Source organism: Sphingomonas sp. (assembly GCF_030145815.1).
GTDB lineage: Bacteria > Pseudomonadota > Alphaproteobacteria > Sphingomonadales > Sphingomonadaceae > Sphingomonas.
The window spans coordinates 1-112,303 of record NZ_JAIXHL010000010.1 but is presented as its reverse complement, the minus strand read 5'-3'; the positions used below and the strand labels follow the sequence as shown (position 1 = coordinate 112,303).

Annotated in this window: 111 protein-coding genes, 1 tRNA gene and 1 riboswitch (1 of these 113 cut by a window edge); of the genes, 54 read left to right on the top strand and 58 right to left on the bottom strand. The window is 64.4% G+C overall.

Features of this window, described 5'->3' with window-relative positions; translation table 11 throughout:
- The 4 genes from KYX69_RS10785 to rpoZ form a co-directional block, all read right to left on the bottom strand.
- Window positions 1-797: the 5' portion of a sulfite exporter TauE/SafE family protein gene (locus KYX69_RS10785; RefSeq protein WP_300497024.1), read on the bottom strand. 118 nt of this gene lie to the left of the window's left edge; the window shows 797 of its 915 coding nt (coding positions 1-797); its start codon is at window positions 795-797; its stop codon lies beyond the left edge, outside the window.
- A 122-nt stretch (window positions 798-919) separates the two neighbouring features.
- Window positions 920-1,936, bottom strand: a complete 1,017-nt coding sequence (locus tag KYX69_RS10780) for a hypothetical protein (RefSeq protein WP_300497022.1) — start codon at window positions 1,934-1,936, stop codon at window positions 920-922.
- Window positions 1,933-3,309 (bottom strand): glycosyl transferase family protein, encoded by a 1,377-nt coding sequence (locus tag KYX69_RS10775; RefSeq protein WP_300497020.1) that lies wholly within the window; start codon window positions 3,307-3,309, stop codon window positions 1,933-1,935. Before KYX69_RS10775 ends, KYX69_RS10780 begins: the two co-directional genes overlap by 4 nt.
- Before the next feature lie 166 nt (window positions 3,310-3,475).
- Window positions 3,476-3,820: a DNA-directed RNA polymerase subunit omega gene (rpoZ, locus tag KYX69_RS10770; RefSeq protein WP_300497017.1), complete on the bottom strand. Its 345-nt coding sequence runs from the start codon at window positions 3,818-3,820 to the stop codon at window positions 3,476-3,478.
- A gap of 130 nt (window positions 3,821-3,950) precedes the next feature.
- Between rpoZ and KYX69_RS10765 the strand changes: the two genes are divergently transcribed.
- Window positions 3,951-5,171, top strand: a complete 1,221-nt coding sequence (locus KYX69_RS10765; protein WP_300497014.1) for a phosphatidylserine/phosphatidylglycerophosphate/cardiolipin synthase family protein — start codon at window positions 3,951-3,953, stop codon at window positions 5,169-5,171.
- A gap of 32 nt (window positions 5,172-5,203) precedes the next feature.
- Here KYX69_RS10765 and KYX69_RS10760 read toward each other — a convergent pair whose 3' ends face one another.
- A complete protein-coding gene (locus KYX69_RS10760) occupies window positions 5,204-5,521 on the bottom strand; it encodes a hypothetical protein (protein ID WP_300497012.1) in 318 nt (105 codons plus the stop codon).
- Window positions 5,522-5,661: 140 nt separating this feature from the next.
- Between KYX69_RS10760 and KYX69_RS10755 the strand changes: the two genes are divergently transcribed.
- Window positions 5,662-7,239 carry a cisplatin damage response ATP-dependent DNA ligase gene (locus KYX69_RS10755; RefSeq protein ID WP_300497010.1) on the top strand — a complete coding sequence of 526 codons (1,578 nt, stop codon included), beginning with the start codon at window positions 5,662-5,664 and terminating at the stop codon, window positions 7,237-7,239.
- Here the strand turns inward: KYX69_RS10755 and KYX69_RS10750 are convergent.
- Genes KYX69_RS10750 through KYX69_RS10740 form a run of 3 tightly spaced genes read right to left on the bottom strand, consistent with a single transcriptional unit; the run spans window position 7,236 to window position 10,175 of the window.
- Window positions 7,236-7,361 carry a hypothetical protein gene (locus KYX69_RS10750; protein WP_300497007.1) on the bottom strand — a complete coding sequence of 42 codons (126 nt, stop codon included), beginning with the start codon at window positions 7,359-7,361 and terminating at the stop codon, window positions 7,236-7,238. The genes KYX69_RS10755 and KYX69_RS10750 overlap by 4 nt on opposite strands.
- 9 nt (window positions 7,362-7,370) lie before the next feature.
- Complete coding sequence (locus tag KYX69_RS10745; RefSeq protein WP_300497163.1) at window positions 7,371-9,425, bottom strand: NAD(+) synthase; 2,055 nt, start codon at window positions 9,423-9,425, stop codon at window positions 7,371-7,373.
- A 36-nt stretch (window positions 9,426-9,461) separates the two neighbouring features.
- Entirely contained in the window at window positions 9,462-10,175 is a 714-nt protein-coding gene (locus tag KYX69_RS10740) for a murein L,D-transpeptidase catalytic domain family protein (protein ID WP_300497006.1), read from the bottom strand.
- A 258-nt stretch (window positions 10,176-10,433) separates the two neighbouring features.
- On the opposite strand from KYX69_RS10740, the gene KYX69_RS10735 reads away from it, so the two are divergent.
- A complete protein-coding gene (locus tag KYX69_RS10735) occupies window positions 10,434-11,198 on the top strand; it encodes a L,D-transpeptidase family protein (RefSeq protein WP_300497004.1) in 765 nt (254 codons plus the stop codon).
- A gap of 4 nt (window positions 11,199-11,202) precedes the next feature.
- Here the strand turns inward: KYX69_RS10735 and KYX69_RS10730 are convergent, their stop codons facing one another.
- The 7 genes from KYX69_RS10730 to KYX69_RS10700 all read right to left on the bottom strand — a co-directional run bounded on the left by KYX69_RS10730 (window position 11,203) and on the right by KYX69_RS10700 (window position 15,463).
- A complete protein-coding gene (locus KYX69_RS10730) occupies window positions 11,203-12,066 on the bottom strand; it encodes a 1-acyl-sn-glycerol-3-phosphate acyltransferase (RefSeq protein ID WP_300497003.1) in 864 nt (287 codons plus the stop codon).
- A gap of 4 nt (window positions 12,067-12,070) precedes the next feature.
- On the bottom strand, window positions 12,071-12,493 hold the full coding sequence (locus KYX69_RS10725) for a Fur family transcriptional regulator (protein ID WP_066657248.1): 423 nt from the start codon (window positions 12,491-12,493) through the stop codon (window positions 12,071-12,073).
- 193 nt (window positions 12,494-12,686) lie between these two features.
- Window positions 12,687-13,103, bottom strand: coding sequence for a MucR family transcriptional regulator (locus tag KYX69_RS10720; protein WP_300497000.1), 417 nt, complete (start codon window positions 13,101-13,103; stop codon window positions 12,687-12,689).
- Between the two features lie 108 nt (window positions 13,104-13,211).
- Complete coding sequence (locus KYX69_RS10715; protein WP_300496999.1) at window positions 13,212-13,688, bottom strand: GNAT family N-acetyltransferase; 477 nt, start codon at window positions 13,686-13,688, stop codon at window positions 13,212-13,214.
- Window positions 13,685-14,305: a tRNA (adenosine(37)-N6)-threonylcarbamoyltransferase complex dimerization subunit type 1 TsaB gene (gene tsaB, locus KYX69_RS10710; protein ID WP_300496998.1), complete on the bottom strand. Its 621-nt coding sequence runs from the start codon at window positions 14,303-14,305 to the stop codon at window positions 13,685-13,687. The genes KYX69_RS10715 and tsaB overlap by 4 nt, the downstream gene beginning before the upstream one ends.
- Window positions 14,298-14,891: a malonic semialdehyde reductase gene (locus KYX69_RS10705; protein ID WP_300496997.1), complete on the bottom strand. Its 594-nt coding sequence runs from the start codon at window positions 14,889-14,891 to the stop codon at window positions 14,298-14,300. Before KYX69_RS10705 ends, tsaB begins: the two co-directional genes overlap by 8 nt.
- Window positions 14,891-15,463, bottom strand: coding sequence for a NifU family protein (locus KYX69_RS10700; protein ID WP_300496996.1), 573 nt, complete (start codon window positions 15,461-15,463; stop codon window positions 14,891-14,893). Before KYX69_RS10700 ends, KYX69_RS10705 begins: the two co-directional genes overlap by 1 nt.
- 153 nt (window positions 15,464-15,616) lie before the next feature.
- On the opposite strand from KYX69_RS10700, the gene infA reads away from it, so the two are divergent.
- The 15 genes from infA to KYX69_RS10625 all read left to right on the top strand — a co-directional run bounded on the left by infA (window position 15,617) and on the right by KYX69_RS10625 (window position 30,585).
- The gene (infA, locus tag KYX69_RS10695) at window positions 15,617-15,835 is read left to right on the top strand and encodes a translation initiation factor IF-1 (protein WP_033923152.1); all 219 of its coding nucleotides are present in this window, start codon (window positions 15,617-15,619) and stop codon (window positions 15,833-15,835) included.
- Between the two features lie 10 nt (window positions 15,836-15,845).
- Window positions 15,846-16,415 (top strand): nucleoside triphosphate pyrophosphatase, encoded by a 570-nt coding sequence (locus KYX69_RS10690; RefSeq protein ID WP_300496995.1) that lies wholly within the window; start codon window positions 15,846-15,848, stop codon window positions 16,413-16,415.
- Window positions 16,408-17,346, top strand: coding sequence for a ribonuclease (locus KYX69_RS10685; RefSeq protein WP_300496994.1), 939 nt, complete (start codon window positions 16,408-16,410; stop codon window positions 17,344-17,346). The genes KYX69_RS10690 and KYX69_RS10685 overlap by 8 nt, the downstream gene beginning before the upstream one ends.
- The gene (locus tag KYX69_RS10680; RefSeq protein WP_066662133.1) at window positions 17,343-17,525 is read left to right on the top strand and encodes a DNA gyrase inhibitor YacG; all 183 of its coding nucleotides are present in this window, start codon (window positions 17,343-17,345) and stop codon (window positions 17,523-17,525) included. The genes KYX69_RS10685 and KYX69_RS10680 overlap by 4 nt, the downstream gene beginning before the upstream one ends.
- A 19-nt stretch (window positions 17,526-17,544) precedes the next feature.
- A tRNA-Phe gene (locus KYX69_RS10675) sits at window positions 17,545-17,620 on the top strand.
- 117 nt (window positions 17,621-17,737) lie between these two features.
- On the top strand, window positions 17,738-18,457 hold the full coding sequence (locus KYX69_RS10670) for a Crp/Fnr family transcriptional regulator (RefSeq protein ID WP_300497157.1): 720 nt from the start codon (window positions 17,738-17,740) through the stop codon (window positions 18,455-18,457).
- 71 nt (window positions 18,458-18,528) lie between these two features.
- The gene (locus KYX69_RS10665) at window positions 18,529-18,696 is read left to right on the top strand and encodes a hypothetical protein (RefSeq protein WP_300496993.1); all 168 of its coding nucleotides are present in this window, start codon (window positions 18,529-18,531) and stop codon (window positions 18,694-18,696) included.
- A gap of 224 nt (window positions 18,697-18,920) precedes the next feature.
- On the top strand, window positions 18,921-21,104 hold the full coding sequence (locus KYX69_RS10660) for a polysaccharide lyase 6 family protein (RefSeq protein ID WP_300496992.1): 2,184 nt from the start codon (window positions 18,921-18,923) through the stop codon (window positions 21,102-21,104).
- Window positions 21,101-23,272 carry an alginate lyase family protein gene (locus KYX69_RS10655; protein WP_300496991.1) on the top strand — a complete coding sequence of 724 codons (2,172 nt, stop codon included), beginning with the start codon at window positions 21,101-21,103 and terminating at the stop codon, window positions 23,270-23,272. The genes KYX69_RS10660 and KYX69_RS10655 overlap by 4 nt, the downstream gene beginning before the upstream one ends.
- Window positions 23,269-24,546 carry an MFS transporter gene (locus tag KYX69_RS10650; RefSeq protein ID WP_300496990.1) on the top strand — a complete coding sequence of 426 codons (1,278 nt, stop codon included), beginning with the start codon at window positions 23,269-23,271 and terminating at the stop codon, window positions 24,544-24,546. The genes KYX69_RS10655 and KYX69_RS10650 overlap by 4 nt, the downstream gene beginning before the upstream one ends.
- Window positions 24,547-25,299, top strand: a complete 753-nt coding sequence (locus KYX69_RS10645; protein WP_300496988.1) for an SDR family NAD(P)-dependent oxidoreductase — start codon at window positions 24,547-24,549, stop codon at window positions 25,297-25,299. It begins immediately after the preceding gene.
- Window positions 25,296-26,147: a rhamnogalacturonan acetylesterase gene (locus tag KYX69_RS10640; RefSeq protein WP_300496987.1), complete on the top strand. Its 852-nt coding sequence runs from the start codon at window positions 25,296-25,298 to the stop codon at window positions 26,145-26,147. Before KYX69_RS10645 ends, KYX69_RS10640 begins: the two co-directional genes overlap by 4 nt.
- Window positions 26,148-26,253: 106 nt before the next feature.
- Window positions 26,254-29,103: a TonB-dependent receptor gene (locus KYX69_RS10635; RefSeq protein WP_300496986.1), complete on the top strand. Its 2,850-nt coding sequence runs from the start codon at window positions 26,254-26,256 to the stop codon at window positions 29,101-29,103.
- A gap of 87 nt (window positions 29,104-29,190) precedes the next feature.
- Window positions 29,191-29,934: a FadR/GntR family transcriptional regulator gene (locus KYX69_RS10630; RefSeq protein ID WP_300496985.1), complete on the top strand. Its 744-nt coding sequence runs from the start codon at window positions 29,191-29,193 to the stop codon at window positions 29,932-29,934.
- Between the two features lie 9 nt (window positions 29,935-29,943).
- Window positions 29,944-30,585 (top strand): DsbA family protein, encoded by a 642-nt coding sequence (locus tag KYX69_RS10625; protein ID WP_300496984.1) that lies wholly within the window; start codon window positions 29,944-29,946, stop codon window positions 30,583-30,585.
- Here the strand turns inward: KYX69_RS10625 and KYX69_RS10620 are convergent.
- A complete protein-coding gene (locus KYX69_RS10620) occupies window positions 30,582-31,043 on the bottom strand; it encodes a DUF2721 domain-containing protein (protein WP_066659371.1) in 462 nt (153 codons plus the stop codon). The genes KYX69_RS10625 and KYX69_RS10620 overlap by 4 nt on opposite strands.
- 70 nt (window positions 31,044-31,113) lie before the next feature.
- Here KYX69_RS10620 and KYX69_RS10615 point away from each other — a divergent pair, with 70 nt between their 5' ends.
- Window positions 31,114-32,211 (top strand): GNAT family N-acetyltransferase, encoded by a 1,098-nt coding sequence (locus KYX69_RS10615; RefSeq protein WP_300496983.1) that lies wholly within the window; start codon window positions 31,114-31,116, stop codon window positions 32,209-32,211.
- On the opposite strand, the gene egtD is transcribed toward KYX69_RS10615, so the two are convergent.
- Genes egtD through gluQRS form a run of 5 tightly spaced genes read right to left on the bottom strand, consistent with a single transcriptional unit; the run spans window position 32,208 to window position 36,163 of the window.
- Window positions 32,208-33,185 (bottom strand): L-histidine N(alpha)-methyltransferase, encoded by a 978-nt coding sequence (gene egtD / locus KYX69_RS10610; protein ID WP_300496982.1) that lies wholly within the window; start codon window positions 33,183-33,185, stop codon window positions 32,208-32,210. The genes KYX69_RS10615 and egtD overlap by 4 nt on opposite strands.
- Complete coding sequence (egtB, locus tag KYX69_RS10605; RefSeq protein WP_300496980.1) at window positions 33,185-34,444, bottom strand: ergothioneine biosynthesis protein EgtB; 1,260 nt, start codon at window positions 34,442-34,444, stop codon at window positions 33,185-33,187. Before egtB ends, egtD begins: the two co-directional genes overlap by 1 nt.
- Before the next feature lie 44 nt (window positions 34,445-34,488).
- A complete protein-coding gene (locus KYX69_RS10600) occupies window positions 34,489-35,058 on the bottom strand; it encodes a cob(I)yrinic acid a,c-diamide adenosyltransferase (protein WP_300496978.1) in 570 nt (189 codons plus the stop codon).
- A gap of 16 nt (window positions 35,059-35,074) precedes the next feature.
- Complete coding sequence (locus tag KYX69_RS10595) at window positions 35,075-35,305, bottom strand: twin transmembrane helix small protein (RefSeq protein ID WP_300496976.1); 231 nt, start codon at window positions 35,303-35,305, stop codon at window positions 35,075-35,077.
- 9 nt (window positions 35,306-35,314) lie between these two features.
- Entirely contained in the window at window positions 35,315-36,163 is an 849-nt protein-coding gene (gluQRS, locus tag KYX69_RS10590; RefSeq protein ID WP_300497155.1) for a tRNA glutamyl-Q(34) synthetase GluQRS, read from the bottom strand.
- Window positions 36,164-36,214: 51 nt separating this feature from the next.
- Between gluQRS and KYX69_RS10585 the strand changes: the two genes are divergently transcribed.
- The 6 genes from KYX69_RS10585 to thiC all read left to right on the top strand — a co-directional run bounded on the left by KYX69_RS10585 (window position 36,215) and on the right by thiC (window position 41,891).
- Window positions 36,215-37,006 (top strand): sterol desaturase family protein, encoded by a 792-nt coding sequence (locus KYX69_RS10585; protein ID WP_300496973.1) that lies wholly within the window; start codon window positions 36,215-36,217, stop codon window positions 37,004-37,006.
- Window positions 36,936-37,349: a DUF2141 domain-containing protein gene (locus KYX69_RS10580; RefSeq protein ID WP_300496971.1), complete on the top strand. Its 414-nt coding sequence runs from the start codon at window positions 36,936-36,938 to the stop codon at window positions 37,347-37,349. The genes KYX69_RS10585 and KYX69_RS10580 overlap by 71 nt, the downstream gene beginning before the upstream one ends.
- 54 nt (window positions 37,350-37,403) lie before the next feature.
- The gene (locus tag KYX69_RS10575) at window positions 37,404-37,826 is read left to right on the top strand and encodes a hypothetical protein (RefSeq protein ID WP_300496968.1); all 423 of its coding nucleotides are present in this window, start codon (window positions 37,404-37,406) and stop codon (window positions 37,824-37,826) included.
- A 131-nt stretch (window positions 37,827-37,957) separates the two neighbouring features.
- A complete protein-coding gene (locus KYX69_RS10570; protein ID WP_300496965.1) occupies window positions 37,958-38,815 on the top strand; it encodes a MipA/OmpV family protein in 858 nt (285 codons plus the stop codon).
- 53 nt (window positions 38,816-38,868) lie between these two features.
- Window positions 38,869-39,837 carry a hypothetical protein gene (locus KYX69_RS10565; RefSeq protein ID WP_300496963.1) on the top strand — a complete coding sequence of 323 codons (969 nt, stop codon included), beginning with the start codon at window positions 38,869-38,871 and terminating at the stop codon, window positions 39,835-39,837.
- A 42-nt stretch (window positions 39,838-39,879) separates the two neighbouring features.
- Window positions 39,880-39,970: riboswitch (TPP riboswitch) on the top strand.
- Between the two features lie 46 nt (window positions 39,971-40,016).
- A complete protein-coding gene (gene thiC / locus KYX69_RS10560) occupies window positions 40,017-41,891 on the top strand; it encodes a phosphomethylpyrimidine synthase ThiC (RefSeq protein WP_300497153.1) in 1,875 nt (624 codons plus the stop codon).
- A 23-nt stretch (window positions 41,892-41,914) separates the two neighbouring features.
- On the opposite strand, the gene dgt is transcribed toward thiC, so the two are convergent.
- Window positions 41,915-43,315 carry a dGTP triphosphohydrolase gene (dgt, locus tag KYX69_RS10555; RefSeq protein ID WP_300496961.1) on the bottom strand — a complete coding sequence of 467 codons (1,401 nt, stop codon included), beginning with the start codon at window positions 43,313-43,315 and terminating at the stop codon, window positions 41,915-41,917.
- A gap of 433 nt (window positions 43,316-43,748) precedes the next feature.
- Here dgt and KYX69_RS10550 point away from each other — a divergent pair, with 433 nt between their 5' ends.
- Complete coding sequence (locus KYX69_RS10550; protein WP_300496958.1) at window positions 43,749-44,633, top strand: hypothetical protein; 885 nt, start codon at window positions 43,749-43,751, stop codon at window positions 44,631-44,633.
- A 93-nt stretch (window positions 44,634-44,726) separates the two neighbouring features.
- Window positions 44,727-45,605 (top strand): hypothetical protein, encoded by an 879-nt coding sequence (locus KYX69_RS10545; protein ID WP_300496956.1) that lies wholly within the window; start codon window positions 44,727-44,729, stop codon window positions 45,603-45,605.
- A 5-nt stretch (window positions 45,606-45,610) separates the two neighbouring features.
- On the opposite strand, the gene KYX69_RS10540 is transcribed toward KYX69_RS10545, so the two are convergent.
- From KYX69_RS10540 to KYX69_RS10530, 3 genes are all read right to left on the bottom strand, one after another.
- Window positions 45,611-46,144, bottom strand: coding sequence for a PepSY domain-containing protein (locus KYX69_RS10540; protein ID WP_300496952.1), 534 nt, complete (start codon window positions 46,142-46,144; stop codon window positions 45,611-45,613).
- A gap of 61 nt (window positions 46,145-46,205) precedes the next feature.
- Complete coding sequence (locus KYX69_RS10535; RefSeq protein ID WP_300496949.1) at window positions 46,206-46,421, bottom strand: DUF2061 domain-containing protein; 216 nt, start codon at window positions 46,419-46,421, stop codon at window positions 46,206-46,208.
- Window positions 46,422-46,514: 93 nt separating this feature from the next.
- Window positions 46,515-46,784, bottom strand: a complete 270-nt coding sequence (locus tag KYX69_RS10530) for a hypothetical protein (protein WP_300496947.1) — start codon at window positions 46,782-46,784, stop codon at window positions 46,515-46,517.
- 325 nt (window positions 46,785-47,109) lie between these two features.
- Between KYX69_RS10530 and KYX69_RS10525 the strand changes: the two genes are divergently transcribed.
- On the top strand, window positions 47,110-48,639 hold the full coding sequence (locus tag KYX69_RS10525; protein WP_300496944.1) for a tyrosine-type recombinase/integrase: 1,530 nt from the start codon (window positions 47,110-47,112) through the stop codon (window positions 48,637-48,639).
- Between the two features lie 267 nt (window positions 48,640-48,906).
- Here KYX69_RS10525 and KYX69_RS10520 read toward each other — a convergent pair whose 3' ends face one another.
- From KYX69_RS10520 to KYX69_RS10510, 3 genes are read right to left on the bottom strand one after another with little or no spacing between them, the layout of a single operon-like run.
- Window positions 48,907-50,337, bottom strand: a complete 1,431-nt coding sequence (locus tag KYX69_RS10520) for an efflux transporter outer membrane subunit (RefSeq protein WP_367280189.1) — start codon at window positions 50,335-50,337, stop codon at window positions 48,907-48,909.
- A 2-nt stretch (window positions 50,338-50,339) separates the two neighbouring features.
- Window positions 50,340-51,869 carry a DHA2 family efflux MFS transporter permease subunit gene (locus KYX69_RS10515; protein ID WP_300496939.1) on the bottom strand — a complete coding sequence of 510 codons (1,530 nt, stop codon included), beginning with the start codon at window positions 51,867-51,869 and terminating at the stop codon, window positions 50,340-50,342.
- Window positions 51,866-53,092, bottom strand: coding sequence for an HlyD family secretion protein (locus KYX69_RS10510; protein ID WP_300496936.1), 1,227 nt, complete (start codon window positions 53,090-53,092; stop codon window positions 51,866-51,868). The genes KYX69_RS10515 and KYX69_RS10510 overlap by 4 nt, the downstream gene beginning before the upstream one ends.
- Window positions 53,093-53,186: 94 nt before the next feature.
- Between KYX69_RS10510 and KYX69_RS10505 the strand changes: the two genes are divergently transcribed.
- Window positions 53,187-54,065: a MipA/OmpV family protein gene (locus KYX69_RS10505; protein ID WP_300496933.1), complete on the top strand. Its 879-nt coding sequence runs from the start codon at window positions 53,187-53,189 to the stop codon at window positions 54,063-54,065.
- Window positions 54,066-54,129: 64 nt separating this feature from the next.
- On the opposite strand, the gene KYX69_RS10500 is transcribed toward KYX69_RS10505, so the two are convergent.
- Window positions 54,130-55,188: a cytochrome P450 gene (locus tag KYX69_RS10500; RefSeq protein WP_300496930.1), complete on the bottom strand. Its 1,059-nt coding sequence runs from the start codon at window positions 55,186-55,188 to the stop codon at window positions 54,130-54,132.
- Between the two features lie 293 nt (window positions 55,189-55,481).
- Here KYX69_RS10500 and KYX69_RS10495 point away from each other — a divergent pair, with 293 nt between their 5' ends.
- Window positions 55,482-55,952 carry a TetR/AcrR family transcriptional regulator gene (locus KYX69_RS10495; protein ID WP_300496928.1) on the top strand — a complete coding sequence of 157 codons (471 nt, stop codon included), beginning with the start codon at window positions 55,482-55,484 and terminating at the stop codon, window positions 55,950-55,952.
- On the opposite strand, the gene KYX69_RS23195 is transcribed toward KYX69_RS10495, so the two are convergent.
- Both KYX69_RS23195 and KYX69_RS10490 read right to left on the bottom strand, forming a co-directional pair.
- Window positions 55,941-56,285, bottom strand: coding sequence for a PaaI family thioesterase (locus KYX69_RS23195; protein WP_367280193.1), 345 nt, complete (start codon window positions 56,283-56,285; stop codon window positions 55,941-55,943). The two genes, KYX69_RS10495 and KYX69_RS23195, sit on opposite strands and share 12 nt — an antisense overlap.
- A 64-nt stretch (window positions 56,286-56,349) precedes the next feature.
- A complete protein-coding gene (locus KYX69_RS10490) occupies window positions 56,350-56,739 on the bottom strand; it encodes a PaaI family thioesterase (protein WP_300496925.1) in 390 nt (129 codons plus the stop codon).
- A 183-nt stretch (window positions 56,740-56,922) separates the two neighbouring features.
- On the opposite strand from KYX69_RS10490, the gene KYX69_RS10485 reads away from it, so the two are divergent.
- The 4 genes from KYX69_RS10485 (at window position 56,923) to KYX69_RS10470 (ending at window position 61,156) form a co-directional block, all read left to right on the top strand.
- A complete protein-coding gene (locus KYX69_RS10485) occupies window positions 56,923-57,867 on the top strand; it encodes an MlaD family protein (protein ID WP_300496923.1) in 945 nt (314 codons plus the stop codon).
- A gap of 442 nt (window positions 57,868-58,309) precedes the next feature.
- Window positions 58,310-58,954, top strand: a complete 645-nt coding sequence (locus tag KYX69_RS10480; protein ID WP_300496920.1) for a TetR/AcrR family transcriptional regulator — start codon at window positions 58,310-58,312, stop codon at window positions 58,952-58,954.
- Window positions 58,951-60,534: an AarF/UbiB family protein gene (locus tag KYX69_RS10475; protein WP_300496917.1), complete on the top strand. Its 1,584-nt coding sequence runs from the start codon at window positions 58,951-58,953 to the stop codon at window positions 60,532-60,534. The genes KYX69_RS10480 and KYX69_RS10475 overlap by 4 nt, the downstream gene beginning before the upstream one ends.
- A gap of 313 nt (window positions 60,535-60,847) precedes the next feature.
- A complete protein-coding gene (locus KYX69_RS10470; RefSeq protein ID WP_300496915.1) occupies window positions 60,848-61,156 on the top strand; it encodes a hypothetical protein in 309 nt (102 codons plus the stop codon).
- Here the strand turns inward: KYX69_RS10470 and KYX69_RS10465 are convergent.
- From KYX69_RS10465 to KYX69_RS10445, 5 genes are all read right to left on the bottom strand, one after another.
- Entirely contained in the window at window positions 61,153-61,461 is a 309-nt protein-coding gene (locus tag KYX69_RS10465) for a hypothetical protein (protein ID WP_300496912.1), read from the bottom strand. The genes KYX69_RS10470 and KYX69_RS10465 overlap by 4 nt on opposite strands.
- A 260-nt stretch (window positions 61,462-61,721) precedes the next feature.
- Entirely contained in the window at window positions 61,722-62,321 is a 600-nt protein-coding gene (locus tag KYX69_RS10460) for an ABC-type transport auxiliary lipoprotein family protein (protein ID WP_300496910.1), read from the bottom strand.
- Window positions 62,318-63,253, bottom strand: a complete 936-nt coding sequence (locus KYX69_RS10455) for an MlaD family protein (RefSeq protein WP_300496908.1) — start codon at window positions 63,251-63,253, stop codon at window positions 62,318-62,320. Before KYX69_RS10455 ends, KYX69_RS10460 begins: the two co-directional genes overlap by 4 nt.
- The gene (locus KYX69_RS10450) at window positions 63,254-64,030 is read right to left on the bottom strand and encodes an ABC transporter ATP-binding protein (protein WP_300496905.1); all 777 of its coding nucleotides are present in this window, start codon (window positions 64,028-64,030) and stop codon (window positions 63,254-63,256) included.
- Window positions 64,030-65,049: an ABC transporter permease gene (locus KYX69_RS10445; protein WP_300496903.1), complete on the bottom strand. Its 1,020-nt coding sequence runs from the start codon at window positions 65,047-65,049 to the stop codon at window positions 64,030-64,032. Before KYX69_RS10445 ends, KYX69_RS10450 begins: the two co-directional genes overlap by 1 nt.
- Before the next feature lie 931 nt (window positions 65,050-65,980).
- Between KYX69_RS10445 and KYX69_RS10440 the strand changes: the two genes are divergently transcribed.
- On the top strand, window positions 65,981-67,588 hold the full coding sequence (locus KYX69_RS10440) for a long-chain fatty acid--CoA ligase (RefSeq protein WP_300496901.1): 1,608 nt from the start codon (window positions 65,981-65,983) through the stop codon (window positions 67,586-67,588).
- Window positions 67,589-67,922: 334 nt separating this feature from the next.
- Here the strand turns inward: KYX69_RS10440 and KYX69_RS10435 are convergent, their stop codons facing one another.
- A complete protein-coding gene (locus tag KYX69_RS10435; RefSeq protein WP_300496898.1) occupies window positions 67,923-69,125 on the bottom strand; it encodes a serine hydrolase in 1,203 nt (400 codons plus the stop codon).
- Window positions 69,126-69,568: 443 nt separating this feature from the next.
- On the opposite strand from KYX69_RS10435, the gene KYX69_RS10430 reads away from it, so the two are divergent.
- Window positions 69,569-70,570 (top strand): serine hydrolase, encoded by a 1,002-nt coding sequence (locus KYX69_RS10430; RefSeq protein WP_300496896.1) that lies wholly within the window; start codon window positions 69,569-69,571, stop codon window positions 70,568-70,570.
- Between the two features lie 220 nt (window positions 70,571-70,790).
- Here KYX69_RS10430 and KYX69_RS10425 read toward each other — a convergent pair whose 3' ends face one another.
- The 3 genes from KYX69_RS10425 to KYX69_RS10415 are packed head-to-tail and all read right to left on the bottom strand — an operon-like array spanning window position 70,791 to window position 72,517.
- On the bottom strand, window positions 70,791-71,627 hold the full coding sequence (locus KYX69_RS10425) for a sterol desaturase family protein (protein ID WP_300496893.1): 837 nt from the start codon (window positions 71,625-71,627) through the stop codon (window positions 70,791-70,793).
- A complete protein-coding gene (locus KYX69_RS10420) occupies window positions 71,627-72,049 on the bottom strand; it encodes an EF-hand domain-containing protein (RefSeq protein ID WP_300496891.1) in 423 nt (140 codons plus the stop codon). Before KYX69_RS10420 ends, KYX69_RS10425 begins: the two co-directional genes overlap by 1 nt.
- Before the next feature lie 60 nt (window positions 72,050-72,109).
- Window positions 72,110-72,517 (bottom strand): hypothetical protein, encoded by a 408-nt coding sequence (locus tag KYX69_RS10415; RefSeq protein ID WP_300496889.1) that lies wholly within the window; start codon window positions 72,515-72,517, stop codon window positions 72,110-72,112.
- Window positions 72,518-72,646: 129 nt separating this feature from the next.
- On the opposite strand from KYX69_RS10415, the gene KYX69_RS10410 reads away from it, so the two are divergent.
- Window positions 72,647-73,405, top strand: coding sequence for a response regulator (locus KYX69_RS10410; RefSeq protein ID WP_367280188.1), 759 nt, complete (start codon window positions 72,647-72,649; stop codon window positions 73,403-73,405).
- Window positions 73,405-74,736 (top strand): ATP-binding protein, encoded by a 1,332-nt coding sequence (locus tag KYX69_RS10405; RefSeq protein ID WP_300496883.1) that lies wholly within the window; start codon window positions 73,405-73,407, stop codon window positions 74,734-74,736. The genes KYX69_RS10410 and KYX69_RS10405 overlap by 1 nt, the downstream gene beginning before the upstream one ends.
- 149 nt (window positions 74,737-74,885) lie before the next feature.
- Here KYX69_RS10405 and KYX69_RS10400 read toward each other — a convergent pair whose 3' ends face one another.
- Window positions 74,886-76,436, bottom strand: coding sequence for a carboxylesterase/lipase family protein (locus KYX69_RS10400; protein WP_300496880.1), 1,551 nt, complete (start codon window positions 76,434-76,436; stop codon window positions 74,886-74,888).
- Between the two features lie 85 nt (window positions 76,437-76,521).
- Here KYX69_RS10400 and KYX69_RS10395 point away from each other — a divergent pair, with 85 nt between their 5' ends.
- Entirely contained in the window at window positions 76,522-77,898 is a 1,377-nt protein-coding gene (locus KYX69_RS10395; RefSeq protein WP_300496877.1) for a DUF1254 domain-containing protein, read from the top strand.
- Window positions 77,899-78,091: 193 nt separating this feature from the next.
- Here the strand turns inward: KYX69_RS10395 and KYX69_RS10390 are convergent, their stop codons facing one another.
- The 5 genes from KYX69_RS10390 to KYX69_RS10370 form a co-directional block, all read right to left on the bottom strand.
- A complete protein-coding gene (locus tag KYX69_RS10390) occupies window positions 78,092-80,335 on the bottom strand; it encodes a TonB-dependent receptor (protein ID WP_300496875.1) in 2,244 nt (747 codons plus the stop codon).
- 93 nt (window positions 80,336-80,428) lie between these two features.
- Window positions 80,429-81,637 (bottom strand): hypothetical protein, encoded by a 1,209-nt coding sequence (locus KYX69_RS10385; protein WP_300496872.1) that lies wholly within the window; start codon window positions 81,635-81,637, stop codon window positions 80,429-80,431.
- A gap of 101 nt (window positions 81,638-81,738) precedes the next feature.
- On the bottom strand, window positions 81,739-82,479 hold the full coding sequence (locus KYX69_RS10380; protein WP_300496869.1) for a GntR family transcriptional regulator: 741 nt from the start codon (window positions 82,477-82,479) through the stop codon (window positions 81,739-81,741).
- A gap of 1,082 nt (window positions 82,480-83,561) precedes the next feature.
- Window positions 83,562-84,599: a CaiB/BaiF CoA-transferase family protein gene (locus tag KYX69_RS10375; RefSeq protein ID WP_300496866.1), complete on the bottom strand. Its 1,038-nt coding sequence runs from the start codon at window positions 84,597-84,599 to the stop codon at window positions 83,562-83,564.
- A 429-nt stretch (window positions 84,600-85,028) separates the two neighbouring features.
- The gene (locus KYX69_RS10370; protein WP_300496865.1) at window positions 85,029-86,525 is read right to left on the bottom strand and encodes an FAD-dependent monooxygenase; all 1,497 of its coding nucleotides are present in this window, start codon (window positions 86,523-86,525) and stop codon (window positions 85,029-85,031) included.
- Window positions 86,526-86,684: 159 nt separating this feature from the next.
- Between KYX69_RS10370 and KYX69_RS10365 the strand changes: the two genes are divergently transcribed.
- The gene (locus tag KYX69_RS10365) at window positions 86,685-87,290 is read left to right on the top strand and encodes a CerR family C-terminal domain-containing protein (RefSeq protein ID WP_300496863.1); all 606 of its coding nucleotides are present in this window, start codon (window positions 86,685-86,687) and stop codon (window positions 87,288-87,290) included.
- Between the two features lie 185 nt (window positions 87,291-87,475).
- On the opposite strand, the gene KYX69_RS10360 is transcribed toward KYX69_RS10365, so the two are convergent.
- On the bottom strand, window positions 87,476-88,015 hold the full coding sequence (locus tag KYX69_RS10360) for a TetR family transcriptional regulator (RefSeq protein ID WP_300496862.1): 540 nt from the start codon (window positions 88,013-88,015) through the stop codon (window positions 87,476-87,478).
- Between the two features lie 99 nt (window positions 88,016-88,114).
- On the opposite strand from KYX69_RS10360, the gene KYX69_RS10355 reads away from it, so the two are divergent.
- Together KYX69_RS10355 and KYX69_RS10350 are read left to right on the top strand one after the other, a co-directional pair.
- Complete coding sequence (locus tag KYX69_RS10355; RefSeq protein WP_300496859.1) at window positions 88,115-89,278, top strand: NAD(P)/FAD-dependent oxidoreductase; 1,164 nt, start codon at window positions 88,115-88,117, stop codon at window positions 89,276-89,278.
- A 152-nt stretch (window positions 89,279-89,430) separates the two neighbouring features.
- On the top strand, window positions 89,431-89,760 hold the full coding sequence (locus KYX69_RS10350; RefSeq protein WP_300496856.1) for an antibiotic biosynthesis monooxygenase: 330 nt from the start codon (window positions 89,431-89,433) through the stop codon (window positions 89,758-89,760).
- Between the two features lie 237 nt (window positions 89,761-89,997).
- On the opposite strand, the gene KYX69_RS10345 is transcribed toward KYX69_RS10350, so the two are convergent.
- Both KYX69_RS10345 and KYX69_RS10340 read right to left on the bottom strand, forming a co-directional pair.
- Window positions 89,998-90,693: a TetR/AcrR family transcriptional regulator gene (locus KYX69_RS10345; protein ID WP_300496854.1), complete on the bottom strand. Its 696-nt coding sequence runs from the start codon at window positions 90,691-90,693 to the stop codon at window positions 89,998-90,000.
- Between the two features lie 2 nt (window positions 90,694-90,695).
- Complete coding sequence (locus KYX69_RS10340; RefSeq protein WP_300496851.1) at window positions 90,696-92,222, bottom strand: class I adenylate-forming enzyme family protein; 1,527 nt, start codon at window positions 92,220-92,222, stop codon at window positions 90,696-90,698.
- Between the two features lie 113 nt (window positions 92,223-92,335).
- On the opposite strand from KYX69_RS10340, the gene KYX69_RS10335 reads away from it, so the two are divergent.
- From KYX69_RS10335 to KYX69_RS10325, 3 genes are all read left to right on the top strand, one after another.
- On the top strand, window positions 92,336-94,699 hold the full coding sequence (locus tag KYX69_RS10335; protein ID WP_300496848.1) for a TonB-dependent receptor: 2,364 nt from the start codon (window positions 92,336-92,338) through the stop codon (window positions 94,697-94,699).
- Window position 94,700: 1 nt separating this feature from the next.
- Window positions 94,701-95,591, top strand: coding sequence for an alpha/beta hydrolase (locus KYX69_RS10330; RefSeq protein WP_300496845.1), 891 nt, complete (start codon window positions 94,701-94,703; stop codon window positions 95,589-95,591).
- Between the two features lie 324 nt (window positions 95,592-95,915).
- Window positions 95,916-96,152 (top strand): hypothetical protein, encoded by a 237-nt coding sequence (locus KYX69_RS10325; RefSeq protein WP_300496842.1) that lies wholly within the window; start codon window positions 95,916-95,918, stop codon window positions 96,150-96,152.
- Between the two features lie 6 nt (window positions 96,153-96,158).
- Here KYX69_RS10325 and KYX69_RS10320 read toward each other — a convergent pair whose 3' ends face one another.
- On the bottom strand, window positions 96,159-96,743 hold the full coding sequence (locus tag KYX69_RS10320) for a hypothetical protein (protein WP_300496840.1): 585 nt from the start codon (window positions 96,741-96,743) through the stop codon (window positions 96,159-96,161).
- Window positions 96,740-97,507 carry a hypothetical protein gene (locus KYX69_RS10315; RefSeq protein ID WP_300496837.1) on the bottom strand — a complete coding sequence of 256 codons (768 nt, stop codon included), beginning with the start codon at window positions 97,505-97,507 and terminating at the stop codon, window positions 96,740-96,742. Before KYX69_RS10315 ends, KYX69_RS10320 begins: the two co-directional genes overlap by 4 nt.
- A gap of 48 nt (window positions 97,508-97,555) precedes the next feature.
- Here KYX69_RS10315 and KYX69_RS10310 point away from each other — a divergent pair, with 48 nt between their 5' ends.
- Entirely contained in the window at window positions 97,556-98,236 is a 681-nt protein-coding gene (locus tag KYX69_RS10310) for a hypothetical protein (protein ID WP_300496834.1), read from the top strand.
- Between the two features lie 10 nt (window positions 98,237-98,246).
- The gene (locus KYX69_RS10305) at window positions 98,247-99,023 is read left to right on the top strand and encodes a hypothetical protein (protein ID WP_300496831.1); all 777 of its coding nucleotides are present in this window, start codon (window positions 98,247-98,249) and stop codon (window positions 99,021-99,023) included.
- 193 nt (window positions 99,024-99,216) lie between these two features.
- On the opposite strand, the gene KYX69_RS10300 is transcribed toward KYX69_RS10305, so the two are convergent.
- The 3 genes from KYX69_RS10300 to KYX69_RS10290 form a co-directional block, all read right to left on the bottom strand.
- Window positions 99,217-100,026: a hypothetical protein gene (locus tag KYX69_RS10300; RefSeq protein WP_300496828.1), complete on the bottom strand. Its 810-nt coding sequence runs from the start codon at window positions 100,024-100,026 to the stop codon at window positions 99,217-99,219.
- A 174-nt stretch (window positions 100,027-100,200) separates the two neighbouring features.
- Complete coding sequence (locus KYX69_RS10295) at window positions 100,201-100,605, bottom strand: hypothetical protein (RefSeq protein WP_300496825.1); 405 nt, start codon at window positions 100,603-100,605, stop codon at window positions 100,201-100,203.
- An 11-nt stretch (window positions 100,606-100,616) separates the two neighbouring features.
- Complete coding sequence (locus KYX69_RS10290; RefSeq protein ID WP_300496822.1) at window positions 100,617-101,144, bottom strand: SOS response-associated peptidase family protein; 528 nt, start codon at window positions 101,142-101,144, stop codon at window positions 100,617-100,619.
- A 49-nt stretch (window positions 101,145-101,193) separates the two neighbouring features.
- Between KYX69_RS10290 and KYX69_RS10285 the strand changes: the two genes are divergently transcribed.
- The 6 genes from KYX69_RS10285 to KYX69_RS10260 all read left to right on the top strand — a co-directional run bounded on the left by KYX69_RS10285 (window position 101,194) and on the right by KYX69_RS10260 (window position 104,846).
- On the top strand, window positions 101,194-101,811 hold the full coding sequence (locus tag KYX69_RS10285) for an SOS response-associated peptidase (RefSeq protein WP_300496820.1): 618 nt from the start codon (window positions 101,194-101,196) through the stop codon (window positions 101,809-101,811).
- Between the two features lie 72 nt (window positions 101,812-101,883).
- Window positions 101,884-102,621, top strand: coding sequence for a hypothetical protein (locus KYX69_RS10280; protein ID WP_300496817.1), 738 nt, complete (start codon window positions 101,884-101,886; stop codon window positions 102,619-102,621).
- A gap of 55 nt (window positions 102,622-102,676) precedes the next feature.
- Complete coding sequence (locus KYX69_RS10275) at window positions 102,677-103,588, top strand: HEPN domain-containing protein (protein ID WP_300496816.1); 912 nt, start codon at window positions 102,677-102,679, stop codon at window positions 103,586-103,588.
- Window positions 103,589-103,590: 2 nt separating this feature from the next.
- Window positions 103,591-104,019 (top strand): DUF1810 domain-containing protein, encoded by a 429-nt coding sequence (locus KYX69_RS10270; protein WP_300496814.1) that lies wholly within the window; start codon window positions 103,591-103,593, stop codon window positions 104,017-104,019.
- A 43-nt stretch (window positions 104,020-104,062) separates the two neighbouring features.
- Entirely contained in the window at window positions 104,063-104,449 is a 387-nt protein-coding gene (locus tag KYX69_RS10265; protein WP_300496812.1) for a thermonuclease family protein, read from the top strand.
- Between the two features lie 142 nt (window positions 104,450-104,591).
- A complete protein-coding gene (locus KYX69_RS10260) occupies window positions 104,592-104,846 on the top strand; it encodes a hypothetical protein (RefSeq protein WP_300496809.1) in 255 nt (84 codons plus the stop codon).
- A 46-nt stretch (window positions 104,847-104,892) separates the two neighbouring features.
- Here KYX69_RS10260 and KYX69_RS10255 read toward each other — a convergent pair whose 3' ends face one another.
- The 4 genes from KYX69_RS10255 to KYX69_RS10240 all read right to left on the bottom strand — a co-directional run bounded on the left by KYX69_RS10255 (window position 104,893) and on the right by KYX69_RS10240 (window position 111,301).
- Window positions 104,893-105,603, bottom strand: coding sequence for a glycosyltransferase family A protein (locus KYX69_RS10255; protein ID WP_300496807.1), 711 nt, complete (start codon window positions 105,601-105,603; stop codon window positions 104,893-104,895).
- Between the two features lie 20 nt (window positions 105,604-105,623).
- Entirely contained in the window at window positions 105,624-106,367 is a 744-nt protein-coding gene (locus tag KYX69_RS10250) for a hypothetical protein (protein WP_300496804.1), read from the bottom strand.
- Window positions 106,360-107,133: a hypothetical protein gene (locus KYX69_RS10245; protein WP_300496803.1), complete on the bottom strand. Its 774-nt coding sequence runs from the start codon at window positions 107,131-107,133 to the stop codon at window positions 106,360-106,362. The genes KYX69_RS10250 and KYX69_RS10245 overlap by 8 nt, the downstream gene beginning before the upstream one ends.
- Before the next feature lie 235 nt (window positions 107,134-107,368).
- Window positions 107,369-111,301, bottom strand: a complete 3,933-nt coding sequence (locus KYX69_RS10240; RefSeq protein WP_300496800.1) for an AAA family ATPase — start codon at window positions 111,299-111,301, stop codon at window positions 107,369-107,371.
- A 205-nt stretch (window positions 111,302-111,506) separates the two neighbouring features.
- Here KYX69_RS10240 and KYX69_RS10235 point away from each other — a divergent pair, with 205 nt between their 5' ends.
- Window positions 111,507-112,283: a protein ImuA gene (locus KYX69_RS10235; RefSeq protein WP_300496797.1), complete on the top strand. Its 777-nt coding sequence runs from the start codon at window positions 111,507-111,509 to the stop codon at window positions 112,281-112,283.
- The last annotated feature ends 20 nt before the right edge of the window (window positions 112,284-112,303 follow it).

Genomic DNA, 112,303 nt, shown 5'->3' with positions numbered 1-112,303 from the left:
CGCGCCGCAAAGCGTGCGCCGAGCTGCGCCCCAACGACCGATCCGAGCAGCAACAGCGCGGCGAGGACGATATCGACCGCCTTGGTCGTTACCGAATGCACCATGGTCGCGGCGGCGCTGACGAACAGGATCTGGAACAGCGAGGTGCCGACCACGACCTGCGCCGGCATGCCGAGCAGATAGAGCATCGCCGGGATCAGGATGAACCCGCCGCCGACGCCGAGCAGCATCGTCAAAATACCGGTGGCAAAGCCGAGCAGGAGTGGCGCGAGCGGCGAGATGTAGAGGCCCGAGCGGTAGAAACGCCAGCGCAGCGGGAGTGCCGCGACCATCGGATGATGCCGCCGCCGTCGCGCGCGCGCGGTCGCTCCGGTCCGCGCCGAACGGATCGCGCCGAGCGATTCGGACAACATCAGCCAGCCGATCGACCCCAGCATCACGACATAGAGCAGGGCGATCACCGTATCGATCTGCCCGCTCGCCTGGAGCAGGCGGAACAGCAATGCGCCCGCGCCGGAGCCGAGCACGCCGCCGCCGATCAGTACCCATGCCATATGCAAATCGACGCCGTTGCGGCGGAAATGCGCGAACACGCCCGACACGCTCGCCCCGGTCACCTGGCTCGCCGCCGACGCCGCCGCGACGGTGGGCGGGATGCCATAGACGATCAGCAACGGGGTGGTGAGGAAGCCCCCGCCCACGCCGAACATACCCGACAGCATCCCGACGCCCAGCCCCAGCAACACGATGACCAGCGCGTTGACCGAGAGACTGGCGATGGGGAGATACAGGTCCATGAGGATGTCCTGCCTAGCCCTTCACGCCGCACTGCGGAAGGGCGCGCGGGCGATAGATTGTTTTCAGCACGGCTGAAATGGCTGCGGCGCCGGCCCGCCAATCAGCGGAGCTGAATCCAACTCTAGAAATCCGCGCCGAGGGTGAGCGCTGGCCCCGATCCGGGACGCGCATCGCCGGCGACCCGCGCGCGCCAGTCGAGTGCGATGCGCAGCGGCTGTCCGGCGATCGGCACCGTGGTGACGGCGGTCGGGCCGATATCCATACGCGCCGCGTCGCGCTGCGCCGCGCCCCAGGCACCGGCCCCCAGCGCCAGCCGGGCCGTGCCGACCGCCGCAATGTCGCGCGTCACCCGCAGCGCGCCGTCGGCAAAGGGTTCGACGCGGGTCCGCTTGACCGCACCGGCCTGACCATAGGCTTCGAGCTGGAAGACGAAGGGCAGGTCGATGCCGCTGACGCCGCCGACCACCGCGACGGCGGGCCCCGATTTGCCTCCGTCGAGCGCCAGCCGCTGTTCGGCGAGGAAGCGCATCGGTGCGCGCCATGGTCGCCACTCCACGCCCAGCGCCAGCTCGCGCCCGTTGCCGGCGAGCGGGGTGGTTGCGCGTGCATAGAGCGCCAGCCGCCCGCGCCGGTCGAGCGTGCGCGCGATGCGCAGCCCGGCCTGGTCACCGCCCAGCATCGCTCCGCCCACGCCCGCGCCGCGCCGGGTGACCAGCCATGCGCTTGCCTGCCAGCGGTCGGGCGTCGCGCGGGGGGCGAGCATCGCGGGCGGGGCGGGAATGCGCGGCAGCGGCGCGACGCTGTCAGCCGCCGCCCGCTCGGTGCCGAAGGAGACCAAGTTCAGCATCGCGAAACTGGCCTGTGGCGGCGAGATTGCGGCGGTGGTGCCGGTGGCGGCGTGCGCAACTGCGGTGCGCGCCATGGCGGGGCGGAGCGCGACTATCGGGGGCGGAGGCTCCACCGCACGGATCGCCGGTGCTGCGGCAGCGGGACGGAGCGGCATCGCCGCCTCGATCGCCTCGGGCAGGCTGGCGCCTTCGGGCCAGAGCAATACCACGCGCATCGCCGCCCAGCCGACCGCCACCATGGCGACGAAGCGCAAGGGACGGCCGCGGCCGGGCGCGGCTTGAGCGGTCACGCCACGCGCTCCTGCGTGTCGGGGAAGTGGTGCGCGGTCTTGTCCCAGCGCGCCGGGTCGCCACGCAACGTTGGCCAATATATCGCGATCGCCCGGCGCGCGGCGAGCAGCGCGATCAGACTGGCGACCAGCACCCGGGGAACTGCCAGCAACGCCTGAACCCAGCCATGCGTGGCCCCGGTGAATGCGATCCGCATCGCCACGCGCCAGCCGAGCAGACCGGCATTGACCGCAAGCAGCCAGCCGACCGGCACATCCGGCGTGGGGCTCTGCGTCCCCGCCAGCCAATGCCCGACGAGCGACAGGCCCCATGCGACCAATGCAATATAGGCGATGGCCAGCACCGGAATCGCCAGCGTCGCGCGCCGGTCACGCATCCGCATCCAATGCTCGCCGAATGACCCGCCGCGCTGCCACCCGACGCGATCCCATCCGGCCAGCGCGATGCCGGTCAGCCAGCGCGCCTTTTGCCGCACCGCCGCGTTGAGGCTGGCCGGGAAATAGGCACGCACCGCGATCAGCTCTCCGCTCGCGGCGCGCGCGCGCACGAACCGCGTCCGTCCGCCCAGCGCGGCGACGGTGAGGCCCAGCTCATAATCCTCGGTCAGACTGGCCGCGTCGAACGGTTGCCCGTCACGGCTGTCGGCGATCCGGCCGAGCATTTCCCGCCCGATCGCGCAGCCGACCCCGGCAAAGGGGATCGCCGCGCCGAGCGCCGCGCGCACGATTAGATTTTTCCCGTGGCTCTCGGCGAATTCGTCGAGATAATGCCCGGCGACCAGCGGCGAGCGCGCATCGGCGAGCGGCTGGACCGGCAGCTGCACCGCGTCATGATCGGTCAGCCAGGCGGCGAATACGCGCAGTTCATCCGGATGGACCAGATCCTCGGCATCGTGCAGCACGATCGCCGCGCACGGCTCACCTGCCGCTTCGTCGCGCAACAGCGCGCGCCACTGCGCGTTGAGGCAATCGGCCTTGGTCGTCGGCCCCGGCGTCGGCCCGATCACGAGCCGCACCCGCGGGTCGGTTGCGGCGACCTCTGCCACCGCCGCGATCGTCGGGGGATCATTGGGATAGGTGCCGACATAGATGCGATAGTCCCCCGCGCCATAGCGGGCGAGCGTCGCGCGCAGCATCGCGCCGATTACCGCCGCCTCGTCCCACGCGGGAATGAACACCGCCATCGGCAGCGGTGCGGCGGCAAGGCTGCGGGGCAGCTCGTGCCGCAACCGGGCCCGAATGCGCGCGATGCCATAGGCAAAGTCGATCAGCAGATCGTCGATCCCGCCGATCAGGAATCCGATCGCGGCGAACAGCATCGCTTCGCGCGCGATGCTGTCGATGACCAACAGGGTCGTCTGCTCCACCCCCATGCCGACTCCCCCGATTCGGACACGATACTGTCCGATTCGGATCGAGAGGGGGCAAGCGTAAAATCAGGAGCTTGCACCAGAGTGGAGCAAAGCCCTGCCACGCAATGCGAAAAGGCCGCCGCCCGGTGGGGCAGCGGCCTTTCGACTGGCAGCGATGACGCGCGGCTTAGCCGTCGTAATCGGCGCCCAGATTCTGGTTGCGCGGCGGGGCAGCGGCGGTGAGGCGCAGCGCCTCGGCCGATGCGGCCAGGCTGCCGACGTCATCGGGCGCTTCTTCATCGTCGATCTGCACGCGCTGCAGGCTGCCGACCAACGCTTCCTCGAGATGGTCGGGACGCACGGTCTCTTCCGCGATCTCGCGCAGCGCGACGACCGGGTTCTTGTCGCGGTCGCGATCGATGGTCAGCTCCGCGCCGCCGGAAATCTGACGCGCGCGCTGAGCCGCCAGCAGCACGAGATCGAAACGGTTCGAAACCTTGTCGACGCAATCCTCGACAGTGACGCGCGCCATGGAACGCTTCCTTTGGGCAGAGATACAGGAAAGGCGGCCATCTAGGCGGTACGGCGGCGCGAGTCAAGGAAATCGCCCAGCGCTGCGCCGGGGCTGGCGCGATCCGGGCAGGCATGCAATCCCGTGCGCCATGGAGCTGGCCACCGACGCATCGCCCGGATTTGCCGCAGGCCTGCCGCCCGAGCCGCCGCCCCAGCCGGTATTCGCGATTGCGGGCAGCCGGCTGCAGCTGCTCGATACCGGGCCGCGCCGGCTCGATGCGTTGCTGGAGCTGATCGCGGGCGCGCGCCGCTCGCTGCGGCTGCTCTACTACATCTACTCCGACGATGCGGTGGGGGTGCGGGTGCGCGACGCGATGATCGCGGCGGTCGAGCGCGGAGTCGCGGTCACGCTGATCGTCGATGGCCTCGGCAGCGACCCGGCCTATGATCGCGATTTCTTTGCACCGCTGCGCGCGGCGGGCGGGCGCGTGTGCTTTTTCGTGCCGCGCTGGGGGCGGCGCTATCTGCTCCGCAACCACCAAAAGATCGCGCTGGCCGATGGCGAAAGCGATGATGCGCGGATCATCATCGGCGGGTTCAACATCCAGGACAATTATTTCGGCGCGCCGGGCAGCGATGGCTGGCGCGATCTGGGGCTGCTGGTCGCCGGGCCGACAGCGGCGCGGATGACCGGCTATTTCGATGCATTATGGCACTGGACGCTGCACCCGCGCGCGCCGTTGCGCGCCCTGCGCAAGGCGCTGTCGCAATGGAGCGAGCCGGACGGGCAACTCCGCTGGTTGCTCGGCGGGCCGACGCGGCGGCTGAGCCCATGGGCGCGTGCGGTGCGGCGGGACATGAAGAATGCGCGCGCGATCGACATTCTCGCCGCCTATTTCTTCCCGAGCCCGGCGATGCTGCTGCGCCTCGGCCGCGCGGCGCGGCGGGGCGGACAGGTGCGGGTGGTGGTGCCGTCGATCACCGACAATCACCTGACGCTGCACGCCGCACGCTTCACCTATCGCGGGCTGCTGCGGCGCGGGGTGCGGGTGTTCGAATATCTGCCGACCAAGCTGCACACCAAATTGTTCGTGATCGACGACAAGGTGCAGATCGGATCGGCCAATTTCGACATGCGCAGCCTGTTCCTGAACCTGGAAGTGATGCTGCGCATCGACGATGCTGCGTTCGCAGCGCATGTCCGCGCCTATGTCGATGCGGAGGTGGCGCGGTCGTTGGAGGTGACGCGGGAACTGCACCGTGCGCGCAGCGGGTTCTGGACGCGACTGATGCAAGCTGCGGTGTATTTCGTGGTCGGCGTGCTCGACTATCGCGTGACGCGGTCGCTCAATATCACGCGCGAGGATTAGCCCCGGACGCCGTAGCATCCGGGGCCAAGCCATTACTTCACCGCAGCAAGCGCGGCTTCGGTCTTGGCCAGCACTTCGGGCGTCAGCTTGTCGGCGGCATAGGTTTTGAGCTGGTTGAGGCTCATGGTCTTGAACATCTCATAGCTCTCATGCGTCGACACTTCGGGCAGCACGCCGTCCAGCGCAGCCTTCGCGGCCGGATTTGCGACGATGTCCTGGATCGGCGTGTCGAGGTTATACTTGGCGGCAGCGGCGGCCGGTGCGGCCGGTGCGGGGGCTGCGTCCTGCGCGAACGACGCGGGGGCGAGCGGCAGGGCCGACAGGGCGACGGCAAGCAACAGGGTCTTCATCTGGTAATCCCTCCCACGGCGCACGCGAATCGCGCGCCGACCTTTCCGGTGGCTTGACGCTAGCGTGAAGTCCGGTGCTCCGCGAGGGGGATTGGCGCGCATCTGGCGGAACCCGTCGCATCGCGCCATGTTGAGGCCCCATGCGCGCCTTTGCCGACCTGCTCGACCGGTTGATCTACACGCGATCGCGCAATGCGAAGCTGCGGCTGATAGGCACATGGTTGCGCGAAACGCCCGACCCGGATCGCGGCTGGGGGCTGGCGGCGCTGACTGGGACGCTCGACTTGCCGGCGGTGAAGCCGGCCGTGATCCGCGCCTTGGTGAGTGAGCGGGTCGACCCGGTGCTGTTTCAGCTGAGCCGCGATTTCGTGGGCGATACGGCAGAAACCGTGGCGCTGATCTGGCCGGAGCCGATGACGCCCCCGCCCGAGTCCGAACCGCTGACATTAGGCGCGGTGGTCGATCGGCTCGCCAGCCTGTCGCGCTCCGACGCACCCGCCGCGCTTGGCGCGATGCTCGATCGGCTGGCGGCGGACGAGCGTTATGCGCTGCTCAAGCTCGCCACCGGCGGCCTGCGCGTCGGCGTATCCGCCCGGCTCGCCAAGACCGCGTTCGCCGAGGCGTTCGGGGTCGATGTCGATGCGGTGGAGGAGGTGTGGCACGGCCTGACCCCGCCCTATGCGCCTTTGTTCGATTGGGGCGAAGGGCGCGGGCCGCAGCCGACCACGACCGATGTGCCGGTGTTCCGCCCGTTCATGCTCGCCCACCCGCTGGAGGAGACGCAGGTCGACCTCAACGACTATGCCGCCGAGTGGAAATGGGACGGCATTCGCGTCCAGATCGTCCATGTCGCGGGGGAGACCCGGCTCTACAGCCGTGCGGGCGACGACATCACCGCCAGCTTCCCGGACGTGGCAAGCGCCTTTGCAACGCCGGGCGTGCTCGACGGCGAATTGCTGGTGCGCGGTGAAGCGCAGGGGGGTGAGGCGGGCAGCTTCAACGCGCTGCAGCAGCGGTTGGGACGCAAGGTGGTGTCGGCGAAAACGCTGGCGGAGTTTCCCGCCTTCGTTCGCCTCTACGACCTGTTGTTCGACGGGCGGGAGGATCTGCGCGAGCTGCCCTGGTATGCGCGCCGCACTCGGCTGGAGGCGTTCGCCGCGCCGCTCGACCGGGAGCGGTTCGACGTCTCGGCACTGATCGACGCGGCGGATTTCGCTGCGCTGGAAGAACTTCGCGCCGGTGCCCGAGACGCCGCGATCGAGGGGGTGATGCTCAAGCGGCGCGACTCGCCCTATGTCGCGGGGCGGCGCGTCGGGCTGTGGTATAAATGGAAGCGCGATCCGCTGACCGCCGATTGCGTTCTGATGTATGCCCAGCGCGGGAGCGGGAAACGCTCGTCTTTCTATTCCGACTATACCTTCGGCGCATGGACCGAGGGCGGCGAGCTGCTGCCGGTGGGCAAGGCCTATTTCGGGTTTACCGACGAAGAGCTGAAATGGCTCGACCGCTTCGTGCGCAACCATACGACCGCGCGGTTCGGGCCGGTGCGCGAGGTTGAGAAGACGCTGGTGCTCGAGGTCGCGTTCGATTCGATCCACGCGTCGAATCGGCACAAATCGGGCCTCGCGATGCGCTTTCCCCGGATTAGCCGCATCCGCACCGACAAACCGGCGCATGAAGCGGATACGATTCTCGGGCTGGAGCGGTTGGCGACTTAAGCGAGCAGACAGACGATCGCGACGCCGCCGCCGAGCACGAATCCGGCGACCCGGGCCGTATGCAGCTGGCGCTGCCCGACACTCCGCCAGCCGCTACGAAAGCCCCAAAGGAATGGGTTCATGGCCGCATATTATCCTTTCGGCACATTCGCCTCAAGCTCGTCCAGCCATGGCCCCGCCACTCCGTCGGACGGCGCACGCCAGTCACCGCGCGGGGAAAGTGCGCCGCCCGCCGACACCTTTGGCCCATTGGGAATCGCGCTGCGCTTGAACTGGCTCTGCGCGAAAAAGCGGATCAGGAATTTCTCCAGCCAGTGGCGGATCGTGGGCAGGTCATAGGCGACGCGCTGATGCGGCGGCACGCCCAGCGGCCATTCGCCCGCATCGGCATCGCGCCACGCATGCCACGCCAGAAACGCGATCTTCGACGGCGCGAGACCGTGGCGCACGACATAATGGACGAAGAAATCGTTCAGCGCGTACGGCCCGATCTTCGCCTCGGTGCTCTGCATCGCGCCGCTGGCGTCGGCGGGGACGAGTTCGGGCGAGATTTCCTGCGCCAGGATCGCTTCGAGCACTGCATCGGTCTGCGTATCGAACTGGTTGGTCGCGACGCACCAGCGGATCAGGAACTGGATCAGCGTCTTGGGCACGCCCGCGTTCACCGCATAGTGCGACATGTGATCGCCGACGCCATAGGTGCACCAGCCGAGCGCCAGCTCCGACAGATCGCCGGTCCCGAGCACGAACCCGCCGCGCTGGTTGGCGAGGCGGAAGAGATAGTCGGTGCGCAGACCCGCCTGAACATTCTCGAACGTGATGTCATACACCGGCTCGCCATCGGCATAGGGGTGGCCCATGTCGGTCAGCAGCTGCCGCGCGGCGGGGCGGATATCGATCTCTTCGGCGGTGATGCCGAGCGCCTTCATCAGCGCCCAGGCATTGGCCTTGCTCCCCTCGCCGGTCGCGAACCCCGGCATGGTGAAGCCTAGAATGTCGCTGCGCGGTCGCCCCAGCCGGTCCATCGCCTTGGCCGCAACGATCAGCGCATGGGTCGAATCGAGCCCGCCGGAGATACCAATGACCAGCTTGCCGAGGCCGGTCGAAACGATCCGCTTGCGCAGCCCCTCGACCTGGATGTTGAAGGCTTCGTAGCAGTCCTCGTCCAGCTTTTCGGGCGTGTTGGGGACGAACGGAAAGCGTGCGACGGCGCGGTGCAGGCCGATATCGTCGAAGCCCGGCTGATGATCGAACGCGATGCGGCGAAACCGCTGTTCGGGATGGCCGGCGGCGGCGGCGTTGTCGTTGAACGTGCCAAAGCGCATCCGCTCCTGCCGCAGCCGCGCGACGTCGATGTCGGCGGTGATCAGTTCGTCCTCAAGGTCGAACCGCCCCGATGCGGCGAGCAACTCGCCCAGCTCGTAGATCAGGCTCTGCCCGTCCCAGGCGAGGTCGGTGGTGCTCTCCCCCGGCCCGGAGGCGGAGAAGACATAGGCCGATGCCGTGCGGCTGGATTGCGCCGCGCACAGCAACGCCCGCTCGCGCGCCTTGCCGATGACGATGTTGCTGGCCGACAGGTTGCACAGGATCAGCGCTCCGGCCATCGCGCCAAAGGTGGAAGGCGGCAGCGGCCCCCAGAAATCCTCGCAAATCTCGGCATGGAAGGTGAAATCGGGCAGGTCGCTGGCGGCGAAGATCAGGTCGGTACCGAAGGGCGCGGTCTGGCCCGCCAGCTCGATCGTGCCCGACAAGCCAATGCCCGAAGCGAACCAGCGCTTCTCATAATATTCGCGGTAATTGGGGAAATAGCTTTTGGGCACCACGCCCAGCACGCGCCCGCGTGCGATCACCACCGCGCAATTATACAGCCGCCCGTTGCGCTCCAGCGCCGCGCCGACCAGCAGCACGGGCTTGAGCTTCGCGCTCGCGGCGATGAGGTCGGCGAGGCCCTGCGCGGTCGCGCGCAGCACCGCGTCCTGCAGATGCAGATCGTCGATCGCATAGCCGGTGATGCCAAGCTCGGGGAACAGCAACAGGTCCGCGCCCGCCGCATCGCCCTGCTTCGCCAAAGCGATGTGCGACGCCGTGTTCGCGGCGATATCGCCCGCGCTCGCGCTCGGGGTGCAGGCACCGACGCGCACGAATCCCTGCGCGTGGATCGAGTGAAAGCGGTGTTTGCCCTTCATGCGGCGGTGGTAGCGCAGCGCTGCGCCGCGCGCCACTTACACCTTGGTCGCGTAGATCATCCGCCCTTCGCCGAGCAGCGCGAACAGCGTGTCGAGGTCGCGCTCACCCACCGCGAAACAGCCCTGGCTGCGGCCGAGCTTGCCGTGCTTGGCGATCATGTCGGGGTTCGAATACCACGCACCATGGACCACGATCGCGCGGTCGAGTGCGTTGTAGTTGGTCGGATCGAGGCCGATCAGCCGCTGCGACAACTGATGCTTGCCGACATAATAATTGGCGGCGAGGAACGCGCCCTCGCACGTCGCTTCGGAATTCACTTCGTTCGAAAAGCGCTGAAGCATGCCGGTATGTTCGGGGTCTGACCCGATGCCGTGGCTGACCAGCATCGAGCGCGTCGCGCCGTTGATCATGTCGACGAAGTGGAAACGCAACCGCGAACTGGGCAGCGAAAAATCGGCGATCGCGATCCGGTCCTGCTGGCGGATGCGGCTCGAATGCTGCTGGAGCGCGGCGACCGCGCGTTCGAACAATTCGGGGCGGACGCCGCGCGGCGCACTGGCCACCGCGCGCGGTGCGGCCGGGACCGGCGTGGCGACGGGCGGTGGCGGGACCGGCACATGCGCGGCGGGCAGCGCCGCCGTCGTCACGCTGCGCGCGGCACAGCTGGCGAGCAGACCCGTACCGGCAATCATGCCGGCGGATTTCAGGAAGGCGCGGCGCGAAGCCGCAGCGTCGGTCATCTTGTCCATGCGTCCTCTGTGCCCCCACAAACTTCGCTATCCGTAAAAGCCACTATAGCGCAGGTCGCGGCCGATTCGTCCTAAGGGAGTCCACAGTTCGCCGTCGGTTCGCCGCAGACTCGGTGCGGTTGGTCGAGACTTGTCCCGAATCGGGCAACGGGTTCGTCTGCGCGTCCTGTGCGCGGAAACTGTGCGGCACCACCTTGTCCTGTCCGCGTTAACCATAGATAGTGGGTGCAGTCGCCCGCGTAACAATGGAGTGTAGGGATGGGGTCTGCGGTCACGCGGACAATGCGGGCGGTTTCGGTCGGTCTGGCGCTGTGCGTCGCCGTTCCAGCCGCGGCCCAGCAGGTAATGCCCAGCGGCAGCGACGAGATTCTGCTCCGCAACGGCCAATGGACCTGGATCGAGGATGCGGCGTTTCAGCCGACCGGCGGGGCATCCGGAGTCACGCTCCTCATCAGCATTCCCGGTCAGGTCGCCTATGTCTACCGCGACGGCGTGCTGATCGCGGCCTCGACCGTATCGACCGGAAAGCCGGGCAAGGCGACGCCGGTGGGGGAGTTCACGATCCTGCAAAAGCGAGTGCATCACCGCTCCAACATCTACAGCAACGCGCCGATGCCCTTCATGCAACGGCTGACCTGGACCGGCATCGCGCTGCACGCCGGGCAGCTGCCGGGCTATCCCGCTTCGCATGGCTGCATCCGCTTTCCCCGCGAGTTTGCGCGCCGCCTGTTCGAGGTGACCGCGCTCGGCACTGCGGTGTCGGTGGTGGATTATGAGATTGTCGATCCGCGCGTCCGTCGCGGCGCGCCGCGCCTGCCGCCGACCCAGATGGCAAAGCGCGCCGATCCGCCGTTCCTGCGCGCCGATCTCGCCGCCTTCCGCACCGGCGACTATGATGTGGTGACGTCGAGCAACGACGTGATCATCCCGGCATCGACCGGGGCACAGTCGGTGTCGCCCGAGGGGGTCGTGTTCGCCCCGATGGAGCCGGTGGTGCAGAAAACCGGCCGACGGCGGCGGTAACGGCTTATGCGGACGCAGCGGGTCCGGCGTAATTAACCGGCGCGACGGTCCAGGCGAACGGCCGCAGTGGCCCGCCAAGGGTCGCGACCAGCGCATCCTCGATCCGGCGGCGGCTCTCCGCGGCAATTGCCTTGCGCCCGGGGAACTCGGTCGGGTCGAACGGGTCGAGATAATGGATGCGCAGCGGAAAGCTGCCCTTGCGCGACAGGATCCGGCGGGCATTGTTGATGCCGCCTTCCTCGCCGACCCAGCCGATCTCTTCGCCGACCGCGCCATAATCAAGCAGCACGGGCTGGACCATCACGCCCGGCGGCGGGGGTTCGAGCACGCGCAGCATCGGCGTCTTGAACGGCAACAGCGACTTGCCGTCGGTGGTCGTGCCTTCCGGAAACACGGTGATCGCCCAGTTCTCGGCAAGTGCGTCGCGCAGTGCGTTGATCTGTTCGGCCACGCCCATGCGGTTCTCGCGCTTCACATAGACGGTGCGGTTGAGACCAGCGAGCCAGCCGACCACCGGCGACGCGCCGATTTCTGCCTTGGCGACGAACGCGGTGCCGCTTGATCCGCCCAGCGCAAGGATGTCGATCCAGGACAAGTGGTTGGACACATAGAAGACGTCTCGCCGCAGCGGCGTGCCGACCACTTCGATCCGCGCGCCGGCAATGCGTCCCGCACGCCACAGGAACCAGCGCGGCCAGGGCGAGGAGAGGCGCAGCAGCCGCCACAGATAGTGCATCGGCACATGCGTCAACACCGCGAGCAGCAGCAGCCCGACCCGCCGCCAGAAGCGAAAGCTCTCCGCCGGGGTCAGCTTGGTAGGCAGCCCAAGGGCGGCGTCGTGGCGCCGCGGATCGACGCCGTCGGTCATGGTCTCAGGGCTTGCGCTCGAGTGCGACGCCGTACAGCTCCATGCGGTGATCGACCAGGCGGAAGCCCAGCCGTTCGGCGATCTGCTTCTGCAGCAGCTCTAGCTCGGGATCGACGAACTCGATCACCTTGCCGGTTTCGACATCGATCAGATGGTCGTGATGCGCCTCGGGCGAGGGCTCGTAACGGGCACGGCCGTCGCCGAAATCATGGCGGTCGAGGATGCCCGCCTCTTCGAACAGCCGCACGGTGCGATAGACCGTCGCAATCGAAATGCCCGGATCGATCGCCGATGCACGGGCATAGACCTTTTCGACATCGGGATGGTCGTCCGCTTCGGACAGGACGCGCGCGATCACCTTGCGCTGTTCGGTAATGCGCAGGCCCTTTTCATGGCACAGCGCTTCAAGGTCGATCTTGCGGTTCATGGGGATGATGTAGCGTCAAGCGACGCCGGGGAAAAGAGAGGGTGGCCAGTTTGATGCGCCGTTCGGCGCATGCGGCACCGGCCCGCTCCCCCACCCGGCCACCCATTTCAGAATATCCTGCCGATGGGTGGCCGGGTGGGGGAGCGGGCCGGTGCCGTCACCGGGTGCGCGTCAGCGCACCCGGCAAACAGCGTCAGCGCTTGCGGCGCTTGGTACCGAGGCCGATCTTCTTGGCCAGCGTGCGGCGCTGTTCGGCATAATTGGGGGCGACCATCGGATAATCGGCGGGCAGGTTCCACTTCGCGCGATAGTCGTCCGGGGTCATCTGGTAATGCGTCATCAGGTGACGCTTCAGCATTTTCAGCTTCTTACCGTCTTCCAGACAGACAATATAGTCGGGCTTGATCGACGAGCGGATCGAAACTGCCGGTTCCTGCTTCTTCACTTCGGGTTCCGGCTTGGCGCTACCCAGATTGGTAAGCGCGCCATGAACGTTGGCAATGAGCAGCGGAAGATCAGACACTGCCACGCTATTGTTGCTGACATGTGCGGCTACAATATCCGCAGTGAGCGTGATCAGCGTTTCCTGCAGGTCATTCTGCGTGTCCATTTTCGTCCTTTCACATAACGCGGCGGCGATAAGATTTACGGGCCGTCACAGGCGCTATCACGTCAAGCAACTGGCTTTGCAAGTCATTCTGTCCGATTTTTGGTGTGATCAGTCGAGCGATCTCGAAAATGTGTGTGCGTCGAATAACTTGCCGTCATTTCCGCGATAATAGTCGCGACGTTCACCAATCTTGTTAAAGCCTGCGCTACGGTAGAGCTGGACCGCTTCGTTGTTTGCGCGCACTTCAAGATGCAGCAGGTCCGCGCCGCGGTCGCGCGCATCGGCCATGACTGCGCGCAACAAGGCGCCGCCAATCCCCCGCCGCCGCATCGTCGGCAGGGTGGCGAGCAGCAGCAGTTCACCCTCGTTCAGGATCGTGCGCGCCAGCGCGAAGCCGACCGGCCGCCCGTCGATGCACGCCAGCGTGAACCACACGCCGGGCAGCGCCAACATCCCCATGCACTGGCTGGGGGTCCAGCCCTCGCCGAACCGCGGGTCGAATGCTTCGGAGATGATCGCGTTCACCGCGCGCAGATCGGCCGGCTGGCCGTGCACGATCTCGATCGGACAAGGCGCGGTGCTCATGCTGCCTTGGGCTTGGCATCCGGCGCGCGGCCATAGATCGGGCGCGGCGGCAGGCTGGTCAGCGCAGCGGGGAGCAGGCGCGCATCGGCTGCACGCGGGAGTGCTTCGCGCAGGTCGAGGCTGTCATTCAGCGCGGCAAGGTGGCGCACGCCATTGCCGACCGCGATCCGCCCGCCCAGCTGCGCCAGCGCGGCATCGGGCTTGAGCGACGCAAAGGGCGCGATCTGCGCGAACTGGCGGTCATAGGCGGCCATGAACACCTCACCATGCCCGCCTTCCAGTACCACGGCCAGCGGTTGGCTACCCGGATTGAGCGCGAACGCACCCGCCGCGACCAGTGGAAGCGACGAAAAACCATGAACCGGCACGCCCCAGCCAAAGCCAAGGCCGCGCGCCGCCGCGATGCCGACGCGGATGCCGGTGAAGCTGCCGGGCCCGCAATCGACCAGGATCGCGTCGGCACGCCCGCCATCGGGCAGCTGCGCGATCATCGGCACGAGGTGCTCGGCATGGCCGCGTCCGACTTCGGCATGGTGTTCGGCGATCAGCGCGCCGCCCTCGATCAACGCGACCGAACAGGCGGCGGTGGCAGTCTCGATGACGAGCGTTCTAGCCAATCTTGTTGAACTTCCCGAAATCGGGGCGCGGCGAGCGGCCGAAGATGGTCGCGGGATCACCCTTGCCAAAGGTCGAGATGAAGTTGACGCGCACCGATGGCTGGTCGGCGAAGAACGCCGCCTCGACCTTGGCCGGATCGAAGCCCGACATCGGCCCGGTGTCCCAGCCCAAAGCGCGCGCGGCCATGATGAAATAGCCGCCCTGCAGCGTGCCGTTGCGGAACGCGCTGTCGCGGCGCTTTTCCTGTGGCCCCTCGAACCAGCTCTTGGCGTCGGTATGCGGGAACAGCCAGGGCAGTTCTACGTGGAAGTTGAGGTCCATGCCGATCACCACCGCGGCCGGAGCGGCGCGGATCTTGTCCGGATTGCTGCCCGTCGCGCACTCGGCGAGTTTGTCCTTGGCGTCCTGCGACAGGCACCACACGAACCGCGCCGGCTGCTGATTGGCCGAGGTCGGCCCCATCTTCACCAGGTCATAGATCGCCTCGATATCCGCCTGCGTTACGTCGCCGGGCAGATAGCCATTATAGGTGCGCGCGGTACGGAACAGCGTGTCGAGCGCGGCGTCGTCAAGTGGCGTACCCATCAGACGGCCCGCACTTCGGTGACTTCGGGGACATAATATTTGAGCAATTGTTCGATCCCGTTCTTGAGCGTCGCGGTCGATGAGGGGCAGCCGGCGCATGCGCCCTGCATCTGGAGGAACACCTTGCCCTTGTCGAAGCCGCGATAGACGATGTCGCCGCCGTCATTCGCCACCGCCGGGCGCACGCGGGTCTCGATCAAATCCTTGATCTGCGCGACGATGTCGGCGTCTTCGGGATTGTCGGCGAAGTCGCTCTCGGGCGGCGGGACACTGAAGCCCGCGCTGCCCTGGCGAAACAGCGGCATGTCGGCGCTGAAATGGTCGAGCAATATGCCGAGCACATCGGGCTTCAGCCCCGCCCAGTCGACGCCGGGTGCGGCGGTGACCGAAATGAAGTCGCGGCCAAAGAATACGCCGGTGACGTCGCCCAGCCGGAACAGCGCATCGGCCAGTGGCGACACCTCCGCTTCCTCGGGCGTGGCGAAATCGCGCGTGCCGCTGTCCATCACGGTGCGGCCGGGCAGGAATTTGAGCGTCGCCGGGTTGGGCGTCAGTTCGGTTTCGATCAGCATGGACCCCATTTGGCGACGAACGCGCGCGGCATCAAGCGAACAGCGGGAAACCATTTGTTGCCCGGCGCCGCGCCGCGTCATCGCCGCGCTTTTCTTTTGTGCGCGGGGAGAGTAAGGCACCGCCACTTTTCCGATCCGTACCAAGAGGTTTGTTTGGCCAAGGAAGAACTGCTTGAAATGCGCGGCCGCGTTGTGGAGCTCCTCCCCAACGCGATGTTCCGTGTGAAGCTCGAGAATGACCATGAGATTCTCGGCCACACCGCCGGCAAGATGCGCAAGAACCGCATCCGCGTGCTGGTGGGCGACGAAGTGCTCGTCGAACTGACGCCCTATGACCTGACCAAGGGCCGCATCACCTATCGCTTTAAGTAAGTCCGGGCCGATGCGGCTCGTGCTTGCCTCCACCTCGCCGCGCCGCCGCGATCTGCTGGCGCGGATCGGCGTTGTGCCGGATCGCGTGGCGGCTCCCGATATCGATGAGAACCCGTTAAAGGCGGAGCTGCCGCGCGTTTACGCGCTGCGGCTGGCCGAGGCGAAGGCGCGCGCGGTCGAGCGGGGCGAGGACGAGATCGTGCTGGCCGGCGACACCACGATCGCGCTTGGCCGCCGCATCCTGCCCCCGGCCGAGAGCGAAGACGTGCAGCGCGACCTGCTCACCAAGCTGTCCGGCCGTCGCCATCATTGCCTGTCGGCGGTGTGCCTGATCGGCCTCGATGGCCGCGCCCGCGTGCGCCTGTCCGACACAGTGGTCGCGTTCAAGCGGCTGAGCGAGGCCGAGATCGAGCGCTATATCGCTTGCGGCGAGGGGCTGGGCAAAGCTGGCGGCTATGCCATTCAGGGCCGCGCCGAGGCGTTCGTCCGCTTCATCTCCGGCACCTATTCGGGCGTGGTCGGGCTGCCGCTCTACGACACCCGCGCGTTGCTGGAGACGGCTGGCTACGACCTTGGCTGAGTGGCTCTACGAAGCCGGGATCGGTGAGAACCGCGCCGCGCTGGTCGCGCGCGGCACCATCCGCAAGGCACGGATCGAACTGCCCGGCCTGCGCGCCGACACCGTCGCCATCGCCAGGCTGATCGACCGCAGCACCGGCAAGGTGATGCTGCCCGACGGGGACGAGGCGCTGTGCGACCCGCTGCCCAAGGGGGTGACGCAGGGCGCATCCTTTCCCGTCCGCATCGTCCGCGAATCGGTCGCCGAGCGCGGACGGGTCAAGCTGCCCAAGGCGGTTCCGGCACCCGACAGCGCGCCCGCGCCCGGCCCCGACCTGCTCGCGCGCATCACCGCCACCGGCCTGCCCGTGCGCCACTGCCACCCGCACGAACCCGATGCGCTGGAGGAAGTTGGCTGGTCCGAAGTGCTGGAGGAGGCCCGCACCGGCGAAATCCGCTTTGCCAGCGGCGCGCTGTTGCTGTCGCTCACTCCGGCCATGAACCTGTTCGATGTCGATGGCGGCCCGCCGCTGGGGCCGCTGTCGATCGACGCGGCGCACGCCGTTGCGGCAGCGATGGAGCGGCTCGACATTGCCGGGTCGGCCGGGGTCGATTTCCCGACGCTCGCCAACAAGCATGAACGCAATGCGGTGGGGGAGGCGATCGACGCCGCTTTGCCCCAGCCGTTCGAGCGGACCGCGATGAACGGTTTCGGTTTTCTCCAGATCGTCCGCCGCAAGACGCGCATGTCGCTGCCCGAACTGATCGCGGCGGATCCCGTGGGTGCGGCGCTTCGGGCCGAACTGCGTCGCCTCGAACGCCTTCCCCCGCCCGCGCCCGATACCCATATCCTCCCCGCGCCGCTGCTGCGCCGGATCGCGCGTGAGCCCGACTGGATCGCCCAGCTCCACCGCCGAACCGGCGGGCGCACCCATTTTGTGGAAGCGACATGAAAGCCATCTGCCCGATCTGCGGCGCCAAGCCCGCACCCGAGTTCAAGCCGTTCTGCAGCCGCGGCTGCAAGGACCGTGACCTGCTGCAATGGCTGGGCGAAGGCTATCGCATCCCCGGTCGCCCGGCCGATCCCGAAGAATTGCAAAGCGGGCTGGACAGCGGCCAACCCCGCGACTAAGAGCGCGCCTTCATCCCGTGCCCGGGTAGCTCAGTTGGTAGAGCATGCGACTGAAAATCGCAGTGTCGGCGGTTCGATTCCGTCCCCGGGCACCATCGCTGCCCAGGCGCGACCCAAGCATATTTGACTGAATAACGACCCGCCAGCCCATGCGCGGTTCCGATCATTGCGGACCCAAGCTGCGGGCCGCGCGTTGTCGCAACGTGACCGAAATGATTGCCCGCCACATCGCCCGTATCCGCGCCCGGCACCCGCTGAGCGCGGAGGAGGAGCAGGCGATCCGCGCCACGATCGGCCCGGCGCTGGATGTCCCGGCGCATCGCACCTTTATCGAGCCGGGGGTGCGGCTGGAACAGAGCATCCTGATCCTCGACGGCATCGCCGCCCGCTACAAGGATCTTCGCGATGGCCAGCGTCAGGTGACCGCGCTCCACATCCCCGGCGACTTTGCCGATCTGCACAGCTTCACGCTGAAGCGGCTCGACCATGCGCTGATGGCGATGACGCCGTGCCGGATCGCGCCGGTTCCACATGCCCGCATTGCCGAGCTGGTCGAGCGCTTTCCCCGTCTCGGGCGGCTCTACTGGTTCTCGACCAATCTCGATGCCTCGATGCATCGCGAATGGGTGTTGTCGATGGGGGTTCGCGATGCGCTTGCCCGGATCGCGCATCTGTTCTGTGAGCTACAGGTGCGGTTGAACCTGGTCGGGCTGGGCGACGGCGACGGCTATGCGCTCGACCTCAGCCAGACCGACCTCGCCGAATGCCGCGGCCTGACCCCTGTCCATGTCAATCGCTCACTGCGGCGGCTGCGTGAAATGGGGGTGCTGACCTTCCGCAACGGTCGGGTCGAGATTACCGACCCTGCGGCACTGCGCGCCATCGCCGAATTCGATCCCGACTATCTCTATCTCGATCCCGACCCGCTCTGACGGCAATTAACACCGGTTAGCCGGATCGCGTCAGCATGCACGCTACCTTCTGCAATACAGGAGGACAGACCATGCAATCCGATATCGACTATTATCGAACCCGCGCGGCCGAGGAACGCGCGCGGGCGGCGGCGGCGGCCGACCCGGCCGTGCGGCGCGCGCATGAGGCGATGGCAGAGCGCTATGAACGCGGGGCGGCAGGCGAGAAGCTGGACTTGGGCATCGTCGAGCGCGGCTGAGCGGAAGTGTATCCAGCTGCGCTGGACTGCGGCACCGGCCTGCCCCCCACCCGGCCACCCAACGGAAGTATCATATGGGCGGCCGGGTGGGGGAGCAGGCCGGTGCCGCCCGTTTCAGCTCTGCTGAAACAACACAACGCGACGAAATGGTATGAAGCCCCCTTGAAGTGTTCCGACCAATTGGTTAGTCCAATGGGTATAGAGAACAGATTGAGGGGATCGGGATGCGGATTGCGGCGCTCATTGCCTGTGCGGTTGTGGCGGCCCCGCTGCCCGCGTTTGCAGCCGACCATCTCGTCACCGATCCCGCCGCCTACGCCGCAGCGGTCAAGAAGGCGAAGCCCGGCGATACGATCATCCTGCGCGACGGCGTGTGGCGCGATTTTCAGATCGTGTTCACCGGGCGCGGCACCGCCGACAAGCCGATCACGCTGACCGCGCAGACGCCGGGCGGGGTAATCCTGTCGGGCCAGTCCAACCTGCGCATCGGCGGCGAACACCTCGTCGTCTCTAACCTCGTCTTCCGCGACGGGTTTTCCCCAACCAAGGAGCTGATCGCGCTGCGCCGCGATTCGAAGACGCCCGCGTCGCACACCCGCCTGACCGGCATCGTGGTCGATCGCTTCACCAACCCCGATCGTCGCGCCGAGGATATCTGGGTCGCGATCTATGGCACCGACAACCGCGTCGACCACAGCTGGTTCGCGGGCAAGGGCAATGGCGGCGTCGCCCTCGCGGTGATCCGGCCCAAGGGCCAACCGGGCGAGAACCGTGCGCGCATCGACCATAATTTCTTCGGGCCCCGTCCCCCGCTCGGCTCGAATGGCGGCGAGACGATCCGCATCGGCACCAGCGACGAATCGCTCAGCGACTCGAAATCGATCGTCGAAAACAACTGGTTTGAAGGCTGCGATGGCGAGGTCGAGATCGTCTCGGTCAAATCCGGCGGCAACATCATCCGTGGCAACATGGTGGTCGAATCGCAGGGCGCGATCGTGCTGCGCCACGGCAACGGCAATCTGGTCGAGCGCAACATCTTCCTCGGGCGCGGCAAGGCGTCGACCGGGGGCATCCGGGTGATCAATCGCGATCAGGTGGTGCGGCACAATTACCTCGAGAATGTCACCGGCACTTCGTTCCTCAGCGCGATTGCGGTGATGAACGGCGTGCCGGACTCGGCGGTCAACCGCTATCATCAGGTCGCCAATGCGGTGATCGAGCGCAACAGTATCATCGACGCCGCGCGCATCACCTTTGGCGCGGGCGCGGATGCCGAACGCAGCGCGCCGCCGGTATCGAGCCGCTTTACGGGCAACCTGATCTACACCGCATCGGGCAAGGACATCGTCCGGGTTGAGGGCGACGCAGCGGGCATCGCCATGGCCGGCAACGTCCAGTCGGGTCCGTCGCCCAAGGGCCTGACCGGTTTCGCGCAGGCCGATATCAAGCTGGTCCGCGCCGCCAATGGCTTGCTCTATCCCGCCGATCCCGCGCTCGCCGCCACCGGCGCGCCGCGCGACCTCGTCATGCTCAAGCGCGAAGAGGCTGGCCCGTCCTGGTATCCCAAGGACGCCCCCGCCAGCACCGGCCGCACGCTCGACGCCGCCCCCGGCGCGCTGGCACAGGCGGTGGCGGCATCCGGCCCCGGCGACACGATCCGCGTCGCCCCCGGCACGCACCGCGTCACCGCACCGATCCCCGTCGGCCACAGCCTCACCGTCTCCGGCCCGCGCACGGCGATCCTCGACAGCGCGTCGCCGACCCTGTTTCAGCTCACCCCCGGCGGCAGCCTTCACCTCAGCGGCGTCACCCTCTCCGGCGCCGCTGCCTCACCGACTGCGGAGCGCGTCGCTCTCATCCGCGCGCCGCAGTCGGTGAGCATTTCCAACTATCGCGTGACGCTGACCGACGTCGCGGTGCGCGACGCCGCGGACGTCATCGCGACCACCCCCGGCACCTTTGCCGAGAGCATCGAAATCCGCCGCTCGACCTTCGCGAAGGTGTCCGGCGCAGTGATCGCCGCCGCCGCCGAAACCGGCAGCAAGGGCCTGTACAGCGCCGAACGCATCACCATCGCCGACAGCGACTTCACCGATGTCGCGACGATCGCCGATGTCGCGCGGCTCGGCACCGATGAAAGCACCTTCGGTCCGTGGTTCGTCATGACCGGCAACCGCGTCACCGGCGGCGGCGCGGTGCGCCTCTCGGGCGTCCAGAATGTCGCGATCAGCGGCAACCGCTTCGATCGCGCCAAGGCCATCGCCATCGCCAACAGCGTCGGCGCGCCGGTGATCCGCATCACCGCCAATGTTTTCGCCGCCACGCCCGAACCGGCGATCACCCGCCTCTACCCGCAGGGGACGCCCGACATCGTCCTTGCCGACAATCAGATGGAGGCGCTGCGATGATCCGCACGACCCTCGCCGCCCTGCTGCTCGCCAGCGCCGCGCCAGCGTTCGCGCAGGACGCCGCACCGGTGCTGACCAGTATCGAATCCTATCGCGCGATGGCCGCCGGAGCGCAAAGCGCCCCGTTATTCGCCCGCGAACTCGCCGCTGCGCGCAAATCGGTCGATGCCGGCATCCGCGCCGGGATTGACGTGCCGGTGCCCAAGGATCGCGGCGGCGGGCCGACGCATGAACGGCACAAGGCGAACTACAAGCTGATCCAGCAGGCCGGAGCACTCTACCGCCTCACCGGTGAGCGCCGCTACGCCGACTATGTCCGCGACCTGCTGCTCGCTTATGCCAAACTCTACCCCACGCTCGCCAACCACCCCGCCGCGTCGGATCAGGTCCCCGGCCGGCTGTTCTGGCAAAGCCTGAACGACAGCGTCTGGCTGGTCCATGCGATCCAGGGTTACGACGCCGTCCGCGCCGACCTGACTCCCGCCGAACGCAAGACGATCGACGATCAGGTCTTCCGCCGCATGGCCGCATTCCTGACCAGCGAGGCGCGGACCTTCGACCGCATCCACAATCATTCGACCTGGGCCAATGCCGGGGTCGGCATGGCGGGCTATGTCCTGCGCGACCCGGTGCTAGTGGAACAGGCGCTGAAGGGCAGCGACCGGAGCGGTAAGGTCGGCTTTCTGCGCCAGCTCGACCTGCTCTTCTCCCCCGACGGCTATTATGCCGAAGGGCCTTATTATCAGCGCTACGCCCTCCAGCCCTTCGTCGTGTTCGCTCAGGCGATTCAGGCGAACGAGCCGCAGCGAAAGATATTCGCCTATCGCGACGGCATCGTCCTGAAGGCGATCCGTACCGCGATCCAGACCAGTTACGGCGGCTATTTCTTCCCGATCAACGACGCGATGCCGGACAAGAGCCTCAAGACCGAGGAGCTCTATCAGGGCGTCGCCATCGGCTATGCCGCCAGCGCCGATCCCGGCCTGCTCGGCATCGCGCAATGGCAGGGCAAGGTCGCGCTCTCGCCCGAGGGGTTCGCGGTCGCGCGCGACATCGCTGGCGGCAAGGCCAAGCCGTTCACCTTTGCCTCGACCCTGCTGCGCGACGGGCCACAGGGCAAGGACGGCGCGCTCGCCATCCTGCGCTCCGGCCCGCAGGAGAACGCGCAGGTCGTGGTCGCCAAGAACACGGCGCAGGGCATGGGCCATGGCCATTTCGATAAGCTCAACTGGCTGCTCTACGACAATGGCCAGGCGGTGGTGACCGATTACGGCGCCGCGCGCTTCCTGAATATCGAGGCGAAGGCCGGCGGCCGCTACCTCCCCGAAAACGAAAGCTGGGGGAAGCAGACCGTCGCGCACAACACGCTGGTGGTCAACGAAACCAGCCATTTCGACGCCCAGCTCGCGCCTGCCGAGGAAATCGCGCCGACCCAGCTGGCGTTCGTCGGCGAAGGCCCGCTGCGCTTCAGCATCGGCGAAATGGCGGGCGCCTATCCCGGCGTGACCTTCCGCCGCGCGCTGGTGCAGGTCGATATGGGCAAGGGGTCGCCGTTGGTGCTCGACCTGATGACGGTCAAGAATGCGGGCAAGGCGACCTATGACCTGCCGCTGCATTTCGCCGGCCACATCATCGACACCGACGTCAAGCTTGCGTCCAACGTGACGACCCGCCCGGTGCTGGGCAGCGCCAATGGCTATCAGCACCTCTGGGTCGATGCGACCGGCCCGCTCGCGAACGGGCAGGGCCGCGTCACCTGGATCAATCAGGGCCGCTTCTACAGCTATCGCATGGCGACCCCCGGCGCGCAGCTGATCGTCGCGGAAAGCGGCGCGAACGACCCGCGCTTCAACCTGCGCCGCGAACCGGTGCTGATCCAGCGGCTGAGCGGGGCAGGGGACGCCGCGTTCCTCAGCCTGCTCGAACCGCATGGCCGCTACGACGCCGCGACCGAGACCACGACCGGCAGCCGCAGCGGCGTGGCCGGCCTGACCCTCACCGAAAGTGCCGGCGCGCGCGTCGCCACCATCACCCTGACCGACGGCAAGACGATCCTGATCGCCATCGCCACCGACACCACCGCGGGCAAGGCGCACAGCGTCACCGTGAACGGGCGCAAGCTCGACTGGAGCGGCCCGGTCGGCCGCTTCGATGGAGAGAGCAAATGAAATCCGGGTTCCGCTGGTGGATCATCGGCCTGATCGCGATCGCGACGGTCATCAACTACATCGACCGCAACGCGCTCGCGGTGATGTGGCCCGAAGTCGCTAAGGACATCGGCGCCGACAAGGAAGATTACGCGCTGCTGGTGACCATCTTCATGGTCTTCTACGCGCTCGGCCAGTCGATCTTCGGCAAGATTTTCGACGTGGTCGGCACCCGCATGGGCTTCGCCATCTCCATCGTGGTGTGGTCGCTGTCGATCGCCGCGCACAGCCTGGTCCGCTCGATGCTGGTCCTCGGCATATTGCGCGCGACACTCGGCATCAGTGAAGCGGGCAACTGGCCCGGCGCGGCCAAGGCCAACGCGACCTGGTTCCCGCGCTCCGAACGCGCCTTTGCGCAGGGGATTTTCAACGCCGGTGCCTCGCTCGGCGCGATCGTCTCGGCGCCGCTGATCGCGATCCTGTTCGGCTTTGTCGGCTGGCGCACCACCTTCATCATCGTCGGCGTGTTCGGCTTCCTGTGGCTGCTCCCCTGGATCTGGGTCTACAAGTCCGATCCCGATGCCCACCCCTGGCTGAGCAAGGCCGAGCGTGAGCATATCCTCGGCGCGAACGAGGCGGCGGGCGGGCCCAAGGCTGCCGGCTACGCCCCGTCGATGGGCCAGCTGCTGCGCCATCGTCAGGCCTGGGCGGTGATGTCGGGCCGCTTCTTCCTCGACCCGATCTGGTGGCTGTTCGTCTCGTGGCTGCCGATCTACCTCAACGAAAGCTTCGGCTTCGACGTGAAGCAGATCGGCATGTTCGCCTGGGTGCCGTTCGTCGGCGCGATGGCGGGGTCGCTGTCGGGCGGCTGGCTGTCGGGCAAGCTCATCCAGCGCGGCTGGAGCACCGACAAGGCGCGCAAGGGCGTGATCGCGCTGGGCTGCATCATCATGCTCCCGGCCCTGCTGCTCACCGCCACCGCCGCAACGCCGCTCTACGCGGTCCTGCTGATCGCCGCGATCCTGTTCGGCTTTCAGGTGGCGATCAACAATATCCAGACGCTGCCCAGCGACTGGTTCGGCGGCGGCGCGGTTGGCTCGCTCGCGGGGATCAGCGGCACGGCGGCGGTCGCCGGCACGCTGATCACCACCTGGCTGGTGCCTGCCATGACCAAGGTCAGCTTCGCACCGATCTTCATCCTCGGCGCCGCGCTCGTGCCGCTGTCGCTGATCTGCATCTTCATCGGCGGGCGCATCGAGCCCGTTCAATCCGACACTCAAGACCAAGGGGCATAAATGCGTTTCAAGGACAAGCTCGTCATCGTCACCGGCGGTGGACGCGATATCGGCCGCTCGATCTCGCTGCGCTTCGCAGCAGAGGGCGCAAAGGTCGTCATCAACTATCGCGGCGACGAAGCGGCGGCGCAGGACACGCTGGCGGCGGTTCAGGCCGCCGGCGGCACCGCTCTGCTCCACCGCGCCGACGTGACCAAGGCTGACGAAGTCGCCGGCCTGATCGCCGCAGCGGCGGACTTCGGCGGCGGCACGGTCGACGTGCTGGTCAACTGCGCGGGCGGCATGGTCGCGCGCAAGACGCTGGCCGAGATGGACGAAGCGTTCTTCGACACCGTCATGGACCTCAATTTCAAATCCGCCTTCCTCGTCACCAAGGCCGCGCTCCCGCACCTCGCCAAGGGGTCGGCGATCGTCAACCTGTCGTCGCAGGCCGCGCGCGATGGCGGCGGGCCGGGCGCGAGCATCTATGCCGCGTCAAAGGGCGCGCTGACCACGCTGACGCGCAGCTGGGCGAAGGAACTCGGACCGCAGGGCATCCGCGTCAACGCGCTGTGCCCCGGCCTGATCGGCACCAGCTTCCACGACATCTTCTCCAAGCCCGAGGGCCGCGCCGCCGTCGCCGGCAACACCCCGCTGCGCCGCGAAGGCCACCCGGATGAGGTCGCCGCCGCCGTCGCCTTTCTCGCGTCGGACGACGCGGCCTTCCTCACCGGGCTCAACATGGACATCAACGGGGGACTGGCCTTCTCATGATCCGCTTGCTCACCGCTGCCGCTGCCATCGCACTCCTTCCCGCCGCCGCCCAGGCGCAGACCAAGGAGCGCACCGACGCACCACCGCTTCAGCCGTACAAGATCGTGCTGGTCGGCGATTCGACGATGGCGGTGGCGAGCGGCTGGGCGTCGATGTTCTGCGCGCGCCACGTCAAATCCTCGGTCGCGTGCCTCAACGCCGGGCGCGGCGGGCGCTCGACCCGCAGCTACCGGCAAGAGGGCAGCTGGGACATCGCACTGGCCGAGGCCAAGGTGCCCGGCTACCGCGCCACCTATGTGCTGATCCAGTTCGGCCATAACGACCAGTCGAGCGCGCCCGAGCGCTGGACCGACCGCACCACCGAATTCCCTGCGAACTTGACGAAGATGGTCGAGGATGTCCGTGCCGCCGGGGCAATCCCCGTGCTCGTCACCCCGCTCACGCGCCGCGTGTTCAAGAACGGCAAGCTCGACAACAATCTCGACGAATGGTCGGAAGAAGTGCGCAAGGTCGCCGCCGCGACCAAGACCCCCCTGGTCGACCTCAACCGCCGCAGCGCGGCGATCGTGCAAAAGCTCGGTGCCCAGGATTCGCTGGCGCTCGCCCAGGCCGAACCGACCGCAGAGGAACGCGCTGCCGCCAAGGCCGGTACGACGCTGAAGCAGCGTTCGACCGAAGACGCACGCGAACCCGATCTGCCCACCCGCCCCGGCGGCGCGCGCGGGCAGCACACCCGCAAGTTCGACTACACCCATCTCGGCGAAACCGGGGCGGGGGTGTTCGCGCGGGTGATGGCCGACGACCTCGCCCGTGCGGTCCCTGCGCTCGCTTCGCAACTGGTGCCTTGACCAACTGGTAGGACCAATTACTGAAATAGGACTAAATAACCGGTTGACAGAATCGTCCAGACCGGCGACCAGTGCGATCATAAGATAAACTCAGGGGAGAGGGCTGATGGCCATGCTCGATCAGGCACGCGCGCCGCGCGCACTTCGCAACATTCTGCTGGCTGGAGCCGCGCTGCCGCTGCTCGTCGCCGCGCCCGCACTCGCGCAGGAAACCGACACTGCGGCGGAGGATGAGGTCGTCGTTACCGGCATCCGCGAAACGCTGCGCACCTCGATCGACGTCAAGAAGCGCGAGACCGCAATCGTCGATGCGCTGTCGACCGACGAGATTGGCGATCTGCCCGCGCTATCGGTGGGTCAGGCGATTCAGACGATCACCGGCGCGACCACGCACCGCGAAAAGGGCGACGCCTCCGAAATTGCGCTGCGCGGCCTCGGCCCGTTCCTCAGCAACTCGACCTTCAACGGGCGTGAGGCGACCAACGGATCGGGCGACCGATCGGTCAATTTCAACCAGTTCCCATCCGAACTGGTCAACAACATCAAGATCTACAAGTCGCAACAGGCCGATCTGGTCGAAGGCGGCGTCGCCGGCACGATCGATATCGGCACGCTGCGCCCGCTCGATTTCGGCAAGATGCGCGTGCAGGGTGAGATCAAGGCCAATTACAGCCCCTATCAGGACAAGGTCACCGGATCGTCGGCCTGGGGCTGGCGCGGCACCCTGTCCTATGTCGACCAGTTCAAGCTGGGCGGGCTGGGCGATGTCGGCATCGCGCTCGGCGCGCAGCGCAACAGCACCAACAACCCCGAAGAAACCATGGCGGGCAGCTCGACCTGGGTCGCGTGCAACGGCAACGTCACCGTCATCAACAACAACTGCCAGGAAGTGACCCAGCCCCAGGTCGCGGCGGGCACGCCCTTCTATCTCGTCCCCAACTCGATCGCCTGGCGTCAGATCAGCGAAGTCGACCGCCGCGACGCGATCTTCGGCGCGGTGCAGTGGGCGTTTTCGGACCGGGTCGAGCTGAATGTCGACGCGCAATATTCCGACCGCACGTTCGTCGAGAACCGCCGCGACTTCAATATCTCCGAAATGCGCCGCAGCCTGACCAATGTCGTGTTCGACGACAATCACGTGCTGCGCAGCTTCAATGGCTCCAGCTCGTTCGAATCGACCGCCAGCAATCTGGAACGTGCCGAGGAATATCTGGGCGTCGGCGCCAATCTGCGCCTCGATTTCGGCGACCGCTTCACCCTGAACCTCGACGGCGCCTATTCGCGCACGATCCGGACCGAGATCGAGCGGCAGGTGCGCCTGCGCACCGACGCGTTCGACGTCAACGGCGTGCGCACTGCGGTGAACAATCAGCGCATCCCCTATCGCTACGAAGTGCTCCCGGGCAATTTCGCGCCTACCATCACGATCGACCCGCGCTTCGACATCACCAATCACGACCTGTTCTGGGATGACGCGCGCACTCGCCGCGACGAATCGCGGCGCCAGAACGAAATCTGGGGTTTCCGCGCCGACGGCACCTATCGGCTCGACGGCTTCATCAGCAGCGTCAAGGTCGGTGCGCGCTGGGCCGAGCAGACGTTCGCCGATTATGACGTCCGCAACGAACTCAATCTGAACCCGGCGATGTCCGAGGATCGCCGCATCAACCAGCTGTGCCGGACGGCATTCCCGCAGACCGGCTTCCTCGATGCGGCGCAAGGCAACACCATCACCAGCTGGGCGACGTTCGATCCGATCTGCCTGATGCGCGAATATGCCGGGTCGGAGGATCCTGGCCTGCCCGCCGACCTGCGCTCGCCGCTCAACCGCGACGTAACCGAACGCACGCTCGCCGGCTATGTCATGGCTGAATATCAGTCGGAGCTGGGCGGCACCCCAATCCGCGGCAATTTCGGTCTCCGCGTCGTCAACACCCAGTTGACCTCGATCGGCCTGCGCAGCGCGTTCACCGTCGTCAACAACCCCGACGGCACGATCAGCCTGACGCCGACTCCGGGCACGTTCGACACGGTAACGCTGGAGGCGCAAACCACGCGCTTCCTGCCGAGCGTGAACGCGATTTTCGAACTTGAGCCGAACCGCCTGCTGCTGCGCGCCGCCGTCTATCGGGCGATGTCGCGTCCCGCGCCCAGCGCGCTCGGGGCCGGCCGCAACTTCAGCCTCGATGTCAACGGCACGACGATCGAAGACGCGATCAACGAAATCCGCGCCACCGGCAGCCCGTCGCTCAAGCCCCTGATGTCGTGGAACGGCGACATCGCGCTTGAATACTACCCCAATCGCGACTCGATCTTTGCCGCGACGATTTACTTCAAGGAATTTGGCGGCGGCTTCATGCCCTTCGTCACGAACGAAGAGTTCGTGATCGGCGGCCAGACGGTCAGCGTCCCGGTGATCCAGACCACCAACAGCCCGGACAAGAGCCAGCTCTGGGGCGTTGAGGTTACGATCGCTAACCGCTTCTCATGGTTGCCCAAGCCGCTCGACGGTTTCGGCGGCAAGGTGAGCTACAATTTCGCCGACACCAATTTCGAATCGCCTGACATTCGCCTGGGCGACACGCTCGACCCGGTCACCGGGACGATCACGCCGGGCATCATCCCGCCCGCGTCGCTCAACGGCTATTCGAAGCACGTGCTCTCGGCCCAACTCTATTACGAGACCGGCGGCTTCTCGATCCAGGGCATCTACAATTACCGCTCGCAATATTATCAGGATTTCGTCGGCGGCAATTCGCAGAACCGCTATGTCCGCGACAATCAGACGGTCGACCTGCGCGTTTCGTACAATATCAACCGCAACATCTCGCTGCGTGCCGAGGCGACCAACATCACCGACGAGCCCAAGGTAACCGACATGCCGGTTCCCGGCAGCATCCGGCAGTATCACTATTATGGCCCGCGCTACTTCCTCGGCGCGCGCTTCCGGCTGTAGTTTGGACGGTTCGCTTCGCCCGGTCTCTGCTTGCGCTTTGGTGTGAAGGCAATAAGGATCGGGCCATGCGAATTGGTGAGGAGCGCAATGGCTGACCGGCTATACCAGGGGATCGCCGATCAGATCACTGCGCTGATCGATCAGGGCGTATTCCCCCCCGGCACCCGTCTGCCCGGCGAGCGTGAGCTGGCCGAGCGGTTCGGCGTCAGCCGCGTGACGATCCGGGAGGCAGAGATCGCGTTGCAGGCGATCGGCCGCATCGTGATCAAGACCGGCTCCGGCGTCTATGTGACGGACGGCAAGCCCGCCGCGACCGACGCGCCGCCCCAGGTCAGCGCGTTCGAACTGACCGAGGCGCGCTCATTGTTCGAAAGCGAAGCCGCTGCGCTCGCCGCGTCGACCATCTCCCCCGACACGCTCGCCCGGCTCGACGACCTGCTCGAGATCATGGGCCGCGACGATACCGACGACGCGGCATCGACCGCGGCGGATCAGGAATTTCACCTGCTGATCGCCTCGGCCTCGGGCAATCAGGCGGTGATCCATGTCATCCAGCAGCTGTGGCGGATGCGCACCGAAATGCCCGAAGTGCGCACGACCTATGCCAGCGTCTGCCAGCATGACGGCCGCACCCGCCAGCGTGAGCATGCCGCGATCGTCGACGCGCTGCGCATCGGCGACTCCGGCGCCGCGCGCATCGCGATGCGCCAGCATTTCAACCGCCTGCTCGAAGCGATGCTGGACGCCACCGAAGAGCGCGAGATCAGCGAATTGCGCCGCAAGGCCGCGCAAAGCCGCGAACGCTTCCTGATGACCGCGCGGCTGCGCTAAGGCGCGCGGATGCTTCGCAAGTTCCTGCTCGCCGCGTTCGCGCTCACCCTCCCGCTTTCGACCGCAGCGCAAGACGAGGGCGTCTCCGAATCAGGCGACACCCGCCGCCGCGACGCGGCCGAGGCGATCCGGGAAAGGATCCGCAACGACCCGCTCGCCCCGACCGTCGCGCCGCGTGGCCATGACGTCACCATCGTCGTCTTCTCCGACTATCAGTGCGGCTATTGCCGCCGCTTCAGCCCGACGCTCGACGCGCTGATGGCGAGCGATGCGAAGGTCCGCGTGGTCTATCGCGACTGGCCGATCCTCGGCGGCGGCTCCGGCCCCGCCGCGCGCGCCGCCATCGCCGCCAGCTTTCAGGGCAAGCACCTCGCCTTCCACCGCGCGCTGATCGCGCAATCGGGCCGCATCGACGCTGCCAAGATTCGCGCGGCCGCCGATGCTGCCGGTGTGGACTGGGCCCGGCTGCAGCGCGATCAAGCCCAGCGCAAGGGCGAGATCGACGCGCTGCTCAATCGCACCAACGGCCATGCCCGCACGCTGGGACTGAGCGGCACGCCCGGGATGCTGGTCGGCCGCTATCTCGTCCCCGGTCTGGTCGACCTGCCCACGCTCAAGCGCGCCGTGGCACAGGCGCGGGAGCGGCGTTAACCCGCCCGATCCCGTTCCAGCAACTCCTCGCGCACATGCACCGCCTGCACCGACAGGCGCACTTCGAACAGGAACGCGATAAGCCCCGACGTCAGCAACAGCATCGACGCGATGAACGCCGCCGCCACCACCACGCCGATGTCGAGATGGACGATCTCCGCCCCGAACAGCAGTGCGACGACCAGACAGATCGCGATCGCGCTGGCCACGCACAGCCAGATCGACGTGTTGATCACCGACAGCCGCCGGTCGATCAGGCGCAGCTCCCACACATGCCGCTCATGCTCCGCACCGGTCGACACCGGGTGCAGCTGCTCCAGCTTGCGCGCGCGGTCCACCACCCGCGCCATCCGCCCGACCAGCACGTTCAAGATGCCGGCGATGCCCGCCAGCAGGAACACGGGCGCGATCGAAATCTGGATCGTCGCGGCAACGGTGGAGATCATGGGGGCCTGCATCGGGTTAGCTTATGGCGCTAACCCGTTACCGCCAACCCATTCGTAACGACTTGGCGTTAGACCGCCGCGCATGACGAAGCCGATGCCGCTTGCCGACTTCACGCGCCTGCCGCCGCTGCTGACTGCCAGCATCGGCGACGGGTTGGCGAGCGCGATCGACAGCGTCGCCGCGTCCGCCGCGCCGACGCACCGCTTCCTGCGCTATGGCTGGTTCGCCGCGGCGCTCCACGCTTATGGTGGCGAAGCGCGCACGCTGACCGTTTTGCGCGAAGGGACGCCGTTGCTTGCGCTGCCGCTGGTCGCCACGGGCCCCATGCCGCTCCGCATCGTGCAGGTGCCCGGCTGCTACTGGCCGTTCCGCTCCTTTCCGGTCGCGCAGGATGCCGGGACCGAAGCGTTCGAAGTCGCGCTCGACCGGCTCGCGCGCCACGCCAACGCGCTGCGCATCGGTCCGGTCTATGACGGCGACCCCGCGCTCGAAGGGCTACGCGCCGCCGCTGCCACGCGCGGCTGGGTCGCGCTCGACCGCTTTGTCGCCGAAAGCTTCCTGCTGGACATGGCCGCGCTGCAGGCCGAGGGCATTTGGCCGCGCAATTCGACGCTGCGCAAGAACCGCTTCCACGAAAAGCATCTCGCCGACCATGGCGAACCCGACTGGAGCTTTGTCTCCGGCGCCGACTGGACTGCGCCGGCGTTCGACGCGCTGGCGGAGATCGAGCGCAAGAGCTGGATCTCCGACCGCACCGACGGCAGCGATGCCAAGTTCACCGATGTCGGCCATGGCGCCTTCTGGCGCGCGGCGGCGCAGGACCCGGTGATCGCCGACATGCTGTGGGCGGCAGTGCTGCGCATCGACGGCGCGCCCACCGCCTTCTCGTTCGACCTCAACGTCGGCTCGCTCAAATACGCCATCGCCAACAGCTACGACCCCGCCGTCGCCAAGCATTCGCCGGGGAAGCTACTCTACTACCGCAACCTCGTCCGCGCGCTCGAGGACGGCATCACCACTGTCGACTGGGGCGCAGGCGACAGCGGCTACAAGCGCGTGATCGGCGCCGACGCCGGTCCCGCGATCCGCGACTGGCTGTTCGTCCGCCCCGGCGCTCCCGCCCTCGCGGCAAAGCTGCTGCGCGGCCGCTGGCGCGCGAGCGGGAATGTGGAGCCTTAGGGCGCCATCTCCACCGCCCGCGCCTCGGCCAGATACAGCCCGAACAGCCCGGCCTCATCGCTCCACGCCCGCGTCACCGTCCATCCACCCGCCGCCAGCAGCAACCGCGCATCGCGGTCGCCATATTTATGGCTGTTCTCGGTATGGATCGTCTCTCCAGCCGCCATCGCAAAGCCGCGCCCGTCAACCTCGAACGCCACCGCGCGCGTCGCTTCCAGATGCATCTCGATCCGCGCGCGATCCTCGTTCCACCGCGCGACATGCGCAAAGGCGTCGATGGGGATGGTGCCGTTCAGCTCGGCATTGATCCGCTCCAGCAAGTTCAAATTGAACGCCGCCGTCACGCCGGCCGCATCGTCATAAGCCGGGACCAGCACCGCCGGGTCCTTGATCCGGTCGATCCCGATCAGCAGCGATGATCCTTCGCCCAGCGAGCTGCGCATCGTCCGCAGCAAGTCCACCGCCGCAACCGGCGCCATGTTGCCGATCGTCGATCCGGGGAAAAAGCCCAGCCGCGCGAGGCCACCAATCCCGGCGGGCAGCTTGAGCGGTTTGAGGAAATCGCCCTCGACCGGCTCGACCGCCATCACCGGAAACTGCGCCGCGATCTCCCGCGCCGAATCGCGCAGGAAGTCGCCCGAAATATCGATCGGCACATAGGCCGCCGGCCGCACCGCGCGCAGCAGCACCGGAGTCTTCACCGACGATCCCGATCCGAACTCGATCACTGCCCCGCCGGTGCCGGTCTCGCGTGCCACCTCCGGGCACACGCGTTCGAGCAGCGCGGCTTCGGTCCGCGTAGGATAATATTCGGGCAGCTGCGTGATATCTTCAAACAGCTCCGACCCGCGCCGGTCATAGAACCAGCGCGCCGGAATTGCGCGCGGCCGCGCCGCCAGGCCATTCAGCACATCGGCGCGAAACGCCGGGTCGGCCAGACCCGCCTGACCATCCTCGATTTCCTGTTTGAGCATTACAGATCCTTTGCCAGGCGCACGCCGGTGAACTGCCAGCGCTGGTGCGGATAAAAGAAATTGCGGTAGCTGGCCCGCGCATGGCCGCGCGGCGTGGCGCAGCTGCCGCCGCGCAGCACGCACTGCCCGCTCATGAACTTGCCATTATATTCGCCGACCGCGCCCTCGGCGGCGGTAAAGCCGGGATAGGGGCGATAGGCGCTGCCGGTCCATTCCCACACATCGCCGAACAATGCGGGGCCAGTCGGGGAAGGGCGCGGTTCGACCGGTCCGGCGCGGTCGAGCTGGTTGCCGCCAGCCGGGTCATGTCCCGCCGCCGCAACCTCCCACTCCGCCTCGGTCGGCAGCCGCGCGCCGGCCCAGCTGGCATAGGCATCGGCCTCAAAGAAACTCACATGCGTCACCGGCGCGGCGGGATCGATCGCGCGGCGTCCATCCAGCCCGAAGCGCGTCCAGCCACCATCGCGTTGCTCCCAATAGAGCGGCGCGTCGATGCCCTCACGCTGCACCCACGCCCAGCCATCCGACAGCCAGTGGCGCGGATCGCGATAGCCGCCATCGGCGATGAACGCCGCCCATTCGCCATTGGTCACCGTGCGGTCGGCAATTGCATGCGGGTGCAGCAGCACGCGATGCCGCGGCCCCTCGCAATCGAACGCAAAGCCATCGCCCTGCGCACCGATCTCGGCGACACCCTCGGTACCTTCGATCCATCCAATCGGTCCCGGCATCGCCACCGGCACCTTGGGCTCGCCCGGCCACATCGCCGGCTCGACCGGATTGCACGAAAACAGGTGCAGAATGTCGGTCAGCAGCAATTCCTGATGCTGCTCCTCATGGTGACAGCCCAGCTCCACCAGCGCCAACGCCGCCTCCGGCAACTCCGGCAACGCCGCCACCAGCGCCGCATCCACCGCCGCGCGATAGTCCAGCACTTGCGCCAGCGACGGCCGCGTCACCATGCCCCGCCGCGACCGCGCATGGCGCTGCCCCTCGGCCTCGTAATAGCTGTTGAACAGGAACGGGAAGCGATCGTCGTGCAGCCGGTAGCCCGACACGAAATCGCGCAGCACGAACGTCTCGAAGAACCAGGTCGTATGCGCCAGATGCCATTTGGCGGGCGATGCATCGTCCATCGATTGCACGCTGGCGTCCGCGTCGGACAAAGGCGCGACCAGATCGGCGGAAAGCCCCCGCACTGCGCGAAACCGCGCTTCAAGCGTTGTGCAGCACGCGGCGGGCATCGCCTTCGTTCGCATTTCGTTCTCCTAACCCGAAACGCGACGAGGGTCAAATCCTCAGCTCAGCGATGCGCCCCCGGCGTCCACAAAACGTCGCCACCCGCCGATTGGTTCATTTCGCGCGCAAGCACGAACAGCAGGTCGGACAGACGGTTGAGATAAATCACCGCCTGCGGATTGACCGGCATGATGTTCGCCGCCGCGGTCGCGCTGCGCTCGGCCCGGCGGACGATCGCGCGCGCGAGATGGATCGCCGCCGATGCCGCCGATCCGCCCGGCAGGATGAAGCTGGTCAGCGGCGGCAATGCGCCATTGGCCAAGTCGATCGCCGCCTCCAGCCGCGCGACCTGCGCCGGCACGATGCGTAGCGTCATCTCGTCCGGCTCGAAATTCTCGCCCGGTGTGGCGAGGTCCGCGCCCAAATCGAACAGGTCGTTCTGCACGGTAGTCAACAGCGGCGCAGGATGGCCCGTCCCGATCGCCGCAATCGCCACGCCGATCGCGCTATTCGCCTCATCGACATCGCCCATCGCGGCAAGGCGGGCGTCATGCTTGGCAACACGCGATCCGTCGACGAGCCCGGTGGTGCCGTCGTCGCCCGTACGGGTATAAATCTTGTTGAGCTTGACCATCGGCGCGGCTCGCGCCTTATTTTCCGCTCGCCATCAACAGAAGCAGCGCGACGATCGCAATCGCGATCCCCTGAAACAGGATGCGCTGCTGCATCGCCTTGTTCGATTTCAGGGCCGACGCGCTCGGTCCTTCGCCCGATTTGAGTTCCGCTTCGGTCGTGCGCAGGAACGCGACGATCCCCTTGATCAGGGCGAAGACGGTGGCCAGCATTGCGGCGACGAGCAGAAGGACCAGAAAGAGCTGCATGACGCTAATCTAGTCCTTCGCCGCGCCGATTCCAACCGGAACCTCGCCCCGCCGCAACGCATCCGCCAGCGCCCGCCCATCGACCCCGGTTTCGCGCAGCGCCGCCAGCGTCGGCGCGCCATGACGCTTGGCCAATCGCTCGCCATCCGGCCCGGTCAGCAGCCGGTGGTGGTGATAGCGCGGCACGGGCAGTCCGAGCAGTTCCTGCAGCAAGCGATGGACATGCGTCGCGGGCAGCAAATCCTCGCCCCGCACCACATCGGTGACGCCTTGCGCCGCATCGTCGATCGTGACGGCGAGGTGATAGGACGCCGGCGCATCTTTGCGCGCCAACACGACATCGCCATGCGCGGCCGGGTCGGCGGCGATTGTGCCGAAGCGCGAGTCGGTGAAGGACAGTGATGATGTGAAGGTATCCAGCGCCGCCCCCATATCCAGCCGCCAGCAATGCGGCTTCGTCAAATCCGACCCAACCAACCCTCGACACGTCCCCGGATACACCAACCCCTCCGGCCCGTGCGGCGCACGCGCGCTCGCGGCGATATCGGCACGGGTGCAGAAACACGGATAGATCAGGCCGCGTTCGCGCAGATCGTCCAGCGCCGCCTGATAGGCATCGAGCCGCGCTGACTGGAACAGCACATCGCCATCCCATTCCAGCCCCAGCCAGCGCAGGTCCGCCAGGATCGTCTCGACATGCTCCGCCCGGCTGCGCGTCCCGTCGATATCCTCGATCCGCAGCAGGAACGCGCCACCCCGCGCCCGCGCGAAATCATGCGCCGCAATCGCCGAAAAGGCATGGCCCATATGCAACCGTCCTGTGGGACTGGGCGCGAAGCGGGTAATGACGGGCGAAATTACGGGTTTCTCCGTTTGTTGGCGGGCACGACTTTCATGTAGAGCGGCTGCATGTGGCTCGCCATCCTCTTGTCGGCACTCGCGATGACGCTGATCGTCGGGGTGCGCTATCTGATCGTCTCGGGCGCCTTCGCCTGGGCAACGCGTGTCCGGCATCCGGGGCTTTATGCGGGGCTCGACCGCCAGATGCGGCGCGAGCTGCTGTGGAGCCTGGCCAGCGCAGCCATCTATGGCATCCCGGCCGGCGTGGTCGCCTGGGGGTGGCAGAATCTGGGCTGGACGCGGATCTACTCCGATGTCTCGGCCTATCCGCTCTGGTATCTGCCGCTATCGGTGTTTCTCTATCTCTTCGTGCACGACACTTGGTTTTACTGGACGCATCGCTGGATGCATCAGCCGCGTTGGTTCCGCATCGCGCATGCCGTGCATCACGACAGCCGCCCGCCCACCGCCTGGGCCGCGATGAGCTTCCACCCGATTGAGGCGCTGACCGGCGCGGTGGTGATCCCGGCACTGGTCTTCGCGATTCCCATTCATGTCGGCGCATTGGCGTTGGTGCTTGGAATCATGACCCTTATGGGTGTAACCAATCACATGGGGTGGGAGGTGTTCCCGCGGATGATGTGGCGGGGGCCACTGGGCGCGTGGTTGATCACCGCGAGCCATCATCAGCGGCACCATGAGCAATATGGGTGCAACTATGGTCTCTATTTTCGTTTCTGGGACCGGTTGTGCGGCACCGACCGGGGGATCGGCGATTTCGAAAAATCACATGCGCGCGCTGCTGCCCGCAGCGTTGCTGCTGCTCCCGGCGGCCTCGCCGGTGGGCAGCTTCGACCTTGAAATCACCAATTTGCGCAATGCCAAGGGCGTGCTGCAGATCTGCCTGACCGCCCGGCCCGACAGCTTCCCCGATTGCCGCGACGACCCGCGCGCGATCTCGCGCACCATCTCCGCCGCGCACCCCGCGACCCGGTTCGAAGGGCTGGCCAGCGCCAACTATGCCGTCGCCGTCATCCATGACGCGAACAGCAACAAGAAACTCGACACGATGATGGGCATCCCGCGCGAAGGCTTCGGTTTCAGCCGCAACCCCACCATCACCTTCGGCCCGCCCAAATTCACCTCCGCCAGCTTCCCCCTCGACGGCGCGAAGCAGCAGGTGAAGATGAAGTATATGCTGTGAGGCTCCATTTTATCGCGTCGAGCAGGCATTGAAGCGCTGAGCCGGGGCTGGGTTATGAAACAATTCGACGCACTCGGCACCGACGCAAAATTTGCTCAAATCCTCGGTGCGATGAAAAAGGTCGACGCGCCTACTCTCAGCGATCTTGCTGATCGATATCCTGCGATTCCAGATCGGTTTCTTCGTTTCCTTGCCGATATCGGTTGGGGTGAAATCGGAAGCGCCGGATACATGATTTACTCCGGTCCGGCTCTGGCGACAGATATCTTCGGCGACGTATCAGGGGAGGCTGCAGACCTGATCCTCTTCGGAGACGGCTTTGCGGGTTTTGCTGCCGGATTCGACAATGATGGACGTGTGAAGGAAGTGCAGATCGGCACGTGGGAGGTGGTCTTTCGTGGCGGAGAATTCGGGGACTTCATCATCGAGAAGATCGATGACGCGGTACACGGTTCGCAGCTGACGGTCCCAGGCTGAGAATTCGCCCTGCGCCAGAGTCGCGCGGCGACATCTGTTGACTACCCGCTTAAAGCCCGGCTCAGGCTCCCATGCATCCATTTCCGCAGTGCAGCGTTGCGCCCCTGAAACAGGTTCAGGGAATCACCGTCATGCGTATCCGCGTTCTGTCCGCCTTCCTCGCCGCTATCGTCGCGACGCCCGCACTTGCGCAGGATGAAGCGCCCACCCCCGAACAGGCCGAGGTCGCACAGGAAGCCCGCGCGCGCCTGACCATCGCGGCGGGCGGCGTGTGGCTGCCCGATTATGAGGGGTCTGACGATAATCGCTGGGTGCCCGCGCCCGCCGCCAACGGCACCGTGGCGGGGATGAGCTTCACCGTGCTCGGCAACCGCGCCAGCCTCGACCTGATCCCTGATGTTGCGGGCAAGGACTGGAACCTCCAGCTCGGCCCGGTCGCGGTGATCAACTTGAACCGCACCAACCGCGACGCGATCGAAGATCCCCGGGTCCGCGCGCTGGGTGAGATCGACACCGCGGTCGAGGTTGGCGGCTATGGCGCGCTCGCCAAGACCGGGGTGATCCATGATTTCGACACGCTGACCGTCAGCGTCAGCTATCGCCACGACGTGACGCGCATCCACCGCAGCGGCGTGTGGACCCCGTCGGTCACCTACATGACCCCGCTCAGCACCAAGGCGCTGGTCACCCTGTTCGCCAGCGCCGAAGTGGTGGGCGACCGTTACGCCCGCACCTATTTCGGCGTCACCCCGGCCGGCAGCCTCGCCAGCGGCCTCCCCACCTACACGCCGGACGGTGGGCAAAAGGACATCACCTTCGGCGGCATGTTCACCCATTCGCTCACCGGCAACCTGACCAAGGGCCTCGCCCTGATCGCGGGCGGCACCTACAAGAAGCTGGTCGGCGACGTCGCGGATTCGCCCCTCGTCGCCATCGCCGGATCGCGACACCAGTGGACGGCGGGTGCCGGACTGGCGTTGACCTTCTGATGGTTGCGGCGGGCGGCTTGCCGATCAGGCGCGGCGGCCGCTACGGTGGTGCCATGCGCTATCCCCTGTCCGCCGCCGCTACTCTGCTGCTTGCCCTGTCCACCACCGCCATCGCCCAACAAGCGGAGGATGGAGAATTGGTCCTTGCCACGCCGGAGTCGCTCGGCGTGACGCCGGAGCAATTCGCGAAAATGGGGTTCGCAAAGGGTGCGATGATCCGGCGCGAGACCAGCAAATCGCGCCGATCCTTTGGCTATATCGAGTTCGGTGAGGCGGTGGAACAGCCGCAGACTCCACCCGCAACCCGTGATGTCGCGCCGGGGGCGGTTCTGGCGCAGCAACAGGTGCGGATTGAACAAAGGCGATGGCGTGTGGCCGCGCCGATCGCGATCGGTGCCCCGTTCAACACGATCCTAGAGGCGGAGACGCGCTTCCTGCACCTTACCGATGCGGCGGACGGGAGTCGGCCGTGCGCCCGCAATGTGCCGTACAAGCCCTACACGCCGGCCCAGGATGCGGCGGGGAACATCTTTCCGGTCATCTGCCTGCACGGCCGCGACGCTGATGGGCGCTACCGGACCGCACGGTTCCTGCCCTATTATCCTGCGCGCGCTCAGCCCCGCGACGTCGCAATCGCGCCCGTGGAGCTTGAGCCGATCGCACCGGGCGTGGTCGATCCCCATTTCCCTGCCTTGATCGCGATCCGGCGGCTCCGCGTCGTGAAGCTCGATGCGGATGGCATGCAGATCTCGGTGGAGCGTATGGTCAAACAGACCAGCGCCGCCGCACCACTCGATGTGAAGGGATTGCCCGACACGGCCTTCCATACCCTCGGCACCCACAGGATTCCGCTCCGCTCGGGTGCGGCGACCACGATCGACGGACTGACGCTGACTCTGCGCCAGCACGGCTCGGTGTGGGAGGTCGAATCCACTGGAGCGCTTGCGCCATGGGGACAGGTGGACGCAAACCGCACCGAGCTGATCTTCGGGGACGAGGTGTTCGGACCCGTTCCCGAATAGCCCGCTGGACCTTCTCCCCGACACCCCCTACAACCCGCCCCATCCCCGGGGGAGCGCCGTTCCGCGCTTGAGAGGAGGGCAGGAGCCTTCGACCCGCTGAACCTGATCCGGTTGACACCGGCGTAGGGAGGGAGCGGCCCGCACCCATGGTCCGTTTCCTCCACCTGGAGAGGAACATCATGGCCGACATCCCCGCAAAGACCGAACTTGCCGTCACCACCGGCGCCATCCGCGGCTCCACCAAGATCCATGTCGGCCCGCGCAAGGTCGCGATGCGCGAAATCCATCTCGAACCGTCCAGCGGCGAGCCCCCGGTCCGCGTCTATGACACCAGCGGCCCCTATACCGACCCCAATGCCCGCATCGACATCATGGCCGGGCTTCAGGAGCTCCGCCGCGACTGGATCCGCGAACGTGGCGATGTCGAGGAAGTGGCCCAGCGCGAAGTCCGCCCCGAGGATAACGGCCAGCTCGGCCCCGACCGCAGCGGCGGGGTCCAGCCCTTCCCGAACGTGCGCAAGAAGGTGCTGCGCGCCAAGCCCGGCATGAATGTCAGCCAGATGCACTATGCCCGCCGCGGCATCGTCACCCCCGAAATGGAATATGTCGCCACCCGCGAAAATCTCGGCCGCCAGATGCTCGCCGAATATGTCCGCGACGGCGAAAGCTGGGGCGCGTGGATCCCCGACTATGTCACCCCCGAATTCGTCCGGGACGAGGTCGCCCGCGGCCGCGCGATCATCCCCAACAACATCAACCACCCCGAAAGCGAGCCGATGGCGATCGGCCGCAACTTCCTGGTCAAGATCAACGCCAATATCGGCAACTCCGCCGTCGCGTCGAACGTCGCGCAAGAGGTGGACAAGATGGTGTGGGCGATCCGCTGGGGCGCCGACACGATCATGGACCTCAGCACCGGCCGCAACATCCACGACACCCGCGAATGGATCCTGCGCAACAGCCCCGTGCCAGTCGGCACCGTCCCGATCTATCAGGCGCTCGAAAAGGTCGGCGGCATCGCCGAAGACCTCACCTGGGACATCTTCCGCGACACGCTGATCGAACAGGCCGAGCAGGGCGTCGACTATTTCACCATCCACGCCGGCGTGCGCCTGCCCTATATCCCTCTGACCGCCAAGCGCGTCACCGGCATTGTCTCGCGCGGCGGCTCGATCATGGCCAAATGGTGCCTGGCGCATCACCGTGAGAGCTTCCTCTACGAGAAGTTCGACGAGATTACGGAGATCATGAAGGCGTACGACATCGCCTATTCGCTAGGCGATGGCCTGCGCCCTGGCAGCATCGCCGACGCCAATGACGAGGCGCAGTTCGCCGAACTCTACACGCTTGGCGAACTGACCAAACGCGCCTGGGAACAGGATGTCCAGGTGATGATCGAAGGCCCCGGCCATGTGCCGATGCACAAGATCAAGGAGAATATGGACAAGCAGCTGCAGGCGTGCGGCGAAGCCCCCTTCTACACGCTCGGCCCGCTCACCACCGACATCGCCCCCGGATACGACCATATCACCAGCGGCATCGGCGCCGCGATGATCGGCTGGTACGGCACCGCGATGCTCTGCTACGTCACGCCCAAGGAGCATCTCGGCCTCCCCGACCGCGACGATGTCAAGGTCGGCGTGGTGACGTACAAGCTGGCAGCCCACGCCGCCGACCTCGCCAAGGGCCACCCCGCCGCCAAGGTCCGCGACGACGCGCTAAGCCGCGCCCGCTTCGAATTCCGCTGGCGCGACCAGTTCAACCTGTCGCTCGACCCCGATACGGCGGAACAGTACCACGACCAGACCCTGCCAGCGGAAGGCGCCAAGACCGCCCATTTCTGCTCGATGTGCGGCCCGAAATTCTGCTCGATGAAGATCACGCAGGAAGTACGGGACTTCGCGGCGAAGCAGAATCAGGGGGCGGACGCGTTCATCGCGGCGCGGCCGGTCGATGTGGCGCAGGCGGAAGAGGGCATGGCCCAGATGAGCCGGGTGTATGACGAAATGGGGCGGGAGTTGTATCTGGGGAGCGGCGGGCGGGAGCACGATTAAAGCTCCTCGCTAAGGGACACCTATTACAGGGGCTTAAACATGCTCTGGCCGCCATCGGAATAGAGCCGAGCATAAAATTCCACCGCATAACGATCAGTCATGCCCGCAATATAATCGGATATGATTCTCATGCGCCGCTGCACATTCCCATCGCTAGCTTTCACCAGTTTTAAAACGTCGTCCGGTAGAAGTAAATCTCCCCTAGGCTCGGACAGCGCTTTAAAAATCCCCTCGACGATTTCTTTTCCTCTGTATTCAGATATTTTTACTTTACTAGAAAAAATCGTCGCCTCGTACGTATAGTTCTTCAAGACTTCTATTTTTAGTAATATTTCTGGGTCGACAACAATTTTGCTTAGTTGCGGATTCTCATAGTCTTCGACTGCTGACACGCCACCTATAAACTGGCCTACCAGATCTGCAGTGAATTGCGTTCTCACATTTCCATCGCTCGCTATGCTCTCTAGCTGCGACGAAATCTCCAGCGCTGATGAAATGTGTTCGATAACTGTGTCGGTTTCATCTGGGCTGAGATCGCGGGGGGCTGAGACTGAGCCTTCAAACAGGCTAAGTAGCGTCCGTAAGACATCAAAATCACTGAAATTTGCTGTTCCAACTGCATCTCGAACCTTTGCCGCAACCCGCTTTAGGAGCCCGGGGTCGCTCGACAGCATGCGCGATGGCGTCAAAAATCCAGCTTTAAAAGAGTCTTCGAGATCGTAGGTCGAATATGCAATATCATCCGAGATATCCATAATCGCGCACTCAATAGTCTTAAAATGCTTTCCTTCTGCTAATGTCGGTGTGACATGTTTCTTAATATCAGATACAATTGGAGCATCTTCAAAATAGTACCCCTTTCGAACTTTATCCATTTTGTCTCGACTGGCAGGTATTACCCTGTCGTACTTAAGTAGCGCGCCAAGGGTTCGGTACGTGAGGTTTAAGCCTGCACGGCGATTAATTGGGCAGCTTTCGTCAGTGAACCTTTTCTTCTCGATCTGAGTTACGATACGCAGTGTTTGCGCGTTGCCCTCAAAGCCACCGTGAGGACGCATGGCTTCGTCTAGTGCTTCCTCCCCATTGTGACCAAAAGGAGGATGCCCAATATCGTGTAGCAGCGCGGCTGTAAGACAGATCCGCGGATTAATGGGGTTGTTCTCGAAAAAAGGCTGCCTGCCGTTTATCGAACAAGCGATAGACTCGGCGATTTGTCCCACCTCTAGTGAGTGCGTGAGCCTGTTTCTAAAAAAATCTGATTCGTGGCCAGGGAAGAGCTGTGTTTTCCCCTGTAGCCGCCTGAAACTGGGGCTGTGTATCACCCTCGCGAAATCTCGACGGAATTCATCCCGCCACTGCTCTTGTGATCCCGCCTCGGTAACGTACCTGCTGCTATCAGATTTGCGATAGAGCAGATTCGACATTGCTATCCTCCGGGATGCGCCACTCTATTATTAGTGGCTGCGCGGTGTTCTTTGACCCGGTCTTCTACCACAGCGCGCAATAAGCGCAATTTTTCTGCAGCGATACGCTGCGTCTCGGCCGCAGTCCTGCTCTGTTCCGACATACGCACCTCGCCCCCCGTTTGAATCGCCCCAGCGCCCTTAAAGATAGAGTCGAATTTTCTTCGTCTGTCCAGCACTCTGCGACAGCTTGCATATTTCCGCTATGAAAACCGATGTTCCCTATATGTTCCCCGCATGCATATGTCAATGCTCCAACCGGCCCCCTCGCCAATCTCATGCCTCGATTTCCGTACCCCTGATGGATGCCCCCACGCCACACCCCGCCCGCAATCCATCCAACACGCCCCGCCGCCCCTGTCCTACACGCGCCAAATCCGCTTCACCCTGTCGGATGAAGCACGTTCCGCACCCCTTTGCCCCGGCGACGCAATCACCCGTGCCCGGCCCGGCGCAGCCCGACGACCCCGGCACCGCGCTCACGCGCACGCCCGACGCCGCGCCCGCCTACGACCCCGCCGACTATCGCTGGGTTCCCGTCCGCCGCCGCCCGCGCAACGATGGCTGGACGCCGGAGAAACAGCGGCGCTTCATCGAAACGCTCGCCGATACCGGCCTGGTCAACGTCGCGGCTCATGCGGTCGGCATGTCGCGCGCCAGCGCCTATCAGCTGCGCCGCGCCCCGCATGGCGCCGCCTTTGCCCGCGCCTGGGATGCCGCGCGGCATCAGGCGGCGGGGCTGATCGAGGATATCGCCTTCGAACGCGCGATCGAGGGGACGGAACAGGAGGTGCTCGACCGCGACGGCAATGTCGTCGCGACCCGGCTGGTCCATGACAATCGCCTGCTCAAATATCTGCTCAGCCATCTGAAGCCCGAACGCTATGGCCGCGACCGCACAGCCGCGCCGCCCGCGTCCGCGCCTGAAGCGGCCACGCTCGACGCCACGTTGCGCGCGATGGAGCCCGCGCTCCCCGCGCCGCCCGAACAGCTGCTCGACCCCGAAACCCTTGCCGACGAACTCGCGCTCGCCGACATCGCGGACGGGCAGCTCCCGCACTTTCTCAGCGAACAGGCGCCATCCCCGACACCCGCGCAGCGCGCCGCGCAGGAGTCCGCCGCGCGCGCCGCCCGCGGCCGCGCCGCGCTCGCCAAGCGCGATGCCGGCGGCACGCTCACCGATGCCGAGTTCGCCGACGAATGCTATGCGATCGACCCGTTCAGCAACCGCGACCCACGCCCACGCCCCCGCCAACGCCGCGGCGGGGATGCGCGATAGTGTAAAGCCAGTGTAAACTTCCGCGCGCTGCCCCCGTCTTGAAAGTGTCTTGCTTCAGTGATACACCGGCGCTGCAACGATCGAGTATCCCTGATGCGTACCCTCCTCGTCACCGCCGCCACCCTCTGCGCCCTCGCCGCCCCCGCCCTTGCGCAGCAGGCTGCGGATCAGGCCGATGTCGTCATCACCGCCCGCGAGCAGCGCGACAAGCAGATCCGCGACTATGTCCGCGCGCTCGCCAATGTGCCGGGACGCGACCCGATGGCGCGGTTTGATCGCACCACGGTCTGCCCCGGTGCCGTGGGCCTGAGCGCGGCGCGCAATGCCGAGATTGCGGCGCGGATGCGGGTGGTTGCCAAGGCGGCGGGGATCGCGGTGTCGGACAAGGCCGATTGCAAGCCCAACGCGCTGGTCATCTTCGCTGCGGACAAGGAGGCGATGGTCGCCGCGCTTGAAAAGGCGCACCCCGTCTATTTCCGCGACGCCTATGGCATGCCGATCCGCACCCCGAAACAGGCCGGCCCGGCGACCGCCTGGCATCTGGAAGGCCGCCTCGACCGTAGCGGAACGCCGGTCGCGTATAATGCCGACACCAGCCAGTACGAACTCAACTCGCCGCTACCCCCGTCACGGACCAGCAGCACGATGCGCCCGATCTTCATCGCCGCGGTGGTGGTGATTCAGCTCGACTCGGTGGTCGGCCTCAGTCCGACCCAGATCGCCGATTATGCCGCGATGCGAACATTGGCACAGACTGATCCGGAGAAGGTGAAGGGCGTGTCCGCGCCCACCATCCTCACCATCCTCGACGCCCCCGACGATGCCGAAGTGCCGGTGACGCTGACCAAATGGGATCTGGGCTATCTGCGCGGCCTCTACGCCGCCGCCCCAATGCGCAGCGCCGCGACGCAACGCGGCGAGATCAAGCGCGGGATCGAGGGCGATCTCGACACGGCCGCCGGGGGAAAATAACGCGCTCAGTGCACCGCGCGTTCGGTCAGCAGCGTCGCCTTCCCGCTGGCCCATGCGATTTCCATCGCCGGTTCCTTGGGCTTGCCCGGCGCGAACAGCTCATAGAGGATCCGTCCGTCCTCCACCTGCCGGCTCTCGATCACGCGCTCGGGCGTAAAGGCATCGGCGGTCGCGGCGGCGGCGGCGCGAACCAGGGCAGGGGCCTGCGCCCAAGCGATATCGCGCTGCACCTCGACCGCCTTGAGCGACCCGTCGGGCTGAACCAGCATGTCGATCTCGACCTCGCTGCCATCGGGCCGCGTGCCCTCGACGTCATAGTAAGTCCGCCCGTCGCGGTCCTTGCGCTCGGCTTCTGAGATGCGCATCCCCGGCACCGTCGCCTCGGCCAGTTCGGCAACCCCGTCGGGCAGCTCGGTCGCTGCGACATTGCTGATCACCGCCTCCGGGCCCTCGGCCAGAACGCCATTGGCCGGTGCCGCGTCGTTGTCGGCGGGCGAGCATGCGGCCAGTGCGATCAGGGGCAGGGCAAGGAAGCGCATCGCGATACTCCGGGAAGGGTTACCGGTGTCAGAGTGCGCCCGTGATGCTCCGGACGCAAGCTCAGGCTATCGCAATCCGCCCGCTCATTGCGCGCCGTGCATCGAACCGCTGCCACGCCCGCTCGTGAAAGAAGAAAGCGACCGCGTTGATGCACGGCTCGATCAGCGCGATCCCGCCAGCCAGCGTGACCGATCCGGTAAAGGCATAAGCAACGCTGAACCCGACCGTCAGGTGGATCGACAGATAGGTGAACGTCTTGGTCAGATCGCGCGACATGGGCGGCATCCTGTGAAGCTATGCCGCCCATATGGTGGTTGAAGAAATCGAACTGAAACGCGAAGAAGCGGCTTCAGTAATCGCCCCGCTCGATCAGTTTGCGCGGTTTTCCATCCGCGCGTCGTCGGCGTCGTCGATCGCTTCGGCCTTGGCCTCGCCTGCGTCCTCGACATTGTCGGCCTGCTGCTCCAGCGCCTCTTCCATCGTCTCGTTGGGGGCCATGTCGGCCTGGTCCTCGAGATTGTCGGCCATCGCCTCGGCATTGGCCTCGACATTGTCCGCCGCGCGATCGTCGGCACCGCCGCACGCCGCCAGCGCAACCAGTCCGGCACCGGCCAGCGCCGCCTTGAACATCGATTTCATTGGGTAATCCTCCTGTTGATGCCGCGCATCAATGAGTGGAGGGCCAAGCGGTTCCCCGCGTGCCGCACACACGGCCCCGCAACCGTCGGACAGGATTGGGGAAAATGGTGCTGCCGGTGAGGATTGAACTCACGACCTCAGCCTTACCAAGACGCTTTTTTACTTGCGCTAATATATCCAAACCTACGATTTCCGCCATTTTTTCTTGACTCACATCGCCGTCAACACGACAATCCAACCCACGATATTCTGCCGCTTGCTTCCGATCTGCTTCCAAATTTCGGATGCCTTGGAGAAGCAGCGGCTGGGTTGGGAGTAATATAGCATGTCCGCCGAGCGCATTCGAATCACGAAGCGGATCGTTGATAGTCTCTCCGCGGACGGCACCGATCGTTTCCTTTGGGACAGCGATGTCCATGGTTTTGGGTTGAGAATTTCTCAGGCGGGCAAGCTGACCTATGTCCTCCAGTACCGTTTCGAAGGGCGTCAGCGGCGTTTCAAGATTGGCTCCCACGGCTCGCCTTGGACGCCTGAAACTGCACGCTCCGAGGCGCAGAGCCTTTTAGGTAAAATTGTAGACGGGATCGACCCTCAACAAGAAAAGATCAACGAGCGTAAAGAACTCGATATCTCGGAGCTTGGCGAGGTCTACCTGAACGAAACGCTCTTCACCGCGAAGGAGAGCTCGATCCGACAGGCGCGCAACAATATCGAGAATCATATCCTCCCGCTGCTCGGGAAGCGGCGAGTGTCAAAAATCGAGCGTAGCGATATCGAGCAGATGCTTCGCGACATCGCCGCGGGGAAGACAGCGCGGACGGTCAAGAAGGGCAATAGGAGACTGTCTCGCGTCCGTGGCGGCAAGGGCGCGGCGAACCAGTCCGTGACGACGCTTAGCGCGATGCTCGGCGTCGCGGTGGAGCGCAAGCTACGCACCGACAATCCTGCCATCGGCGTGCGCAGGTTCCCCGGCAAGAAGATGGAGCGTTTCCTCTCGCCCGCCGAGCTGGCGCGTTTGGGAGAAGCCCTTTCCGCGGCCGCCGCGCTCGGAGTGGAAAGCCAGTACGCGATTGCCGCGTTGCGCCTGCTTGTGCTGACCGGCTGCCGGAAGAACGAGATCCTCAAGCTGAAGCACGCCTATATCGACCGCTACCATCGCTGTCTGCGTCTGCCCGATTCGAAGACCGGCGCGAAAGTCGTGCATCTCGGCGGCCCCGCGATGCGGATCATCGCAACGACGCCACCAGTCGACGGCAATCCCTATCTGTTGCCCGGCAAGAAGAACGGCACCCATGTCACCGATCTGCAATCGGTCTGGGTCCGCGTGCGGACGACTGCCGGCCTGGAGGATGTTCGGATCCACGATCTGCGGCACAGCTTCGCTTCGATAGGGGCAGCGACCGGCGACAGCATGTTGATCATCGGCGCATTGCTTGGGCATCGCAGCGCCAAGACGACTGAGCGCTATACTCACCTCTCGGATCATCCGCTCAAGTCCGCAGCAGAGCGAATCTCGGAGGAAATTGCTCGCTGCCTCGGCGAAGGTGTCGAGATAGGCGCCGCGCAAGACGGCGGCGAGGACCCGTTCGAGGCTTTCTGGGCACGGGATGCCGGAGGTCAGCTGCCGACCCCTGATCCAGTGTTGGGGGAGGTTATCCGCACGCAGTGGCTCGATACGCGCGCAGCCGCTGCCAAGCTCGGTTTCACGGTCGGAACGATGCAGACCTACCGCTGGCAAGGTACGGGGCCGGCGTTCCGAAAGATCGGCCGCCGTGTCGTTTATTCGGCGGATGCGATCTCCGCGTGGCAGCGAGTGCATACCGCTGCTCCGTCTGAGACTGCGCTTGCTGCCTGATCGTAGAAAGTCGGCGCGGCTCGGACTGGGCTGTCAGTTCCCATCCGGCGAGCTGGGCGTGTCTGGCCCGGTTTTGGGTTGTGGAGGGGACTTTGCGCCCCAGCCTCGGTCGCTCGGCTCGAACTAGACGCCGTGCTCATCGCAGTTGCGGATAGGGTCGCGAATGACGCGTTCGGCAGGATGTCCATACGGGATCGTCCCGGCAGATCGGGCATGCAACGTGATTGCGGCAACGTTTGCTGTGTCGACGCTCCGCGCCTTTCATCGCTAAGGATTGGATTCCCCCCATCCTAGACCCAGCGCTTTTTGGAGCGCGATGAAAGCCCGGGTAAGCTCCGCCTGCGCGGCGATTGAGGACTGGGTCGCCGCCAGAGCCGTGCGTTCTGCATCGAGTGACATGGTGAGCGGGACTGCCCCCCGATCAAATCGCTGGGCCGCATAGCGAGCAGACTCACGGGCGCTTTCGGCGCTCCGGTACGCGGACAGGAGACTTTCTCGCTGATTGCCGAACCGGGACAGGCTGGTCTCGGCATCAGTCAAGGCCGCCAGCACGGCTTTGCGATATTGCGCCTCCGCTTCGTCGCGATCGCCGCGGGCCTGGTCCACCCTCGCGCGGTTGCGACCAAAGTCAAGAAAGCTCCAGTTGATGCGCGGCAGCAGCAAGGTGGACACATTGCCGGTATCGAGGACGTCACCGATGCTAGGACCGCCCAGGCCGATGATGCCCATGATACTGATCGACGGAAATTGCCTCGCGACGTTCACGCCGATACTGGAAGTCGCGGCCGCAAGGCGGCGCTCAGCGGCTCGGATGTCTGGCCTCCGGCGCAGCATCGACGCCGGATCGCCGATGGGGACGCTCGCCGGTAAGGCAGGAATTGCAGCGGGTGCTGAAAGGGCCGCGTCATGCGCACCCGGCTCGTCGCCGGTCAGGAAAGCCAGCTGGTCCAGCGTGACGGCAATCTGCCCCTCCAGTGGCAGCAGCGCGCCTTGCGTACGGCTGAGTTCCGTGCGCAGTCGCACCACGTCGTCACGAGACGACGCCCCTTGCCGCTCGCGCTGTTCGACAAGCGCGAGCGACTGGGCCAGCAACTCAGCCGAACGTCGAGCAAGAACCAAACGTTGTTGCAACTCACGCAACGTTACGTAATTGCTTGCCACTTCCGCCGACAGTCGCACCTGTACATCGGCCAGGTCCGCCTCCGCCGCTTCAGCCTGCGCACTGGCTCCCTCGGCGGCACGCCGGCGGCCGCCAAACAGGTCGATCTCCCAAGATGCATCTAGACCGGCATTGTAGAATTCCGCGCTGATACGATCGGATTTCGCGCCCTGCGACGGAAGCGCCAGTGACCCGGCGGGTAGGTCCGCGACGATCGCAGTGCCAGTCGCGGATATGCTCGGTAGCTGGTTACCCCGCTGCTCGCGATAAGTAGCGCGCGCCTTTCGAATTCGCGCCTCGGCAATTGCGATGTCCGGGCTGGCCGCCAGTGCGCGGTCGATCAGTGCAGTTAGCTGCGGGTCGTCCAGGGACGTCCACCAGCGGGCAAGCGGCGGCTGCGGAACAGTCTGCAAAGCATCTGCGCGGCGGAACTGGGCTCCTGCGCGTTCGGCGTTTGCGACCATATGCGGACCGCCATAATCGGGGCCGACGGTGCAGCCCGCCAGCAGCAGCGGGATCAGAAAGAGTTTTCGTGACATCATCAGTGCATTGCCATCTGCGTGCCGGAGGGAATCGGGCGGAGGAACAGCGCGAGCGGCGTGGTGATCGCGATTGCGACGCCGAGCGCGAAGAACAAGTCGTTATAGGCCATCACGGTTGCCTGCCGGAGCATCTGGCCGGCGAGTTGTCGGTAGGCGCCAGCCTCTCCGCCCGGCCCCGCCATCGCGCGCATGAACCACTCTTGCGTCGTCACGGCGTTAGCCGAAACCATCTCGCCAAGCCGATGAAAGTGGATAAAGGTCTGGCGGTCCTGCAGCGTGGCCATGAGCGCCAGTCCGATTGACCCGCCAAGGTTGCGCCCGGCGTTGAACAGCGCTGATGCGTCGCCGGCGTCCTCGGCAGACACTGCGCTGATGGCCGCTTGATTCAGGAACATCATCGCGAAAATCTGCCCGAACCCGCGCACGAACTGCGAGTTGGTCATGTCGCCGCCAGAAGACTGCGTTGTGAGATGCCAGTCCATCGCGCAGCTTGCGCCGATCAGCACCATGCCGACGATGACGGCAAGCCGCACGTCAAGATATTTAATGGCGAGGGGCAGGAATGGCATCATAAGCAGCGCGGGAACCCCGGAAATGAAGACTACTTGGCCGGATTGTAGTGCGCTGTAATCGGCATTGATCGCGAGAAATTGAGGGATCAGGAACGTGACGCCGTAAAGTACGACACCGATCACCAGGCTGAGCACGAAAACACTGCCGAAAGCCCGACTGAAGATCAGCCTGAGCTTCAGTACCGGGCTTTCAGCCCGCAATTGTCCCGCCGTGATAAGAGCGAAACCGAAAACTGTCGCGATGGCGAGCTTCACGATCATGGCGGATTCGAACCACATTTCGCGCTGACCTTCCTCGAGCATCACCGTGAGTGACCCCAAGCCGACGATTAGCCCCGCGATCCCTAGCCAGTCGGCCCTACGAAGCTCTCCAATGCGCAGGCGCTCGTGATCGAGTCCAAACAGCAGCAGCAAGGCAAGCCCGGCACAGACCGGCACGTTCAGGAAGAACGCATAGTGCCAACTGTAATTGTCGGTCAGCCAACCGCCTATGATGGGCCCCAGCACAGGCCCCAGGATAGCCGTCCCACCGAACGCCGCCGTCCCGATCGGCTGCTGCGATGGCGGAAGACGGGTCGCGATGATTGTCATTGCCGTAGGGATGAGGGCGCCGCCAGTAAAACCCTGACCCACGCGCCCCGCGATCATCATGGGTAATGTCGTCGATAGCCCACAAACCACCGAGAAGGCTGTAAACGACACAGCCGCCCCGAGCAGGAAATTGCGCAAGCCGAACAGCCGGACGAGAAACGGGCTGAGCGGGATCATCACGATTTCCGCGACCAGGTAAGACGTAGCGACCCAGGTCCCCTCGGTTCCGCTTGCGCCGATCTCGCCCTGAATGGTTGGCAAGGCAGCATTTACGATCGATATGTCCAGCAGGGCCATGAACGATCCAATGGTCCCCGCGGCGACGGCTATCCAATCGCGCGCGCCGGCACGTTGAGCAACCGTCACGGCCGCTTCCGCATGTCATCGCGACTCAGGCGCTCGGATTCCTCCTCAATGCGTTTTCGGCTACCTTTGGCACTTACCGTATCAACCGTGACCTCCACCGAAAGTCCGGGCCGCAGGACATTGCGCGCTTCCGGACCGGCCTCAATACTGATCCGCACGGGCACACGCTGGACGATCTTGGTGAAGTTGCCCGTCGCGTTCTCGGGCGGCAGCAGCGAAAACTGCGCACCTGTCCCGGGAGAGAAGCTCTCGACTCTCCCGCGCAGCTCGACGCCGTCTAACGCGTCGACCTTGATCGCCACCGGCTGGCCGACACGCATCAGCGCGACCTGGGTTTCCTTGAAGTTCGCCTCGACATAGATTTGGTCGGTTGGCACGATCGACATCAGCCGGGTTCCAGGCTGGACGAACTGGCCCGGGCGCACCGCCTTGTCCGCGACCACACCATCAATGCTGCTGCGGATTTCGATCGATCCCAGGTCTGTCGAGGCTCTCGCGAGCTGCGCTTGGGCCGCCCCTCGCTGCGCCAGCGCCTGGCCGATTCGCGCATCCTGGGTAACTAGCGAACGCCGCGCGGCGACGGCAGCGGCGCGTTGCGCGCGAAGATTGGCGATTGCCCGATCACGGTCCAGCACCAGCGCGGCCAATCGCTCGCGCGATTCGGCTCCGGATTGTGCAAGCGGCTCGTAACGGCGAACCTCGGCAGTTGCGGCTGCAGCGGCAGCGGCAGCGCTAGTCACCTGCGCATCTGCCTGCGCTATCGAAGCACGCTGCTCGTCGAGCGCGCGCCGGGCGGTGCGAATACCCGCCTCGGCGGCTGCGACTTGGGCCTGAGCCTCTGCAACTCCGGAGCGGTAATCACGCGCATCGATTACTGCGAGCAACTGACCTCGGCGAACCGGTTCATTGTCTCGGACAAGGACGCGCTCAACATAGCCGCCGAGCTTGGGGGAAATGGTGACGAAGTCCGCGCGCACATACGCGTTATTGGTGGATTGACGGTACTGCCCCCTCTGCTCGTAGTTCAGGTACCACAATCCAGCGACGACGACGCCAGCGATCAGGGCCGCGATGAGTGCCACGCGGATGATTGGATAGCGGATGAGCAGACCGGGCTTGCTGGTAGCAGTTTTCGCACCTGCCGGACCAACGGGATCGTCCTGTGTCTGTCCAGGCTCCTCAAGATGCACCGCCGTGTCAGATGTCGGATGGTCAGTCGCCATTCTGGAACCTTAGGATATGTAAACCGTTCCGTACCTTAGTGAAGCTGGCATTGGGTTTCCACCGCTTTCGCTGAAATAAGGGGTTTTACCGAAAATGAAGGTCACGGATCAAAAACCGCATCGCCGGCAGCAAGCGCGCGCGATGTTGCTGGCACTGGCCGCCGTCAGTGTCCTTGCGGCATCAGCTGCCAAGGCACAGAGTGAGAAGGCCCCGGATGAAGACCGGTCGCGAGTGACGATCGGTGTGGGCGCCGCGACACTGCCGGACTATGAAGGCGCCGACGAGAACAGCATCACGCCTGGCGCCATAATCGTCGGCAAAGTGGCGGGACACGATTTCTTCACGCGTGGCACGCAGCTCTATTTCAACCTCGTTCCAAGCAGGTCAGGGCCCGGCACGAATTTCGAACTTGGCGTGATCGGAGCCGCGCGCTTGGACCGCACGGGAGAAGTGAAGGATCTGCGGGTTCGTGCGCTGGGGAAGCTCGGCACGGCGTGGGAGGCAGGCGGTTATGTAGGCATCACCCGCACCGGTCTTATTACCAGCGATTATGACACGCTGACGGTTCGCGTGGCCTATGTCCGGGACGTTTCAAATGTTCATGACAGCTACGTCGTGACTCCGCAAATATACTACGCCACACCGCTATCGCGCAGCACCTTGGTGTCGATCGGAGCATCGGCGGATTATGTCGGGAAAGACTACGGCAGGACCTATTTCGCGGTGTCGCCTGCCGGCTCGCTCGCCAGCGGTCTTCCGGCATATGCGATCGACGACGGTGGTTGGAAACGATACACTGTCACGGCATTTGCATTGCAAAGTCTCACCGGAGATCTTCGCCGGGGTTTGGGTGTGGGCGGAGGCGTGATGTATGGGCGCCTGCTCGGAAAATATAAGCGCAGCCCGATCGTGTCCGATGCCGGCGACGCCAAACAGCTGTCTGCTGCGATCGGGTTAACCTTTACCTTCTGATGCCGCCGGGCCGCGTCATGCCGGAATGTGGCGCCGCCCAGACGGCCTCTGTCGCTCCCTTTAATCAGGTGACACAGCTCATTGTAATCCTGCATCCCCGTACTTCGTAGCCGGTCACAAGCGGGTTCCACCGCAGCATCGGCTCCCGCTTCATCTGAATGCCGGGAAGCTTCATCAATTCCGTCAGGAATATGGCGGCCTCCAGCAACGCGATGCTGGCTCCAGGGCACCGATGCGAACCGTCCCCGAATGCCAGTCCTGGACCAGGTACGCGATCCGCCCGCTGACGGTCGGGATCAAGGCGCATCGGGCAGCCGCCCATCGCGCGCTCGTCGATATTCGCGGCCCGGATGTCGATCGCGAACGACTTCCCGCTTTCGGGATCGCGACGACGTAGCATGCCCACCACAGGCTCGAGCCTGAGGATTTCCTCCAGGATGTCGATACGCTCGATCTCGTCGGCGGCCAGGAAACGCGCGCGAAGGGCGTCATCCTCCAACAGGTGCCATCCGGCCATGGTAATGAACTCGCGAGTGGTCACCATTCCGGCGGCGGCGTAGGTTACGCACTCTGTCAGCAGCGCACGCGGTCCATAGCCTTGCGCTAACAGATGAGAGATGACGTCTTCGCGCGGATTCGCTCGACGCGCGCGCACTGCCGGGAGGACGTCGCGCAGGTAGAAGTGCCACATGCGTCCTTGTGTTCTCAAGAAGCGAGCAAAATCCAATACTGTCCCCGCGCTGTTGGCCGCACCGTCATCGAACAGACTATCGAGTCGACGCGCCATACTCGCTCGATCGCTGTCGGTAAGGCCCACGACCTCCGCTGCGACTGAAACGGCAAGTTGCAGACTTAGATCGTCCAGATTTACCTCCCGCTCGCGCACGAAGTGCTCGAGCAAGGCGGCGGTCTCCCGCTCGATTACGCCGCGGTATTGCGTGCTTACCACCCGCGGCGAGAAGAAGCGGGCGGTCGCGGCCCGCTGCGCTCGATGCCGCTCTCCGTGTAGAAAGATGATCGGCGCGAAGCGCTCATTGCCAAACCGTTCGATCAGATCCGCGCGAAAGCCAGCCTGACGCAGAGTATCGTTGCGCAAGAGGGCTCTCGCCTGATCGAACTCCATCACTGGGCATTCGCGACCCCTGCTGACAACAGCGTCACTTCTCCGGTCATCACGCGGTGTGTTTATCGCGAACGACGCCATGCCGCCATCCTCCTCAAAATAAGGTTGCGCGTTTGTCCCCGATGCCTACGCGGCGGCGGTGGCTCCTCGACACAACGGAACTAACTATGATATACTGTGTATCATAAATGCAAATTTCGTCAAAACGTTCCGTGGATCCCCGCTTTCTCCGAACGCGGGCGGCACTCCGCGAAGCATTATTCCGAACCCTGCATAGGATGGAGCTCGCGCATGTGACCGTGCAGACTCTCGTCGCCGAAGCCGGCATCGGCTATGCGACGTTCTTCCGGCACTTCGCTTCGGTCGATGCGCTGCTGGTGGCGGTTTCCGAAACCATGATCGGCGAGATCGTTGAGCGGTTAGGGCCGGCGCTTTCCTCGGGCGATCAGGGCGCGTTGCTCAGGGCCGCCGCCGCATATATCGCTGAGGAGAGACGGTCCATCGCAGCAATCCTGATCGGCGGTGGAGAACGGACGCGAAGGGATATTACTTCCCAGGCAATTGCCCGCGCCGAGCATTTGCCGCTCGCGCTGGATCCTGCGCTGCCGCGCACCCTTGCTGTCACACACCTCGTCGGTGGTGCGATCAACGTCGTGGTATGGTGGGTGACCAGCGAAGAAGCTGCCGAAGAGGAGCAACTCGTTGAAATGCTTGGACGGCTCGCGCTCGCTCCGGTTGTTGCGAGTTCACCATCACAACGGTGACAAAGAGAAATCGCACTGCGCGGTGCACACCGGCGCCCCGGGATTTTCCTGCCAAGTGTCGGCGTGAACCACCGCCGCCCGTTTTCCGATCCGGCGAATGACCGGCCGTGCGATCAGATCCCGCAACCGGGTAGGGGCCAAAAACTGGACGTTGACGCTGACTAGGCGTGGCAGCACCAACAGCTCAAGCCGATGCGCCACGACGGCCCCACATGCGAGCTCGAGGAACGCCGTTACTGCGCCTCCGTGAATGGCGGGGATAAGCGGGTTTCCTATCAGATCGGGACCGGGCGACAGTCTCCATGTCAACCCGTCTTCCTCTAAACAGATCATTCCTCCAAGCCTCGCTCCAAAAGGCGAGGACGCTATGATCGCGGTGAGGCGAGTGTCCATGATGCTAGGCCGCATTCGGCTGGCTGAGCGAGAAAACGCCCTGCGCGGTGGCGAAGACGTCCGAAGGATCCTGGTCCCATACTTCGGCGCGCACAAACGCCCTGCTCGCTGAAACCCTGTAGCAGTGAGCCCATACCGTGACGGGACGCTCCGGGGTGGCAGCACGAATATGGTCGATCTTGAGGTTCAAGGTTGCGATCAACACGGGCTTCACGAGCTTGGACATGACAGCGACGCCGCAACCATGGTCAATCAGAGTTGCCACGCCGCCACTGGCTGCTCCGCCGTGCTGATCACAGAGGTCGTGGCGCCAGGCCATGCGCAACGCCGCAAGGCCGTCACCTGAAGACAGCAACTCCAATCCCAACGCGGTACTCCAGGGAATGGCGACCATCCCGAGTTCGAATGGAACGGGCAAAGGGGTCTCCGCATTCAGGACCGAGCTCGGCTTCCTAGCCGAAAAGCGGTCTCCATGGAAAGGCAAGAACTACACCGGACGGTTTACATAGTGCAGAGCGATCGGTATTGAAGCCACGCGTTTATGGAGACCAGATCGAACAGGTTGCTAGTCCTTGCCGTGATCGGCATCCTCCTCGCGTCGCTGATCGCCTTTTCGACCTGGCTCTTCTCGGCGACAAATCCTGCCGGTCGCGAATATCTGATTCAATTCAATGATAGCGTGGCGGGGATCGAAAAGGGGTCGTCCGTCAACTATTCGGGTGTGCCGGTCGGCGCGGTTACCAGTGTGCGGCTCACTGCGAAGGATCCGGCGAGTGTGTTTGTGACCGTCCGGCTCGATCCCGAAGTTCCGATCCTGCAAGGCGTGAAGGCGTCGATCACCAGGTCCCTGGTAGGCGGAGCGGCTACCATCACGCTCGATGGATCGCAGAAAGGCGCGCCTCCGATCGTTTCACAGGATGACGCAACGCTGCCCGTGATCCCGGCCCGGAAGGGCGGCCTGATCGGATCAGGTGGAGACCCGATGGCGACCCTCGAACGAATCAGCCGTACGGTCGACAAAGTCTCCGGCAATCTTGACTCCCGCGGGCAAGAGCGCGCGCGCGAGCGGCTGGCGGCTCTCGCGGCGAGTTCAACAGCGTGGCCCGGGCGCGCGACGCGCATTTCAGACTCGCTGAAGGGAGCTCGTGGAAGGATTTCGCGCTTCGGCATTTCGCTCGACCGCGCCGGGGATAGTGCGCATCGGCTGAGCGCTCGAATGAAAGCCAACCCGGGCGGCCAACTTGGCAGCGCCGACAAGAAATTGCGGAGCGCGCAACAAGGTATCGAAGGATTTGAGCGCAGCGTCAGCGCGGCACGGCCGTCGATCAGAGCGGCGGAGACTCGCAGCGAACATATCACCGCCGAGGTTCGTTCACTCCGCGGCCAAGCGCTAGGCATTGCCGAACGTGCGGAACAGATCGACCAGTCCGGCCTCCGGTTCGGTGCACCGAAGCTTCCAAACTTCAAGAAAAAAAAGCACCCTCATGTCGCGCGCCGTACCGGCTCCGGTGCGGTCGCCTGACCGTAAATGAAACCGGTCGCGGGGCCTGGAACGCCGCGCCTGTCGACCAACGTTCCGGGACGCTGACCCGGCCGTGGCGGAGTTGCGCGAAACCGGCGGTGCATCGTAAGGCATGACGAGGGCCTTTAACTTGGCTGTGCTTGACCGCCATTTGGCCAGTAGCGTGCGGCCGGGCGTCGCGGGCGATCCCACCGAGACCGCGCCGGCATTTCCGCTGGTCGCCGAACGCGTCGTGAGAACCCGTCGGGCACGTGGCCCGAGCACGAGAGATATTCAACAGGGGTTGACGGCTGCTGCTGGCGTCTGGTTGGTCTTTGGCACATTCTTGAAAGGCAGAGAAATCTGCCGTCCAGCCTGGTTCCGAAGCCTCGGCGGCGGGAGTGCGGAGAGGAAGGCCGTGGTTAGCGTAGAGCGTCAAGATCGCCAGCGGCGAGGGCGAAAGATGGGCAGGCCCACAGCAACCGATGCGGCACGCCTTACGCTGCACATCCTGAAGAGCGCGCGAGACGTATTCTTCGAACGCGGGTTCGACGGCGCCAGCTCCGACATGATCGCCGAACGGGCCAGAATTTCAAAGCGCACGCTCTACGCCCGGTTCGGTAGCAAGGCCCGGATGTTCGAAGCCGTGATCCTCGACGAGATCGATACCCAGCTTCGAGCACTCGAGCCAACCGACGATGAAAGCCTGGACGTCTCTGCCCGTCTACACGCGATCGCAGACGTGCTGTTGGAATGGCTGCTGACGGCGCGAATTGCCTCGATGGAGCGAGTCGTCATCGCGCAGGCCGTCCGTTTCCCGGCACTCGCCGCGAATATTCACGAATTCGGCTTCCAGCGCGCCGTGCAGTGGGTAGCGAGCATCCTCGCTCACGCGAATGCAAAGGGCGAGCTAGCGCTGGCCGACCCAGTTTTCGCCGCCGAACAGTTTGTAACGCTCGTCGTGGTCGCGCCGATGCGCCGGTCGGCGCTCGGCCTCGCGCCGGCCGCATATGATATAGCCGCGAAGGAGCGTGTCCGTCGCGGGATCGAGTTGTTTCTCGGTGGGTGTCTGCCAAGGGCGCCGACGACCGAAGAATCCATTCTATGACGGCAAAACAGGACGTGCCGATTGGCGAGCGCATGCGGTTCGCCGAGCTGACGAAGATATTTGTGCGCCACGGCCTCGGCGGATTGGCGGCGCGGATCGGTTTGACCTCAGGTCGCGTGGGCAATTCACATGAGCCCGATGCCCCACGGCGCATGGTCGCACTGCTGCGCGACGTCGGGCCAGTCGCCGTGAAGCTCGGGCAGGTACTTGCCACGCGCGAGGATCTGCTGGGGCCGGAATGGGTGGCAGCGCTTTCGACGCTTCAGGATCAGGTGCAGGCGCTCCCCTTCGAGGAGATCGAGCCCGAGCTCGTTGCCGCACTCGGTGCCCCGCTTGACGCCGTATTCACGCGTTTCGACAGGATCCCGATTGCCGCAGCATCAATCGCGCAAGTCCATAGCGCCATGCTCGACGATGGGACCGAAGTGGTCGTCAAGGTGAGACGTCCTGGCATTGCGGAGAGAGTGGACGCCGATCTAAGGCTCCTGCGTCGGATCGCTAGGCTGGCCGAGAGACGATCACCAGAGTTGCGTCGCCTGAAGCTAGATGAGCTTTTGCGATTCTTCGCCGAAGGACTGTCGCAGGAAATGGACCTCAGCGCGGAGGCTGCGGCGTGTGAGAGTATCGGCGCCTATCTCTCCACGCTCGGGGTCCGCACGCCACGGTTCTTTTGGGATCACATTGGTCGACGCGTGAATCTTCAGGAGAGGCTTATCGGTCAGTCCGTCCGCGCCGCCATCGTTGAGGGCATCGATCAACCAGCCGCAAAAGCGGCCGCCAGCAGCTATGCTGACGCCGTCCTTCGGATGATCATTTTTAACGGACGCTTTCACGCCGACCCCCATCCTGGGAACGTCTTTATTTTGCCAGATGGCACAATAGCGTTCATCGACTTCGGCGCGGTCGGCACGCTAACGCCGATGCGACGCTCGGAACTGGTGTCCATGGTACTGGCCATAGCGGGCGACGACGCACGCGGGGTGGCGGATGTCCTGCTACGCTGGTCGGGTGACTATGCCGTAGATGCACGCGCATTGCAGAGGGATATCGAAGAGTTGATCGGCGAATTTCGCGGCGCCGTCCTTAGGCAGATCGAGCTGTCCGTGATATTCCAGCGTGTATTCACCTTGCTCCGAGAGTACCGGCTCGCACTTCCCCCCGATCTTGCCTTGCTACTGCGCACACTCCTCACTGCCGAAGGATTTGTGCGGGCTCTCGATCCCGAATTCGACATAGCCGCGCGCGCAATGCCGATCGCAAGGGAGCTCATGCGTGAACGGTTGATCTCCACCGACCTAAAGGTCGGTGGTCGGCGGCTCCTTGCGAATTTAGGGCGGTTGGCGGCAGCATCACCGGACCTGGTGGGGTTCGTGGAGACGGCTGCACGTTCTGGGACGCTTCCGGTCCGCATCGTTCTTCCACAGGCGTCCAAGATGAGCGTCCGGGTCGCCGACCCGAACGTGCTCACCGCCGGTCTGACGATTGCCGGGGCAATTCTCGCCGGCGACCAGCCGATTTTGGGCACGATCATGTTCAGTGCGGCTGCCCTTCATTTTGTCTGGGAAAAATATCGCCGCTGAGCACAACGCCGGATGCGGCCTGCGACGAAGCGGTAAGACATCAAGGGGTATTGCGGGCACCGCACTTGTGTCTCGCGTTTCAGCGTTCCGCGTCGATGCGTTCTCCGCGCAACGATATCCCCTGATCGCGCCGATGTCGACGACGCCATCCTGTCGATCCCAACGAAGCGACAGTTTGCTATTGGGGGAGCGCCAAGAGCAGAACTGGCAGGAAACGCCATGCACTCGTGATCATCCGGTGTTGACGGCGCCTCGCGCGTCAGTTGCTGGACTTCGGCCCCTGTTTTTGTAAACTCGGATTAGGGAGAAGGCCATGAATCCAATCTTGTTCGGCTTGCTTGCCGGCCTGCTTTTTGGGGCAGCGGACGTGGCGCTGATGCTTCCGATGGATTTTCCGGACAAGAAGACTGCGCTCCTGGGCGCCTTCCTGAGCCGTTTCGCAATTGGTTTCCTGATTCCGCTCGTCAAGCTTCCGATTTCGCCTTGGCTGATCGGAGCGTTGGTTGGACTTCTGGTCAGCCTTCCAGATGCGGTAATAACTAAAGCCTATGCGCCTATCCTCGCGAGCGGCCTGATTGGCGGGCTGGCAATCGGTTGGGCTGCTGGACGCTGGGCCGGCTAGGCCATTTCCAAGTCCCGCTGCGTCCGAATGAATGCTGGACCGCACGAGAGCCTCTTCGCAACCGGACTGTCTTCGCCGATGGCGCGCCAGAACGGCGTTACGTCGCAAGACTGTTTGCCGGCCTCCAGCTCCTCCAGCGCCACCTCGGCGGCAATACGCGCGAATATGCTCGTGGAAATAGGACAGGCCAGATCTGCGCCATTGGCACTTGCAAGGTCTGCCCGCATTTGCGCAATCGTGCGACGTGAGCCGGTGGGCAAGCTTCGCATATAATCGTCCACCATGCGGGGCGTGGCGATAAGCATTTTTGCACCCTGCGGCGCGCCGCCATATGGCTTTTGCAGGACTTCGACATGCGCAGGCTTGCCCGACGACAGCCTTTCTGCTCAGCTCTTCGTCATACGCAGCTCCATCTGCAAACACCGACCGAGTTCTGTCGTATTGGTCAGCCTCTCTTACCGACAAGCAATTGTCACACAGCAGCATCCCAAGTCAATCGCGGCATCCTCGATTGGCCGTGGGGCTCGCAATTCGGCATTGGGTAACAACTGTCGTCGAGCCGGCGCTATCGCGCACGCGCGTCGAGCCAGGCGATCAAATCCGAGGAAATCTGCCGCGTGGCCGCGTCGAATGCACTCACGATCGAAGACACGCGATCTTCGCCGACAATCGCTTCCGCATTCAGCACCGTGCTTGCGGTCGCCTCCGAAACGCCGACCGTGCGCAACTCGAATTCGCAGCTGACGCGAACATGAGGGGGAGCCTTTGGGCCGCCATCATAATAAGCCGCAAAATCGGTACACCGCGTCGCCAGAATAAATCGTCCGCCGTTCCCTTCGACCGCGCGGAATCCAGAGGAGGTTCCATTGATCTGCTGGGCTAGCATGTCCTTGATCATTGCGTCCGCCGGCGCGATCCACCGCGCCTTCGCAACATAGGACGCGCTATTACGGTCCAGCGTGAGAATACGATCTGTGGCTGCGCCCGGAGGCAAGACGGGCCTGATTACGACAATCGGCGTTCTTCCCGATCCACCCTGAGCCGTGGGAGCCGGATTAGCGCTGAGTCGATACAATGACGCCTTTCCGCCGCCTCCCAGGATGCCGCACGAGCTCAGGAGCAAGCCTGAGATCGCGATTAGGGGGGCGCCTAGCAGAGACTTCATTGTGGGATCTTCCTTTCCTGACCGGACGGACGTGAGAGCAGTTCACGGGGGCTGGTCTGCAGTTGTCGCGCCAGCCCCTCGAGCGAATGCGCGGCGCCGCTCAACGAATCCAGCGTTTGCTTGAGCCCGCCGCCATCCTCGCCCGCCAGGCCGGCCGCCGCGACGTTCAGGCGGGCAATCACCTTGCGCGCATCGGCCACTCCGGACCGAAGGTCGGCAGCGGCAGCAGAAATATCCGCGAAGGCGCGCTTCCCGTCTCCATCGACCGTCCGTCGCACCGAGGCAGAAGTCTTCTCGATGTCCGCTGCTGCGCGATCGAGCCGGTCGAACATGGATTCGGCCTTTCGGAACATGCCTCTTCGCTCGCGCAACTCGGCTGTCGTTGCTCGCACATCCGCTATTGCCAGGGAAAAATTGCTGATGTTCTCGTCGGAGAGCACCCGGTTGACCCGGTTGATCGTCTCCGACGCCCGTGCGACAAGTTCCCCCCCGCCTTCCAGCAGGGATTGCATCGAGGCATCCTGCGCCCTGATCAGCGGCTCTTCGTCTTTCGATGCGTCGCGCAGAAATGGCTTCGATGGCGTACCTGCTGTGATCTGGATATAGCTTGTGCCCGCGATCCCCTGGGATTCGGTTGACGCCATCGAATCAATCCTGACCGGGGTATCAGCTCGGACGCTGATGCGCGCGACAACGCGGTTGGGATCCCTGGGGTCCAGCTCGATCCGCTTGATCTCACCAACCTTTATTCCGTTGAACTGAACATCCCCACCCTCGCTCAAGCCGCGCACAGGCCCCTGAAAAACAATGCGATACCGGTCATATTCGCTCGCAAATCTGGTGTGTCCGAACCAGAAAACGAAGGCCAGCGCTGCAACGAACAGTGCAACGGTGATCGCTCCGACGAGGCGATAGTTAGCATGCCGTTCCATTCAGCGGTCCCTCTTGCTTTTGCGCTGGGCGCGATCGCCGCAGAAATATTGCCTGATCCATGGATGGTCTGAGCGCTCAAGGTCCGCGGGAGGCGCCACAGCCACGACCTTCTTATCCGCCAGGACCGCGACCAGGTCGCAGGTCGCGTACAGGCTGTCGAGGTCGTGCGTGATCATCACCACAGTCAGCCGCAGCGCTTTGGAGAGGGTAACGATGAGGTCGTCAAACTCTGCCGCGCTGATCGGATCCAGTCCCGATGTGGGTTCGTCCAGGAACAGGAGTTCGGGATCGAGGGCCAGCGCGCGTGCCAGACTGGCCCGCTTGCGCATGCCACCAGACAATTCACCCGGTTTCCGGCACGCCACCGCCGGATCGAGACCGGCAAGCGATATCTTCATGGTCGCAAGCTTCGCGAGCAGTGCACCGCGGATGCGGGTATGTTCTAGCAGTGGCGCCTCGACATTCTCCTGCACCGTAAGATCCGAGAAGAGCGCTCCGTTCTGGAACATCACGCCGATCCGCCGGTCGGTGTCGCGGGACCGCATCGCTATGTCGCCGGGGGCGCCCAGAAGCGTCACGCTGCCCGCCTGCGGCCTGCGAAGCCCGAGCATGGTTTCGAGAAGTACGGACTTGCCCGTCCCCGATCCTCCGACAATCCCCATCACGACGCCATAGGGAACGCGTAGATCGAGATGCTCGTGCACGACGAGATCATCGAACGCGCTGCAAAGATCGCGGACATCGACGGCAGCTGCTTTGGCGTCTGTTTCCTGCATCAAAAGTCGAGCTCGCTGCAAATCACCGCGAAGATCGCATCAAGAAAGATGATCGAGAACAGCGCCCGAACGACCGCGGTGGTGACTCGCCTTCCAAGCACTTCCACGCCGCCGTCCACTGAGAGACCTTGGCGGCAGCCAGTGATCGCCACGACAAGCGCCAGTATGGGGACTTTTGCCATTCCGACCCAAAAGTGACGTATGCTCACCGTGTTGAGCATGCGCTCCACAAAGAATGTCGGCGAAATGTCCATCGTGGCCCAACTCACGACTGCACCGCCGACGATTCCCGCGATCATTGCGGCGAAAACCAGGAGCGGCATCACGATGAGCATTGAAATCACACGCGGCACGACCAGAGCGTCGATTGGATCGATGCCCATTACCTCGATCGCGTCGACTTCCTGGTTCATCCGCATCGCACCAAGCTGTGCTGCGAAGGTCGAAGTGGACCTGCCGGCGAGGAGGATGGCCGGTATGAGAACGCCGAACTCGCGCAGGATCGACACCGTCACGAGTTGAACGACCAGCGCCGAGGCGGCGAGATCGTCCAGAAGGTCGCTCCCGACCAGCGCGACAACCGCGCCTACGAAGAACGTCATGATGCAGATGATCGGGAGAGCCTCGAACCCCGCATGCTGCATGGCTGAGACGAGCGAGGTCAACCGGACTCGGGTTGGGTGCACAACAGACCGGGCCAGCGCCACTTCCAATTTTCCAAGAAAGCTAGCCGTGCCAAGCGCCTCCTCGGCGGCGCCGACCATGTGCTTGCCAATGCGATCCAGCCACGGATCCCGCACTTTGGGATGTGCGGAGAGATCCTGCTTCATGACCAGGTCGAACAGAATTTGTGCGTCGTCTCGAGGTGCAGGTGGAAGGCTTCGTTCACCAGCCAGTTCGCTGATCATCATCGCACCGGCGCTGTCGAGGCGACCGAGCTGCGATAGATCGAATGCCTGCGCTTCCGCGACCTGCTCGGTAACTTTGGACGCAGCCAATCCGTCGATCGTTTCGGTCAACCAGTCGCCTTCTAGAACGGCAACGCAATGTCCGTTGTCGCGACGTCTGAGGGTTATTGATGGCGACGGCATATGCCTCGAGTGCTTCCGTTGGACCCCGCGGGCATCCGGGACCAAAATGTAAACCGCTAGGTGGCATTATGCCAACATGCCTTGCTTATGTCCATGCCGACAGGACATAAATGCTGCACGATTTCCACTAGCGGTGTTTCGCATTCGACCTATACAACGACTGCGAATCATGGCGAACCGTGCGTCGGCGGCTCTGTTCATATGATAGGGCTTGTGTGCCGCCAATTCGCTAGGGTGATCGGTCATTAATGAAACCAGCCCGTTTTCAATTCTCGGTTTCCAATTGATGGTAGGGTGAAGGTCGGGAATTGGCCAAGGGTGCTAATTCGCCTCCTGTGGCCAGCGTTGCGAGAGCATGCGATCGCAATGTTGCAGCCATAGCCGCAAGTCTGGATCGTGCCGCTTGTGATCGCCCAATCGAGGGAGTTGTACCGATCTCCGGCAGTCCTTCGCCTGTGTTCTGTGCTCGCCATTCCGACTGGCAGGGCTTTTGGCTCCGATACGATCATGGGCCGGTCGAAGCCACAACAGAACCGCCTGACGCGAGTACGGCGGCACCTACGAAGTCGACGCACTTCCGGACGCGAAGACCGCGCTTAATGCACGACGTCACGCTCGATCGACCGTTGCAGGGCTCAAACATAACCTGCGGCGGTAATTCCGCGCATGTTGCGATCAGCGCGCACCGATGGTCTCAAATTGGCCCGAGGTTACTGCCATGGGGTTTGGCTTCGAGGCGCCTGCCTCATGCCTATGGCCCGTCCGGCACCCATTTTTGGGCTAGACAAAGTGCGCCGCAACAACCCTGATTGGTTACCCAGGGAAGTTTTAGGTTTATGACGGCAGAGAGGAGAATTTGATGCTGGCAGGCACGATCCCGGGGCTCATGCAACCCCGCCAGCTCAACATAAGCGCTATCCTTCAATTCGCCGCGATTGCACATCCTGAGCAGGAAATCGTCTCGCGTTCAGTCGGTGAACCGATCTGGCGCGGCAATTACGCACAATGTCATGACCGTGCTGCACAAGGGGCGCATTGGTTGGCAAGTCTCGGAGTCGCGGCGGGCGACAGGGTCAGTTCGCTTGCCTGGAATACGCATCGGCATTTTGAGCTTTTCTTCACAGTTCCCGGCATCGGTGCGGTGTTGCACACCGCCAATCCGCGCCTTCCCGACGATCACATCGCCTACACGATCAACACCGCCGGCAGCCATGTTCTCCTCTACGACCGCAACATGGCAGCGATCATTGACCGGCTGCGCCCCTCAATTCCGGCGGTCAAACATTATGTGATGCTGTCGGCTGACGACTATGACGCGCGCATCGCGCCGTTCTCAACCAGTATCGGTTGGCCGGAAATCGACGAATATGCCGGAGCATTTCTTTGTTTTACTTCCGGAACGACCGGGGATCCGAAAGGCGTCCTCTATTCGCATCGCTCCGTCGTGCTCCACGCCATGATGGGAGGCCAGTCGGGTGCGTTCGGATTCTCTGCTTTCGACGTCATCCTCCCCTGTTCGTCGCTGTATCACGCAACGGCCTGGGGCTTGCCCTTCTCAGGCACGATCAACGGTTCGAAGTGGGTTTTTCCTGCAGATCGGATGGACGGGGAGAGCCTGCAGGAATTGATCGCGGACGAAGGTGTAACGTTCAGCTGCGGCGTGCCGACCATATGGACGATGTATCTCGATCATCTCCGGCGCACGGGCGAGACGACAGGATCGCTGGAGCGGATTGTCATCGGCGGTTCGGCGGTGCCCCGTTCGATGGCCGCGCAGTTTCGCGAGGACCATGGCGTCGAGGTTCGCCAGCTATGGGGCATGACCGAAACCTCGCCGATCGGCGTACTCTCGTCTCCGACCCCGAGAATCGCCGCCCTTGGTCCGGAGGAAATGAGCGAGCTCATCTGGAGCCGCCAGGGGCGACTGCAATATGGCATCGAACTCCGCATCATCGGCAATGATGGATCAAGCCTGCCTCATGACGGGCAATCGGCGGGCGCGTTGATGGTGCGCGGTCCCTGGGTTGTCGAGCGCTACTTCAACAGCGAAAGCAGCGCATGTGATGTCGATGGATGGTTTGACACCGGCGACGTCGCGACGATCGACGCAAACGGCTTCCTGCGCCTGACCGACCGCAGCAAAGATGTCATCAAGTCGGGCGGCGAGTGGATCAGTTCGATAGACCTCGAAAATCTCGCTGCTGCCTGTCCGGGCGTAAAAGTCGCAGCGGTGGTCGGCGTATTCCATCCAAAATGGGAAGAGCGCCCGATTTTGATCGTGGAAAAGCATGAAGACGCCGTTCTGACAGAGCGGATGATTACCGCGTGGCTTGGGGAACGTACCGTCAAATGGTGGATGCCCGATCGCATTATCTTCGAGTCCGTGCCGATGACCGCGACCGGTAAGATCGACAAGAAGGCGATCCGCGCAAAGCATGGCGCGATCCTCTCATCACCTGCCGGCTGACGCGAACCTCCGCCGGCAAAAGAGGTCGCGTGCAACAGATCCTGACATCGGTCGCCCCACAATAGGGGGTGTGCGTGAAGGACGGGAGAGCGTCGGATTGCCGCTCCGCCTCGCATTATCGCGTGATTGCGAAAGCGTGTGACGGGACGCCGTTCTGCAGCAGGAAGGAGTCGGCAAGGTCTGATGCGGTAGATGCGGTTCGGCAAACATCACGCGCAATTTCGCTTGGCCAAGTAGAGCGCGCCTACCTCCCTTTGACGCGCGACTGCCGCTCGCCTCACGAACCGTTCACATCGTAGCGGGCCGGGCTCTGCCGCGCCCGGCCCGGTTTGGATCAGGGTTGCAGCGCCGCGACGATCAACGGTTGCAACTGCTGCTCGACTGGCACCGAGGTGGCATCGCCGGAGCCGACGACGATTCGGGTGGCGATCAGGGCGAAATAGCCGTTCTTGCGGTCAATCCACGGCATCCAGCCGTAGGCGCCTGCCGCCGAGTTGATCTTGTCCGCGGCACAGATTGAATTCCAACTGGTCGAATCGCACTCATTCCAGGAGCCCAAGGCGTAGTGCCAATCTGAAGACGCCACGGACCCCGGGATAAATCCGCGCTGGAGCGTTAGCGTGCGCGGGGCAAGAAAGCCGTCCATATCTGTGATGAAGCTGGTGCCCATGAAGGCATGCAGCAGCTTGGCGTAATCGCGCGCGCTCGACACCGCGCCCCCCGCAGCCCAGGTGTTCGCATTGGCGGCATACGCATAGTTGCATGCTCGACCTGTAGTATGGAGCAACACCGACGTTATGGACTCGACGAAGCGGGTGCATCCCATACCGAGCGGCGTCGTCACATACTCGGCAAATAGCTGGTTGAATGACTTGCCTCCCGCCGCCTCGGCGATGGCTGCGGCGATCTGGGGATGCTCCGGACCATAAGAGAAAGTCGAGCCGGGCGCAGTGTCTATACCGCCATTGTATATGGTCTGCGCGCAAGCCTGGAGTGTGACCAGTCCATTGTTGACGCAGGTGATGTCGAGGGGTGTAGCATTGAAGCCGGAAGTCATCGACAGGGTCTGCCCTAGCGTCACCTGGCTTCGTGGATCACCGGCGCTGCTCGTCCAGTAGCTCAGCTTCGGATAGGGATGATCCCCGAGCGACAGCTTGCCTGCCTGCGCCATCCTGACCAAGAGCGTAGCGGTCAGCCACTTGGAGGAAGACGCAATCGGATAGGCTTTGTCAGGCTGGAAATTACCCTTGGTGTATTCGTGGATCACACCGTCGGCGGTGCCGATAATGAGTGTGCCATTAACGATTTGAGAAGCCTGGAAAGCGGCATCAACGGCGCTGAAATCCGGCGCCGACAGCGTCGATGCTTGCGACTTCGGCGGCGCAGGCGGCAGAGCCGCGGTCTTCGCTGGCGCGGACGCGGGTACGAAGACGCTGCCAGAAGGTGCGACTGCTGTTGGAAAAGAATAGGTCGCAGCAAAGGCCGCCGACCCAACGGCGAAAAACGCGCAAGCGAAATAGCGAGCTTTCCGGGACATGGTTCCTCTCCTCCGTCGGCGGAATTGGTCCGATCGGGAACGTCGCCGAGCGTTCCCCTTTTTTCCGTACGGGCCAGTGACGAACTGGCATTTGTGCAGCAAGACGGAGGCGACGCGGGAGGGCGCCGCACACTGCCTCGATGCCCGAAAATTATCGATAATTATTTGGCGCTCGATCGGATGGCTTGTCAATAAGAATCCCCTTCGGGGCCCTGCGGTCACACGGCCGCAGCCGCACGGCCCGGTACCGGCTGCAGCGTGCGCCTCGCGACCGCTCCATTTTTTTGGTAGTCCATCGAAGAACGAAGCCAATTTGCGAGAAACGCCAGGAAACCGGTTCCTTTCCGAGAATCATCGACGCAGATGCGTGCAAGGGCTGGCGCCAAGTGCGATCCTAGGGCATTATTATCGATAATAATTGCTGGGAGATGGAAATGTACCGGATGGGTATGATGGTCGCGTTCGCCTTGCTTCCGACGGTCGCCGCGGCGCAGGTAACCCCCAGCCAATGCACGGCTGCCGAACGCTATTCTGCTTCGCACCGCGGCATAGCGGTGCTGGTGCTTCAGGACGGCAAGATCGTTTGCGAGGTCTATACTGGAAGCAACGCCTCCACCGCTAACGAACTCTGGTCGGGGACGAAGAGCTTCGTGGGCATCATGGCTGCGGCTGCCGTCCAGGATGGCCTACTGACGCTCGATGAGCTTGCTGCGGATACGCTGGTCGAATGGAAGGGTGATCCGCGAAAATCGACGATAACCTTGCGGCAGCTATTGTCGATGTCAGCTGGTCAAGGCGGCGTGATCGGTCGGCCGCCGAGCTATGCCGATGCGGTACGGGCGCCGCTCGCCAGTACCCCTGGGACCCGATTTGAATATGGCCCCACTCCCATGCAGCTCTTTGGCGAGATCATGCGACGCAAGCTGATCGCCAAGGGGCTGGACGGCAACCCGCTCAACTATCTGAAGCGCAGAATACTCGATCCGATCGGCCTGACGATCGGAAGCTGGCGCGACGGTCCCGATGGCAACCCGCTGCTGCCGCAAGGCGCGTCATTGACTTCCCGAAACTGGGCCAAGTTAGGCGAGTTCGTGCGGAATGGCGGAAGACTGCAGGGGAAGCCGCTGGTCGACCCGGCCGCGTTCGACGCGCTATTTCAACCGAGCGCCCTAAATCCCGCTTACGGCCTGACCTGGTGGCTGCCGCACAGCCCCAAGATGGCGGATCCGGTTACGGCGGGAAGCGATCTCGGCGCGCACGCCGCCGACCTTCCGGTAGACATCGTCACTGCTGCGGGAGCCGGAGACCAGCGTATGTACGTTATTCCTTCGCTTCGGCTGACGATCGTCCGGCAAGCAAGGCTGGACATCGCCGCGCTCACCCGCGGGGAAAAATCCGGCTGGTCCGATTTCGCGTTCCTGCAAACTATCGGCGTGCGTCGCTGACCTACTCGCGGGCGCGCTCGACGGTTCGGCCCTTCCGCGCCCAGTTCGCGCCCTGAAGGAGTAGCGGCGGGCTTGCCAGATCGGCGGCTGCCTATGCAGATCCGGCGCGCGGGAGGACGCGTGGCGGGAACGCCAAGGGGGCTAGGGAACGCCACCAGCATGTCGGGAAGCTTCGCATAGCCCGGCGAAGCTCGTGGTGCCGCTGGGCTGCCGCGGTGCGTCAGTCGGTGCGGGAGGACGTGCCGGGTGGCGCGAACATGGCGTGTAGCGCGCCGCGCAGGCTGCGCGCGACGGCTACGTCTCGCGCGATCTCGCGCCACTCCCGAAAGCTCAGTTTGATTGGATTCGGCTCTGCCTGGCGCCCGACCAGGCCGTATCGGATGGGTTCGTCATGCCGCTCCGAGGCGAAAGTCCCGAACAAGCGATCGAAGACTATCACGATTCCTCCATAATTTCGGTCGAGATAGGGTGCGTTCGATCCGTGGTGGACGCGATGATGGGTTGGCGTGTTGAGTATCCATTCCAGGGGGCCAAGCGAGATCCTGGCTTCTGTATGAAGGAAAAATTGATAGCGCAGATCGAGTGCGAGTAGGCCGATCACGAGCCGGGGGTCAAAGCCGAGGAGTACGAGCGGCAAATAGCAGAGCCATCCCGCCGACAGCAGGTTTGTCCAGCCAAGTCGTAACGACGAGAGCAGGGTCAATTGTTCAGCCGAGTGATGCACAGCGTGGCTGGCCCAGAGCCAGCGAACGCGATGGCTGAGGCGGTGGAACCAATAATAGGCGAATTCGACGGCAACGAACCCTGCCGCCCAGGTCCGCCAGTCATCGAGCGGCAGGCGTATCGGAGCCACTGCCCATGCAGCGCCGAACACAGATCCCAGCATGACTCCGTTGAGCGCTGCCGCCGGGATGTTGCCGGCGACCAAGCCCAAGGTAGTCAATGCGGAACGGCCATCATAGCCCCGCTCGGTGCGCATGCGCCACACGAGCTCGACCAGAATAAGCGATAGCATCACCACCAGCCAGAACGGTGACCTGGCAATCAAATTGTCCATCACAGCCGCGCTTTCGTCCTGGCGATCATCGCCTCGAGTTCAGCCCGATCAATGACATGATCGCGGTTGGTGTCGGCACGGTCGAAGTCGGTGGTCGGTGCCTGGTAGTATTCGGCGCGCGTAACGACGCCATCGTGGTTCAGGTCACCTTCCGCAATCATCTCGTCGATCAAAATCCCGGCCTTTGGCCGGAAGGCGATCAGCCGCGAGAAGTCGTCTCGCCTGATGACTCCATCGCCGTTGCGGTCGACGTCGGTAAAGCGGGCGTTTCGCGCGGCGACAAATTCGGCGCGGGTGATCACACCGTCGTGGTTGACGTCGGCCTTTTCAAAGGCCGCTATCATTCGGCTTTGCGCGCTGGCCTCGCTGGAGGTGATCCCGGCAAGAAGGGCGCCGACGACGAGCATTGCGGAAAACTGCATTGGAGCGTTTCCTTTCATTTGGCCACGCCCGCCGACACAGCGGGCGCAGCCCAATCGATGTCAGTTGCGGGTCGCGCGGACAGTAGCCGATACGGTCGAACTCCTGCCTCTTGGGCCAGTCCGCGTCGACGTGAGGCTCACGCTGCCGTTGCCGTTCGCAGTCGCCATCGTGTCGCGCCCGAAGCTCGCGCCGTTGTTCATCGTGGTGGTCCTGCTGCCCTGAAAGACTCCGTCGGAGCGGCTGCGGCTGCGCACCGTCGTGGCGCCATGGCCGCGGTTGGTCTGGACACTGCGCGCAGATGAAACGGTGCCACCGCCGCGGATCACCGATGTAGTGATGACGCCGCCTCGGCCGTTTGCGCCCTGGAGGGAGACGACACGGCCGTGAACCCGCTGTGCCTCGGCGGCAGTCGGGACGGTGAACGACGCGATGATCGCGAGCGCACCGGCAGTTTTCAGCATGAACATGTGATTGATCCTTTTGCTACCGGACTTGGGTCCGTAATCTCCAGATGGATTGTGCGGGTAAGCGAAACGTGTCGCGGGCATAACCGCAAGTAACGAAGTGTAACGCGGCTACGCGCCCACTTCCGCGGGATGCCAGTCCGGTCCAAATGGTTGGTCATGGAATCCGTAGCCGCATCCGCGACCTGCATTGCCGTTGTCGAGGATGACTCCGAGATCGGCATGCTGGTGGCCGGGCTGTTGCGGCGTGAGGGGTACGAGGCGGAAATATGCCGTAGCGGCGAAAGTCTCGATCGTCTGCGTGCGCGGCGACGGATCGATCTGGTGCTGCTCGATGTGATGCTGCCCGGTGAGGATGGCTTCTCGATCTGCCGCCGGCTTCGCGCCGAGGGCGATGTCCCCGTGCTGATGGTAACGGCGCGCGGTGACGACATAGATCGGGTCGTCGGGCTGGAGCTCGGCGCGGATGACTACCTGGTCAAGCCGTTCAATCCGAGGGAGCTGGTTGCGCGTGTCCGGGCCATCCTGCGGCGCACGCGCGAGGCGCATCGCGTTTCCGCGACAACGATCGAAGCCCGCTTCTGCGTCGGTTGCTTCCTGCTTGACCCGGGCCGCCGATCCCTCCTGGGTCCGGACGGACAGGAGATTGAGATCACGGCGGGAGAGTTCGATCTTTTTGCAGCACTGATCGCGCATCCGCAGCGCGTGCTGAATCGAGACCAGCTGCTCGACTGGACCCGCGGTCGCAATGCCGCGCCGTTTGACCGCAGCATCGATGTCCAGATCGGTCGACTCCGCCGAAAGCTAGAGATACACCCCGAGGGTCGCGGGCTGATCAAGACAGTTCGCGGCGGCGGCTATGTCCTGGCCGCACCAGTAAGGCGCTTGTGATGCGCGGTGGAAATCTGACCTTCAGGATCACGGTGTTGCTCCTTGCGGGGTTTGTGCTGCTTCAGGCCGTCGTTCTCACCGCGACCGTATTGCAGCGCCCGATCGGCGACCGCCAGCATGCGGATCTGCCGCCGCCCGATCAGGTCGCAGCGATGGCGGAAGCACTGGATAGCGTTGCGCCTGCGCGCCGCCCCCGTCTGCTCGCCGTTTTCGACAGCACCCTTTATCATGCTCGGGTCGATCGCGCGGAGCGAGTGATGGTCGATGAGCCGGTGGACCCGGACTTGCTCAACCGCTACCGCGCCGCCTTGCCGGGCAGGACGGTACGGATGTCGGGTAGTGCACCTCTTTTCGCCGGGATAGTGCGTGAAAGCCCTTGGCACGCGCGCTTGGTCTCGCCGCTCACGCTGGCCGTATCACTCAGGAGCGGCGGCACGTTGGTGATCGATAGCCGGCCATCTGCGATGGTGATGGGTTTCTTGCGCCAACGCGCTCTACTCGGCGTCTTGGGCGGATTGGTCATCTTGGCGGGACTTATTCTCGCCGTCCGCCAGACGATGCGCCCGCTGTCACGCCTGTCGGCCGGAATTCGACAATTCGCATCTCGGCTAGACGCACCTGACCTCGCCGTGACCGGGTCTTCGGAATTGCGCGACCTGTCGGCCGCCTACAACGAAATGAAGGGCAGGATCGCCGGGCTTGTCGAGGAGCGGACGCGCATCCTCGCTGCGGTCGCCCATGACATGCGCACCTATCTAACGCGGCTGCGGCTACGGGCTGAGTTCATTGAGGATGAAAGCCAGCGAGCGCTGGCCGGAAGCGACTTGGAGGAAATGGCGCTTCTGCTTGATGACACATTGCTGTTTGCCCAAATCGAGGCACGGGACCGCATGCGGGCCGCGCCGATCGACTTGCGACCGGAGCTTCAGTCCATCGCGGCACTGCGCGAAGAATTGGGTCAAGCCGTGACGCTGCTTGTCGACGCCCGGCCATTGTCCGCGCAAGTCAGCCCGATGGCCTTTCGTCGAATGGTCAACAATTTGATCGATAACGGTCAGCGTTACGGCGCGGCGGTCGTCGTTTCGGCGACGGCAACGCTGAACGCTGCTGAAATTACGGTTTCAGATAACGGACCGGGCGTGCCGGCTAGCGCTCTGGCGCGTTTGGGGGAGCCGTTCGGGCGGATCGATTCCTCACGCGACCGAGCGACTGGCGGTGCAGGATTGGGTCTCGCGATCGTCAAGGCTCTGGCTGCGCAATGCGGTGCCACGGTCCACTTTGCCAGTCCTCCGGCCGGCGGCTTTGCCGCAACGATCAAATTCGGAACCTAGGAGACTCCAGTTCTGGGCGTTGCAGGTCATCGTCGCCTCATCGTTCCAAATCATGGCGGCGATGGTCCGGAACACCGCATGCCGATGCCGCAAAGCGTTTGTCGGGGATTGAGATGCGAAGCCCGCCGCGCTGCAGTCACGCCGCCCTGTCATTGTCGGGAGCCGCCAGTTCGCGCCTGCCATACCTTGAGAAGCAGATCGATCTGCGCGCGTCGAAACCCGCTGGCGAGCCTGGATGCTGGGCTGAACAGGGCTAGGGTATCCTCGCTGCTGCGGTAACGGGGCCATTTCGGGACGAGTTTGCAGCCTGGTTTGCCGGTCTTGGCGAAGGCCACCCAGCAGGTTGAGATCGCCTCGCCGAACTGACGATCCTCCACATCGATCGGGCCGGCTAGAGAAGCGAAATAATCCAGCGTTCCAAACAAATACGGAATTTCGGAGCCATGGGGCGCCCCTGACGACTTGTCCCGGCGCCCGGCGGCAACATAGTCGAAATGGTACAGCCATGAGGGTGCGCCCGACTGAGTCCTCATCGCCATCCAGCGGGCCGGCGCCACAAACCATGCATCGCCCAGGGCCTGCCTTGCAAGTTCCGCAGGAGGAAGAACACCATAGGCAAGACGCACCGCGTCATCGTCATCTCCCAGATAGGTGCGTGCTGCCGCCGGCGGGACGCCCATCGCCAGGATGACGCTGGCTTCATTGCTGTTGGAACCGATCAACAGCGGAACATCGACTGGCTCGCCGCGCGCGAAAACACGCCAGGGAGCTTCGCGAATGAGCCTTCCGTCGATGAACGGCCCAACCATTCCGCCAGACCGGCCGGCCGAAGCTTTCAGCAGGGTTTCAATGGAAAGGGCCCGAAGCTCAACCGCCGATGCGCCCTTGCCCAAGCCAGCTCGCTCGGCCGTTTCCATTCCCTGCGCCTCCTGCTGCTCCAGCGTCTGGGGCTCGAGCGTCGGCACACTGGACTCAACGATCGCGCGTGCGAACAATCCCTTCGCGGCAGGATTGGCCAGCATCGTGGTGATGCTGATGCCTCCGGCAGACTCGCCGAACACCGTCACCTTGCGTGGGTCGCCGCCAAAGCTTCCGATATTGCGCTGCACCCAGCGCAGGGCTTCCAATTGGTCCATCAGCCCGAAATTGCCGAACAGCTCGCCGCGATGTGCCTCGGCGGTGAGTGCCGGGTGCGCGAAATAGCCAAGGGCTCCCAGCCGGTAGTTGATCGTGACGAGGATAACGCCTTGGCGGGCAAGGGCAGTACCGTCGAACACCGGAAAGGTGCCGGAGCCCAGGACATGCGCACCGCCGTGGATCCAGACCATGACGGGTAAATGCCTGCCGCCTGCGGGCCGCCAGATGTTGAGCTGGAGGCAATCCTCGGACTGGTGGTCCGCCACCCCGCCTGCGACCAGCGCGGAACGAACTGGCTGGGGACAGGCGGGGCCCATCGCGGTCGCGTCGCGAACTCCGGTCCAGCGCGCCGCCTCGACCGGTGGTCGCCAGCGCAACTCGTCGACGGGAGGGGCCGCAAATGGAATGTTCAGAAACCGCTCGACGCCACGCTCAGAAGACCCTTGTAGCCAGCCTTGGGGTGTATGGACCGGGGCGCGATGAACCGGCTGCGCATGGGCAGGTGCGTTTGCCGTGAGCGCAACGAGCAACGATGCCCACCAGGACAGCCTCTTCTCGAACATGTGTTGCGATCCTCCCAGCAGTTTTCGCCATTATTATCGATAATAGCATGGACTCTCGCGTTTCCGCCAAGCAATATGGCGCCGCATGGCGGAAATTATCGATAGAATGTCGAAGCTCGATCGGCGCGCTGCGCTTCAATTGATGATGGCCGCCTCATCCCCTATCGGCATTCGGGCCGCGCAAGCCTCGCTTGCCATGCCCGACCTGACTGCCGCCTTTGTCAGCGGCTTTCCCTTGTTCGAGTTTGCCCGGACGGCTTACAGTCTGGCCGGCCCCAGCGCCGCATTTCCGCCCGGCCGTTTCAATCAGATCCAGCACCGCCGGACCCTGAGCGACGCGTCTTCGCGCGCGATCACCGCAACGAACAATGACTGTCTCGTCAGCAGTGCAAGGATAGACCTCTCGGGCGGCCCTGCCGTTATCGTGATTCCGGACATCCAGGATCGCTATTTCAGTGTTGCGTTGATGGACGCGTTCACGGACAATTTCCACTTCATCGGGACTAGGGCGACGAAGGGGCGCGGCGGGAGATTCGTCCTGGTGCCACCGGGCTGGCTCGGTCCCGTTCCATCCGATTGCAAGAAGATCGCCGCACCAACCACTGATGTCTGGATGCTCGTCCGAATCCTCGTCGGCGGACCGGGCGACTATGATGCGGTGCATGCGCACCAGGATCGACTGGAGCTGATTCCTCCGGCTCTTCAGCCCTCGGGGCAGCTCCTCCCTGTGGCGCCGGCTGACGGGCGCGATCCCGCGAATTTTCTTTCTGTCGTGAATGCCATGTTGGCCCGTTGTCCCGCCACCGATCCGCGGGTGTCACGCGCGCTGCGCCACCGAGGCACCGGGTTGATGCGCGGCGTCTTGGGCGCCTTCCACGATCTGGATGGCGCGCTGCGTTCGGCTTGGCCGGCGGCGATCAACACAGGCGTGACCCTTCTCAGAGCGCCCGATCCGCGCCGCGAACGCCGAGCCAACGGCTGGAGCTACTCGCTTGCCAACACCGGCGACTATGGCTCAGATGACCTCACGCGTGCCCGTACCGCGCTTTTCGGCCTTGCGGCGTTGCCTCCCGAAGAAGCCTTCTATGCGCACGCCCTCGAGGACGCTGCGGGGATGGCCCTTTCCGGGAAACACGCTTATCGCCTTCGCTTACCTCCTGGCGGTGTCCCGGCTGAATCCTTCTGGTCGGTCACCATGTATCAACTCGAGTCGGACGGGCGGTTGTTCCTCGTGCCCAACGCTGAGGCGCGATACTCGATTGGCGACCGCACCGAGGGTCTGGTACGTAATCGGGACGGGTCACTGGATATCTTGATGCAGCAGGCTCGGCCGGAAGGCGCAATGGCAGCGAACTGGCTGCCCGTGCCGTCAGATGAATTTCGGCCGCTATTCCGAGCCTATCTCGCTCGACCGGAACTGCGTTCCCTGAGGTGGCGGCTGCCAGCAATCGAACGCGTTTAGAAGCCGCCGGCGCAGCGACGGTCGGCTTCGGCGTTCAACATGCACGCAGACCGCGAAGACGGCGCCACGCGCCACGAACTCGAATTCTGGATTACGGCCCCGCTCATCAATAGTCCGGTGTCCGCCAGCGCAATGAATGCTGGCGGCAACCTCGGCCCCCGCTCGGGATCAAGCCCTGCTACAGGGAATATCCTTAGAATTTCAGGCGCCCCTCCACGCCAATCACGCGCGGCTGGCTGTAGCGGTTGATCGTCGGCGCCTGTGCGACGAAATATACCTGATTGAACAGATTGTTGGCGAAGGCGGTGATGCTGAAATTGCGGAAATCGACACCTGCGCGCAGGTTCACCAGCACATAGTCGTCGAGATTTACGGAGGTCGCCGTGAGCTCCTGCTTGCCGCCCCATTGTCCGCTGACAAGGACATTGGCGGTGAGCGCCACGTTTTCGGACACCGGCTGGCGAAGGTTAAGGTTTGCTGATGCGAGCCAGTCAGGGACCTGCGCAAGACTCAGACCGTCATAGCGACCGCTTGTTACCTTGCCGCCCTGGCGCGAGCCGCTCAGCGACAGGCGTCCGCTGCCCGAGCCCAGATCGAAACCCTGGCTATACTCAGCCTCGATCCCCCAGCTGTTCGCATTGCCGGCATTGGTAAGATAGGCAACGGCCGCGACCGGACAGGTCGGGTTGGTCAACGCGCAGCCATCATCGACCTGCGCGATCAGATCGCTGAGCTGCGTGTAGTAGCCTGCGACGGCGAAATATCCGCGCCGTACTGGACTACCTTTGAGACCTAGCTCGTAGGACGTGCTGTTCTCGTTGCCAAACAGCACCTGGACCGGCGACGGCGCACGCGGATCCGAAAGCCTTGTATTGAAGCCGCCCGCTCGGTAGCTGCTGCCGACCTTGCCATAGGCCAGGACGTTGGGCGTGAGCTTGTACGACAAGGTGGCGTTGTAGGACAGATTGCTTGCGCTGATGCGGTCGTCGATGATCCGCGACGGACCACCGGTCGGCAAGCCGGTTGCAAGATCGAAAAGTCGTGCCGAGATCTTGCGGCTATCCTGCGTGTAGCGCAGCTCGCCCGTGACATTGAGACCGTCGGTGATGTCGAAGCCGAGCGACCCGTAGGCGGCGTAGCTCTCGAAATTGATCCGGGCCGGCGCGATATTGCCTGGCGAAGTATTGGCGACTGTCGGCGTGCGGGTCGTCGTTACCGAAAAGTCACTGTCGAGCAACAGCATTTCGCCGCCGACCAGCCAAGTCAAGCGGCCGGCATCGCCGGTGACATGGATGTCCTGCGAGAAATTGTCGGTGGTGTCTACGACATAGGAAGCGGCGCTAGGGTCGAGGGGAGTCGCTGCTCCGATCTGCCCCGCGGCGCGCGCGCGGGCGAGCTCAGTCGGACTGATCGCGTCATTGTCGAGGTCGTACTCGCTGTGGCGTTTGCGATACGAGGTAGTCGATGTGAGGTTGGCGCCGCCGAGATCGACTCGCACGATCGTCTGCAACGCGTCCACATCCTGCGAAGCGCGCGGCGCGGTACTCCAAGGATAGACGAAGCGATCCTGGATATATCCGCCGGGGAACCCTGCCGTGCCGGCAGGGATGAAGATCTGGTAGTGGATGGACGGCGTCGTCAGTCGCTGCGTCTCGGCCATGACGACCGCATCCACCGGTCCGCGCTTCAGGCGAAGCTGGCCACGCAGGCCATGGCCTTTTTGCTGGTCGAAGTAGACGTCGTTGTCCGGGTTGTAGAAAAAGCCCTTGTCCTGCTCGACCAGGTCGCCACTCACGCGAAGCGCCAAACCTTCGGCGATGGGAAGATTGACCACGCCTTGGACCTGCAGGCTGTCGTTCTCGAAACCGTAGCGTGCGCTCCCCCAGCCTGACGCGTTGAACTCTGGCTCGGCCGAAATGATATTGATCGCACCGCCGACGGCGTTCCGTCCGTATAGGGCGCCTTGCGTACCGCGCAGCACTTCAACCCGACCGATATCGACCATATCAAGGCGGGTGAAGTTTCGCCCGCCCACGGGGCCGCCCGCAATATATGCGCCATTGCGATACAGGCCCACACTGGGATCACCGTTAGTGGCGCGAGCAGTCGACGAAGCGCGGATAGATATTTCCGACGTGATCGACGAATTGAGATTGTTGAAGCGCACGCTGGGCTGGTCGGCGAGCAGTTCTCCGCTTCCGGTCGCGCCGCCGCGGTCATTCAGAGATGCTGCGTCAATTACAGATGCAGCGGTAGGGACATCTGCGAGGCGTTCCTCGCGCCGCCGGGCGGTGACGACGATCTCACCATTGTCGCTTTGCGCTGCAGCCTTGTCATCGGGTGAGGCGGACGGCGGCCGGTCCTGGGCGAAGGCCGGGCAGGCCGCCACGGTCCAAAGTGCAACCGAACAGCGAAGCAAGTGCGTCTGGCGTCCCATAAATCCCCTCCGAATTTATTCTCATTATTATCGATAATTTTGTGCATTGCGCGCGCGGAGTCAAGCCGGAAAGAATCGGACAGGGTCGTCCGGTCAGCGAGTGGGGGGAACGGCGCGAAGCAAGAGAGCGCGAAGCCCGAGCGCCGTGATGGCGAGCAGGTCAGGAGCGATGGTTGCCAGCGTGTCGGTCGCCGCATGATGGTGGCGATGCGCGCCGAAGATGCCGGCATGGCGCAGATAGCCGGACTTGACGATCTCGCTCAGTTCGCCCGCCGTCCCCTCGCTGGAGGGGTATGCCATCTCGATGCCGGGCTGCCCCTTGAAGATCGCCCGCGCATGCTCGACCAGATCAGGTGAGGTCATGAGGAACCGATTGGGATCCGCGCTCGGTAGCGGTAGGAGGCGACCGGGAATCTCCTGCCAGTCGCGCGTCGCGACATTGGCGCCGAGATGCAGCCAGAATTCAGTCTCCGCCTGGGGCGGTCCAAAAGCGTGAACGAGGTGGGAAGCCCCCAGGTTCTCATATTCATGGCCACTATTGGCGACGAACAGCAAGCTGTGGCGCGCGAATATTTTTGGCATCCATTCGGCAAGCGCAAGCCATATCGCGACGCCAGGCCCGCGCTCACCTGCGCAGTCGGTCCAGCCCGACCGCGGCGTCGAGACAACCAGCCACGGCCTTTCCGGTCGAACCACACGGCCAAGGACGTTCTCCGCCGGGCGGGTTCCCCCTCTGCCGGTAAGGACCAATCGCGCAACCCGTCCAAAGCGTGCGGCCTCGATAACCGGACCAGCCAGCTTGGGGGCGAGCAAGGCGACAGGGCGCGGTGCGGCCGGCCTATCGGCCGGCGCGTTCAAAAGCAGAGCCTCACCTGTCGGTCCCGTGGTGACGAGGATGACGGCCTCGGCTCCACGCTCGAGCACGTCTGCGACGGCATGGCTGACCAGTCCGTCGAGGAGACTGGACCAGCGCCGGTAGGGTAGGCGCACAACGGCAATGGCGCCATCGAGACGGTCCGGCGACTCGGCCAGGCACAGCCTGCCGACAATACCCTCGGCCGATGTCGTCGCGGGGATCGGCTGTGCGAGCAGACCGATCGCGGCCTCCCCGATCGTGAGCTCGCATGCACTGGATTCGAACCAGGGTGCGTCAAACCGCTGACGCTCCACCGAGAAGCCCGACCGAGCGAGCCTTTCGGCTATCCAGTCCGCAGTCCGGCGATCGCCGGCACCGCCAGATCGCTTGTTTCCAGCCTCCGAAAAAGTTTTGACATCGGCGAACAGACGATCGCGACTGAACATTGGAAGATCGTTCGAGGCTGCGGTGCCGCGGCCGGCAGCAAGCGCCAGCGGCACTCCAACTCCGGATTTCAGTACCGTTCGCCGGTCAGCCCGAAATCGCCTCATACAGCTTGTCTTCGCCGACGGCCCGGCTTCGTCTTCGCACGCGCTGCCTTATATTCCTCGAGCGCTTGTCCGAAGCTGTCTTGCGTTACCGAGATCAGCGCTCGCGCGGTGGCATCGGCATCCTCGGCCTGGCGGGCAACAATATGCTTGCAAAGCTTTTCGTAGAGGACTGCCGATCGCCGCCCCGCCTCATTGCCATGGGCCTCGATGAAGCTGCCGGTGTAGACATTGTGTTGCCAGCGCGCGAGCAGAGCGATCCGGTCAAGTAGTTCCAGCGCGAGCGGCGCGTTGCTTCGCTTGGCGATGAAGCGGCCGATGCGGTTTGACACTTGTATGTGCTCGAAGGTGTTTTCGGTGCGCTGAGTTACGTCCTTGTACTCGACGAGCCGGTGCATCAGTTCGCGGCCGTCGCGATCGCTCATTTCGGCGGCGGCGAGACGGCACACCACGCCGAATAGCGATTTCCATAGCTCGTAGACTTCAGTCGCCGCATGCTGATCAATCTCGATGACGTGCGTACCGCGCCAAGGTACCACCTTCACCAGCCCTATTCGCGACAGATGACGAAAGGCTTCTCGGACCGGAGCGTGACTCACGCCGAAGCGCGCGGCAATTTCCCGCTCTCGCAGCCACGAGCCCGGCGGAATCCGCCACTCGACGATGTCGTCGGTCAGAAGGCGCGCGATGACCCGATCCTGGGTCGGTGCGCTCTCCTCTATGTCTTCTTTGGCAGGCATATCATCCCATCGGTCAGTTTCGCACCGCACTCGGGATATCCGCTGCGTGGCGTGGTGAACAAACGCTATCCAAACATTCTATCTTCGGCATCAGGCCCAAGCGGTGCGTTCCTGCTGAAGACCGCAGGAGACAAAACGCGGCAATGCGGCCCTCTTTCGTCGCCCGACCTCGCAAGATGCTCAGCTGACAGTGTCGAGCGTTCATGTTGAAGGCGCGTTGTCTCTGTGAAAAGGCTGTGCTCCGCTTTGCACAAGCGGAGCACAGAGAGGTGGGAACGTGGCGCCAAGGAGCATTCTTCCATATTATCGATAATTTTCGCCCGCTCAAGTGGGTTGTATGCGCGCGTTTCAACGATTCGAAGGGCCGGGATTGCTATCGGTCGGAGCGGCTTCGCGACGCTTTTGTCGACCGGGCGAGATACGCTTCTAAAGGCGCCGCGAACTGGCGAAGTCAAACCACATTCTGCGATTTCCTTCGACATGTTGCGCGCTCGGGCTGCTGGGCACTCCTGCACAGGAGGGGAGAGGCAAGTCCGATATCCGCCCCGTGATTCCGGTCCGAATCACACCATGGGTTCAGCTTTCCTGAAGCTCCCGTTCCGACATTCCAACTCGGCCCTTTTGCGACCGGGGCAGACGCGTGTCCGTGTCGAGGTCCGCCGCCGACGCGGGCGATCGCCTGGGCAAGTCGTCGATGAAGAGGATGAACTCTTGGTACCCGCCCGGCTCTGAGCCGACGCCAGTCTTTGTGTCGCTGACTGGAAGGCGTACGACGGCTTGCAACACCGAGCGTGCGTCCGACTGACGCTCAGGTCGTGCGCGGCGGTCCAATCGGCGGTCGCCGTGACACGGGCGTGGAACGCTGCCGGGCCCGGCGGCTTGGACTGCAGGATGCTAACCCTTGCAGCGGGCGATGGCGTGGCGCGCTATCACCACCTTCGGATCGTGCCGCCGCCGCACACTTGCTGATTTGCCTGGCTCGAGCCGGGCGTGCCCGCAATTGACGTACTTGGCATGCGGGCGAAAGGCAGCCTGTGGGTGCAAGCCGTCTGCGTCACACTCTGATCGACGCTATGCACTGGTCATGGGTCAGGGACGTGGTTGAGCACGGTTGAAGTCCGGGAAAATCGCGGAGCGGGAGCGGGATGCAGAACGCCGGCGTCGAGGGTGTAGATCGCACGCGCCTTCATGTGCGGATGTTCGGTGGCCTCATCCAGTTCCAGAACGGCCGACGCGCATGCGTCCGTCCCCTCGAGATGCTTCGCCCATTCGTCCCGCGTTCGCGTCGCAAAGATTGCGGCAAGACGATCACACTGCTCCGGCCAGTCGAGGTTGTGGTCGAGATCCGGGGATCCCGCTATGCGCTGGACAAACTCCGCGCGAAACTGTGGCTCGAGTGGCCCGACCGCGAGGTATTTTCCGTCCGCGCAAGCGTAGCACCGGTAGAATGGATTTGCACCGCCAAGCAGGTTCTTGTCGCGCGCCAGCGATAATCCGCCGTTGGTTTGCAACCCGGCGAAGAACGACATCAGCGAAGCGACGCCATCTACAATCGCGGCGTCGATCACCTGCCCTTCGCCCGAGCGCTCGCGCTCGAACAGGGCTGCCGCGATTCCAAGTGCAAGGAAAAGCGCGCCGCCGCCGAAGTCGCCCACGAGATTGAGCGGAGGGGTTGGTGGCCGGTCGGCCGGACCGATCGCGGCGAGCGCTCCCGTCAGGGCAAGATAGGTGATGTCGTGGCCAGCGCTATGGGCCAGTGGGCCATCTTGCCCCCAACCCGTCATGCGGCCGTAGATGAGCCGCGGATTGCGGCCAAGGGCCACATCGGGCCCCAGGCCGAGACGTTCCATCACGCCAGGGCGAAAGCCTTCGATCAGTACGTCCGAATTGTCGATCGCCTGGAGGGCGATTTCGCGTCCTGCCGGATCGCGAAGATCTATCGACTCTTTGGTTTTGCCGCGTTCGGTAACCGGGTTAGCCCAGCCAGTTCCCCCGGGACGTTCGAAAACATGGACGTCCGCCCCCAGATCGGCAAGCAACTGCCCGCAATAGGGTCCCGGTCCGATCCCGGCGAACTCGATCACGCTAACGCCAGCAAGCGGGCCGCCAACGACCCTCAACGTAGCGTCACACGGATTGTGCCAAAGGGCCCGGTCGTCTCTTCGACCAGCGCAGAGGTTCTTGTGATCAATTCGACGATCCTCGCAAATTTCACCGTTTTGCCCAACCAACCGGGAAACAGTGGCCGGCCAACCACAGGCGCCTGAACCTTTCGGCGAATCCGGCCGGCATCTGGGCTCGGAACAGGCCCAAGCGCAATATCCCCCCCTGCTCGCCGACAGGCGACACGTGCTGGTTCAGTCGCGCGAGTCGGCGCCGGAGAAGATGCGGTTGCATAGACTTGAGTTCAGCATAAAACCCGGAATATTCCCAGCGATGCTCGGGATCGCGCATCCAGGTGTCTTTGGCGTATCGCACGCTGCCTGGCGCGAATGTAACATGCAGGCGGTTAGACGAAGAACGTCCTCTTGATCGGTGTCCGGGGAGTATCACTTCATTCCGATGCCCCCGAGCGCATGCCGGCACGCGGCGATCGACGGGGCGCCGGTTGCGGTCGCCCAACCGACAATTCCGTCCGGTCGAATCAGTGCGATATAGCGATCACCACCAAAAAACTCGGCGAGCATTGCAAGGTCGCCATCAATGACAGGCAGCGACAGCGCCTCGCCAAGGGCGGCAGCGGCCGCTTCGCGTTGCGAATGTAAAATTACCGCATCTCGATTACCCGCAAGCAGGCGCTTCCCGTTCGGACCAAGCACGTCGGGCAGTCGTTTTCCCACAGCGCGATCGTCGCCGACGAGCAGCACCGAGCGGCTATAGCGGGTGTCGAGCATCGAAAGGCGACGCGCCATCGCTGGCGCAGTCCGGTCGGCACCCGTGATACGGCCGCCAACCGTCACTAGCAGCGCCCGGAGCCATGAGGGAGCGGTCTCAAACCATTCAGCGCGATCGGTGAACGGCTGAATTTGCTCGATGACATAGCCGCGCCTTTCCCCAGCATAGGAATCAAGCAGCGCGTCGACATCAGCGTCGTCCTCGGTCACGATACGCCCGAGCTTCCACGCGAGATTGTGCGCGTCCTGGATGCTCGAATTCATCCCTTGACCGCCAGCCGGGCTGTTGAGGTGAGCGGCGTCGCCCGCCAGCATGGCACGGCCGCGCCGGAAAGTCGGAACGCAACGCTGATGTTTTTGATAGATCGCGCGCCAGACGACGCGCGTTGGCGGAGCCGCGAACAGCAGCCGCGATAGCCGATCGACCTCGGCATCCATGTTGGACTCATCGACACGGTCGTCGATCGCGTCGGCAACGATGCGGAAGATGCGCGGCCCGAAGCGAATGCCGACCACGAGTCCGGCCTCGCGCAATAGCGTCGGCCAGAAGTCGGCCTGCTCGCGGGCGGCGGGAACCTCGATATCGGCGAGCAGAGCGCGCGACGGATAGGTCTTTCCGGCGAGATCGATTCCCATTGCATGGCGGACGATACTGTGCGCCCCATCCGCACCGACGATAAAGTCGGCGGCCAGGGAGGTGTGGGCACCGGCTTGGTGGGCCGTCACGTCGATGCCATCATCGCCAATCGACAGGGAGGCAACTTCGACGCCGAAACGGACGTCGACGAGGCCCGTCGCCTGGACGGCGTCCAGCAGGATTCGTTCGGTTCGATCCTGCGCCAACGCTATCGCGTATGGATGCGCTGTTTCACCAGTCAGGTCAGTGAAGTCGAAATGCGTCAGTTGCTGTCCATCGGGTGCGTTACGCAGCCGAATGTGCGGAACGCGGTTGCCTTCCTCGAGGAATCGATCAGCCACACCGAGCTGATCCAGTATCTCGATCGTGCGCGGCAGGATCACCGTCGCTCGGGAGTGCGGATCGAGCGCTGTCTTGCGCTCTAGAACAACGCTCTCGACACCATTCCGCGCGAGCCCGAGCGCGAGGCTTAATCCTGTCGGACCGGCGCCGACAATCACAATCGATCTTCGCATTGAGAACCCCAATGTCTAGCGCTTGTAATACATTTGGTGAAACGTTGGTGATGTGTCAACGTTCCCGGAGCAACGAGGTCAAACGGGAACGGCGAACGAATGCCACGTCGGCATCCTGTCACCAGTGGATATCAACGCGGGGCGGCGGTCCGCCGTCGGGTGCTGGACGCCGCCATCGAACTGTTCGGCCAGCACGGCCGCGACGCCACGACGCGGCTGATCGCTGCGTTGGCGGACGTGAACGCACCGGCAGTGACGTATTATTTCGGGAGCAAAGAGGAGCTTTACCGAGCCTGCGCAACCGACATCAGCGAGCAGATCAAGGCGCAATTGCAGCCGGTGCTGGCGGAAGCGCGTAGCGCCCTCGATAATCGCCCGAGCACCGGGGAAATCCGCGCCGCCCTGGTCACGATCCTCGATGCGATCGTCGATATGCTGTTTGCGCCGGAGGCTGAGCGGTGGGTGCTGTTCGTCATTCGTGAGCAGGTAGAACCAAGCGAAGCGTTCGAAATCATATACGCCGCGATGCTGCCGGTACTGCAGACGCTTACCGCACTGATCGGCTACTTGCAGAAACCCGCGACGTCGCATTCCGAGGCGGCGCTGCTCGCGGCGGGTTTGTATGGTCAGCTCGTGTCCTATCGGCTCAATCGCGCCGCGCTCGCGCGCTTGCCGGGGCCATCGAGCCTGCAGGCAAGTCTTCCGGAGTCGATCAAGGCACTAACACAGCGACAAGTGGAGGGCTTGTTTCCCCGAGAGGGATAGATGCGCCTCTGCAGCCCATCGTGCTTGCCTTACCCGGTAGAGCCCGCATTCGGCCAATGCTCAACGAAGCCATTCCCACGCGATACTCGGCAATCTCCAGGAGCTGGCGCAACAAGCGCTGAACCCTGCACGGGGCGGTCTTTGCTCTTTAAGTGGGAGCTTTCGCGGGGAACGAAAATAAATTGTCACTGAAGGTAGGCTTGGATCGTCATAGCTAGTCTTTTGACGATCGTTTCGCGATCCATTGCCCGCGCGCTCGCGAAGCCGAGGACATAGCGCGTCATCGCCAAACCAAGCATCTGTGATGCAATCAGGGCGGCGCGCTGGGGCGCGGTGGCTTGGTCGCCCGTCTGGCGCAATGCCGCGGCCAGCTGATCCTCGAAAATCGACACCATTCGCGCTCGCGCGATCGGATGCGTGACCGCGGCCCGAAGCAGGGCCGCCAGTTCACCACCACCACCGTCTTCCCATCGTTCGAGGAAATGCCTCACGAGCGCTTCTCCCAACTCGGAGCTTGGGATCGTCGTTAGATCTGGAAGCCGCAGATCGAACCGAACCACGGTCGCGAACAAGGCTTCCTTTGACCCGAAATAGCGCATCACCATGGACGCGTGAATGTTCGCCTCTTCGGCGATCGCCCGGATCGTCGCCCGATCGAAGCCCTGTGCTGAGAAAATCTTGCGCGCGGCGACGGCAATGCGGTCGCGCGTGAGCTGCGATTTCATCGGTTTGATCAGTGTGCCCTCCCGATTTGCAAACGCAGGTTTGCAGAATTGGCGGCAGGTTGGTAGATGCAAACAGATGTTTGCATACGGAGCACCGTGATGACCGAACTGCCTGTTCAAACCGAAATCGTCATCGTGGGCGCCGGCCCGGTCGGTCTCAGTCTGGCGATCGCGCTGCATCAACGCGGTGCGGCGCCGGTCTTGCTGGAAAAGCGGACAGAAACTGCCAACACGTCGCGCGCAGCGGTCGTCCACGCCCGCACGCTCGAAATGCTCGCGCCGTTGGATGTCGTGCCGGATCTTCTCGATCGAGGTATCCGAGTGCCCACCTTCTGCGTCCGTGACCGAGATCAGGTGCTGATAGAGGTCGGCTTCGCAGACTTGAAGACTGCGTATCCGTTCACGTTGATGTGCCCCCAAGATCAGACCGAAGCAGTCCTGCGCGGTCGGCTCGCCGCAATCGGTGGAGCCATCACCCACGGTGCGGAGGTGGTTTCGGTCGAAGGCACGGACGGCGACGCCATCGTGTCCGTCCGCACCGATCGCGGCGTGACCAAGCTTTCGGCGCAATGGGTGATCGGTTGCGATGGAGCCCATAGCGTCGTCCGCGATGCCGCGGGCATCGCCTTCGAGGGGCAGGACTATGAAGAAGTCTTTGCGCTTGCCGATGTGAAATTGGATTGGCCGCTATCGCGCGACGAAGTGAGCCTGTTCTTTTCGCCCGATGGATTGGTCGTGATCGCGCCGCTGCCTGACGATCGCTTCCGCATCGTCGCCACTGTCGATCAAGCACCCGAGCATCCCGATGCGCCGCTCCTGGAGAGGCTGCTCGCCGACAGAGGTCCTACGCGGGGCGTTGGGCGCATCAAGGAGATCGTCTGGAGTTCACGATTTCATCTCGCGCACAGGATCGCCGAGAAGGTTGTTAAGGGCCGAACGATCCTTTGTGGCGACGCCGCGCATGTCCACAGCCCGGCGGGAGGTCAGGGCATGAATACAGGCATCCAGGACGCTATCGCGCTCGCGGACCCCTTGCTGAACTGCTTGCGGCACGGCAGTTCGGCCGGCTTGGGGGCGTGGGCGCGGGAAAGGCGTCGGGTGGCCGAGGACGTCGTGACCATCACCGACCGGATGACGCGTGCGGCGACGATGCGATCGGACATCGGTCGGCGATTGCGGAATACGGCGCTCATGATCGCGGGCCACGTCCCTGGTGTTCCGGAAATGATGGCCCGCAAATTGGCCGAGTTGGATCGGCGCTGACGGGCGGCGCTCGCGGCGCGACAAAATTGTCGCCTTCCTGAGCATCGCGTAATCTCTACCTCGGTGTTCGCCTCGGCAACCAAATGTTAGCCTGCATCGTTCGGCAGCAACACAGGTCGCCCCATCCGTTCGTCTTCTGAAGGAGCTCTTAGATGGTGTCGAAAACAACGATCGAGCCGGGTCTTGCACCAATCACGCTGGTCAACGTGTTTACGGTTAAGCCAAAGCATCAGGATAAGCTGGTCGCCGCCCTGATCGAGGCGACCGAGACAACGATACGCTCGCTCGATGGTTTCGTTTCGGCCAATATCCACAAAAGCTTGGACGGCAAGCGCGTCGTCAATTACGCGCAATGGCGGTCGAAAGAAGATTTCGATGCCATGATGCGGACTCCGAAAGCGCTGCTGCACATGGCGCCGATCCTGCTATATGCCAAACCCTCGCCCCATCTCTACGAGGTGGTCGATGTGCAGCATATCTAGCTAGCGAAGTGTTCACAGCACAGGCGAGTGCGCCGCGGTTGGCCGTAGCGCGTTTGCTGGAAGGCGGTCTCGTGGCCCCTATTCGTCGAATTCAAGGTCGTGATCCCCGTCCATCATCAAATTCTTGTGGGCAACGCAAAGGATGGTCTGGCAGCGACGAGCGCGGCACGAAACGCAAGTCGTCGATGTCATTCGGTGAATGCCTATCAACGAGACCATTGCGCTCGCCGGATAATGCTAGAGGGGGTTAGGCCTCCAGCCTTCGACCAGTCCACGGAACCCTGCGGCGGCGTAGGGTACGAACCGTTCAAACAGCGTCGGCAGATCACCCGACATGCATCGTCCGTGAGACAGACGGTCGATGCGCCCCGTTTCGGAGAGCGACAGGGTAAGCGCCCCCGTCATCATGTGATAGCCCCAGTAGAGTTGCTCATCGCTCGCAGCCGGTAGCGCGATGCGCAGCAAATCCACAAGCCGTTCAACCACCGGGTCAAAATACCTGCCCATCGTTTCGCCGCCCCAAAGTGCGGTGTTGTTAACCTGCGCCGTGATCGCAAAAAATCTTTTCCATCCTGGCCCGCCGTTCATCGACCAATGCAGCACCGGACGGATGAAGGCATCGATACATCCCTCGACGCTCAGCTCGGGTCCGGCTGCCGCAGCATATGCATCCAGGGCAACCAGTCGCTCGCGGTTGATGATCTGCGCTCGCCGCATGAAGACGGCTTCGAACAGTTTATGCTTGTTTCCGAAATAATAGACGACGAGCGCAGCATCGACCCCCGCGCAACGGGCCACCTCGCGTGCCGTCACTCCATGGAAGCCGTGTGTGGCAAATAGCTCTTCCGCGGTGTCCAGTAGCAATTCATGGCCACTGGCATCTTTCGATGAACGCGGGCGACGCCCGCGTTTTCCCTTCGTTGGCGCAGTCATCTCTAGGTAGCCGCCGCCTCCGCCCAGTAAGGCTGCCTAAGGTCTTTCTTCACGATCTTCCCATTTGCATTGCGCGGCAGCTCTTCTCTGACCTCGATCCTTGCCAGCCGCTCGCGGCGCCCTAGGCGCTCGTTAGCCCAGGCCTGCACAGCCGCCCCTTCGGCGCCCTCCCGCAAAACGACCAGTGCGAGCGGAGTTTCTCCCCAAACTTCGTCAGGTACTCCGATTACAGCACAATCTGCTACCAACGGATGCGACGCCAACACCGCTTCGATATCGGCAGGGTAAATGTTCTGGCCCCCGGAAATGATCATGTCCTTCTTGCGATCGACGATCGACAGGAATCCGTCGCTGTCGATGCGCCCGACGTCACCGGTCCGCAGCCAGGGCAGCCCTTGTTCATCTATCCATATGGCCTCCGACGTCAACTCGGGAAGGTTCCAATAGCCGTCCATGACATAGCGAGATCGACCGATGACCTCGCCGACGCCTTCGGTCAGCAGGTTGCCGTCTTCGTCCAGAATTGCAACCGTGGAGCCCGTGATCGGCCGGCCGACAGACGAAATTCGTCCTTCGGCGTCGTCCGGCTCCAGCGTCGTCGCTATTCCCTCTGTCAGGCCGTAGAGTTCAATGACGCCCGCAGGCAGTTCAGCCATGAGCCGCTGCTTGACCAAAACGGGCAACGTAGCGCCGCACGACATGAGGCCGATCAGTGAGCTCTTGTCGGTGCGGGACCACGTCTCGGATTCAATCAGTCGGGCACACAGGATTGGTACCACGGCCATGTTGGTGATGCGCTCACGCTCGACCGTCTCGAGAACCCGCTCAGGGTCGAAGCCCTGATGAATGAACAAGGTGCCTCCGACCAATAGCGTCGCGAGGATGCCGGCCCAGCTAATGTTCGAATACAGGCCGATCGTCATGAGCGTTCGGGCGCCTGGCGAAAACCGCAGCGCCACCGCGATATCATAGGCCCAGTCCAGCCTGGCTCGATGGGAATGGACGATTCCCTTTGGCCTGCCAGTAGTGCCCGAAGAGTAGATGATATTGCATGCCGATTCGGGGCTGACAGGCGGCAAGGGGCGATCGCTCGAGCTTTCCTGCCAGGACGAATAGCTCACCCAGCCCAAGGCGTCGCCTCCCGCCAGTATACGGTGCACCGCCACCGCTTCGTCGAGGCGATCGCGATACTCGTTGCTGACAATGACTACTCTCGCGCCGGCATCGGCAATCATGGCGGCGAGGGAGCTCTGCGTGACGGTCGGGTTGAGCGGCACCGCAATCAATCCCGCGCGCAGGCAGGCGACAATGACCTCAGCCATTGCAGCGCCGTTCACCATCAGCAGCGCCACTCTGTCGCCTGGCTGAAGTTCTGCCTCAAGCATCGATTGGGACACACGACGCGTACGCGCTTCGAACGCCTGCCAGGTTTGAATCCCTTCCGCGCTCACGATGGCCCGCTGGCGCGGCCGATGGCGCGCATGCGCAGAGATAATTTCGTTGAACGAACCAAAAGGCGAACCAGGCATCTCCACTCCCCGCTGAGTTTCGCGTAATTCAATGTGTGTTGAAATAATTTGACATGTCAATCGCGCTTGTTCAGGTTTGCTGGAATCGCGAACCGGCGAGCAAGGAGGGGACCATGAAAGCGTATAATCCGACCGCCCGTGCCATTCTCTGCATTGGGGCATCCTTATGTTCGCTCGTTGCGAGCGCGGCGTACGCCCAAGAGACGCCTGATTCTGCTCCGCCTTCGGAATCGGCCCAGGCCGAGGAGAACCCCGGCGATATCGTGGTCACTGCCCGCCGGCGCGAAGAAACGCTGATCAGCGTCCCGATCGCGATCACCGCGTACAGCGGCGCCCAGCTGGAACGGTCCGGTGCAATCGACATCACCGACTTGGGTAATACCACTCCGAACGTGACGCTGGAAAACTCGCGCGCGACCAACTCGACCCTTTCCGCATTCATCCGCGGCATTGGCCAGCAGGATCCCGTTTCGGGCTTCGAGCAGGGCGTGGGCATTTATCTTGACGATGTGTACCTCAATCGGCCCCAGGCAGCGGTTCTCGACATCTACGATGTCGAGCGCATCGAGGTCCTGCGTGGGCCGCAGGGGACGCTCTATGGCCGCAACACCGTCGGCGGCGCCGTCAAATATGTCACCAAGAGGTTGCCCGCCGAAGCTGCGCTCAGCGTCAAGGGCACGTACGGCTCCTACAACCAGCTGGACGGCATCGTCACAGGGAGCGTTCCCGTTGGCGATGGCACGCTTCGCATCGGCGGGTCGGCGGCGCGCCTGACACGCGATGGCTTCGGCAGGAACCTGACCACCGGCCTCGACAATTATGACAAGGATCTCTGGGCTGGGCGGCTATCCGCCGAGGTCCACGCCACCAATTTCTTCGCGCGTCTTTCGGGCGACTACACCCATGACAAGTCCGATCCGCGCAACGGGTATCGGCTGATCCCGAGCCAGTTCACCAACACGCCCGTTCTCGCGAACGTCTATGACACGCAAGGTGGCCTCAACTCGCCCAAGCAGGATATCAAGGCTTGGGGCGTGTCGCTGTTCATGGAGGCGACTCCGACTTCGGACCTTACCTTCCGTTCGATCACCGCCTACCGAAAGGACAAGAGCTTCTCACCCATTGACTTCGACGCTCTTCCGACGGTCGATGTCGATGTTCCGGGGATTTACGATAACAAGCAGCTCAGTCAGGAAGTTCAGGTCCTGATCGAATCGGGTCCGTTTCATGGGTTGATTGGCGGCTATTATCTCGATGCGTCAGCGCTGACCCAGTTCGACGTTCGGATCTTTACGACGCTATCAGGACTGACGGCGTTCACGAGCGCCGATGTCCACACCAATACGTTAGCGGGCTTCGGAGATTTCACCTACGATCTGACGCCACAGTTCAGCGTCTCGGTGGGTGGGCGCTACACCTGGGACGAGCGCAAGGCGACTATCCTCCGTCAGAATTATCTTGGCGGCGGATCTCCCGTGTTCGGGGGCGCGGGTGTCGCGTTCGGTGCGCCAGGCACAAATTTCAGGGGGACGCGCGTCTTCGAGAAATTCACGCCGCGCGCGTCGGTCAGCTTCAAGCCCACCCCCGATCACAATATCTACGCCAGCTACTCGAAGGGTTTCAAGGGCGGTGGCTTCGACCCTCGCGGTGCGGGTGTCAACGCGCCGGATCTGAACGGCAACGGGGTGGTCGAGGAAAACGAAGTGGCCAGCTTCCTCAGCTTCGCGCCGGAATCGGTCAACAGCTATGAAGTCGGCTACAAGGGCGCATTGTTCGACCGTCGCTTTACGATTGCGGTCGCCGGGTTCCGTGCCGACTACACGAATGTCCAGATTCCTGGCTCAGTAGCCTGCACCGTCTCGGGTCTTCCCAGCTTTTGCGGTGTGACAAGCAACGCCGGCAAGGCTCGGTTCCAGGGCCTGGAGGCGGAAGGCACCGCCCGCTTGGGTGGCGGCTTCGTGGTCTCCGGATCGCTCGGTTACATCGATGCCAAGTTCAAGCAATATATCGCCAACATCACCCCGACGGGGTCGACGACGCCGCGTCCGACCGATGTCTCCGCATTCCGCAAGGTTCAGAACACGCCGGAGTGGACCGCGAGCGCCACGCTGGCGTATTCGACCTCGCTGGGCAGGGGAACAATCGATGCCTCGACCACCTGGTCGTACCGCTCGAAAACATACCAGTTCGAGGTTCCCAACCCCTATATCGACCAGCCCGGCTATTCGCTCTTCGACGCCAATCTGACCTATCGCGCGCCGGGTGGCCGCTGGTCTTTCGGGATTCACGGAAAGAACCTGCTCGACAAGCACTATATCACGTCGGGCTATACGTTCGTTGTCGCCGATCCGGTCACCGGAGCAGTCGCCAAGACGCCCACGGGCAACACGATTCCTGCGCTTGGCAAGGAGGGCGTTCTGACTGCCTTCTACGGTAACCCGCGCCAGGTGTTTGGCACGTTCACCTTCAACTTCTAATATGAACGACCGGGGATCCTCGACCGCCTATAGCGATCGCGAATGGCAAACGGCTGACGGCCTGACGCTTTTCGCGCGTGACTATGCAGCGGTCGAGGGACCTGCTCGACTGCCGATCATTTGCCTGCACGGCCTGACGCGGAATTCCCGCGATTTCGCGCAAGTGGCGCCATGGCTGTCCTCGCTTGGATATCGTGTGCTTGTTCCCGATGTGAGGGGACGCGGCGAATCCGATTATGACGCCAATTCGGCAAACTATCTTCCCAAGACCTATGCCAAGGATGTTCTTGGCCTGATGGATGCATTGGGGATCGGCAGAGCGATCTTTATCGGTACGTCGATGGGCGGCATCATCACGATGGCGGTTGCCGCCATCAGATCAAAGGCGATCGCTGCAGCAATATTGAACGATGTTGGACCGATCGTCGCACCGCAAGGCCTCAAACGTATAATGTCGTACGCGGGCAAATCCACAGACGTCACCAGCTGGGCCGAGGCGGTCGACTATGTGAAGGGCACAGGGGGAGCGGCATATCCTGCCTTCTCGGACGCCGATTGGCGCACTTTCGCCGAAACCACATTTCGCGAAGACCAGGGCAGAATCGTCCTGAACTACGACACCGGAATCATGGAGCCGATTCGCCGCGGCAAGGTGAAGGCGCCCGGCTGGCTCGCTTGGCTGATGTTTCGTCGCCTCGCCCGGCGGCGTCCGGTCATGCTCGTCCGCGGTGCCATTTCCGACCTCATTACCCCGGAAATTGCTTTGCGAATGAAAAAAGCTGCTCCGCACCTGCAAGTCGCGGAAGTGCCGGGGATAGGCCATGCACCAATGTTGACCGAGCCGGTCGCGAAACAGGAAATCGCGTCGTTCCTGCGGAGCTTGGGCCGGTAGAGCCTGCAAGCGTGGTCCAAGGCGTTTGAGCGTCAGCCGTGCCCTTCGGATCAGATGGGTGCGAGCCGGTCTACGCTGATACCGGCAGCAGATCTCACGCGTTTCGCTCGCAAGTGATAACGAAAATCGTCGGATTGCGTAAGTAGGTCGACGCATCGTGGACAATGGATTGCGAGGGGCGCCTGGATGGAGTGCCCGGTGTCATGATACGGCAAGGCAACCGCTCCGCGCCATTTCGCATCGTTCGGATAGTGCCCGCCACCTGCGACCGCTGGACACCGCGGGCCGCCCCGTCCAAGACATGGTCCGAAAAGGGGATCGGCATTGGCATTCATCGATGAGCTTGCAGAAGTTGGCGGGAATTTCATCTTCACCCGGACCGAGGGCGGCGCGTCGCTGAAGCCCGCCAGCGGCAGTGACGCCGACCTTGCTTCCTTCCAGGCGCTGGTGCGCCGGGTCCGCGACCACGAAGGCGATGGCTTCGCCATCCATATCGATCATGTCTGTTCCGACCGGCCCGGCAACCTCGTTGACCTGCTCGTACTGCAGATCGACGACTGAGGGCCCCTAGCCGGGCCTCCCCAGCGCCGCCGCTTCGGCGATATAGCTCCGATAGGCATAGTTGATCAGGTCGCGCACCAGCTCGAGCAGTCCGCCGGTCGGAAACCCGTCGAACGGATCGCCATGCGCGAGCAGGTTGCGCCGTTCGGCAAGCGAGGGGTGATTGTCGCCGGTCAGCTGGCCGATCCCGCCGCCGCCGCACCGGACCCACATCGGCACCTGGGCTTCTGTCAGCCCATCGACTTGGACCATATGGAGCAGCAGCGTCGCGAAGCTGCGTTTCCGCTTGGGGATGGCATGTCCGTAGCGGTCCATCAGCGCCAGCTCGAGCGCGATCAGCGCTGCGAGCTCACCCGCCTTGATCAGGCCGAAGTCGATCCAGCCGAACAAATAGAGGCGCTGGGCGCGGTCGAACTTGATGCGCACGATATCGGGGATCCGTGCGTCGATGCCGAGCCCGGCGATGAAGTCGCGCCACTGGGCGCCGGTGTCGAACTGGAGGAAGCCGCCGGCATTGCCGTCGGCCGGCCAGGGCAACAGCAGCGGTTCGCGCTCGAATGCCGCGACGACATCGGCGGGGTCGGAGGTCATGGGTAGCGCGCCTGGACGAACGCGCCGATGCCGTCGAGCATCGCGTCGATCTGGGCCAGCACATGGCCGATCAGCACGTCGCTCATATAGATGATCCAGGTCTCGCCATTGGTTTGCGAGCGATCGAACCAGTCGGCCGGCCAGCCCTCGCGCGCGATCGTCGCCTCGAACTTCGCGCGCTCGGCCGGCGGCCATTCGAAGCCGTGATGGAGCATCTTGTTGCGATAGCCGAAGACCGCCCCGAGCATCCGGGGATAGTCGGCGGGCATGTGCGCCGTGAGCCCGGTGGCCTCGACCAGTTCGCAGATGCCGCGCAGCACCTGCTTGCTCGTCCGCCCCGTCTCGCTGAACACGAGATGCGGATCCCAGAAGTCTGGGTCCGCGGCGTGTGCGGCGCGCGCGCCCATCGGCGTGACCGGCCGCACAGGCGCTTCGATATCTCGGATGCCCGCGAAGATGCCGACGAACAGCGTTTCGAGGAGCGGCGCGAGCATCCCGATCGCCGCGGCCGAATGGGCGGCATCCTGGAACACCGAGCCGTGCATTTCGTCGACCCAGCCATTTTCGAGGTGCATGCCATATTCGCCCGATGCCTTGCTCGCGCGCCTGGCGATGTCGGCGATGTCGTCCTGCAGCGCCGCGTCCGCCTGGGCCTGCCGGTGCAGCTGGCCGCGGATGGCGCGAAGTTGCGCTTCGAGGTCGGCGTCTCCCAGGAGCAGCACCGCATAGTCCCGGTCGGTCAGCCCGAAGCTGTTGCCCGCCATCTGTTCACTCCTCTCGCTTCGTCTTATTGCCGTCGTTCAGGAGACGGCATGACAATCTGCAGCCAGGCGGGCCACTGTATTTTGAGCAGCATCGGCTGCTTCATCTACGACTTTCAGACGCTGCTGACCGGCATCGTCGCGATCGGGGTCGCGGTCGTCGCCGGCATACCGGTCTGGCGGCAGCTGAAGGACAGCAATCTTCAGACGCGCATCTCGCACCGCGAGACGCTCGCCAACTTGCTGCGCGACGCGCTCAAGCGCCACGCGCAAGTGGACAAGGCGGTTCGCGAGCCGATGTCGGTCGCGGACCGGGTTACGCGCGATCCGATCGGCGAGCCGGTCGACATCGATCCCCATGACGCGCACCATGTCGAGAACATGCTCCACGGCGTGCTCGACTGGTATCTCGTCACGCTCAAGGACACCGAGCATGCCGAGATCGAAGCCGCCAAGGCCGCGCTCAAGACTGTGCTGGATCGCCTCGTCGCGACGCTCGGGGAAGCGCATTGGGCGGACCATAACGACCAGCATGACGAGGATCATGATTACTCGGACGAGGCATGGGCCGAGATCGAGGCGCGCTGCGCCGCGGCCAAGGTCGAGGCCGGCGAGCGCGTCGCCGAAGTCGAGCGCGCGCTGGGCGTGCTGCGCGGCGCGCAGCGGCAATGGATCCAGTCGCTCCGGTCGCAGATCGCCCGGCTCGATCTGCAGATCGCGGCGCCACGCTGAGCCCACCGCCATGCCGGACGCGCCGCTCCTGATCGACCTGCGCAGCTTCGTCGACGCGCATGGCAGCGGCCCGCGCTACAAGCTGCTCGGCAAGCTGGTGCGCAATGCCCATTCGATGGTGTCGATCCGCTTCGACCTGCACCGCGCGCTGACCTCGATGCAGCTGCTCTCGGACCAGCAGGCCGCTTTTGCCGCGCAGCGCGAGCGCGGCGAGCCCGCGACCGAGGCACAGGGCCTGCTCTGCGCCTCGCTCTTTGTGACCTCGCTGTTTCTCTATGCCCGCGCGGTCCACAGCCAGGGGCGCGATCGGAGTACCCTCGACCTGCGCGGCGGCTTGCCCGCCGAGTTGCGCGCCGAGCATGAGCGGATCCTTGCGTTGCGCGACCAGCATTTCGCGCACTATGTCTCCGGCGGCGCGTGGGAGGACTACCGCGTCGTTCTCGTCCTGGGCGACGACACGATGGGGATCAGCTATCCGAACGAACGGCGGCTGCTTCGCGCCGAGGACGCCTATGCATTGCACCGCCTGCTCGAGCATGCCCAGGCGCTGACCGAGCGCGCCTATCTGAAGGCGTCCGAGCGGCTGAATCTCGAGATCAATCGGCTGTTCGACGATGACGATTTCGCCGACGCGTGCGGCGGCTTCCGGTTCGAGCCCGCACGCTTCTTCAGCTCAGGGGAGGTGCCGGGGTTCATGGACTCGCTCGACGCGAGGAACTGGTCGTTCGACGCCGAGATCAAGACCGATTTCAGTTATCGGCCGCCGCCTGAGGCGAGCGATGGCTGAACGGTAGAGACTTGGGCGATTCCGGGAAGGGGAAGGCCTTCCCCTGATGGCGAGCCGGGGTCTCGCCATACCCCTTCTGCGGGGGGCGGGCCCCCCGCAACGCCCCCGGAGTTCCGGAAAGAGGAGGGGCGGCGGTGCCTTGGCGTGGCCGCCGGCGCTCGTCTCCCGCGTGCCGGAAACACGAAGCCTTCCCTCAGGCGGTAGCGCGCTCGCGTTCGCGCTGGCGCAGGCGTTTCACATAGGGGCCATCGACCAGATGCTCGGCCTCAAGGTCGAGCGCGCAGTTCGCGAATGAGGCATAGCTGTTGTCGGTCAGCCTGACTCCGCTCGGGAGAAAGCCCCCGTCGTCGGTGCCGTTCTCCGCCATCGCCTCGAACCAGGCCTTGAAGAAGTCGGCGAGCGACGCGCGGCTCCCTTCGGTCGCGGCCGCGGTAACGGGATCCGTCGGCTCGAGTTCGGCACGTTCGGCATCGTGTCCGATCGCAGCGACACAAGCGCTCGGCGATGGCCAGTATTTGAGGTCGAACTGCCCTTTCAGGCGGCGAAGTTCCTTGCGGACATAACTGCCGTACAGGGAATTTCCCGATCCCGCGGCGTCGATCGCCTGGACGATGTGGTAGAAGCTGTCGTCCGCAAACCCCGAATGGGTGCGCAGGTCGCTGCGCTCGTCGAGCAGCGCCGCCAGCTCGGCGGCCTTCAGCGCGATCAGCTGGTTCACTTTTCCCAGCCGCTCGCGACCCTGGCGCGCTTTTTCGATCTCTTGAGGGTTCCAGAATGCAGCGGCCTCGGCCAGCGCCCGTGCGAAGATGGTCAGCGCATGGGGATGGTTGCCGAACTTGGCGTGCAGATCGCAATAGGCGTCGGTGAGCTCATGCCTACGCAGGAGCAGGCGGTCGAACACGATATTCTCGCTCGCGTAGATGGCATGCTCGACATTGTACGCGCGCTCGGCACGTATCGCATCCTCACAGGCAGTGATCGGGTCGGTCAATTCGGTTTCCATTCTCAGGTCCGGCTGGGTGATCCTCCGAAGCTATGCGGATACCCTCACGCTGTCGGCACCTGGGCGCAGAAACTTTGCGGGCAGCTCGGGTACCTTGCCCTCATGCACGCGCCGCCACCGTCGTGCATCCTGCTGGCACGCTCGATTCTTGGCCGTCGATCTGAGTGGCGGGGGTCAGAAGGGCAGATCTTCGATGAAGAGGATCAGTTCCTGGAAGCCGCCGGGCTCGAACCCGATGCCGGCCTCGGTGTCGCCGAGCGGGAAGCGCGCGGCGGCTTCGAGCACCGAGCGTGCGTCCGACTGGCGCTCGGGGTCGTGCGCGACGGTCCATTTGGCGAGCGCGGTCACGCGGGCATGCAGCGCCGCCGAGGCGGCCTCCTCCGCGAACCCCGCTTCGCGGGCATAGGCCTGAAGTGCGAGCGCCTGCGCGTGCGGGCTGGCGCGAAGCTGCGCCGGCAGCGCGGCCAGCACCTCGAGCGCCGCCTCGAGCTGCGGGCCGCTGACCGACACGGCGTTCAGGATATCGGTCGGGCTTTCGTGTGTCTCGCGCGGGGTGGCGGCGGCTTGCATGGGCAACATGTCCCTGATCCTCAGAAGGAGAGTTCGGCCTGGCGCAGCTCGGGCGCGCGCGGCGCGATCTCGGTGACCGTGAAGCTGCGCGGCGGGAGCGGCTGGAGCAGCTCCTCCTGCGGCACGCTCAGGTCGAGCCAGGCCATGTTCTGCCGGCGCAGCAGCACCGCGCCTTGGCGCTCCTGATAGAAGAAGACGTCGGGGTTGGCCTCGATCGTCACCACTGCGAAGCTCATGGGCCAGTCGGGATTGGCCGGGCGCCAGACACCGGCCAGGTAGAACCAGTTGCCGTCCTCGAGCGTCACCCGGAACCGCCGGTCGCCATTCTTGACCTGGAATTCGCTCGCGGGGATCAGGCAGCGATGGGTGGGAAAAGTCTTGCCTTCGGACCGGATGAACTTGAACGGCTTGGTCCCCTGGCCGTCCCAGGGCTGGAGGCCCCAGCCGGCCTCGACCATCTCGACCTCTTGCGCGTTGTCGGGATTCCGCCGGATGATGGGGCGGCGGGTGCCGAGCGCGGCTTCCGACTCGAAGGGACTCGCTTTCATGGTGAGAACATAATGCGAACGACGCTTTGGCGCAAATCAGGGGTCGGCGATGTGCAATGATTACCGGCTCGAGGTCGACATCGCTTCGATCATGGAGGATTTCGAGGATCTCAAGATCAAGATCGACCTCCCGGAGGGAACGCCCAATGTCGCGGCGCGCGAGGACATCAAGATCACCGATGTCGCGCCGATCGTCCGCGCTGCCGCCGGTGGCGGCGGCGAACTGGTCAACCGCCGGTGGAGCTGGCCCGGCCATGGCCCCAAGGGTAAGCCCGTCTACAACTACCGCGCCGAGGGGCGCAGCTTCGGCGACAAGCGCTGCCTGATCCTGGCCGACGGCTTCTACGAGTTCACCGACCCCGAGGACCCGAAGCAGAAACGGCTCGACAAATGGCTCTTCACCATGGCCGATCATCGCTGGTTCTGCATCGCCGGCATCTGGCGTGAGAGCCCGGTCGGCGAAGCCTTCACCATGCTGACCCTCGACGCGGGCGAGGATGTCGCGCCCTACCACCACCGCCAGATCGTGCCCCTGCCGCGCGATCGCTGGGCGGCCTGGCTCGACCCGCAGGTTCCGGCCGCGGACGTGCTCCAGCTCCTGCCCAAGGGGAGCCTGCAGCCTGTGCGCGTCTATCCGCCCGCGCCGGCCCAGGCGGCATTGCTATGATCAGAGCCGAAGCACCACTTAAGGCACAGTCAAACATGGTATCGTGCCACCCTTAAACCCGGGAGGATTCGCGTGGCCGACAGCAAAGATCCGGATGAACGCCGTCATCGGCAAACCATGATCGTTGCGGTGCTTGGGCTGATTCTTGCCGCGGGCGGCCTTTATGCCGCGTATGACAGTGCGCGTAGCGACCACGGATCCGGCATCACACCAGATCAACCTGCAGAGACGCCCAGCTCCGCGTCACCGTCGAGCCCCGTTACAGTGGACAAGGGTTCCGTTCCGACGGATGCGCCATCGACGCCCGTATCGAACGATTCCGGCAGCGCAAACACGGTGGTAAATCCCCCGCCCGGACGCGACCCGGAGCAACCAGTGGCACCTCAAGTCGCGGAAGCGACACCCGAGCCCTGCGTGCCGACCCTGGAGGAAATGCCGAGTGTCGATGCGGTGCGTGTGACAAGCCCGGCGGAGGCGCGGCGGCTCTCCCCGGGGCCGTCTTGTGCCGTAGGCGAGCTGGGCCAACCCTTGGTCCTTACCGTTCGCTTCTGCCGGGGCCGGGCCGCTGACTTTGGCGGCATCGGGTTCAAGGTCAGCGACGCGGACGCCGCTGGCAACAATACCAATCATCACGTTGGTGCGAGCATTCAATGGCAGCGCGCGGGAGGCGCTTTCACGCCCGCAACCGCCGCCAATTCCTACGGGACATTTTCGGTGCCAAGCGGTTCGGTGCGAATGCGGGTGACGATCGATGGCGGCGATCGCTACCGCGCGCTCTCGATGCGCGTCTGCAGGATTTTCTACGGTTGAGCGGCCCGGATCGATGCGGCTTCTAACCTGCCGCCGCTTCGCCTAGGCTGGCGCGATGCGTTCCGACGTCGATCATCTGCCAGCCCGTCAGCAAGCCGAGCTCAAGCGTGCCGCCCAGACCCTGATCGACGAGTTCGTCCAGGCGATCGCCAATGCGACCCAGCCCTGGAAGAAGAACGGCAAGATTCTCAAGATCATCCTGTTCGGCAGCTACGCGCGCAACGACTGGGTCGACGAGCCCGAGAACGGCTATCAGTCCGACTTCGATCTGCTGATCATCGTCAGCCATCCCGACCTGACCGACATCGCCGACTATTGGTACATCGCCGAGGACAAGATCCTGCGCGACGAGACCATTGGCCGTCCGGTCAACATCATCGTCCACACCCTCGACGAGGTGAACAAGGCGCTCCAGCGCGGCGAGTATTTCTGGGTCGACATCGCCCGCGACGGCATCCTGCTCTACGAGCTGCCCGGCCATGCGCTCAGCGCGCCGCAGCCGCTGACGGCGAACGATGCCTATGAGATGGCGGCGGCCTATTATGTCGACTGGCTGGGCAAGACCGACAGCGCCATCAAGCTTGCCGCCTTCGCCGCGCAGGAAGGCGAGCTGAAGGACGCGGCCTTCCTGCTCCATCAGGCGACCGAGCGCGCCTATGCCTGTTATCTGCTGGTGTGCACCTTTTACTTTCCCCGATCCCACAACATCAAATTCCTCCGATCCCTCGCCGAGGACAAGGAAGCCCGGCTGATCCCCGCCTGGCCGCGCGCGGCGCGGATCGAGCGGCGGCGCTTCGAGCTGGTCAAGCGCGCCTATGTCGAGGCGCGCTACTCGGACGCTTATGCGATCGAGGTCGCCGACCTGGACGCGATCACCGACGCCGTCACGCGCCTGCGCATGCTGGTCGAGACGGTCTGCCGCGACCGGCTCGACGCCTTGCGCGCCGCGGCGGGCCTGCCGGGCTGACCATGGCGGGTGCCGAAGGGCTCGACCGCTTCGTCGAGGCGCAGGCGCCGGTCTATGCGGCCGCGCTCGGCGAGATCCGCCGCGGCGCCAAGCGAAGCCACTGGATGTGGTTCGTCTTTCCCCAGCTCGCCGGGTTGGGGCGCAGCGACACCGCACGCTTCTACGCCATCCGCTCACTTGACGAGGCTCGCGCCTATCTGGCGCATCCTGTCCTCGGCGCCCGGCTGGTGGAGTGCGTCGGCGCGCTCCAGGACATCACCGATACCAGCGTTACCGCGAGGGCCGTGTTCGGCGAGGTCGACGCGGTCAAGCTGCGATCGTCGCTGACCCTGTTTATCGAGGCGGGCGGGAGCCCCCTGTTCAGCGCCGCGCTCGCGCGCTGGTTCGCGGGCGTTCCGGACCCCGCGACGCTTGCGCTGTTGCGGGCATGACTTCCCTCCCGCGGCCTGATGGCCGACCACGAGGACTTTGCCGATGTTGATCTCCCTGTTGCTCCTCCTCGCAGCACCGGTGCCGCCCGGCGGCTGTGTCGCCGTTGACGGCGACACGCTGCGCTGCGGATCCGAGCGCGTCCGCCTGCTCGGGATCGACGCGCCCGAGCTGCCCGGCCACTGCCAGCAGGGCCGGCGCTGCGCGCCGGGCGATCCCTATGCCTCGACGCGCTCGCTGCGCGCGGCGCTGGCGCGCGGGCCGGTCACGTTGCGGCGGTTCGGGCAGGATCATTATGGCCGAACGCTGGCGCTGGTCAGCGCGGGCGGCACCGACCTCAGCTGCTGGCAGCTGTCGCGCGGCCAGGCCATCTACAAGCCATGGTGGGACAATGACGGCCAGTTGGCGCGGATCTGCCCGGCCGCGCGCTAACGGCGAGACGGAGCGATAGTCCAGCGCTGGCAGTCGCAAAGCAGAGGCGCGGTTGCAGCGCGAAGTGCGAATGATCCTTGCTCCCCATTCCAAGCTGCCGCATAGTTGACGCTCGAATGGGGCGGCCGTGGAGGTGAGTCCAATGACGAACAACGCAACTATCGACGCATCGGGTAACCGGACACTTACTCGGCTGGACGCTTCCGGCAACGGTATCGCACCGCGCCTCGACGCCTCCGGCACCAAGATCGCGCCACGCCTCGACGCATCCGGCAATGGCATTGCCCCGCGTCTCGATGCGTCCGGCAACGGCATCGCGCGTCGCATCGACGCCAGCGTGCCTGCATGGGCGCTCGCGAGTGGTGGCGCACGGTCGGCCAGCCATATCGGCGCCTGAACCCGGCTCACGCCTGCAATTCGTGTCGCGCCGCGCGGCGGGATGTTCAATCCTGCCCGGCGTCGGCTGTGCGTCCGGGAACCGAGCGATAGAATGCAAGCGTCTCGGCGCAGCCGATGAAGGTCTCGGGCACCCAGCTCGGCGTCCACGCTTCCTTGAGGTCGCCTTTGGGAACCGTGTTCTCACCGTGGCTGAACGAGATGCTCGTGTTCAACGCGCCGAGCTGCAGGATCGGGATGCTCCAGTTCCTGGTGAAGGCCACTTCCTCTCCCACCAGATCGGTGTCCTCGAACCGCGTGCGTTCGAAGATCTCCCGCCGCACGCACCAGGTGCCGAGCGTCGCGTGCATGTCCGAATAGGGTCCGACCTGGAATATCTCCCAGTTGCGGCGATCGAGGATGAGCATGTCCGATGACCCGGCCATTGCGAGATTGGATCGCGCCAGCTCGTTGACCGAGACGATCGTGCGGTGCGGGAACGCGAAATTGTCGTCGTCGAAATAGAGGACGAACTGGCCCAGCGACATGTCGTTGGCGACATTGCGCTTGTGGGCCACGCCGTGCTTGCCTGGGAGGCGCACATAGCGGACGAAATCGAGGTGCGACACCAGGTCCTCGACCGTCTCCTCGCCATCCTCGACGATGATCCACTCGATCTCGAAGCCCTGCCCGAGCTGGGTCAGCACGTTGCGGATGGTGTGCGGGAAGAAGCGCCGGCGATTGGCGGTGATGGTCGAGATGGTGACGAGCGGCTGCATCGCAGGGGTCTCCCAAGGCGTCAGGGCGCCGCGGCCGCGTTGCCAACGGGCCTGTGCCGCACGTCCCAATCGACCGTCCGTTCGGCATTGCCCGTCTGCATCGCCCGGGTCAGCCGGGAATAGCGGTCGCCGAACACCGTCGAGACCAGGATCTTCGCGTCGGCGCCCAGGCTCTTCCCTGCCATCTCCGCCTCGGTCGAGCCCCGGTGGATCGTCCTGATGTCCATGAGGATGACGTCGCCTGCTTTTGCCGCGATGGACTCGATCGCGGCGTCCGCCGCGGGCACCGCGCTTCGGTCGTCGGAAAGCGCGATCGGTACGCGGTGCGATCCCGTGGCGATGTGCAGCGACGTCCCGTCCTGGAGATAGGCGACCGCCTTCAGGCAGGGCGGCTCCGCGGTGTCCCAGCAGATCTCGGGCGTCAGGTGCTTGGCATAGGCGCCGCGCAGCAGGTCGGTATGCCAGGGCTGCGACCGGTTGATCGTGATGTCGCTGAGGCCGAGCGCGATCATCTGTCCCCCGCGATAGACGCGGTCGAGGACCCCGCGCAGCCGGGGATCGGTGGAGAGCGCGGTGTGGATCGCTTCCAGGTCCGGAAACCGGTGAAAGCCGGCGAGATGCCGCGCGGTCTCGGTCGGCCTGGTGTTGCTCATGATGCCGGCATTAGCGAGGATCGTGCCGCGCATCCGGTCGATGGCGGGGACGTCGAACACGCGCGGGACGACGCAGAACCCGTTCGCGCCCAAGGCGGCGAGCTCATCCATGCGCGGTGGGCCCGCCGGGCAGGGCGATGCCATGGGCGCGGCACTGGTCGGCGATGAAGGAGTCCGACGCGGGGTTGGCCTTCAGGCTGCCCAGCATATGGTTCCAGAGATGGACCCCCACTGTGCGCTCCCCCAGCCGGGCGCTCACCTCGTCGCCCGCCTCGAACGGCAGGCGGTGGTCGCGCCAATGCACCGGGTAGAAGATCTCGGGCGGTTGCGCCGAGGTTGCGACACCGTGCCTGGTCGCGAGATAGGTCACCAGCTTGGGTCCCGTCGTCGCCCAAGGCAGGTCCGGCAGGCCGAGCGGCGCGCCGCGCGCCACTGCCTCTTCCTGCCGGGCTGTCTGTTCTTCGTCCCACCAGGGCGCGAAGAAGGGCGATTGGGTGCTCAGCGCGAGCAGATCGTCCAGCATCGGGCTGTCGGGCGGGATGCCGAGGACGGCGGTGTTGATGTAACGCGCATCCTCCCATCCGAATACATGGTCGCCGAGCGGCGGGATCGCGCGCAGCAACAGCATGTCGGTATCCACCCAGAGGCACCGAAAGGTCGCGAAGAGCCTGTAGCGGAACAGGTTGCTGCCCAGCGCATAGCTGCCATTGGCGTATTTCGAGAAGTGCTCCCTCGGCAGGATGCTGGCCGCGTCCCGGACCTCGATTCCATTGGGCACGCCGGCCACGTCATCGTAGCAATAGAGGATGGTCTCATGTCCCGCAGCGACCATCGATGCCAGGCAGAGCCTTTCCAGATAGGACAGCTCGGTTCCCATCCAGGCAGATACGATCGGCAGGGAAGAAATTCGCATTCTGCGTGCGCGTCCCTCGCGTGATGATCTCGCTCGCGATCCTCAAGTCACGTTGCGAAGCCACCAGCGTGTTGGAACCCGGCCTTGCGCCTCGTCTTCGCGCATTTGCGCGGCACTGGCAATCATCACTGCCCGTGTTTTCATCGAGACCGGCTGCATTGTAGCCGACCTTGCTTTCGCCTGGTCCCGGCGCCGCGGATCAGAGATCGTAGATGACGCCGATCACGGGCCGGGCGAAGAGCATCACCGGCAGGTCCGGGCCGCCCTCGACCTGCTCGGTCGCGATCACGGCGGACTCGCCCAAGCCCCCAATCGTTTCGAACTGGCGGAGATGGTGGAGCCCGCCGCCGACGCGTTGGCCGACCCGCTTGAAGATGCTGGTGCCGTCGTCGAGCGTGACCGCGACCAGCTCGCCTTCGCGCCCGTTCAGGTCCTGCGCCGTAAGCCGGGGGCCGCCGAGGCTGGTCTGCCCGGGCAGCGCCAGCGGCACCGCGCTCTCCTCGCGGACCCGGTACGCGACTTCGACGCGCGCGAGCGCGGGCACGCTGTCGATCTCGGTCGCTTCGTCCCTTCCCTCGGGCGGGGGCATGTTGACGAACAGCGCGCCGACGACGCGGTGGATCTCCGTGCCGTGATTGGCGAAGGCCAATGTCGGGCGGCTCTGCTGCGGATCCGGCGCCTCGGCGGCGAGCGACAGGCCGTCGCCATTGGCCGGGCGCAGCAGGCGGCGGGCATAGATTTGCTTGCCCCGGCGGGCGATCACCAGATTGTGATCGCGCCCCGGCGAGGGCTCGTTCTCGACGATCGCCACCGCGCCCGAGGGGATCGCGAAGCCGAGCGTGTTGTGCCGGACGAAGAAGAAGCTCTTGTCCTCGAACCAGGCAGTGGAGAAGAGCTCGCAATCCTCGGCCTGGCTGCCGCCGCTCGGCATGTGGCGCGTGAACGCGGCGATGTCCTGGCAGACCGGGATCTCGAGCTTCGGCACTCGTGCGGGCCGCAGCGCCACGACGTTGCTGGGCTGGGTCTCGGTCAGCTTCTCCCGCAGGCGGTAGCGGCGAAATTCCTCATGGACCTCCTCGATGCCGATGCGCAGGCGCTTCAGGTCGGCATCAACCCGCTGGACGTCGGCATAGCTGATCCCGGTCTTGTTGTGGTGGGATTCGTTGAGGATGCGGCGCGGCTCGGCGCCGCTGATCATCGCCTTGTCGGCGCAGAATTTGGTCAGGACCGGGCTCATGAACAGGTCGTTGGCCTTGCTGCCGACGAGCCCGCGCAGGCGGTCGAACAGCGGGTTGAGCGTCGGCGCCTTGATCGCCGCCGAATAGGCCGGATAGGCGGGGTCGTCGAACAGGTCGCCCAGCCGGGTCTCAAGATAGATGCGCGCCTCGTTGGCATAATCCTGCGCGTGCGGCGCGCTGTCGACATGCTTGAGGAAGTCCTCGCGCTTGCGGTCGAGATCCTCCTTGGCGAGCGACGTCTCCATCGTCGCGCGCGAGGCATGGACCGGATGGATCGCGCGGTGCTCGATCAGGTCCTTGCTGCGGGCTTCGGCGACCAGGGTGCGCGCGAACTGGCGATCATGCGTGGTCGCGAAGATCTGCGCGCCGCCGGCGGCGAGCCGCGCCACGGTGCTCGACAGGCGCTGGCGGTTCTCGACGTCGAGCAGGTCCTGGGGATCGTCGAGCACGAGCAGGCTGAGCCCGCCGCTGTTCTTGAGCACATTCTCGCGAAAGGCGAGGAAGAAACCGAACAGCCCGGCCCTGAGCGCCGACGCGTTGGAGACATGTTGGGCGGGCGCCCGGACGCCGTCGCGGCCGACCTGGATGTCGATCACGCCCTTCGCGTCCATCAGCGTCTGGCGCGGGGCCGGCGCGAAGCTCGTGGCGCTGCGATAGAGCTGGTCCCGCCAGAACTCGGCGCGGTCGTGGAGCTGCTCGCGCAGGCCCTCGACCTGGGCCTGCGCCAGGCTCCCCATCGGCACGATCGTCTCGAGCGCGGCGGCGGCATCCTGGCAGGCCTGGATGCGCTCGAGCTTGCGCCCGTAATTGGCGAGCGACTTCGCCATGCGCCCGGTCAGCTCGATCGCCGCGCTCATCGGCGCGACGCCCTTGACGATGAAGTCGAGCTTGTCGAGCTTGGGCCCGATCGCCTCGCTCGGCGCCTCGCCGTCCTCCGGACCGCTGCGCACCGCGCTCAGCGCTGCGAGCATCGCCTCGCGATGCGCGGTCATCCACCCGACAAAGCCAGTGGCGCGTTCGATCCGGCCCAGCGTCACTTCGAGCGCGGCGACGTGCGGCTGCAGAATGGCGGGGAGCGCCTTGGCCTCCGGCTCCTCGAAGGCTGGCAGGTCCGCCATCAGCGTCGTGACGAGGGCCTCGACGCCCGGGCGCAGCGCCGCCAGCGTGCCCGAAAAGGGATCGGTCGCGAACAGCTCCTCGGTCAGCCCGGCGCGGAACAGCTCGCCCGGCGACGCGGGAAGGTCGCGATCGAGCTCGGCGCGGAGCGGCGCCGGCAGGTCGCGCGCGAGCAGGCCCGTCCAATGCTCGGCCCATTGCTTGATGGTCCGCGAGATGAGCGCGCTGTCCTTGCGCACCTGCTCGAGATGCTCGCCGACGCCGATGCCGGTTTCGGGATCGATCACCCCGTCGAGCGGCGCGCGGCACACCGCGCAATGCGCGTCGTGCGGATCGGCATGCTCGGTCTTCCACGCCGCGACCCGCGCATAGAGCTGGGTACGGCGGGCGAGCGTCGGGTTGCCCGCCAATTCCGCCAGCGTGCCGGCTTCCTCGTGTAGCTGCCCGAGCAGCGTCCCGGCCGCTTCCGCGTCGGCGGGATCGAGCTTCAGCCGCGCGAGCCGTTCGATGCTCGCCAGCTTGGTGATCTTCTGGAGCTGCTCGCTCGCGGGCGCGATGCAGGATTCCAGATCGGCGCGCTGCTCGGCATTCTCCGCGTCGAACCCGTCGCCGAGCACCTCCTTCGCGGCCGCCAGGCCATTGGCCTTGAGCGTATCGAAATGCACGAGCAGCTGGCCGATCGCGTCCTCGGCATCGGTATCGGCGATGCGCGGAAGCGCCGCTTCGGGCTTCATGTCCGGGAAGGCGGTGATGCGTTCTTCCAGGTCCCGGCGCTCCAGCAGGAATTGCTGCTCGATCGTGTCGCGCTCGGTCTTGCGGTCGGTGGTGATCGGCCCGGAGATGCGGGTCATCGCCTTGCCCGCATGCTTGGCCAGGTCGACGAGGTCGGCGAGCCCGGTCAGCTTCGCCACCGCCTGGCCCAGCTCCGAGGCGCTGCCCACCTGGAGATAGGGCAGCATGCCCGGCATCGTCGTCCCCATGCGGAACGCGATCGGGTCGACGCCCAGCTGCGCAGGGTCGGGCGCGTCCTCGGCAAGCTTGCCGTTGGGCTTGCGCGATTGCGTGCGCCGGATCGGCGGCAGCGCATTGCCGTCCTCATCAACGAAGCTCAACTCCACCCAGGTGTCGGCCGGCACCGTCTTGGCCGAGGCGTCGGGCGTCCAGACGCCGCCTTGCGGGAGCGGCGTCACCGGCGTGAGCAGATGGTCGGTCGGGTCGGCATCGTCGCGGTCGACCGTGCAGCTATACTCCTTGTCGCCATCGTCGGGCAGGCGCTGGGCGCGCAGGATCTTGCCGGTCAGGCACCAGATGATCGCATTGGCGATCGAGGTCTTGCCCGACCCGTTCCAGCCTTCGAAGAGCGTGATCGCCTTGTCGGGCTCGAACACGAAATCCTCAGGTGCGCCGGCGGCGTCGCCATAGGCGTGCAGGCCGCCGAACCGGTGCGCGACCAGCTTGACCAGGCGCAGCGTCCTTTTCGTGGCCGCGGTGGCGCCGGCCTGGGCGGCGAGGACCGGCGGCGCCTTGGCGATGCTGTCGACGATCGCCTCGCAGTCCGAAAGCGCGAGGTTGGCCGCCCATTTGGCGCGGTTGAGACGGTACCAGTTGAGCACGGCGCGGGCATGATCGGTGGCGAGCGAAAATGCCTGGCCCTGATCGGTCGCAATCGCGCGGCCCGAGATGAGATCCGCCAGCAGAATATCGGTCGTGAGAAGATGAAGCGGCCTTGTGATCGGCGCTGGCGTTACTTCTTCCGCGGCGAGGTTTTCCCCGCTCATCTCGAGTCCCCTACTTTATCCAACTACGGCCCAATCTGCGCGCCGCGCGATCAATTTGTCCATGCGGTTCAAGGCCGGCATGGCAATTTTCTGTGCGCGGCGAAGCATTTGGCGCGCCGCCCCCGCCTGGCCGGACTCCTGCCTGCCTTGACGCATGCCGGGATTCCTCGGAACATAAAGGGAACGAACGAGTCGTTATTTCCTTATGCCAACCGATGCCGCCCTTGCCGAGACCGAACGCGCACGCCTGCTCGCCGAGCTGAAGGCGCGAATCGCGGTGCCGGTGGCAAGCGGCGCGCCGCTGCTGCCGTTCGGGATCGAGGCGATCGACACGCGGCTGGGCGGCGGCGGGCTCAACGGCGGCGGCCTCCATGAAGTCGCCGCCGCCTCGCCGACGCTCGGGGACGACGCCGCCGCGACCCTGTTCGTTGCCGGTGCCGCCGCGCGCTTCGCGGCCGAGCCGAATGCGACGGTCGCCTGGTCGCTGACCCGCTTCGATCTCTATGCGCCCGGGCTCGAGCAGGCCGGGCTGCCGCCGGACAAACTCCTCTATTGCGAGGGCCGCGACGAGGTGATGGCGCTGGCGCTCGCCGAGGACTGCCTGCGCCTGGGCAGTTTCGCGGCGGTGGTCGCCGAAGTGAAGGCCGCCGACCAGACCGCCACCCGCCGCCTCCAGCTCGCCGCCGCCGATGGGCGTACGCCCTTGCTGCTGCTGCGCCGCTGGGCGCGGGCCGCGCGCGACCCGCTCGACATGCCTTCGGCTGCCTGCACGCGGTGGCGGATCGGGTGCGCTCCCTCGGTGGCGCTCCCGCATGCCGGTGTCGGCCGTCCCTGCTGGTCGGTCGATCTCGTCCGCCAGCGCGGCGGCAATCCCTTCTCTCTCATTGTCGAGGCCTGCGATGGCAAGGGTCGCCTCGCTCTACCTGCCCCAGCTCGCTTGCGAGCGGCTGCGGCGGATGGAGCGGTCAGCCGCGCCGCCTGAGCGGCACTGGTCCCCCGCGC

Coding starts and splice junctions, on each gene's coding strand:
- KYX69_RS10490 (WP_300496925.1), bottom strand. CDS start 56,739: ATGGTCGCCATTCCCTGGAGTACCGCGTTGGGATTGGAGTTGCTGTCT.
- KYX69_RS10640 (WP_300496987.1), top strand. CDS start 25,296: ATGATCCGCTTGCTCACCGCTGCCGCTGCCATCGCACTCCTTCCCGCC.
- KYX69_RS10320 (WP_300496840.1), bottom strand. CDS start 96,743: ATGACCTCCGACCCCGCCGATGTCGTCGCGGCATTCGAGCGCGAACCG.
- KYX69_RS10565 (WP_300496963.1), top strand. CDS start 38,869: ATGCGCTATCCCCTGTCCGCCGCCGCTACTCTGCTGCTTGCCCTGTCC.
- KYX69_RS10660 (WP_300496992.1), top strand. CDS start 18,921: ATGCGGATTGCGGCGCTCATTGCCTGTGCGGTTGTGGCGGCCCCGCTG.
- KYX69_RS10275 (WP_300496816.1), top strand. CDS start 102,677: ATGCGTTCCGACGTCGATCATCTGCCAGCCCGTCAGCAAGCCGAGCTC.
- KYX69_RS10285 (WP_300496820.1), top strand. CDS start 101,194: ATGTGCAATGATTACCGGCTCGAGGTCGACATCGCTTCGATCATGGAG.
- KYX69_RS10355 (WP_300496859.1), top strand. CDS start 88,115: ATGACCGAACTGCCTGTTCAAACCGAAATCGTCATCGTGGGCGCCGGC.
- KYX69_RS10520 (WP_367280189.1), bottom strand. CDS start 50,337: ATGTCACGAAAACTCTTTCTGATCCCGCTGCTGCTGGCGGGCTGCACC.
- KYX69_RS10240 (WP_300496800.1), bottom strand. CDS start 111,301: ATGAGCGGGGAAAACCTCGCCGCGGAAGAAGTAACGCCAGCGCCGATC.
- KYX69_RS10750 (WP_300497007.1), bottom strand. CDS start 7,361: ATGAACCCATTCCTTTGGGGCTTTCGTAGCGGCTGGCGGAGTGTCGGG.
- KYX69_RS10645 (WP_300496988.1), top strand. CDS start 24,547: ATGCGTTTCAAGGACAAGCTCGTCATCGTCACCGGCGGTGGACGCGAT.
- KYX69_RS10620 (WP_066659371.1), bottom strand. CDS start 31,043: ATGCAGGCCCCCATGATCTCCACCGTTGCCGCGACGATCCAGATTTCG.
- KYX69_RS10615 (WP_300496983.1), top strand. CDS start 31,114: ATGACGAAGCCGATGCCGCTTGCCGACTTCACGCGCCTGCCGCCGCTG.
- KYX69_RS10305 (WP_300496831.1), top strand. CDS start 98,247: ATGCCGGACGCGCCGCTCCTGATCGACCTGCGCAGCTTCGTCGACGCG.
- dgt (WP_300496961.1), bottom strand. CDS start 43,315: ATGTCGAATCTGCTCTATCGCAAATCTGATAGCAGCAGGTACGTTACC.
- KYX69_RS10600 (WP_300496978.1), bottom strand. CDS start 35,058: ATGGTCAAGCTCAACAAGATTTATACCCGTACGGGCGACGACGGCACC.
- KYX69_RS10755 (WP_300497010.1), top strand. CDS start 5,662: ATGCGCGCCTTTGCCGACCTGCTCGACCGGTTGATCTACACGCGATCG.
- KYX69_RS10760 (WP_300497012.1), bottom strand. CDS start 5,521: ATGAAGACCCTGTTGCTTGCCGTCGCCCTGTCGGCCCTGCCGCTCGCC.
- KYX69_RS10715 (WP_300496999.1), bottom strand. CDS start 13,688: ATGAGCACCGCGCCTTGTCCGATCGAGATCGTGCACGGCCAGCCGGCC.
- KYX69_RS10250 (WP_300496804.1), bottom strand. CDS start 106,367: ATGGATGAGCTCGCCGCCTTGGGCGCGAACGGGTTCTGCGTCGTCCCG.
- egtB (WP_300496980.1), bottom strand. CDS start 34,444: ATGCGAACGAAGGCGATGCCCGCCGCGTGCTGCACAACGCTTGAAGCG.
- KYX69_RS10395 (WP_300496877.1), top strand. CDS start 76,522: ATGGCGGAAATTATCGATAGAATGTCGAAGCTCGATCGGCGCGCTGCG.
- KYX69_RS10330 (WP_300496845.1), top strand. CDS start 94,701: ATGAACGACCGGGGATCCTCGACCGCCTATAGCGATCGCGAATGGCAA.
- KYX69_RS10360 (WP_300496862.1), bottom strand. CDS start 88,015: ATGAAATCGCAGCTCACGCGCGACCGCATTGCCGTCGCCGCGCGCAAG.
- KYX69_RS10290 (WP_300496822.1), bottom strand. CDS start 101,144: ATGAAAGCGAGTCCCTTCGAGTCGGAAGCCGCGCTCGGCACCCGCCGC.
- KYX69_RS10725 (WP_066657248.1), bottom strand. CDS start 12,493: ATGAACCGCAAGATCGACCTTGAAGCGCTGTGCCATGAAAAGGGCCTG.
- KYX69_RS10720 (WP_300497000.1), bottom strand. CDS start 13,103: ATGGACACGCAGAATGACCTGCAGGAAACGCTGATCACGCTCACTGCG.
- KYX69_RS10635 (WP_300496986.1), top strand. CDS start 26,254: ATGGCCATGCTCGATCAGGCACGCGCGCCGCGCGCACTTCGCAACATT.
- KYX69_RS10350 (WP_300496856.1), top strand. CDS start 89,431: ATGGTGTCGAAAACAACGATCGAGCCGGGTCTTGCACCAATCACGCTG.
- KYX69_RS10545 (WP_300496956.1), top strand. CDS start 44,727: ATGCGTACCCTCCTCGTCACCGCCGCCACCCTCTGCGCCCTCGCCGCC.
- KYX69_RS10385 (WP_300496872.1), bottom strand. CDS start 81,637: ATGTTCAGTCGCGATCGTCTGTTCGCCGATGTCAAAACTTTTTCGGAG.
- KYX69_RS10415 (WP_300496889.1), bottom strand. CDS start 72,517: ATGTTCATGCTGAAAACTGCCGGTGCGCTCGCGATCATCGCGTCGTTC.
- KYX69_RS10450 (WP_300496905.1), bottom strand. CDS start 64,030: ATGCAGGAAACAGACGCCAAAGCAGCTGCCGTCGATGTCCGCGATCTT.
- KYX69_RS10345 (WP_300496854.1), bottom strand. CDS start 90,693: ATGACTGCGCCAACGAAGGGAAAACGCGGGCGTCGCCCGCGTTCATCG.
- KYX69_RS10435 (WP_300496898.1), bottom strand. CDS start 69,125: ATGTCCCGGAAAGCTCGCTATTTCGCTTGCGCGTTTTTCGCCGTTGGG.
- KYX69_RS10700 (WP_300496996.1), bottom strand. CDS start 15,463: ATGCTGATCGAAACCGAACTGACGCCCAACCCGGCGACGCTCAAATTC.
- KYX69_RS10420 (WP_300496891.1), bottom strand. CDS start 72,049: ATGCAGTTTTCCGCAATGCTCGTCGTCGGCGCCCTTCTTGCCGGGATC.
- KYX69_RS10440 (WP_300496901.1), top strand. CDS start 65,981: ATGCTGGCAGGCACGATCCCGGGGCTCATGCAACCCCGCCAGCTCAAC.
- KYX69_RS10400 (WP_300496880.1), bottom strand. CDS start 76,436: ATGTTCGAGAAGAGGCTGTCCTGGTGGGCATCGTTGCTCGTTGCGCTC.
- KYX69_RS10510 (WP_300496936.1), bottom strand. CDS start 53,092: ATGGCGACTGACCATCCGACATCTGACACGGCGGTGCATCTTGAGGAG.
- KYX69_RS10540 (WP_300496952.1), bottom strand. CDS start 46,144: ATGCGCTTCCTTGCCCTGCCCCTGATCGCACTGGCCGCATGCTCGCCC.
- KYX69_RS10735 (WP_300497004.1), top strand. CDS start 10,434: ATGGGGTCTGCGGTCACGCGGACAATGCGGGCGGTTTCGGTCGGTCTG.
- KYX69_RS10625 (WP_300496984.1), top strand. CDS start 29,944: ATGCTTCGCAAGTTCCTGCTCGCCGCGTTCGCGCTCACCCTCCCGCTT.
- KYX69_RS10690 (WP_300496995.1), top strand. CDS start 15,846: ATGCGGCTCGTGCTTGCCTCCACCTCGCCGCGCCGCCGCGATCTGCTG.
- KYX69_RS10455 (WP_300496908.1), bottom strand. CDS start 63,253: ATGGAACGGCATGCTAACTATCGCCTCGTCGGAGCGATCACCGTTGCA.
- KYX69_RS10550 (WP_300496958.1), top strand. CDS start 43,749: ATGAAGCACGTTCCGCACCCCTTTGCCCCGGCGACGCAATCACCCGTG.
- KYX69_RS10705 (WP_300496997.1), bottom strand. CDS start 14,891: ATGGGTACGCCACTTGACGACGCCGCGCTCGACACGCTGTTCCGTACC.
- KYX69_RS10370 (WP_300496865.1), bottom strand. CDS start 86,525: ATGCGAAGATCGATTGTGATTGTCGGCGCCGGTCCGACAGGATTAAGC.
- KYX69_RS10655 (WP_300496991.1), top strand. CDS start 21,101: ATGATCCGCACGACCCTCGCCGCCCTGCTGCTCGCCAGCGCCGCGCCA.
- KYX69_RS10630 (WP_300496985.1), top strand. CDS start 29,191: ATGGCTGACCGGCTATACCAGGGGATCGCCGATCAGATCACTGCGCTG.
- KYX69_RS10460 (WP_300496910.1), bottom strand. CDS start 62,321: ATGAAGTCTCTGCTAGGCGCCCCCCTAATCGCGATCTCAGGCTTGCTC.
- KYX69_RS10255 (WP_300496807.1), bottom strand. CDS start 105,603: ATGCAGCCGCTCGTCACCATCTCGACCATCACCGCCAATCGCCGGCGC.
- KYX69_RS10570 (WP_300496965.1), top strand. CDS start 37,958: ATGCGTATCCGCGTTCTGTCCGCCTTCCTCGCCGCTATCGTCGCGACG.
- KYX69_RS10765 (WP_300497014.1), top strand. CDS start 3,951: ATGGAGCTGGCCACCGACGCATCGCCCGGATTTGCCGCAGGCCTGCCG.
- KYX69_RS10260 (WP_300496809.1), top strand. CDS start 104,592: ATGACGAACAACGCAACTATCGACGCATCGGGTAACCGGACACTTACT.
- KYX69_RS10265 (WP_300496812.1), top strand. CDS start 104,063: ATGTTGATCTCCCTGTTGCTCCTCCTCGCAGCACCGGTGCCGCCCGGC.
- KYX69_RS10595 (WP_300496976.1), bottom strand. CDS start 35,305: ATGCAGCTCTTTCTGGTCCTTCTGCTCGTCGCCGCAATGCTGGCCACC.
- KYX69_RS10535 (WP_300496949.1), bottom strand. CDS start 46,421: ATGTCGCGCGATCTGACCAAGACGTTCACCTATCTGTCGATCCACCTG.
- KYX69_RS10745 (WP_300497163.1), bottom strand. CDS start 9,425: ATGAAGGGCAAACACCGCTTTCACTCGATCCACGCGCAGGGATTCGTG.
- egtD (WP_300496982.1), bottom strand. CDS start 33,185: ATGCTCAAACAGGAAATCGAGGATGGTCAGGCGGGTCTGGCCGACCCG.
- KYX69_RS10575 (WP_300496968.1), top strand. CDS start 37,404: ATGAAACAATTCGACGCACTCGGCACCGACGCAAAATTTGCTCAAATC.
- KYX69_RS10505 (WP_300496933.1), top strand. CDS start 53,187: ATGAAGGTCACGGATCAAAAACCGCATCGCCGGCAGCAAGCGCGCGCG.
- KYX69_RS10380 (WP_300496869.1), bottom strand. CDS start 82,479: ATGCCTGCCAAAGAAGACATAGAGGAGAGCGCACCGACCCAGGATCGG.
- KYX69_RS10430 (WP_300496896.1), top strand. CDS start 69,569: ATGGGTATGATGGTCGCGTTCGCCTTGCTTCCGACGGTCGCCGCGGCG.
- KYX69_RS10585 (WP_300496973.1), top strand. CDS start 36,215: ATGTGGCTCGCCATCCTCTTGTCGGCACTCGCGATGACGCTGATCGTC.
- KYX69_RS10650 (WP_300496990.1), top strand. CDS start 23,269: ATGAAATCCGGGTTCCGCTGGTGGATCATCGGCCTGATCGCGATCGCG.
- KYX69_RS10310 (WP_300496834.1), top strand. CDS start 97,556: ATGACAATCTGCAGCCAGGCGGGCCACTGTATTTTGAGCAGCATCGGC.
- KYX69_RS10525 (WP_300496944.1), top strand. CDS start 47,110: ATGTCCGCCGAGCGCATTCGAATCACGAAGCGGATCGTTGATAGTCTC.
- KYX69_RS10500 (WP_300496930.1), bottom strand. CDS start 55,188: ATGGAGTTCGATCAGGCGAGAGCCCTCTTGCGCAACGATACTCTGCGT.
- KYX69_RS10335 (WP_300496848.1), top strand. CDS start 92,336: ATGAAAGCGTATAATCCGACCGCCCGTGCCATTCTCTGCATTGGGGCA.
- thiC (WP_300497153.1), top strand. CDS start 40,017: ATGGCCGACATCCCCGCAAAGACCGAACTTGCCGTCACCACCGGCGCC.
- KYX69_RS10470 (WP_300496915.1), top strand. CDS start 60,848: ATGAATCCAATCTTGTTCGGCTTGCTTGCCGGCCTGCTTTTTGGGGCA.
- KYX69_RS10665 (WP_300496993.1), top strand. CDS start 18,529: ATGCAATCCGATATCGACTATTATCGAACCCGCGCGGCCGAGGAACGC.
- KYX69_RS10465 (WP_300496912.1), bottom strand. CDS start 61,461: ATGCTTATCGCCACGCCCCGCATGGTGGACGATTATATGCGAAGCTTG.
- KYX69_RS23195 (WP_367280193.1), bottom strand. CDS start 56,285: ATGATCTGTTTAGAGGAAGACGGGTTGACATGGAGACTGTCGCCCGGT.
- KYX69_RS10340 (WP_300496851.1), bottom strand. CDS start 92,222: ATGCCTGGTTCGCCTTTTGGTTCGTTCAACGAAATTATCTCTGCGCAT.
- KYX69_RS10475 (WP_300496917.1), top strand. CDS start 58,951: ATGACGGCAAAACAGGACGTGCCGATTGGCGAGCGCATGCGGTTCGCC.
- KYX69_RS10410 (WP_367280188.1), top strand. CDS start 72,647: ATGCCAGTCCGGTCCAAATGGTTGGTCATGGAATCCGTAGCCGCATCC.
- KYX69_RS10235 (WP_300496797.1), top strand. CDS start 111,507: ATGCCAACCGATGCCGCCCTTGCCGAGACCGAACGCGCACGCCTGCTC.
- KYX69_RS10270 (WP_300496814.1), top strand. CDS start 103,591: ATGGCGGGTGCCGAAGGGCTCGACCGCTTCGTCGAGGCGCAGGCGCCG.
- KYX69_RS10300 (WP_300496828.1), bottom strand. CDS start 100,026: ATGGAAACCGAATTGACCGACCCGATCACTGCCTGTGAGGATGCGATA.
- KYX69_RS10580 (WP_300496971.1), top strand. CDS start 36,936: ATGCGCGCGCTGCTGCCCGCAGCGTTGCTGCTGCTCCCGGCGGCCTCG.
- KYX69_RS10405 (WP_300496883.1), top strand. CDS start 73,405: ATGCGCGGTGGAAATCTGACCTTCAGGATCACGGTGTTGCTCCTTGCG.
- rpoZ (WP_300497017.1), bottom strand. CDS start 3,820: ATGGCGCGCGTCACTGTCGAGGATTGCGTCGACAAGGTTTCGAACCGT.
- KYX69_RS10670 (WP_300497157.1), top strand. CDS start 17,738: ATGATTGCCCGCCACATCGCCCGTATCCGCGCCCGGCACCCGCTGAGC.
- KYX69_RS10245 (WP_300496803.1), bottom strand. CDS start 107,133: ATGGGAACCGAGCTGTCCTATCTGGAAAGGCTCTGCCTGGCATCGATG.
- KYX69_RS10740 (WP_300497006.1), bottom strand. CDS start 10,175: ATGGACAAGATGACCGACGCTGCGGCTTCGCGCCGCGCCTTCCTGAAA.
- KYX69_RS10315 (WP_300496837.1), bottom strand. CDS start 97,507: ATGGCGGGCAACAGCTTCGGGCTGACCGACCGGGACTATGCGGTGCTG.
- KYX69_RS10680 (WP_066662133.1), top strand. CDS start 17,343: ATGAAAGCCATCTGCCCGATCTGCGGCGCCAAGCCCGCACCCGAGTTC.
- KYX69_RS10425 (WP_300496893.1), bottom strand. CDS start 71,627: ATGGACAATTTGATTGCCAGGTCACCGTTCTGGCTGGTGGTGATGCTA.
- KYX69_RS10390 (WP_300496875.1), bottom strand. CDS start 80,335: ATGGGACGCCAGACGCACTTGCTTCGCTGTTCGGTTGCACTTTGGACC.
- KYX69_RS10530 (WP_300496947.1), bottom strand. CDS start 46,784: ATGAAATCGATGTTCAAGGCGGCGCTGGCCGGTGCCGGACTGGTTGCG.
- KYX69_RS10775 (WP_300497020.1), bottom strand. CDS start 3,309: ATGGGGGTGGAGCAGACGACCCTGTTGGTCATCGACAGCATCGCGCGC.
- KYX69_RS10730 (WP_300497003.1), bottom strand. CDS start 12,066: ATGACCGACGGCGTCGATCCGCGGCGCCACGACGCCGCCCTTGGGCTG.
- KYX69_RS10295 (WP_300496825.1), bottom strand. CDS start 100,605: ATGTTGCCCATGCAAGCCGCCGCCACCCCGCGCGAGACACACGAAAGC.
- KYX69_RS10480 (WP_300496920.1), top strand. CDS start 58,310: ATGGGCAGGCCCACAGCAACCGATGCGGCACGCCTTACGCTGCACATC.